This is a genomic window from Streptomyces sp. NPDC004051 (genome assembly GCF_053604275.1).
Genome location: NZ_JBSGHG010000011.1, coordinates 56,165 through 171,507 on the forward strand (window position 1 = coordinate 56,165; position 115,343 = coordinate 171,507).

The 115,343-nt window shown below is 71.6% G+C and carries 97 protein-coding genes, 4 tRNA genes and 1 pseudogene (2 of these 102 running past the window's edge); 20 read left to right on the forward strand and 82 right to left on the reverse strand.

Annotated features, from left to right (window positions below; all coding sequences use genetic code 11):
* Positions 1-517, forward strand: partial view of a GH1 family beta-glucosidase gene (locus tag ACWEQO_RS14605; RefSeq protein WP_452982818.1) — the final stretch only. The gene continues 794 nt to the left of window position 1, outside the view; 517 of the gene's 1,311 nt are visible here — the last part of the coding sequence; the start codon falls outside the window, past its left edge; it ends in the stop codon at positions 515-517.
* A gap of 196 nt (positions 518-713) precedes the next feature.
* Here ACWEQO_RS14605 and era read toward each other — a convergent pair whose 3' ends face one another.
* From era to ACWEQO_RS14680, 15 genes are all read right to left on the reverse strand, one after another.
* The gene (era, locus tag ACWEQO_RS14610; protein WP_361455877.1) at positions 714-1,667 is read right to left on the reverse strand and encodes a GTPase Era; all 954 of its coding nucleotides are present in this window, start codon (positions 1,665-1,667) and stop codon (positions 714-716) included.
* Between the two features lie 142 nt (positions 1,668-1,809).
* Positions 1,810-2,286: a hypothetical protein gene (locus ACWEQO_RS14615; protein ID WP_361455880.1), complete on the reverse strand. Its 477-nt coding sequence runs from the start codon at positions 2,284-2,286 to the stop codon at positions 1,810-1,812.
* A 207-nt stretch (positions 2,287-2,493) separates the two neighbouring features.
* A complete protein-coding gene (locus ACWEQO_RS14620; protein ID WP_279336128.1) occupies positions 2,494-2,847 on the reverse strand; it encodes a cytidine deaminase in 354 nt (117 codons plus the stop codon).
* A gap of 24 nt (positions 2,848-2,871) precedes the next feature.
* Positions 2,872-3,231: an MmcQ/YjbR family DNA-binding protein gene (locus ACWEQO_RS14625; protein ID WP_361455883.1), complete on the reverse strand. Its 360-nt coding sequence runs from the start codon at positions 3,229-3,231 to the stop codon at positions 2,872-2,874.
* Complete coding sequence (locus ACWEQO_RS14630) at positions 3,228-4,556, reverse strand: hemolysin family protein (RefSeq protein WP_361455886.1); 1,329 nt, start codon at positions 4,554-4,556, stop codon at positions 3,228-3,230. The genes ACWEQO_RS14625 and ACWEQO_RS14630 overlap by 4 nt, the downstream gene beginning before the upstream one ends.
* Entirely contained in the window at positions 4,553-5,050 is a 498-nt protein-coding gene (gene ybeY, locus ACWEQO_RS14635; RefSeq protein ID WP_361455889.1) for an rRNA maturation RNase YbeY, read from the reverse strand. Before ybeY ends, ACWEQO_RS14630 begins: the two co-directional genes overlap by 4 nt.
* A 12-nt stretch (positions 5,051-5,062) precedes the next feature.
* The gene (locus tag ACWEQO_RS14640; protein WP_361455892.1) at positions 5,063-6,136 is read right to left on the reverse strand and encodes a PhoH family protein; all 1,074 of its coding nucleotides are present in this window, start codon (positions 6,134-6,136) and stop codon (positions 5,063-5,065) included.
* A 162-nt stretch (positions 6,137-6,298) separates the two neighbouring features.
* Complete coding sequence (locus ACWEQO_RS14645; RefSeq protein WP_452983042.1) at positions 6,299-7,465, reverse strand: carbohydrate kinase family protein; 1,167 nt, start codon at positions 7,463-7,465, stop codon at positions 6,299-6,301.
* Positions 7,466-7,659: 194 nt separating this feature from the next.
* Positions 7,660-8,967, reverse strand: coding sequence for a glucarate dehydratase family protein (locus ACWEQO_RS14650; protein ID WP_452982825.1), 1,308 nt, complete (start codon positions 8,965-8,967; stop codon positions 7,660-7,662).
* A gap of 194 nt (positions 8,968-9,161) precedes the next feature.
* The gene (locus tag ACWEQO_RS14655) at positions 9,162-10,154 is read right to left on the reverse strand and encodes an adenosine deaminase (RefSeq protein ID WP_452982828.1); all 993 of its coding nucleotides are present in this window, start codon (positions 10,152-10,154) and stop codon (positions 9,162-9,164) included.
* Between the two features lie 20 nt (positions 10,155-10,174).
* A complete protein-coding gene (locus ACWEQO_RS14660) occupies positions 10,175-11,080 on the reverse strand; it encodes a ribonuclease Z (RefSeq protein ID WP_452982831.1) in 906 nt (301 codons plus the stop codon).
* Positions 11,081-11,088: 8 nt separating this feature from the next.
* On the reverse strand, positions 11,089-11,442 hold the full coding sequence (locus tag ACWEQO_RS14665) for a histidine triad nucleotide-binding protein (protein ID WP_361455904.1): 354 nt from the start codon (positions 11,440-11,442) through the stop codon (positions 11,089-11,091).
* 81 nt (positions 11,443-11,523) lie between these two features.
* Positions 11,524-11,661, reverse strand: coding sequence for a hypothetical protein (locus ACWEQO_RS14670; RefSeq protein WP_452982834.1), 138 nt, complete (start codon positions 11,659-11,661; stop codon positions 11,524-11,526).
* Positions 11,662-11,666: 5 nt separating this feature from the next.
* Positions 11,667-14,909 (reverse strand): S41 family peptidase, encoded by a 3,243-nt coding sequence (locus ACWEQO_RS14675; RefSeq protein ID WP_452982837.1) that lies wholly within the window; start codon positions 14,907-14,909, stop codon positions 11,667-11,669.
* Between the two features lie 45 nt (positions 14,910-14,954).
* Positions 14,955-15,500, reverse strand: a complete 546-nt coding sequence (locus ACWEQO_RS14680) for a hypothetical protein (RefSeq protein WP_361455913.1) — start codon at positions 15,498-15,500, stop codon at positions 14,955-14,957.
* Positions 15,501-15,572: 72 nt separating this feature from the next.
* Between ACWEQO_RS14680 and ACWEQO_RS14685 the strand changes: the two genes are divergently transcribed.
* A complete protein-coding gene (locus ACWEQO_RS14685) occupies positions 15,573-15,953 on the forward strand; it encodes a hypothetical protein (RefSeq protein ID WP_452982841.1) in 381 nt (126 codons plus the stop codon).
* 42 nt (positions 15,954-15,995) lie between these two features.
* Here the strand turns inward: ACWEQO_RS14685 and ACWEQO_RS14690 are convergent, their stop codons facing one another.
* The 4 genes from ACWEQO_RS14690 to hrcA all read right to left on the reverse strand — a co-directional run bounded on the left by ACWEQO_RS14690 (position 15,996) and on the right by hrcA (position 20,302).
* Complete coding sequence (locus ACWEQO_RS14690; RefSeq protein WP_452982844.1) at positions 15,996-16,736, reverse strand: 16S rRNA (uracil(1498)-N(3))-methyltransferase; 741 nt, start codon at positions 16,734-16,736, stop codon at positions 15,996-15,998.
* The gene (locus ACWEQO_RS14695) at positions 16,733-17,806 is read right to left on the reverse strand and encodes a nitronate monooxygenase (RefSeq protein WP_452982847.1); all 1,074 of its coding nucleotides are present in this window, start codon (positions 17,804-17,806) and stop codon (positions 16,733-16,735) included. The genes ACWEQO_RS14690 and ACWEQO_RS14695 overlap by 4 nt, the downstream gene beginning before the upstream one ends.
* A 340-nt stretch (positions 17,807-18,146) precedes the next feature.
* Positions 18,147-19,286, reverse strand: coding sequence for a molecular chaperone DnaJ (dnaJ, locus tag ACWEQO_RS14700; RefSeq protein ID WP_363032332.1), 1,140 nt, complete (start codon positions 19,284-19,286; stop codon positions 18,147-18,149).
* Complete coding sequence (gene hrcA, locus ACWEQO_RS14705) at positions 19,286-20,302, reverse strand: heat-inducible transcriptional repressor HrcA (protein WP_361455927.1); 1,017 nt, start codon at positions 20,300-20,302, stop codon at positions 19,286-19,288. Before hrcA ends, dnaJ begins: the two co-directional genes overlap by 1 nt.
* Positions 20,303-20,471: 169 nt before the next feature.
* Between hrcA and ACWEQO_RS14710 the strand changes: the two genes are divergently transcribed.
* A complete protein-coding gene (locus ACWEQO_RS14710) occupies positions 20,472-21,203 on the forward strand; it encodes an MBL fold metallo-hydrolase (RefSeq protein ID WP_452982852.1) in 732 nt (243 codons plus the stop codon).
* A gap of 43 nt (positions 21,204-21,246) precedes the next feature.
* The gene (locus ACWEQO_RS14715; protein ID WP_361455933.1) at positions 21,247-22,053 is read left to right on the forward strand and encodes a DUF3097 domain-containing protein; all 807 of its coding nucleotides are present in this window, start codon (positions 21,247-21,249) and stop codon (positions 22,051-22,053) included.
* 159 nt (positions 22,054-22,212) lie between these two features.
* Here the strand turns inward: ACWEQO_RS14715 and hemW are convergent, their stop codons facing one another.
* Together hemW and ACWEQO_RS14725 are read right to left on the reverse strand one after the other, a co-directional pair.
* Positions 22,213-23,445, reverse strand: a complete 1,233-nt coding sequence (gene hemW / locus ACWEQO_RS14720; protein ID WP_361455936.1) for a radical SAM family heme chaperone HemW — start codon at positions 23,443-23,445, stop codon at positions 22,213-22,215.
* Positions 23,446-23,480: 35 nt separating this feature from the next.
* Positions 23,481-25,448 (reverse strand): SpoIIE family protein phosphatase, encoded by a 1,968-nt coding sequence (locus tag ACWEQO_RS14725; RefSeq protein ID WP_361456149.1) that lies wholly within the window; start codon positions 25,446-25,448, stop codon positions 23,481-23,483.
* A gap of 267 nt (positions 25,449-25,715) precedes the next feature.
* Here ACWEQO_RS14725 and ACWEQO_RS14730 point away from each other — a divergent pair, with 267 nt between their 5' ends.
* The 5 genes from ACWEQO_RS14730 to ACWEQO_RS14750 all read left to right on the forward strand — a co-directional run bounded on the left by ACWEQO_RS14730 (position 25,716) and on the right by ACWEQO_RS14750 (position 29,322).
* On the forward strand, positions 25,716-26,309 hold the full coding sequence (locus ACWEQO_RS14730; RefSeq protein ID WP_361455939.1) for an ArsR/SmtB family transcription factor: 594 nt from the start codon (positions 25,716-25,718) through the stop codon (positions 26,307-26,309).
* Between the two features lie 30 nt (positions 26,310-26,339).
* Positions 26,340-27,605, forward strand: coding sequence for an MFS transporter (locus tag ACWEQO_RS14735; RefSeq protein ID WP_452982857.1), 1,266 nt, complete (start codon positions 26,340-26,342; stop codon positions 27,603-27,605).
* 448 nt (positions 27,606-28,053) lie between these two features.
* Positions 28,054-28,233, forward strand: a complete 180-nt coding sequence (locus tag ACWEQO_RS14740) for a hypothetical protein (protein WP_361455945.1) — start codon at positions 28,054-28,056, stop codon at positions 28,231-28,233.
* Positions 28,234-28,653: 420 nt separating this feature from the next.
* Complete coding sequence (locus ACWEQO_RS14745; protein WP_452982860.1) at positions 28,654-29,091, forward strand: hypothetical protein; 438 nt, start codon at positions 28,654-28,656, stop codon at positions 29,089-29,091.
* 36 nt (positions 29,092-29,127) lie between these two features.
* On the forward strand, positions 29,128-29,322 hold the full coding sequence (locus ACWEQO_RS14750; RefSeq protein ID WP_361455951.1) for a DUF397 domain-containing protein: 195 nt from the start codon (positions 29,128-29,130) through the stop codon (positions 29,320-29,322).
* A 198-nt stretch (positions 29,323-29,520) separates the two neighbouring features.
* On the opposite strand, the gene ACWEQO_RS14755 is transcribed toward ACWEQO_RS14750, so the two are convergent.
* Together ACWEQO_RS14755 and lepA are read right to left on the reverse strand one after the other, a co-directional pair.
* Positions 29,521-31,395, reverse strand: a complete 1,875-nt coding sequence (locus ACWEQO_RS14755) for an AMP-dependent synthetase/ligase (RefSeq protein WP_361455954.1) — start codon at positions 31,393-31,395, stop codon at positions 29,521-29,523.
* Positions 31,396-31,718: 323 nt separating this feature from the next.
* Positions 31,719-33,587: a translation elongation factor 4 gene (gene lepA / locus ACWEQO_RS14760; protein ID WP_452982864.1), complete on the reverse strand. Its 1,869-nt coding sequence runs from the start codon at positions 33,585-33,587 to the stop codon at positions 31,719-31,721.
* A 265-nt stretch (positions 33,588-33,852) separates the two neighbouring features.
* On the opposite strand from lepA, the gene rpsT reads away from it, so the two are divergent.
* A complete protein-coding gene (gene rpsT / locus ACWEQO_RS14765; protein ID WP_361455960.1) occupies positions 33,853-34,119 on the forward strand; it encodes a 30S ribosomal protein S20 in 267 nt (88 codons plus the stop codon).
* Positions 34,120-34,403: 284 nt separating this feature from the next.
* Here the strand turns inward: rpsT and holA are convergent, their stop codons facing one another.
* Both holA and ACWEQO_RS14775 read right to left on the reverse strand, forming a co-directional pair.
* The gene (holA, locus tag ACWEQO_RS14770; RefSeq protein ID WP_452982868.1) at positions 34,404-35,393 is read right to left on the reverse strand and encodes a DNA polymerase III subunit delta; all 990 of its coding nucleotides are present in this window, start codon (positions 35,391-35,393) and stop codon (positions 34,404-34,406) included.
* 61 nt (positions 35,394-35,454) lie between these two features.
* Entirely contained in the window at positions 35,455-35,700 is a 246-nt protein-coding gene (locus ACWEQO_RS14775) for a hypothetical protein (RefSeq protein WP_361455966.1), read from the reverse strand.
* A gap of 57 nt (positions 35,701-35,757) precedes the next feature.
* Here ACWEQO_RS14775 and ACWEQO_RS14780 point away from each other — a divergent pair.
* Positions 35,758-35,940, forward strand: a pseudogene (locus tag ACWEQO_RS14780) (IS5/IS1182 family transposase); the annotation flags it as partial.
* A 13-nt stretch (positions 35,941-35,953) separates the two neighbouring features.
* On the opposite strand, the gene ACWEQO_RS14785 reads toward ACWEQO_RS14780, so the two are convergent.
* From ACWEQO_RS14785 to leuS, 6 genes are all read right to left on the reverse strand, one after another.
* Positions 35,954-36,469 (reverse strand): DinB family protein, encoded by a 516-nt coding sequence (locus tag ACWEQO_RS14785; protein WP_452982871.1) that lies wholly within the window; start codon positions 36,467-36,469, stop codon positions 35,954-35,956.
* Positions 36,470-36,581: 112 nt separating this feature from the next.
* Positions 36,582-39,215 carry a ComEC/Rec2 family competence protein gene (locus ACWEQO_RS14790; RefSeq protein ID WP_452982874.1) on the reverse strand — a complete coding sequence of 878 codons (2,634 nt, stop codon included), beginning with the start codon at positions 39,213-39,215 and terminating at the stop codon, positions 36,582-36,584.
* Positions 39,212-40,270: a helix-hairpin-helix domain-containing protein gene (locus ACWEQO_RS14795; protein ID WP_452982877.1), complete on the reverse strand. Its 1,059-nt coding sequence runs from the start codon at positions 40,268-40,270 to the stop codon at positions 39,212-39,214. The genes ACWEQO_RS14790 and ACWEQO_RS14795 overlap by 4 nt, the downstream gene beginning before the upstream one ends.
* 116 nt (positions 40,271-40,386) lie before the next feature.
* Complete coding sequence (locus ACWEQO_RS14800; RefSeq protein WP_361455978.1) at positions 40,387-41,232, reverse strand: DegV family protein; 846 nt, start codon at positions 41,230-41,232, stop codon at positions 40,387-40,389.
* 95 nt (positions 41,233-41,327) lie between these two features.
* Complete coding sequence (locus ACWEQO_RS14805) at positions 41,328-42,023, reverse strand: hypothetical protein (protein ID WP_361455981.1); 696 nt, start codon at positions 42,021-42,023, stop codon at positions 41,328-41,330.
* Between the two features lie 224 nt (positions 42,024-42,247).
* Complete coding sequence (gene leuS / locus ACWEQO_RS14810; RefSeq protein WP_361455984.1) at positions 42,248-45,145, reverse strand: leucine--tRNA ligase; 2,898 nt, start codon at positions 45,143-45,145, stop codon at positions 42,248-42,250.
* Between the two features lie 602 nt (positions 45,146-45,747).
* Between leuS and ACWEQO_RS14815 the strand changes: the two genes are divergently transcribed.
* On the forward strand, positions 45,748-47,049 hold the full coding sequence (locus ACWEQO_RS14815; RefSeq protein ID WP_361455987.1) for a cytochrome b/b6 domain-containing protein: 1,302 nt from the start codon (positions 45,748-45,750) through the stop codon (positions 47,047-47,049).
* Positions 47,046-48,653 (forward strand): NADH-ubiquinone oxidoreductase-F iron-sulfur binding region domain-containing protein, encoded by a 1,608-nt coding sequence (locus ACWEQO_RS14820; protein ID WP_361455990.1) that lies wholly within the window; start codon positions 47,046-47,048, stop codon positions 48,651-48,653. Before ACWEQO_RS14815 ends, ACWEQO_RS14820 begins: the two co-directional genes overlap by 4 nt.
* 141 nt (positions 48,654-48,794) lie before the next feature.
* Here ACWEQO_RS14820 and ACWEQO_RS14825 read toward each other — a convergent pair.
* From ACWEQO_RS14825 to ACWEQO_RS14865, 9 genes are all read right to left on the reverse strand, one after another.
* Positions 48,795-48,867, reverse strand: a tRNA-Ala gene (locus ACWEQO_RS14825).
* Between the two features lie 104 nt (positions 48,868-48,971).
* Positions 48,972-49,205 carry a hypothetical protein gene (locus ACWEQO_RS14830; RefSeq protein ID WP_015660434.1) on the reverse strand — a complete coding sequence of 78 codons (234 nt, stop codon included), beginning with the start codon at positions 49,203-49,205 and terminating at the stop codon, positions 48,972-48,974.
* Between the two features lie 3 nt (positions 49,206-49,208).
* Complete coding sequence (locus ACWEQO_RS14835; RefSeq protein WP_452982884.1) at positions 49,209-49,391, reverse strand: hypothetical protein; 183 nt, start codon at positions 49,389-49,391, stop codon at positions 49,209-49,211.
* Positions 49,392-49,628: 237 nt separating this feature from the next.
* Positions 49,629-49,701: transfer RNA gene (locus ACWEQO_RS14840), tRNA-Ala, on the reverse strand.
* Positions 49,702-49,839: 138 nt separating this feature from the next.
* Positions 49,840-50,514: a histidine phosphatase family protein gene (locus ACWEQO_RS14845; protein ID WP_452982887.1), complete on the reverse strand. Its 675-nt coding sequence runs from the start codon at positions 50,512-50,514 to the stop codon at positions 49,840-49,842.
* Positions 50,505-50,963, reverse strand: coding sequence for a ribosome silencing factor (rsfS, locus tag ACWEQO_RS14850; RefSeq protein WP_361455999.1), 459 nt, complete (start codon positions 50,961-50,963; stop codon positions 50,505-50,507). Before rsfS ends, ACWEQO_RS14845 begins: the two co-directional genes overlap by 10 nt.
* Before the next feature lie 115 nt (positions 50,964-51,078).
* On the reverse strand, positions 51,079-52,845 hold the full coding sequence (locus ACWEQO_RS14855; RefSeq protein ID WP_361456002.1) for an LCP family protein: 1,767 nt from the start codon (positions 52,843-52,845) through the stop codon (positions 51,079-51,081).
* Positions 52,846-52,861: 16 nt separating this feature from the next.
* Entirely contained in the window at positions 52,862-53,632 is a 771-nt protein-coding gene (gene nadD, locus ACWEQO_RS14860) for a nicotinate-nucleotide adenylyltransferase (RefSeq protein WP_361456005.1), read from the reverse strand.
* A 105-nt stretch (positions 53,633-53,737) separates the two neighbouring features.
* The gene (locus tag ACWEQO_RS14865) at positions 53,738-53,902 is read right to left on the reverse strand and encodes a hypothetical protein (protein ID WP_361456008.1); all 165 of its coding nucleotides are present in this window, start codon (positions 53,900-53,902) and stop codon (positions 53,738-53,740) included.
* A 380-nt stretch (positions 53,903-54,282) separates the two neighbouring features.
* Between ACWEQO_RS14865 and ACWEQO_RS14870 the strand changes: the two genes are divergently transcribed.
* Entirely contained in the window at positions 54,283-55,416 is a 1,134-nt protein-coding gene (locus ACWEQO_RS14870) for a M48 family metallopeptidase (protein WP_361456011.1), read from the forward strand.
* A gap of 65 nt (positions 55,417-55,481) precedes the next feature.
* On the opposite strand, the gene ACWEQO_RS14875 is transcribed toward ACWEQO_RS14870, so the two are convergent.
* The 7 genes from ACWEQO_RS14875 to ACWEQO_RS14905 all read right to left on the reverse strand — a co-directional run bounded on the left by ACWEQO_RS14875 (position 55,482) and on the right by ACWEQO_RS14905 (position 62,607).
* The gene (locus tag ACWEQO_RS14875) at positions 55,482-56,552 is read right to left on the reverse strand and encodes an SCO2583 family membrane protein (protein WP_452982893.1); all 1,071 of its coding nucleotides are present in this window, start codon (positions 56,550-56,552) and stop codon (positions 55,482-55,484) included.
* An 88-nt stretch (positions 56,553-56,640) separates the two neighbouring features.
* On the reverse strand, positions 56,641-57,240 hold the full coding sequence (locus tag ACWEQO_RS14880; protein WP_452982896.1) for an SCO2584 family spore wall biosynthesis protein: 600 nt from the start codon (positions 57,238-57,240) through the stop codon (positions 56,641-56,643).
* 76 nt (positions 57,241-57,316) lie between these two features.
* On the reverse strand, positions 57,317-58,603 hold the full coding sequence (locus tag ACWEQO_RS14885; RefSeq protein WP_361456020.1) for a glutamate-5-semialdehyde dehydrogenase: 1,287 nt from the start codon (positions 58,601-58,603) through the stop codon (positions 57,317-57,319).
* 49 nt (positions 58,604-58,652) lie between these two features.
* Positions 58,653-59,120 carry a hypothetical protein gene (locus tag ACWEQO_RS14890; RefSeq protein ID WP_361456023.1) on the reverse strand — a complete coding sequence of 156 codons (468 nt, stop codon included), beginning with the start codon at positions 59,118-59,120 and terminating at the stop codon, positions 58,653-58,655.
* Between the two features lie 134 nt (positions 59,121-59,254).
* Positions 59,255-60,361 (reverse strand): glutamate 5-kinase, encoded by a 1,107-nt coding sequence (gene proB, locus ACWEQO_RS14895; protein ID WP_361456152.1) that lies wholly within the window; start codon positions 60,359-60,361, stop codon positions 59,255-59,257.
* Between the two features lie 178 nt (positions 60,362-60,539).
* Positions 60,540-61,691: a phospholipase D-like domain-containing protein gene (locus tag ACWEQO_RS14900; protein WP_361456026.1), complete on the reverse strand. Its 1,152-nt coding sequence runs from the start codon at positions 61,689-61,691 to the stop codon at positions 60,540-60,542.
* Positions 61,692-61,926: 235 nt separating this feature from the next.
* The gene (locus ACWEQO_RS14905; protein ID WP_452982901.1) at positions 61,927-62,607 is read right to left on the reverse strand and encodes a S1 family peptidase; all 681 of its coding nucleotides are present in this window, start codon (positions 62,605-62,607) and stop codon (positions 61,927-61,929) included.
* Between the two features lie 928 nt (positions 62,608-63,535).
* Between ACWEQO_RS14905 and ACWEQO_RS14910 the strand changes: the two genes are divergently transcribed.
* Positions 63,536-65,674: a hypothetical protein gene (locus tag ACWEQO_RS14910; protein WP_452982904.1), complete on the forward strand. Its 2,139-nt coding sequence runs from the start codon at positions 63,536-63,538 to the stop codon at positions 65,672-65,674.
* 420 nt (positions 65,675-66,094) lie between these two features.
* Here ACWEQO_RS14910 and ACWEQO_RS14915 read toward each other — a convergent pair whose 3' ends face one another.
* From ACWEQO_RS14915 to ACWEQO_RS14945, 7 genes are all read right to left on the reverse strand, one after another.
* The gene (locus ACWEQO_RS14915) at positions 66,095-68,173 is read right to left on the reverse strand and encodes a hypothetical protein (RefSeq protein WP_452983046.1); all 2,079 of its coding nucleotides are present in this window, start codon (positions 68,171-68,173) and stop codon (positions 66,095-66,097) included.
* Between the two features lie 187 nt (positions 68,174-68,360).
* Complete coding sequence (locus ACWEQO_RS14920; RefSeq protein WP_452982907.1) at positions 68,361-69,857, reverse strand: D-ribitol-5-phosphate cytidylyltransferase; 1,497 nt, start codon at positions 69,855-69,857, stop codon at positions 68,361-68,363.
* A 964-nt stretch (positions 69,858-70,821) separates the two neighbouring features.
* Positions 70,822-72,258 (reverse strand): GTPase ObgE, encoded by a 1,437-nt coding sequence (gene obgE, locus ACWEQO_RS14925; RefSeq protein ID WP_452982910.1) that lies wholly within the window; start codon positions 72,256-72,258, stop codon positions 70,822-70,824.
* A 119-nt stretch (positions 72,259-72,377) separates the two neighbouring features.
* A complete protein-coding gene (gene rpmA, locus ACWEQO_RS14930; RefSeq protein ID WP_279336067.1) occupies positions 72,378-72,632 on the reverse strand; it encodes a 50S ribosomal protein L27 in 255 nt (84 codons plus the stop codon).
* 14 nt (positions 72,633-72,646) lie between these two features.
* Positions 72,647-72,967 carry a 50S ribosomal protein L21 gene (gene rplU, locus ACWEQO_RS14935; protein ID WP_361456038.1) on the reverse strand — a complete coding sequence of 107 codons (321 nt, stop codon included), beginning with the start codon at positions 72,965-72,967 and terminating at the stop codon, positions 72,647-72,649.
* Between the two features lie 231 nt (positions 72,968-73,198).
* Positions 73,199-73,591, reverse strand: coding sequence for an ankyrin repeat domain-containing protein (locus tag ACWEQO_RS14940; RefSeq protein ID WP_452982914.1), 393 nt, complete (start codon positions 73,589-73,591; stop codon positions 73,199-73,201).
* A 139-nt stretch (positions 73,592-73,730) separates the two neighbouring features.
* The gene (locus ACWEQO_RS14945) at positions 73,731-75,194 is read right to left on the reverse strand and encodes a catalase (RefSeq protein ID WP_361456044.1); all 1,464 of its coding nucleotides are present in this window, start codon (positions 75,192-75,194) and stop codon (positions 73,731-73,733) included.
* A gap of 199 nt (positions 75,195-75,393) precedes the next feature.
* Between ACWEQO_RS14945 and ACWEQO_RS14950 the strand changes: the two genes are divergently transcribed.
* Positions 75,394-75,807: a Fur family transcriptional regulator gene (locus tag ACWEQO_RS14950; RefSeq protein ID WP_361456047.1), complete on the forward strand. Its 414-nt coding sequence runs from the start codon at positions 75,394-75,396 to the stop codon at positions 75,805-75,807.
* Positions 75,808-75,839: 32 nt separating this feature from the next.
* Here ACWEQO_RS14950 and rfbC read toward each other — a convergent pair whose 3' ends face one another.
* The 8 genes from rfbC to ACWEQO_RS14990 all read right to left on the reverse strand — a co-directional run bounded on the left by rfbC (position 75,840) and on the right by ACWEQO_RS14990 (position 88,110).
* Entirely contained in the window at positions 75,840-76,433 is a 594-nt protein-coding gene (rfbC, locus tag ACWEQO_RS14955) for a dTDP-4-dehydrorhamnose 3,5-epimerase (RefSeq protein WP_452982918.1), read from the reverse strand.
* Between the two features lie 11 nt (positions 76,434-76,444).
* Positions 76,445-78,433: a glycosyltransferase family 2 protein gene (locus ACWEQO_RS14960; RefSeq protein WP_452982921.1), complete on the reverse strand. Its 1,989-nt coding sequence runs from the start codon at positions 78,431-78,433 to the stop codon at positions 76,445-76,447.
* Positions 78,430-79,353, reverse strand: a complete 924-nt coding sequence (rfbD, locus tag ACWEQO_RS14965; protein WP_452982924.1) for a dTDP-4-dehydrorhamnose reductase — start codon at positions 79,351-79,353, stop codon at positions 78,430-78,432. Before rfbD ends, ACWEQO_RS14960 begins: the two co-directional genes overlap by 4 nt.
* 72 nt (positions 79,354-79,425) lie before the next feature.
* Positions 79,426-80,448, reverse strand: a complete 1,023-nt coding sequence (gene rfbB, locus ACWEQO_RS14970; RefSeq protein WP_452982927.1) for a dTDP-glucose 4,6-dehydratase — start codon at positions 80,446-80,448, stop codon at positions 79,426-79,428.
* Positions 80,445-81,512: a glucose-1-phosphate thymidylyltransferase gene (locus tag ACWEQO_RS14975; protein WP_452982930.1), complete on the reverse strand. Its 1,068-nt coding sequence runs from the start codon at positions 81,510-81,512 to the stop codon at positions 80,445-80,447. Before ACWEQO_RS14975 ends, rfbB begins: the two co-directional genes overlap by 4 nt.
* Before the next feature lie 215 nt (positions 81,513-81,727).
* On the reverse strand, positions 81,728-86,002 hold the full coding sequence (locus tag ACWEQO_RS14980; RefSeq protein WP_452982933.1) for an Rne/Rng family ribonuclease: 4,275 nt from the start codon (positions 86,000-86,002) through the stop codon (positions 81,728-81,730).
* Between the two features lie 260 nt (positions 86,003-86,262).
* Complete coding sequence (locus tag ACWEQO_RS14985) at positions 86,263-87,081, reverse strand: TIGR03936 family radical SAM-associated protein (RefSeq protein ID WP_361456161.1); 819 nt, start codon at positions 87,079-87,081, stop codon at positions 86,263-86,265.
* A 6-nt stretch (positions 87,082-87,087) separates the two neighbouring features.
* Positions 87,088-88,110, reverse strand: a complete 1,023-nt coding sequence (locus tag ACWEQO_RS14990) for a hypothetical protein (protein ID WP_452982936.1) — start codon at positions 88,108-88,110, stop codon at positions 87,088-87,090.
* 191 nt (positions 88,111-88,301) lie between these two features.
* Here ACWEQO_RS14990 and ACWEQO_RS14995 point away from each other — a divergent pair, with 191 nt between their 5' ends.
* Entirely contained in the window at positions 88,302-89,213 is a 912-nt protein-coding gene (locus tag ACWEQO_RS14995) for an ion transporter (protein WP_452982939.1), read from the forward strand.
* A gap of 84 nt (positions 89,214-89,297) precedes the next feature.
* Here ACWEQO_RS14995 and ACWEQO_RS15000 read toward each other — a convergent pair whose 3' ends face one another.
* The 11 genes from ACWEQO_RS15000 to ACWEQO_RS15050 all read right to left on the reverse strand — a co-directional run bounded on the left by ACWEQO_RS15000 (position 89,298) and on the right by ACWEQO_RS15050 (position 104,920).
* On the reverse strand, positions 89,298-91,247 hold the full coding sequence (locus tag ACWEQO_RS15000; protein WP_452982942.1) for a TIGR03960 family B12-binding radical SAM protein: 1,950 nt from the start codon (positions 91,245-91,247) through the stop codon (positions 89,298-89,300).
* A 77-nt stretch (positions 91,248-91,324) separates the two neighbouring features.
* Positions 91,325-92,881, reverse strand: a complete 1,557-nt coding sequence (locus ACWEQO_RS15005) for a CYTH and CHAD domain-containing protein (RefSeq protein WP_452982945.1) — start codon at positions 92,879-92,881, stop codon at positions 91,325-91,327.
* Positions 92,882-92,976: 95 nt separating this feature from the next.
* Positions 92,977-94,179: a rod shape-determining protein RodA gene (gene rodA / locus ACWEQO_RS15010; RefSeq protein ID WP_361456079.1), complete on the reverse strand. Its 1,203-nt coding sequence runs from the start codon at positions 94,177-94,179 to the stop codon at positions 92,977-92,979.
* Positions 94,176-96,500, reverse strand: a complete 2,325-nt coding sequence (mrdA, locus tag ACWEQO_RS15015) for a penicillin-binding protein 2 (protein ID WP_452982949.1) — start codon at positions 96,498-96,500, stop codon at positions 94,176-94,178. The genes rodA and mrdA overlap by 4 nt, the downstream gene beginning before the upstream one ends.
* Positions 96,501-96,587: 87 nt before the next feature.
* Positions 96,588-97,253, reverse strand: a complete 666-nt coding sequence (gene mreD, locus ACWEQO_RS15020; protein WP_361456085.1) for a rod shape-determining protein MreD — start codon at positions 97,251-97,253, stop codon at positions 96,588-96,590.
* Positions 97,254-97,266: 13 nt separating this feature from the next.
* Positions 97,267-98,208: a rod shape-determining protein MreC gene (mreC, locus tag ACWEQO_RS15025; RefSeq protein ID WP_452982952.1), complete on the reverse strand. Its 942-nt coding sequence runs from the start codon at positions 98,206-98,208 to the stop codon at positions 97,267-97,269.
* Between the two features lie 221 nt (positions 98,209-98,429).
* A complete protein-coding gene (locus tag ACWEQO_RS15030) occupies positions 98,430-99,449 on the reverse strand; it encodes a rod shape-determining protein (protein WP_452982955.1) in 1,020 nt (339 codons plus the stop codon).
* A gap of 318 nt (positions 99,450-99,767) precedes the next feature.
* Positions 99,768-100,181: a nucleoside-diphosphate kinase gene (ndk, locus tag ACWEQO_RS15035; protein WP_361456094.1), complete on the reverse strand. Its 414-nt coding sequence runs from the start codon at positions 100,179-100,181 to the stop codon at positions 99,768-99,770.
* 116 nt (positions 100,182-100,297) lie between these two features.
* Complete coding sequence (locus ACWEQO_RS15040; protein ID WP_452982958.1) at positions 100,298-100,648, reverse strand: DUF4233 domain-containing protein; 351 nt, start codon at positions 100,646-100,648, stop codon at positions 100,298-100,300.
* Positions 100,649-100,654: 6 nt separating this feature from the next.
* Positions 100,655-102,181, reverse strand: a complete 1,527-nt coding sequence (gene folC / locus ACWEQO_RS15045; protein ID WP_452982961.1) for a bifunctional tetrahydrofolate synthase/dihydrofolate synthase — start codon at positions 102,179-102,181, stop codon at positions 100,655-100,657.
* A 114-nt stretch (positions 102,182-102,295) separates the two neighbouring features.
* Positions 102,296-104,920 (reverse strand): valine--tRNA ligase, encoded by a 2,625-nt coding sequence (locus ACWEQO_RS15050; RefSeq protein ID WP_452982964.1) that lies wholly within the window; start codon positions 104,918-104,920, stop codon positions 102,296-102,298.
* A 138-nt stretch (positions 104,921-105,058) separates the two neighbouring features.
* Here ACWEQO_RS15050 and ACWEQO_RS15055 point away from each other — a divergent pair, with 138 nt between their 5' ends.
* Positions 105,059-106,000: a hypothetical protein gene (locus tag ACWEQO_RS15055; protein WP_452982967.1), complete on the forward strand. Its 942-nt coding sequence runs from the start codon at positions 105,059-105,061 to the stop codon at positions 105,998-106,000.
* 77 nt (positions 106,001-106,077) lie between these two features.
* Here the strand turns inward: ACWEQO_RS15055 and clpX are convergent, their stop codons facing one another.
* The 5 genes from clpX to ACWEQO_RS15080 all read right to left on the reverse strand — a co-directional run bounded on the left by clpX (position 106,078) and on the right by ACWEQO_RS15080 (position 110,963).
* Complete coding sequence (clpX, locus tag ACWEQO_RS15060; protein ID WP_361456112.1) at positions 106,078-107,364, reverse strand: ATP-dependent Clp protease ATP-binding subunit ClpX; 1,287 nt, start codon at positions 107,362-107,364, stop codon at positions 106,078-106,080.
* Between the two features lie 189 nt (positions 107,365-107,553).
* Complete coding sequence (locus ACWEQO_RS15065) at positions 107,554-108,234, reverse strand: ATP-dependent Clp protease proteolytic subunit (protein WP_452982971.1); 681 nt, start codon at positions 108,232-108,234, stop codon at positions 107,554-107,556.
* Between the two features lie 123 nt (positions 108,235-108,357).
* Entirely contained in the window at positions 108,358-108,966 is a 609-nt protein-coding gene (locus ACWEQO_RS15070) for an ATP-dependent Clp protease proteolytic subunit (protein ID WP_452983050.1), read from the reverse strand.
* 316 nt (positions 108,967-109,282) lie between these two features.
* Complete coding sequence (gene tig / locus ACWEQO_RS15075; RefSeq protein ID WP_452982973.1) at positions 109,283-110,719, reverse strand: trigger factor; 1,437 nt, start codon at positions 110,717-110,719, stop codon at positions 109,283-109,285.
* A gap of 167 nt (positions 110,720-110,886) precedes the next feature.
* Positions 110,887-110,963 (reverse strand) — tRNA-Pro (locus ACWEQO_RS15080).
* 166 nt (positions 110,964-111,129) lie between these two features.
* On the opposite strand from ACWEQO_RS15080, the gene ACWEQO_RS15085 reads away from it, so the two are divergent.
* Positions 111,130-111,200 (forward strand) — tRNA-Gly (locus ACWEQO_RS15085).
* 86 nt (positions 111,201-111,286) lie between these two features.
* Here the strand turns inward: ACWEQO_RS15085 and ACWEQO_RS15090 are convergent.
* Positions 111,287-111,481, reverse strand: coding sequence for a hypothetical protein (locus ACWEQO_RS15090; RefSeq protein ID WP_361456119.1), 195 nt, complete (start codon positions 111,479-111,481; stop codon positions 111,287-111,289).
* Positions 111,482-112,135: 654 nt separating this feature from the next.
* On the opposite strand from ACWEQO_RS15090, the gene ACWEQO_RS15095 reads away from it, so the two are divergent.
* Positions 112,136-113,371: an acyltransferase family protein gene (locus ACWEQO_RS15095; RefSeq protein ID WP_452982977.1), complete on the forward strand. Its 1,236-nt coding sequence runs from the start codon at positions 112,136-112,138 to the stop codon at positions 113,369-113,371.
* On the opposite strand, the gene ACWEQO_RS15100 is transcribed toward ACWEQO_RS15095, so the two are convergent.
* The 3 genes from ACWEQO_RS15100 to ACWEQO_RS15110 form a co-directional block, all read right to left on the reverse strand.
* Positions 113,368-113,868 (reverse strand): HD domain-containing protein, encoded by a 501-nt coding sequence (locus ACWEQO_RS15100; RefSeq protein ID WP_452982980.1) that lies wholly within the window; start codon positions 113,866-113,868, stop codon positions 113,368-113,370. The genes ACWEQO_RS15095 and ACWEQO_RS15100 overlap by 4 nt on opposite strands.
* 91 nt (positions 113,869-113,959) lie before the next feature.
* Positions 113,960-115,138, reverse strand: coding sequence for a PP2C family protein-serine/threonine phosphatase (locus ACWEQO_RS15105; RefSeq protein ID WP_361456128.1), 1,179 nt, complete (start codon positions 115,136-115,138; stop codon positions 113,960-113,962).
* Between the two features lie 184 nt (positions 115,139-115,322).
* Positions 115,323-115,343: the 3' portion of an Fpg/Nei family DNA glycosylase gene (locus tag ACWEQO_RS15110; RefSeq protein WP_361456131.1), read on the reverse strand. Its footprint extends 807 nt past the window's final position; 21 of the gene's 828 nt are visible here — the last part of the coding sequence; its start codon lies off the right edge, out of view — the gene reads right to left on this strand; the stop codon is at positions 115,323-115,325.

Below are 115,343 nucleotides of genomic sequence, written 5' to 3' on the forward strand. Positions count from 1 at the left end.
GGGGATCATCGGGGAGCCGGTCGACTGGTACGGCGTCAACTACTACGCGCCGACCCGGGTGGGCGCTCCGCAGGGCACCGAGACCGAGTTCGGCGGTGTCCGCATGCCGGCCGAACTCCCCTTCTCGGTGAGGGAGATCGAGGGGTATCCGGTGACGGACTTCGGCTGGCCGGTGGTCCCCGAGGCCCTGACGGAACTCCTCACCACCTTCCACGCCCGCTACGGCGACCGGCTCCCCCCGGTCCTCATCACCGAGAACGGCTGCTCCTACGAGGGCGTCGACGACCAGGCCCGCATCGTCTACCTCGACGGCCATGTCCGCGCCCTGCACCGGGCGGTGGAGGCGGGCGTGGACGTGCGCGGCTACTTCGTGTGGTCCCTGCTGGACAACTTCGAGTGGGCGGAGGGCTACACCCGCCGCTTCGGCCTGGTCCACGTGGACTTCGAGACCCTCGAACGCACCCCGAAGGCGTCCTACGGCTGGTTCCGGGAGCTGCTGCGCGAGCAGCGCCGGTGAGCCCCCGCCCGCGTCAGAACCCCGGTCGCCGCGGCCGCTTCGGATCCCGCTGCCGGTCCCTGGCGACCTCGACGTGCAGGTCGAGGCCGCATCGGCCTGCACCCCGCCGCGCGGCGGGGCGCCGAGGAACACCTCGACCTGCCGGCACGACGTGCTGCCGACGCCCCTCGGCCGCTCACCGGAACACCCGCCCGCGTCAGAACCCCAGTCGCCGCAGCTGCTTCGGATCCCGCTGCCAGTCCTTCGCCACCTTGACGTGCAGGTCGAGGAAGACGGGGGTGCCGAGGAGGGCCTCGATCTGCTGGCGGGACTTGATGCCGACGTCCTTGAGGCGTTTGCCCTTGGGGCCGATGACGATGCCCTTCTGGCTGGTGCGCTCGATGTAGAGGTAGGCGTGGATGTCGAGGAGGGGCTTGTCGGCGGGGCGGTCCTCGCGGGGCAGCATCTCCTCCACGACCACGGCGATGGAGTGGGGCAGCTCGTCGCGGACGCCCTCCAGGGCGGCCTCGCGGATCAGCTCCGCCACCATGACCTGCTCGGGCTCGTCCGTCAGGTCGCCCTCGGGGTAGAGGGCGGGGCCCTCGGGCATCAGCGGGATCAGCAGGTCGGCCAGCAGGTCGACCTGCTTGTCCGTGGTCGCCGACACCGGGACGATCTCCGCCCAGGTGATGCCCAGCTCCTGGCCCAGCCGGTCGACGGCGATGAGCTGCTCGGCCAGGGTCTTGCTGTCCACCAGGTCGGTTTTGGTGACGATGGCGACCTTGGGGGTCTTCTTGATCCCGGCGAGTTCCTTGGCGATGAAGCGGTCACCGGGGCCGAGCTTCTGGTCCGCGGGAAGGCAGAAGCCGATCACGTCGACCTCGGCCCAGGTGGTGCGGACCACGTCGTTCAGCCGCTCGCCGAGCAGTGTGCGCGGCTTGTGCAGGCCGGGGGTGTCGACGAGGATCAGCTGCGCCTCGGGGCGGTGGACGATGCCGCGCACGGTGTGCCGGGTCGTCTGCGGCCGGTTGGAGGTGATCGCCACCTTCTGTCCGACCAGAGCGTTCGTGAGGGTGGACTTGCCCGCGTTGGGGCGGCCCACGAAGCAGGCGAAGCCGGCCCGGTGGACAGCTTCGGCGGGCTGCTCGGATGACTGGGTACGAACACTCATGCCGCCCATTCTCCCTGATCCCCAAGACCCCTCCGTACCACCCGCCCGCACCGGTCCGGACACCCCACCGGTCCGGACACCCGACGGGGCGCCCGGACCGTTGAGGACTGGGGAGTGGGACCCGGGGAGTGGCGGCCGGGGATCAGTCGAAGACGAACGGGCCCGGCGCCTGCGGTCCGGTGGCCGTGCAGGTGATGGTGATGAAGCCGAACGCGGTCACCTTCAGCGTGCCGCCGAACGCCTCCAGGCTGTCGCCGGACGCCACGGTGCCGGAGAGCGGGCCGACCTCGAGGGCGGCCCCGGTCGCCATGGCCGGGTTCTTGGTGCCCTTGAAGACGGCGGTGCCACCGCCGGCCTTGACCAGGGTGAGCTGCGAGACGAGCGAGTCCTTGCTGATCGCGAGGGGCGCGGTGACCGCGGAGGTGTTGATGGTGACGGTGGCGGACGTGCCGCTCTGGGTGGCCGTGAGGGTGGCGGCGCCACCGCCCCAGCTTCCGCAGTCGGCGTTGAGGGTCGCCGTCCCGGGGGCGACGGCGGCGGCGGAGGGGGCGAAGGCGAGCCCGCAGGTCGCCACGGCGGCGACCAGGAACGCGCCGGTGCCGGTTCGTGTGCCTCTCATGGAGTCCGGTTCCCTTTCCGTGGGGGGGGAGTGCTCGGGCAGGGGGGAGCGGTGACGCTGCACGAGACGAAGGGATCCGGCGGGCCTGGTCGGACGGCCCGCCGGAGACAACGGTTCCATTGATGCGCGGGGGGCGAGACGGCGACAAGGTGGAAATCCGGCCTATTTACCGCCGGTAACACCTGTGGGGGGGCATCCCGTGGGGGATCACCCCGCGGCGAGGGTCTCCCGGACCGTCCCGTCCGGGCCGGCCAGCAGCACCGGGGTCCCGGGGCCGCCGAGGTCCCGTACCGCCGCGAGGTCCGCGGCCGGCACCGACTCCTCCGTCGTCACCACGGCCGCCGCCTCCAGCGACTTCGCCCCGGACGCCACCGCCATCGCCACCGCCGTCTGCAGGGCGGTCAGCCGCAGGGAGTCCAGGGCCACGGTCCCCGCGACATAGGTCCGCCCGTTCTCGTCCCGTACGGCGGCCCCTTCGGGCACACCGTTGCGGGCCCGCGCGGAACGGGCCAGGGTGATGATCTTGTGGTCCTCGGGGTCGAGCGCGCTGCTGTCGGTCATGGACCCGAGCATACGGAGCCCGGCTCAGGGGCGGTCGAGGCGGAGCCGCTCCGCGCGCGGCAGCCCGGCGACGACCAGGTCGTAGGAGTCCTCGACCTGCTCCCGGACCAGCCCGTCGGGAAGCTCGCCGTCGACGGTCACCGTGTTCCAGTGCCGCTTGTTGAGGTGCCACCCCGGGACGATCAGGCCGGGGTGCTCGGCGCGGAGCCGGACCGCGTCCTCCGGGTCGCACTTGAGGCTGACCGTCAGGGGCCGCGCGTCCAGGGCGGTCAGCGCGAAGACCTTGCCCAGCACCTTGAAGACCGAGGTCTCCGGGCCGAACGGGAAGTCCTCCACCGCGGCCTCGAAGGAGAGGCAGAGGCCGCGCAGGTCCTGTGGGGTCATCGCGTCGGCTCCTCCTCGACCCGGGACGGGTCCACCGGCTCCCCCGGGTCTCCCGGCGCCACCGGCTCCACCAGCACGGTGACGATCTTGTTGCGGCGGCCGGCCGCCGCCTCCGCCGTCAGCCGCAGCCGGCGCTCGTCGGGCAGGCCGACCACGGCGGACGCGCCCGCGATCGGCACCCGGCCGAGCAGCTTGGCGAGCAGTCCGCCGACGGTCTCCACGTCCTCGTCGTCGTACTCCTCCAGGCCGTACAGTTCGCCGAGGTCGGTGATGTCGAGACGGGCGGTGACCCGGTAGCGGTCCTCGCCCAGCTCCTCCACCGGCGCGATCTCCCGGTCGTACTCGTCGGTGATCTCGCCGACGATCTCCTCGAGGATGTCCTCGATGGTGACGATGCCGGCGGTGCCGCCGTACTCGTCGATGACGACGGCGACGTGGTTGCGGTCCTTCTGCATCTCGCGCAGCAGATCGCCGGCGTTCTTGGTGTCGGGCACGAAGAAGGCGGGCCGCATCGCCGTGGAGACCAGTTCGCTCTCCGCGTCCCGGCTGATGTGCGTCTTGCGGGCCAGGTCCTTCAGGTACACGATGCCGACGATGTCGTCCTCGCTCTCGCCGGTCACCGGCATCCGGGAGAAACCGGAGCGCAGGGCGAGGGTGAGGCTCTGGCGGATGGTCTTGTAGCGCTCGACCATCACCAGGTCCGTCCGCGGGACCATGACCTCACGGACCAGGGTGTCCCCCAGTTCGAAGACCGAGTGCACCATGCGGCGCTCCTCGTCCTCGATCAGCGACTCCTGCTCCGCGAGGTCGACCAGCGCGCGCAGTTCCGCCTCGGAGGCGAAGGGGCCGCGCCGGAAGCCCTTGCCGGGGGTGAGCGCGTTGCCGATGAGGATCAGCAGGGACGGGATCGGCCCCATGATCCTGGCCAGCGGCAGCAGCACGTACGCCGCCACCGTGGCCGTGTTCATCGGGTGCTGGCGGCCGATGGTGCGCGGGGAGACCCCGACGGCCACGTACGAGACGAGGACCATGACCGCGATGGCGATCAGCAGCGCCTCGGCGGTGCCGTCGAACTGCCTCAGGCAGGCGTAGGTGACCAGTGCGGCGGCGGCCATCTCGCAGCCGACGCGGACCAGCAGCGCCACGTTGAGGTAGCGGGTGGGGTCGGCGGCGAGCTTCGCGAGCCCGGCGCTGCCCCGGCGGCCGGAGCGCACGGCCTCCTCGGCGCGGAAGCCGGAGACGCGCGCGATGCCCGTCTCCGCGCAGGCGAACAGCCAGGCGACGACGATCAGGGCGACCGCGCCGAGGACGAGTCCGGGACTCATGACACGGTCGGGGCGGGGGACGGGCCGGTCATCCCCTTCTCCGCGCGCCAGCCGTCCACGATGGCGGCCTGCAGGCCGAACATCTCGGCCTTCTCGTCGGGTTCCTCGTGGTCGTAGCCCAGCAGGTGCAGCACACCGTGGACGGTGAGGAGTTGCAGCTCCTCGTCCATGGTGTGCCGCGTCGGCGCCTCGGCGCCCTGCCGGGCGGCGACCTCGGGGCACAGCACGATGTCGCCGAGCAGGCCCTGCGGGGGCTCGTCGCCGTCCTTGGACGGCGGCCGCAACTCGTCCATCGGGAACGACATCACGTCCGTCGGGCCGGGCAGGTCCATCCACTGGATGTGGAGCTGTTCCATCGCCGCGGAGTCCACGACGATCACCGAGAGCTCGGAGAGCGGGTGGATGCGCATCCGGGTGAGCGCGTAGCGGGCGATGTCGAGGATCGCCTGCTCGTCGACCTCGGTTCCGGACTCGTTGTTGACGTCGATCGACATCTGCTGTTCGGTCTACTTCCCCTTGTGCCCGGACTTGCCCCGGCCGCCGTTCTTGTGCGTGCCGTTCTGGGTGCCGTGCTCGCTGTCGTACTGCTCGTACGCGTCGACGATACGGCCCACCAGCCGGTGGCGTACGACGTCGTGCGACGACAGCCGGGAGAAGTGGACGTCCTCGACGCCCTCCAGGATGTCCTGCACCTGGCGCAGGCCGGACTTGGTCCCGCTCGGCAGGTCGACCTGGGTGACGTCACCCGTGATCACTATCTTCGAGTCGAAGCCGAGCCGGGTGAGGAACATCTTCATCTGCTCGGGGCTGGTGTTCTGCGCCTCGTCCAGGATGATGAAGGCGTCGTTGAGCGTCCGGCCGCGCATGTACGCCAGCGGGGCGACCTCGATGGTGCCCGCCGCCATCAGGCGCGGGATGGAGTCGGGGTCGAGCATGTCGTGCAGGGCGTCGTAGAGCGGACGCAGGTACGGGTCGATCTTCTCGTAGAGGGTGCCGGGCAAAAAGCCCAGGCGCTCTCCGGCCTCGACCGCGGGGCGGGTCAGGATGATGCGGTTGACCTGCTTGGACTGCAGGGCCTGCACCGCCTTGGCCATGGCGAGGTAGGTCTTGCCGGTACCGGCGGGACCGATGCCGAAGACGACGGTGTGCTTGTCGATCGCGTCCACGTAGCGCTTCTGGTTGAGCGTCTTGGGGCGGATCGTGCGGCCGCGCGAGGACAGGATGTTCTGCGTGAGCACCTGGGCCGGGGTCTCCTGGCCGTCGCTCTCCCCGTTCTCGCTCGCCTTCAGCATGGCGATCGAGCGTTCCACCGCGTCCTCCGTCATCGGCTGCCCGGTGCGCAGCACCAGCATCATCTCGTCGAAAACGCGCGAGACGAGGGCCACTTCGGCGGCATCGCCGACCGCGCTGATCTCATTGCCCCGGACGTGGATGTCGGCCCCCGGGAAGGCCTTCTCGATCACGCGCAGCAGGGAGTCGCCGGAACCCAGCACGGTCACCATGGGGTGTTTGGCCGGGACGGTGAACTGCACTCTCGCCTGTTCCTGCGCGGAGGTCTGAGCTGTGGGTGTCTGAGTCATGGGCCGGCGCTGAAGGCCTGCGATTCCTCCTCGTCAGGGCCGCGCAGCTGAGGGCGGCCTCGCGTCTCCCAGGGTACGACGCGGCGGTGACAACACCGTAGGCCTTTTCCCCGCGGGGTGGTTGCGGACGGGTGGGGGCCGGGTGAAGGGCGGGGGCGGAGGTCAGGCGGACCGGCCGAAGCCGATGGTGGGGACCGCCCTGCGCAGGGGCCAGGGGCGGACCAGGCCGTCGGGGATCAGGTCCGCGAGGAACGCGTACCGGCTCAGGGCGGCCGGGTCCTGGCCCTCGACGGACTGGACCTCGCGCCACCAGGCCGCGACCTCCGACCAGCCGGGCGCCGACAGGGAGCCGCCGAACTCCTGGACGGAGAGGGCCGCGGTCAGGCCGGCGAAGCCGAGGCGGTCGGCGAGCGGCCAGCCGGCCAGGCTGCCGGTGACGAAGCCCGCCACGAAGACGTCCCCCGCGCCGGTCGGGTCGAGGGCCTCGACGGCGATGGCGGGCACCTCGGCGCTCTCCCCGGTGCGCCGGTCCACGGCGTACGCCCCGTCCGCGCCGAGGGTGACCACCGCGACCGGCACGTGCTCGGTGAGGGCGTGCGCGGCGGCGCGGGGGCAGTCGGTGCCGGTGTAGCGCATGGCCTCCTCGGCGTTCGGCAGGAACGCCTCGCAGTGCCGCAGGTCGGGCAGTGCGGCGAGGTCCCACCGGCCGGTGTCGTCCCAGCCGACGTCGCCGAAGATCCTGGTCCCCTGCCGCGCGGCGTGGGCGATCCAGCGCTCGCTGCGGCCCGGGGCGAGGGAGGCGACCGCGCCCCGCGCGCGGGGCGGGCGGGGCGACAGGTGCGCGCCGGGCGGGGGCAGCTTGCCGCTGCTGGAGGCCGGCCGGTGGGAGGGCTCCTCCGGGGGCGGTTCGTGGCCGTGGGTGACCATGGTGCGCTCCCCCTCGTAGGCCATGGAGACGGTGACCGGGGAGTGCCAGCCGGGCACGGTGCGCGACGCGGAGAGGTCGATGGCCTCGCCCTGCTCCAGGGCGTCCCAGCAGTACTCCCCGTAGTGGTCGTCGCCGAAGGCGGCCGCGAGGGAGGTGCGCAGGCCGAGGCGGGCGAGGGCGGTGGCCATGTTGGCGACGCCGCCGGGGCTCGACCCCATCCCGCGCGCCCAGGACTCGGTCCCGCGCACCGGGGCGGAGTCGAGCCCGGTGAAGACGATGTCGAGGAAGACGGTGCCGGTGAGGTAGACGTCCCAGGGCGGGTCGTCGGGTGTGCGCAGCGCGGCGAGCGGGTCGACGTGGGGCGCGCCGTGCGCCCCCGCCGGGGTCCCGCCGTGGCTGATGACGCCCCGCGTGGTGCTGTCGGTGACTGCCTCTCCGAATGACGTGGTGGACGCCTTCACGATGCGCTCCCTGGCCTGGTGCGGTTCCGGCCAGTGTGCACCAACCCACCGACGACACGGACGACCCGCCGCCCGTCACGGCCGTCACGTCCGTCACGTTCGGGTGCCTCTCACCTCACCGGCTCACCGCCGGCTCACCAGCGGGGCGCCGTCGGGGCGATCCACTCGGGGTCGGTGACCCGCATGGCCGCCGCGTCGTCGCGGTCGCGGAGTGCGCCGTCGTCCGCCAGCCACCGCCGGTGCAGGGCGGCGAGCCGGTCGTGGTCGAGGGTGACGCCGAGGCCGGGGGCGTCGGGCACCCGCACGGCGCCGTCCTCGAAGGCGAGGCGTTCGGTGAGCACGTCCTCGGACTGCCACGGGTAGTGGGAGTCGCAGGCGTGGTGCAGGTTCGGCACGGTGGCCGCGACGTGGGTCATCGCGGCGAGGCTGACGCCGAGGTGGGTGTTGGAGTGCATGGAGACGCCCACGCCGAAGGCCCGGCAGACGGCGGCGAGGTGCAGCGTGTTGCGCAGTCCGCCCCAGTAGTGGTGGTCGGAGAGGACGACCTGGACGGCGTCCGTGGTGAACGCCTCCCTGATCTCGGGGAAGGTCGTCACGCACATGTTGGTGGCGAGCGGCACTCCGGTGCGGGCTGCGACCTCGGCCATGGCGGGGGTGCCGAGCGTCGGGTCCTCCAGGTACTCCAGGAGCCCGCCGACCTCCTCGGCCACCCGGACCGAGGTCTCCACGGACCAGGCGCCGTTGGGGTCGAGCCGCAGCGGGTGGCCGGGGAAGGCCTCGGCGAGGGCGCGGACGGCGGCGATCTCCTCCTCGGGCGGGAAGACGCCGCCCTTGAGCTTGAAGGAGGTGAAGCCGTACCGCTCCTTGAAGGCACGGGCCTGCGCGACGACGCCGGCCGGGTCCAGGGCGGCGCCCCAGTCGTCCTTCTCGGCGGCGACGCCCTCGGGGTGCCCGGCGTACCGGTAGAAGAGGTACGCGCTGTACTCCACGGCGTCGCGGACCTTGCCGCCGAGCAGTGCGTGCACGGGCAGTCCGAGCGCCTTGCCGAGGGCGTCGAGGCAGGCCACCTCGAAGGCGGAGGCGATGGACAGCCGCAGCTTGTCGGCGGTCTGCACACCGCGCAGCCCGCCGACGTCGACGGCGTCCTCGACCCGGGAGGCCGCCACGGAGACCTCGTCCAGGAGCACGAAGAGGCTGTTCACATCCGTGACCTGGCGTCCCTTCAGCTGCTCGGCCAAGGGGCGGGCGAGTTCCAGGTACTTGGTGTCGCCGTAGGTCTCCCCCACGCCGGTGGTCCCGTCCGCCGTGACGATCTCGACGACCAGCCGGGGTGTGTACGGCTGGTGCACCCCCTGGGTGTTCAGCAGCGGCGGGTCGGCGACCAGGATCGGCGTGAGCCGCACCTCGGTGACGGTCAGGTCGCGGGCGGTCGGCACGGTCACGGGGCAGCTCCTACGAGGTCCAGGCCGGTGGCGGGCGGGGCCGACGGGCAGGGGCGCCGTCCCCGTCGTCGCCGCACCGGGACCCGCCCGCGCCGTCTCACCGTACGAACGTCATCCACGCATGGGAACAGAGGTTAGGCAGGTGAACAGACCCCGTCAATGGGAAGGACGGGAGCCGCGGGAGCCGCGGGAGCCTACGGGAAGACGTAGGCCTCCACCTCGGCGAGGTAGCGCGCCCGGCGTTCCTCGTCGTCGTCCAGGAACGCGGCGAGGAAGGAGTTGCGGGCCAGTTCGCGCAGCCGCTCCGGGCCGAGGCCGAGGGTGTCGCGCACCGCGTCGAAGTTGTCCCCGGCGTAGCCGCCGAAGTAGGCCGGGTCGTCGGAGTTCACCGTGCACAGCAGGCCGGCGTCGAGCATCGCGGGCAGCGGGTGGTCGGCGAGGGTGTCCACGGTGCGCAGCCGGACGTTGGACAGCGGGCACAGGGTCAGCGGGACGCGGTCCCGTACCAGCCGCTCCACCAGCGCCGGGTCCTCCGTGCAGCGCAGTCCGTGGTCGATCCGTTCGACGCCGAGGACGTCCAGCGCCTCGGTGATGTACTCCGGCGGCCCCTCCTCACCGGCGTGCGCCACCCGCCGCAGTCCGAGCGCGGCGGCCGCCTCGTACACCTCGCGGAACTTCGCCGGCGGATGTCCGACCTCGGCCGAGTCGAGGCCGACCCCGGTGATCCGGTCCAGGTGGGGCTTGGCGGCGTCCAGGGTCGCCAGGGCCGACTCGGCGGACTCGTCCCGCAGGAAGCACATGATCAGCCGGGTCGAGACGCCGTGCGTCCGCTCGCCGCGTTCCAGTGCCCGCCACAGCCCGTCGACCACCGTGTCCATGGCGACGCCCCGGGACAGATGGGCCTGCGGGTCGAAGAAGATCTCCGCGTGCCGCACGCCCTGGGCGGCGGCGCGGGCCAGGTAGGCGTCGGCGAGGTCCTCGAAGTCCCGCTCGGTGCGCAGCACCGCCATCAGTTCGTAGTACAGGTTCAGGAACGACTGGAGGTCCTCGAACCGGTACGCCTCACGCAGGGCGTCGGTGTCGGCCCAGGGCAGTGCGACGCCGTTGCGCGCGGCGAGGGCGAAGGCGAGCTCGGGCTCGAGGGTGCCTTCGATGTGAAGGTGCAGTTCGGCTTTGGGTACGGGCATCGAAATATCGTACGGCGATCTCACCGACGCTTCGGAAGCGGCACCCGCAGCAGATCGCGCGCCACGGTCAGCTCTCCCCGGTACCCGGCGGCCCGCGCCTGCCGCTCGAACTCCTCCGGGTCGCCGTAGCGCTGGCTGAAGTGGGTGAGCACCAGGTGCCGCACGCCCGCGTCCCGCGCCACCCGGGCCGCCTGGCCCGCCGTCAGATGACCGTGCTCGACGGCGAGTTCCTCGTCCTCGTCGAGGAACGTGGACTCGATGACGAGCAGGTCGCAGCCCTCGGCCAGCGCGTACACCCCCGGGCAGAGCCGGGTGTCCATGACGAACGCGAACCGCTGGCCGCGCCGCACCTCGCTCACCGCCTCCAGCGGGACCCCGTCGAGCGTGCCCTCGCGCTGGAGGCGGCCGACGTCCGGGCCCTCGATGCCGTGCGCGGCGAGCCGGTCGGGCAGCATCCGCCGCCCGTCGGGTTCGACCAGCCGGTAGCCGTACGACTCCACGGGGTGCGACAGCCTCCGTGCCTCCAGGGTGTACCCGGCGGTGCGGGCCAGCGGGCCGTCGGCGCCGACCGGCGCCTCGGTGATGCCGACCGTCTCGCGGTAGGCGGTGGCGTAGCGCAGCCGGTCGAAGAAGCGCTGCCCGGAGCCCGGGTAGTGGGCGGTGACCGGGTGCGGGACCCGGTCGAGGTTGATGCGCTGGATCACTCCGGCGAGACCGAGCGAGTGGTCGCCGTGGAAGTGGGTGACGCAGATCCGGTTCAGGTCGTGCGCGGCGACCCCGGCGCGCAGCATCTGGCGCTGGGTGCCCTCGCCGGGGTCGAACAGGATGCCCTCGCCGTCCCAGCGCAGCAGATAACCGTTGTGGTTGCGGTGGCGGGTGGGGACCTGGCTGGCGGTGCCGAGCACCACCAGTTCGCGCACGGACAAGGAGCCGCCTATCCGGGGGGCCACTCGAGACCGCGACCGCCCAGGACGTGGGCGTGCGCGTGCCAGACGGTCTGCCCGGCGCCGCTGCCGGTGTTGAAGACGACGCGGTGGCTCTCCAACTGCTCCTGGTCCGCGACGGCCTGCGCCTCGCGCAGGACGTCCGCCGCGACCTCGGGGGCGGCCGCGGCCAGGGCCGCCGCGTCCTTGTGGTGCGCCTTCGGGATGACCAGGACGTGCGTCGGCGCCTGCGGGTTGATGTCGCGGAACGCGACGGTCGTCTCCGTCTCGCGGACGATCGTCGACGGAACCTGCCCGGCGACGATCTTGCAGAACAGGCAGTCGTCCTGCGGTTCCCCTGCCATGGGTGTGCCTCCTCGCCCGGTTGCTGCCCGGTTGCCGCCCGGGGGATGCCCGGGTGATCGCCTACCCGGGCATCGTATCCGTCACACCGTCGCGCCGGCCGCTTCGGTCACCTCAGCCGCTTCGGTCACCTCGGCCGCTTCGGCTTCTTCGGCTGTCTCGGTTTCCTCGGTTGCTTCGGCCGCATCGGTCGCCTCCCTCAGCTCGGTCGCGTCGGTCACGTCGGTCAGGACAGCGTCGGCGGCGTCTTCGCCGGTGTCTCCTCGAGCGCCGCCAGCGCCAGCCGGACCGCCTCGTCCAGTTGCACGTCCCGCCCCGCCGCGTGGTCCTGCGGTCGCTGCACCACCTCGACGTCCGGGTCCACGCCGTGGTTCTCCACGCCCCAGCCGTACCCCTCCAGCCAGAAGGCGTACTTGGGCTGGGTGACGAGGGTGCCGTCGACGAGCCGGTAGCGGCTGTCGATGCCGATGACGCCGCCCCAGGTGCGGGTGCCGACGACCGGGCCGATGCCGAGCGCCTTGATCGCCGCGTTGACGATGTCGCCGTCGGAGCCGGAGAACTCGTCGGCGACGGCGACCACGGGACCGCGCGGCGCGTCCTGCGGGTAGCTCTCCGGGCGCATGCCGCGCGGCAGGTCCCAGCCGACGATCCGCCGGGCCAGCTTCTCGACGACGAGCTGGGAGGTGTGCCCGCCGCGGTTCTCCCGGACGTCGACGATCAGGCCCTCGCGGGTCACCTCGACCCGCAGGTCGCGGTGGATCTGGGCCCAGCCGGGGGCCTGCATGTCGGGCACGTGGAGGTAGCCGAGCCGACCGCCGGACAGTTCGTGGACGTGGGCCCGCCGGTCGGCGACCCAGGCGTGGTAGCGCAGCGGCTCCTCGTCGGCGACGGGGACGACCACCGCGTGCCGCGTCTCCCCGCCGCCGGCCGGGGAGACGGTCAGCTCGACCGGTTTGTCCGCGGTGCCGACCAGCAGCGGCGCCGGTCCGGTCACCGGGTCGACCGGCTGTCCGGCCACGGCGACGATCGCGTCGCCGGTGCGGATCGCGACGCCGGGCGCGGCCAGCGGGGAGCGGCCCTGCGGATCGGAGGTCTCCGCGGGCAGGATCCGGTCGACGCGCCAACTGCCGTCCTCGTGACGGGAGATGTCCGCGCCGAGCAGGCCCTGCCGGGCGCCGCCGCCGTGGCCGCCGCCCGGGGTGACGTAGGCGTGCGAGGTGCCGAGTTCGCCCTGTACCTCCCAGAGGAGGTCGACCAGGTCGTCGTGGGTGGCGAGCCGGTCGAGGACGGGCCGGTAGCGGTCGAGGACGCCGTCCCAGTCGACGCCGTTCATGTCCGGCCGCCAGTAGTTGTCCCGCATGATGCGGCCGGCCTCGTCGAACATCTGCCGCCACTCGGCGGCCGGGTCGACGAACTGGCGCACCCGGTCGAGGTCGACGGTGATGTTGCCGTCGCTGTCGTCGTCGTTCGGCGCGCGCCGGTCGCTGGGGACGACCTTCAGCCGCCCGTCGGTCCACAGCAGCACCCGCTTGCCGTCGCCGCCGACCTCGAAGTGGTCGGCGTCCACGGCCAGGTGCTCGAGGCGCTGCTGGGCGAGGTCGTAGCGCTCCAGTTCGGTCTTGGGGTCGGGGTCGTCGGGGGTGGCCCTGGAGGCGCCGAGCACACCGCGCACCGGGTGCCGCAGCCACAGCACCCCGTCCTTGGCGGCGCGCAGGTTGGAGTAGCGGGCGGCCTCGACCGGGAACGGCACGATCCGGTCGGCCAACCCTTCGAGGTCGATCCGGGTGGCGGGGGTGCCCTCGCTGTCGGGGGTCTCGTCCCGGTCCGGTGTCTGGAAGGGGCGGCCGTGCCGCTGCGGGCCGAACGGGGACGGGGTCGTCGCGGCGAGGGTGATCAGGTGCGGGCGGGCGCTCTCGACGAAGGCGAGGTCGAAGACGAACTCGTCGTAGACGGGGTCGAAGGAGCGGGTCGACAGGAAGGCGAGGTGCTTGCCGTCGAGGGTGAACGCGGGCGCGTAGTCCTGGAAGCGCAGCGGGGTCGCCTCGGTGACCGTCAGGCCGGCGGTGTCGGCGATCCTCAGCTGGCTCAGCGGGCGGGGGCCGGGGTGGGACCAGGCGAGCCAGGCGGAGTCGGGCGAGAAGGTCAGCCCGGAGACGTCGCCGTGTTCGCTGCGGTCGACCTCGCGGACCTCGCCGGTCTCCCGCTCGACGAGCAGGAGGCGGCCGTCGTGCGAGGCGACAGCGGCACGGCTGCCGTCGGGCGCCATGGCGAGGCCCAGGACGCGGCCGAGCCGCCCGGCGGCGATCCGGTGCGGTGTGGCTCCGGGGGCGAGGCCGGTGGCGGGGGCGAACTCCAGGGCGTCCTCGCCCTCGGCGTCCGTGACCCACACCACCCACTCCTCGCCGTCCACGCGGAAGGTGCGCGGGCGGCGGGCCCGTACACCGGGGGTGGCGGCGAGCGCGCGGGCCGGGCCGGCGCGGTGGGTGACCCAGTGGACGGTACCGCGCACGCAGACGGCGCTGCCGCGCGCGGTGTGGTCGGGGGAGGCGGAACCGAACCAGCGGGCGGCGTTCACCGGGAACGGCTGGAGGTCGGTGCGCTGCCCGCCCAACCGGATGTCGAGCAGGCGCGGTTCGGCCCCGTCCAGGTCGTCGAGGATCCACAGCTCACCGGCGCAGGAGTACACGACGCGGGTGCCGTCGGTGGCGGCGTGCCGGGCGTAGAAACCTCCGAGGGGGGTGTGCCGGCGCAGGTCGGACCCGTCGGCGAGGGAGGAGTACAGGGCGCCGGTGCCCTCGTGGTCGGAGAGGAAGCCGACCCTGTCACGTACCCACAGCGGGTGCTCGATGTTCCCGTCGAGGTCGCCGTGCAGCCGGACGAACTCCTCCGGGCCGTCGGCCGGGGCGCCGTCGCCGCCCTCGCCCCCGGTCTCCCGCGCGATCCACAGCTTGCCCGCCGTGCCGCCCCGGTACCGCTTCCACCAGGCGGCCTCGCGGCCCATCGTCGCGGACAGCAGGACCGTGCGCGGCCCGTGGGCGACGTCGCCCACGGGGCCGTACGGCAGGGTGGTGGCGGGTCCGCCGTCGAGGGGGATCGCGCGGGCCCAGGTGCGGCGCAGGCTGGCCTGGCCCTGGGTGCTGAGCGCCAGGACCTTCCCGTCCGGGGTCCAGCCGCGCACCTGGGTCTTCGCACTCCCCCAGTACGTCAGACGCCGTCCGGGGCCGCCCTCGACGGGGGCGATGTGCACCTCGGGGGCGCCGTCCCGGGTGGAGGTCCAGGCGACGGTGGCGCCGTCGGGCGAGATACGGGGGAGCGTCACCGGCACGTTGTCGGCGCTCACCCGCCAGGCCCGGCCGCCGTCGAGCGGGGCGAGCCACACGTCGTCCTCGGCGGTGAAGGCGACCAACTCGCCGTACGGATGCGGGAACCGGAGATACGCGGCGGGGGCGACCGATGCAGACTGTGTCACTCGATCACCCTATGCACGCGGGGTCGGCCTGGACAGAGGTTTGGATCACTTGCCCTCGACGGGGCGACAGGACGGGTACTGCTCGCACCACACGGTCGTGGTGACCGTCACGGTGACGGTGGGCCGCGGGCCGCGGTGCGTGGGTTCGCCCACCGCGGGCGGGCTGGTGGCGTCGCAGTCGCCCAGGCCGTCGACCCGGAACCACTGCTTGCCGTCCACTTTCGCGGTGATGTCCCCGCGCACACAGGCGCCTTCGACGGCATGGGTGATCTTCCCGGTGACGGTGATCTCCTTGCCGTCCTCGGTCTCCCCGTCGCAGTCCACGGTGGCCACGGTCTTTTCACTCGCGGGCGGCGAGGACGCGCCGTCCTGGTTCCCGTAGGAGGCGGTGCAGCTGAGCCAACGCACCCCTGCCTTCTGCTGGTTGAGCTCTCTGGTGACCGTCTCGTCGGTCGTGTGCGCCACCGCCGCCGTGCCGACCGAACCCGGCTCGCACGCCACGGCCCCGCCCACGGCGACCACGACGAACCCGACGGCCGGCACTGCCCGCCGCCACCGCGTCCCGCCCCGAACCCGCCTCGATGCCCCCATGTCCGGCAGCCTGCCACCGCCCCCACGCGTGACGGTAGGGCGCATACGGCCACTCCTCACTACCGTGGAGCGATGCGCAGCGAACGCCGGATCAGACGACTCGTCGTGGACGACACCGCCCCGGGCGGAACGACCGCCTACCTGTGGTCGGTGCGTCATCGGCACCACACCGGCGAGCCCTGCCACGAGGTGCTCGCACTGACCCGGGAGGGGACGACGACCACGACCCACCTGGTGTTCCGGGGCGGCGAGGGCCGTTTCGTCCCCGACGGTTTCCTGCACTCCGGGGCTGTGGCCCTCGGCGGGCACGCGGCGCTCAACCTGCACGAGCCCGGTGTCGTACGGGCCTTCGTCGACGAGGCGGTCCGGCGCGGGCTGCTCGGCGGGACCGCGGAGCTGGACGGCTGGGACCTGTTCCCGGCGGTCGCCGCCGCCCGCGCGGCGGACCGCTGACGGCCGGCCGCGCGGCTGACGGCGAACGGCCGGCCGGGGGTGTCAGGACCAGCGGCCCGTGCGGGCCAGCAGGACGGCCGTGGCGGCGGTGCCCGCGGTGGAGGTGCGCAGGACGCTGCGGCCCAGGCGGTAGGGTGCGGCGCCGGCCTGCGCGAAGAGCGCCAACTCCTCCGGCGAGACCCCGCCTTCGGGGCCGACGACCAGCACGATGCTGCCGGTGGCGGGGAGTTCGGCGGTCGCCAGGGGTTCGGTTCCGCTCTCGTGGAGCACGGCGGCGAAGTCGGCTTCGGCGAGAAGTGAGGCAACCTGCTTGGTCGTCGCCGCGTCCGCGACCTCGGGGAAGCGCGCCCGGCGGGACTGCTTCCCGGCCTCCCGGGCCGTCGCCCGCCACTTGGCGAGGGACTTCAGCCCGCGCTCGCCCTTCCACTGCGTGATGCAGCGCGCCGCCGACCACGGCACGATCGCGTCGACGCCGACCTCGGTCATCGTCTCCACGGCCAGCTCGCCCCGGTCGCCCTTGGGCAGCGCCTGGACGACGGTGAGCCGGGGCGACTCCACGGGCTCCTCGACGACGTCCCCGAGGCGCACGATCAGCCGGTCCTTGCCCTCGGTGCCGGTCACCTCGCCCTCGGCCCTGCGGCCCGCGCCGTCGGTGAGGACGACGCTCTCCCCGGCCCGCAGCCGCTTCACGGAGACGGCGTGCCGCCCCTCGGGGCCGTCGAGCACATGGTGTCCGGAGCCGTCCGTGCCGAAGTCCTTCACCACGAAGACCGGCGCGGTCATGCGGCACCTCCTGCCAACAACTCCGCCCGGGCGGTCGCGAGTTCGGCGACCAGCACCTCCACCAGCTGCCCGGCGGGCAGCTCCCGGGCCATCCGGTGGCCCTGTCCCGCCCACAGGGCCATGCCCTGTGCGTCCCCCGCCTTGGCGGCGGCCTTGCGCAGCGGCGCGGCGAGATGGTGGACGTCCGGGTAGGCGGCGGGCGCGTACGGGCCGTGTTCGCGCAGGAACCGGTTGACCAGGCCGCGGGCCGGGCGTCCCGAGAAGGCTCGGGTCAGTTCGGTGCGGACGTACAGGGGGTCGGTCAGCGCCCGCTTGTGCAGGGCGTGCGCGCCGGACTCGTGGGTGGCGACGAAGGCGGTGCCGAGCTGGGCCGCCCGGGCGCCGGCCGCGAGCACCGCGGCGATCTGGCTGCCGCGCATGATGCCGCCGGCGGCGACGATCGGGATGCCCACCGTCTCCCGCACCTCGGCGACCAGGGACAGCAGTCCGATGCCGGAGCCGTCGTTCTCCGGGAGGTCCCGGTGGGTGCCCTGGTGGCCGCCGGCCTCGACGCCCTGCGCGATCACCGCGTCGGCGCCCGCCCGCTCCACAACCCGCGCCTCTTCGGCGGTGGTCGCGGTGACCAGGGTGAACGTGCCGACGCGGCGCAGGGAGTCCAGGACCTCGCGGGTCGGCACACCGAAGTGGAACGACACCACCGGCACCGGGTTGTCGAGCAGGACGGCGAGTTTGGCGTCGTAGCCGTCGTCGCGGCCGCTGTCCGGGTCGCCGAGCTCGGTCTCGTACCAGGAGGCCTCGCCGGCCAGCTGGTGGGCGTAGACGCCGACGGCGGCCGGGTCGGGGGTCTCGGGCTGGGGCATGAAGACGTTGACGCCGAACGGGTGGCCGGTCAGTCCGCGCAGCTGCTTGATCTCCTGGTACATCCCGTCCGCGGTCTTGTACCCGGCGGCCAGGAAACCGAGCCCGCCCGCCTCGGAGACGGCCGCGGCCAGCTGCGGCACGGAGACACCGCCCGCCATGGGGGCCTGCACGACGGGGTGCGGAAGGAGATCGGTGAGCGCCAAGGACATGACGGCATGTTGCCACGTCCTTCGGACATCTCCGAATCGGGGCTTAACCGGCCCTTGCCCTTGGCGCGGGCCGTGTCCGGGGCATCTCCGGGGCAGTTTTCGGGGAGCTCCGGAACGCCTTCCGGGGTGCCCCCGGAACGCCTTCCGGGGTGCCCCCGGAACGCCTTCCGGAGCACCGCGGGAGCCGTTCCCGGCCCCCGCGCGCAGCACCCCGTCGGTGTCGTCCGTCAGCGCCCGTCGAAAGCGTCCTTCAGCCGGGAGAACAGCCCCTGCCGCCCCGGCCGGCTGTGCTCACCCGGGGAACGACCCCCGGGCCCCCGGCACCACCACCGACGCCCGCTCAGCGCCCGTTGAAAGCGTCCTTCAGCCGGGAGAACAGCCCCTGCTGCCCCGGCTGGAACTGGCCCAGCGGGCGCTCCTCGCCGCGGAGCTTGGCGAGCTCGCGCAGCAGGCGTTCCTGTTCGGGGTCGAGCTTGCTCGGGGTCTGCACCTCGACGTGCACGACGAGGTCGCCCCGGCCGCCGCCGCGCAGATGCGTGACGCCCCGGCCGTGCAGCGGGATCGACTGGCCGGACTGGGTACCGGGCCGGATGTCGACCTCCTCCATGCCGTCCAGCGTCTCCAGCGGCACCTTGGTGCCGAGGGCGGCCGCCGTCATCGGGATGGTGACCGTGCAGTGCAGGTCGTCGCCGCGCCGCTGGAAGGTGCTGTGCGGCAGCTCGTGGATCTCCACGTACAGGTCGCCGGCGGGACCGCCGCCGGGGCCGACCTCGCCCTCGCCGGCCAGCTGGATCCGGGTGCCGTTGTCGACACCGGCCGGGATCTTCACGGTCAGGGTGCGGCGGGAGCGGACGCGTCCGTCGCCGGCGCACTCCGGGCACGGGTTCGGGACGACGGTGCCGAAGCCCTGGCACTGCGGGCAGGGGCGCGAGGTCATGACCTGGCCCAGGAAGGACCGGGTGACCTGCGAGACCTCACCGCGGCCGCGGCACATGTCACAGGTCTGCGCGCTGGTCCCGGGCGCGGCGCCCTCACCGCTGCACGTGGTGCACACGATCGCCGTGTCGACCTGGATGTCCTTGGTCGTGCCGAACGCGGCCTCGTCCAGCTCGACCTCGATCCGGATCATCGCGTCCTGGCCGCGGCGGGTGCGCGAGCGCGGACCGCGCTGCGACGCCGTGCCGAAGAACGCGTCCATGATGTCGGAGAAGTTCCCGAAGCCGCCCGCTCCGAAGCCGCCCGCGCCGCCGCCGGCCCCGGCCTGCTGGAGCGGGTCGCCGCCGAGGTCGTAGACCTGCTTCTTCTGCGGGTCCGACAGCACCTCGTAGGCGGCGTTGATCTCCTTGAACCGCTCCTGGGTCTTCGGATCCGGGTTGACGTCCGGATGCAGCTCGCGGGCGAGCCGCCGGAAGGCCTTTTTGATCTCCTCCTGCGACGCGTCGCGGCGCACGCCGAGTACGGCGTAGTAGTCCGTGGCCACTACGACTCCGCCAGGATCTGTCCGACGTACCGTGCCACTGCGCGTACCGCTCCCATCGTTCCCGGGTAATCCATGCGGGTCGGACCGACCACGCCGAGCTTGGCAACAGCCTCGCCGCCCGAACCGTAGCCCACCGACACCACTGAGGTGGAGTTGAGTCCCTCGTGGGCGTTCTCGTGACCGATACGCACGGTCACGCCCGGATCCTTCGCCTCGCCCAGCAGCTTGAGGAGCACGACCTGCTCCTCGAGCGCCTCCAGCACGGGCCGGATCACAAGGGGGAAGTCATGTCCGAAGCGGGTCAGATTGGCGGTACCGCCGATCATCAGCCGCTCCTCGTTGTCCTCGACGAGCGTCTCCAGGAGGGTGGAGAGCACGGTCGAGACCGTACCGCGCTCCTCGGGGTCGAAGGCCTCGGGGAGATCCTCGACGAGAGACGGTACATCGGTGAAACGTCGGCCCGCGACACGACTGTTGAGCCGCGCCCGCAGATCCCCCAGGGTCGCCTCGCCGATCGGCGCCGGACAGTCGATCATGCGCTGCTCGACCCGCCCGGTGTCCGTGATCAGCACCAGCATGGCGCGCGCGGGCGCCATCGGGAGCAGCTCCACGTGCCGCACGGTCGAGCGGGTCAGCGACGGGTACTGCACGACGGCGACCTGCCGGGTCAGCTGCGCCAGCAGCCGCACCGTGCGGGCCACGACGTCGTCCAGGTCGACGGCGCCCTCGAGGAAGTTCTGGATGGCGCGCCGCTCGGGCGCGGTCATCGGCTTGACCCCGGCGAGCTTGTCCACGAAGAGCCGGTAGCCCTTGTCGGTGGGGATGCGCCCGGCGCTGGTGTGCGGCTGGGCGATGAACCCCTCGTCCTCCAGGGCCGCCATGTCGTTGCGCACGGTGGCCGGGGAGACGCCCAGCTTGTGCCGCTCGGTGAGGGCCTTGGAGCCGACGGGCTCCTCGGTTCCGACGTAGTCCTGAACGATGGCGCGCAACACCTGGAGCCTGCGTTCACTGAGCACGGCGCACACCTCCAGAAGCCTTCCGCCCGGTCCGTTCCCTGATGTCCTGGCACTCTTCGCACGCGAGTGCCAGACGTCCCCGCCCAGTGTACGGCCGGGGGGTACACCCCGGGCAAGGCCGGTCCCACACCGTCGTGCCGGGCGGTCCGTGGACGGTTAGCGTCGCGGTATGGCGGTGACTTGGGAAGAGTCGGGGTGGGAACGGCTGGCGCCGGGAGTGGGCCGGCGCCGGTTGCCGGTGTGGGACTGCACGGCGGGGCTCGTCGTCGGCGCGGGCACGGCGCTGCTCGTGGACGCCGGTTCGAGCCTGGGCGAGGGCGCCCGGTTGCGGGCGCAGGCGCAGGCGCTCGCCGGCGGGCGTGTGACACATCTCGCGCTCACCCACCCCCACTTCGACCATGTGCTGGGGGCGGCGGTGTTCGCGGGCGCGGAGGTGTTCGGCGCGGTGGGCCTGGACACGGCGCTGGCGCGGGGCGGCGAGGAGCTGCGCGCGGACGCGGAGCGCGAGGGCCTGGACGCGCGGGCCGCGGAGGAGGCCGTGGACGCGCTGACACTGGTCCGCCCCCGGCACCTGGTGTCCGGCGAGTGGACGCTCGACCTGGGCGGCGGACGGCAGGCGCTCCTCGCGAACGTGGGCCCCGGCCACACCGCCCACGATCTGGCGGTGCTGGTGCCCGGCGACCCGGAGGTGGTCTTCTGCGGCGACCTGGTGGAGGAGTCCGGCGATCCGCAGGCCGGCCCCGACGCCGTCCCCTCGCGGTGGCCGGCCGCCCTGGACCGGCTGCTCGCCCTGGGCGGCGAGGACGCGGTGTACGTGCCCGGTCACGGAGCGGTGGTGGACGCGGCGTTCGTACGGGCCCAGCGCGACGCCCTCGCGGCTCGTTTCGGCGTGTCGGGCTGACCCTTCGGCCGAACGGGGGCCCGCTTCTCCTATCGTCATCGGAATGCGCCCGTACTCCCCTGACCTGACCCCCGGATGGAAGAAGTCCCGGCCCGTCCCCGAGGTCCCGGCCGAGCCCGGTCTGGTGGTGGAGGAGCCCGGCAGCGGATTCTGCGGCGCGGTGATCCGCTGCGAGGCGGGCACGGTGACCCTGGAGGACCGCTTCGGCAAGCACCGGGTCTTCCCGCTGGAGCCGCGCGGCTTCCTGCTGGAGGGCCGCACGGTGACGCTGGTGCGGCCCGCCGCGGGCCCGGCGCGGCCGACCCGTACGGCATCCGGTTCGGTGGCCGTCCCGGGCGCCCGCGCGCGGGTGGCGCGCGCCGGGCGCATCTACGTCGAGGGCCGCCACGACGCCGAACTGGTCGAGAAGGTGTGGGGCGACGACCTGCGCGTCGAGGGCGTGGTCGTGGAGTACCTGGAGGGCGTCGACGACCTGCCCGCGCTCGTCGACGCGTTCGCGCCGGGCCCGGACGCCCGGCTGGGCGTCCTGGTGGACCACCTGGTGCCGGGCTCGAAGGAGTGGCGCATCGCGGAGTCGGTCACCGGCGAGCACGCCCTGGTGGTGGGCCACCCGTACATCGACGTCTGGGAGGCGGTGAAGCCGTCGTCCCTGGGCATCGAGGCATGGCCCCGGGTGCCGCACGGCCAGGACTGGAAGACGGGGGTCTGCCGGGCACTGGGCTGGCGCGTGGCCCACACCGGGGAGGCCTGGCGGCGGATCCTCGGCGCGGTGCACTCGTACAAGGACCTGGAGCCGGCGCTCCTGGGTCGGGTCGAGGAACTGATCGATTTCGTGACGGCCCCGTCCTGACCCACCCAGCCGGTTTCGCCCCGGCGGGGCCGGCTTTCAGCCCGTCCGGCGATTGAGGACGAGGCCGTTCAGGCCGATGGGGGGGGGTCCGGGGGCGCAGCCCCCGGGGACGGGAAGGGAAGGGGCGGCGGGGGCGAAAAACCTCCCCCCGGCACCCGCTCAGTCCACCAGGTCCCGCACCACCGCGTCCGCCAGCAACCGCCCCCGCAGGGTGAGCGCCGCACGCCCCTCGTCGTACGCTTCCTGCCGCAGCAGCCCGTCCGTCAGGGCACGGCGCGCCGCCGACAGCCCCTCCGCGCGGAGAAGAGCGAGCGGAACCCCTTCCTCCAGCCGCAGCTCCAGCAGGATCCGCTCCACCCGCCGGTCCTCCTCGGAGAGGAGCTCCCGCCCGGCCCCCGGCGACCGCCCCTCCGCCAGCGCCGCCGCGTACGCGCCGGGGTGCTTCACGTTCCACCAGCGCACCCCGCCCACGTGCGAGTGCGCCCCGGGGCCCGCGCCCCACCAGTCCGCGCCGCGCCAGTACAGCTCGTTGTGCAGGCAGCGTCCCGCTTCGGAGGTGGCCCAGTTCGACACCTCGTACCAGGCGAAGCCGGCCGCCGACAGGGCCTCCTCGGCGATCAGGTACCGGTCCGCGTGCACGTCGTCGTCGGTCATCGGCACCTCACCGCGCCGGATGCGGCGGGCGAGCTGCGTGCCCTCCTCGACGATGAGCGCGTACGCGGAGACGTGGTCGGGTCCGGCGCCGAGGGCCGCGTCCAGCGAGGCCCGCCAGTCGTCGTCGGACTCGCCGGGGGTGCCGTAGATCAGGTCGAGGTTGACGTGCTCGAAGCCCGCCGCCCGCGCCTCGGCGACACACGCCTCCGGGCGGCCGGGGGTGTGGGTGCGGTCGAGGACCTTCAGCACGTGCTGCCGGGCGCTCTGCATGCCGAAGGAGATCCGGTTGAAGCCGCCCGCGCGCAGGGTCGCCAGGTAGGCCGGATCGACCGACTCCGGGTTCGCCTCGGTGGTGACCTCGGCGTCCGGTGCCAGCCCGAACTCGTCGCGGATCGCGCCCAGCATCCGTACGAGGTCCTCGGCGGCCAGCAGGGTGGGGGTGCCGCCGCCGACGAACACCGTGCGGACCTCGCGCGGGTCGTCGCCGAGCACCTTGCGGGCCAGGCGGACCTCGTCGATCAGGGTCTCGGCGTAGTTGTCGCGGGAGGCCAGCACTCCGCCGCTGCCGCGCAGCTCGGTGGCGGTGTAGGTGTTGAAGTCGCAGTAGCCGCAGCGGGTCGCGCAGTACGGCACGTGCAGGTAGAACCCGAGGGGGCGGCCCGCGGCGCCGGTGAGCGCGGACGCGGGCAGCGCGCCGTCGGTGGGGACGGGCTCGCCGTCGGGGAGTGCGGAAGGCATGTGCTCCATTGTCCCGCACCCGGCCCGTGGGCCGGTCAGTCCGCCTGGAGCACCAGCAGGGCGAGATCGTCCGCCGGCGGCCGCGCCCCGAACTCGTGGACCAGCCTGCTGATACGTTCCGCTATCCGGTCGGCGTCCAGCCCCGCGCAGTCGGCCAGCGCGGTGGCGAGCCCGTCGCCGTCGTCGAACTGGCGGGAACCGGAGCGCCGCTCGGTGACGCCGTCGGTGACGCAGAGCAGGGTGTCGCCGGAGCGCAGCTCGAAGGAGTCGCTGGTGTAGGTGGCGTCCTCGACGACCCCGATCAGGGTCTGCGACCGGGCCACGGCACGGACCGTCCCGTCGGGCGAGAGCAGCAGCGGCAGCGGGTGTCCGGCGGAGGCGAGGGTGACCCGGGCGCCGCCCTCGACGAGGGTGAGTTCGCCGTAGAGCAGGGAGAGGAAGCGGGTCTGGGGGCCGTCCCCGGGAGCGGTCGGGCGGGCGCCGGCGGCGACGAGCGCGCGGGCGGCGGCGTCGGCGGCCTCCGTGGCGTCGTCGAGGAGCAGTTGGTTGAGGCGGTCCAGGACGTCGGCGACGCAGTAGCCCTCGCGGGCGAGCAGCCGCAGCCAGGGTCGGACCAGTCCGATGACGACGGCGGCCTCGGGGCCCTTGCCCTGGACATCGCCGACGGTGAAGCACCAGCGGCCCGGTCCGGCGGGGAACAGGTCGTAGAAGTCGCCGCTCGGTCCGCCCTTGTCGAAGGGCTCGTAGACGAGGGCGGACCGCACGCCGGGGATCTCGGCGACGGCGCCGGGCAGCAGCCCGCGCTGGAGCACGGCGCTGATGGTGGCCTGGCGGGCGTACTGCCGGGCGGCGCCGATGGCGAGCGCCACGCGCCGCCCGAGGTCCTCCACCAGCCCGGTGACCTCGTCCGGGAACCGTCCGATCCCGGCCCGTCCGATCACCAGCGTCCCCAGCGGCCGGCCACCGGCGACGAGCCGGTAGGCGAGGGCGGTGCCGGGGCCGGTGTCCTCCTCGCGGCTCTCGGTCAGGTGGAGCGCCTTTTCCGGCCAGGGGTAGACGACCGGTCCGGTGCTCAGCGGATCGGAGGGGGGCGGCGGCTCCTGCTCCAGCACCCGGCTCAGTGCCTCGACGCGGCTCTCGTCGGCGTGCCAGACGCGGGCGAGGCGGGGTCCGTCGACCCGTGCCCCGTCGCTCCGGTCGGCGTGGCCGGTGGTCTCGTCCTCGAGCCACACCGCGCACCAGTCCGCCAGCCGCGGCACGATCAGCTGCCCGGTGAGCGCGGCGACCAGGTCCTCGTCCAGCTGCCCGGCGAGCAGATCGGACGCCTCGGCGAGGAAGGAGAGCGCCCCACGCCCCAGCCAGGCCCCGTCCCGCCGGTACGGCCGGGGTGAACGCCACTCCTCGCCGTCGGGCTCCGCCTCCCAGACGTACGCGTCGAACGGAATGCCCGCGCTCTCCGCCCCCTGCTCTCCTTCCGCCCCTTCCTTCGCGTACTCCGTGCCGTCCGCCGGCAAGCTCCCTCCGCCGGGGATCCGGGCCCAGACGGTTTTGGCGCCGGGCCGGTAGGTGATCCCCCAGGCCTCGGAGAGCGCGGCGACCAGGCGCAGGCCGCGCCCGTGCTCGGGGCTCTCGTAGGGCGGTGCCTCCGGCTCGCCGCCGTGCGGGGCGCGGGAGGGGTGGCGGTCGGTGACCTCGACGACGAGGGCGCCGGTCTCCTCCTCGAGGCGGCAGGTCAGCCGTACCTCGGTGCCGGCGTGCACGACGGCGTTGGTGACCAGTTCGCTGGCGATCAGCGTGGCGTCGTCGCCGGCCCGGGTGGTGAGGTGCTCGGCGCCGGGCAGGGCGTGCTCCGTCCAGTCGGCGAGCGCCGTCCGCACCAGGGCCCGCGCGGTGCCCGGCGCGAGGGAGCCGCCGGACAGCGCCGCGTCCACCCGCGCGCACGCCCGCGCGGGCGCCTCCGGGACGGCACGCGGGGTCTCCCGTTGCGTCGGAATGGCCCTCATGGGCAGCTCCCCGGGCAGTTCGTACGAATACACCTCGATCAATGCCGCCAGGGTGACAGACCGACCCCGCCCATAAGCAACGAGTTACCGAAGTGGACCCCCGAGAGCAGGAACAGTGCTAAGCGCACAGCCCACGACCGGCCGAAAACCGATCAGTTCCGCACAACACCGGTCCCCCGCCCTCCGAGACCCCGCCATCGAAGATCCCGCCATCGAAGATCCGAAAAATATATTGCGCAAATTAAGCTTCATACCTACGGTGAGGGCATGGCACCGAAGCGCGAACCCGAGCAGATCACCGACCTGTCCCGGCTGAAGGCGTTCACCAACCCCCTGCGGATGCAGCTCTACCGGCTGCTGTACGTCGCGGGCACCGCGACCGCGTCCCAGCTCGCCGAGCAGGTCGACCAGGCACCGTCGCTGGTCAGTTACCACCTGCGCAAGCTCGCCGAGCACGGCTTCGTGACCGAGGCGAGCGGCCGGAGCACCGACGGCCGCGAGCGGTGGTGGCGGGTGGCGTCCGAGGAAGGCTGGGGCTTCCGCAACTCGGACTTCGCGGACACCCCCGAAGGGTCCGCCGCCGTGGGCGCGGTGACCCGCGGCATCCTCGACACCCGCACCGCCCAGTACCGCGCGTATCTGGACCAGACGGCCGCCTGGGGCAAGGCGTGGACGGACGCCTCGTTCAGCTCCGAATGGATGCTCGACCTGACCCCCGCCGAACTCGCCGAGATGAGCGACGAGCTCGAGGCGCTGGCCCGCCGCTGGCGGGAGCGCGGCAGGCTCGCCCAGGCGGCCGGCGACACGGCGGACCGCGAGCACGTGTCCGTGCACCTCTACGGCTTCCCGTTCCGGACCTGACCCCGCCGTCCCCGACTCCTGGAGCCCGCCATGACCACCGCGGAGACAGCCCCGCCCGAACGCGCCACCCCACCGGCCCACCGCGACGGCAACGTGCTGCGCTGGCTCACCGCGTACACCGCATCCCTCGTCGGTGACGGCGTGTACTTCGTCGCCCTCGGCTGGTCCGCCCAGAAGGCCGCCGGCCCCACCGAGGTCGGCCTCGTCATGGCCGCCGCGGCGCTGCCGCGGGCGTTACTCATGCTGGGCGGAGGTGTGCTGGCCGACCGCCTCGACCCGCGCCGCGTGCTCCTCGGCAGCGACGCACTGCGCTGCCTCCTCGTCCTCTCGGTGGCCGCCGCGATCGCGCTGACCGCACCGGCCCTGTGGCTCCTGGTCGCGGTGGCACTCGTCTTCGGGGCCGTGGACGCGCTGTTCGTGCCCGCGATCGGGGCCCTCCCGCCGCGGATCACCAGCGCCGACCAGCTCGCCCGGGTCGCCGGCATGCGTTCCCTGTCCGTGCGCCTCAGCCAGATCGCGGGCCCGCCCCTCGGCGGGCTGGCCATGGGGCTCGGAGGCGCGGCGGCCGCTTTCACCGTCGCGGGCCTCCTCTTCGCGCTGTCCCCGCCGTTCCTGCTGACGACGCGGATACGGCCCCTCCCGGAGCGAGGCGAGGAGCAGCCGGAGCCCGGCACGGCCTGGAAGGACCTCCTCGACGGCCTGCGCTACATACGCCGCCACCGCCTCATCGGCCCGCTCGTCGCCGCCGGTGCCGTCTGCGAGCTGGGTCTGACCGGCACGCTCAACATCGGCATGGTGCTCCTCAACGCCGAGCGCGGCTGGGGCCCTTCCGGCTACGGCTGGATCATCGGCGGCTTCGGCGCGGGAGCGGCGGCCGGTGCCGCACTGCTCACCATCGCCGGCTGGCTGCCCCGCGCCGGCCTGGTGCTGGCCGGAACCCTGCTCGTGGCCTGCACGGGAGCGGCCACCATCGCCCTGGTCCCGGCTCTGTGGACCGCCGTGGTGCTGGCGGTGGTCATCGGACTGAGCGCGGGCGTCTTCGGCAGTCTGAACAGCACCCTCCTACAGGCCGCGGCGGACCCCGCCTACCTCGGCCGGGTCACCTCCGTCGTCATGCTCACCATGGTCGGCCTCGCACCCCTCGGCTACCCGCTGGTCGGCGCCGCCGTCGGAGCCTGGGGCACCGCCCCGGTGTTCATCGGCTGCGGCGCCTTCGCCTCCCTGGGCGTCGCCATCACCCTGGCCTCCGGCCCGGTCCGACGGACCGAACTGCCCCGGCGTACCCGCACGGTGTGACCACCCGGGCCCACCGGCAGCAGAAAGGCGCCCGCCGACTGCTCACGCCTTTCAACAAGGCAGCCGCCTGCGGCCCGACCGCAAAAACAGCCGCTGCCTGGGTGGACGCCTGCCCCGGACGGGACACCCCTTCCCAAAGCATGAGCACTTCGGCCATTTCTGTCCGCAGAGCGCTCATTTGAGCGCTCACGTGACACCTGCCCGCCGACTGCTCACACTTTTCGACCTCGCCTTCGACCGACTCCGCGAGCAACCCGGGGCCATGCCCGAGGAGATCCCGGGCCTGCTGGAGCGGCCGGCCGAGGTGCCCGACCCTCGCGATCCGCACCGTCCACGCGGTCACCGGCCTCACTGCGGAACAGGCCGCACCCGCCGAACCCACCCGGCTGATCCGCAGCTACCGGAAGATCGAAGCCCTGCACCACGCCCAGGACATGACGTCCGGGACATGACGTTCGCCGAGGACGTCTCCCAGCTGCGAACCGGCTCCGCGCCCCGCGCCACGGCGACCTGGCGCAACCTCGCCCTCGGCGCCCTTCGCCTCGCCGGGAAGAGCGGCATCGCCGCCGGCCTCCGGCACAACGCCCGCGACGCCGGCCGACCACTCGCCCTCCTCGGACTCACATGATCACGAAACAGACCTCACGCGACCATGCCAGGGCCCTGTGCCCCCCCGTAACCTTGATCTGGGGCACAGGCCGACCTCGCCGAGGTGAAGGAGATGCTCGATCTTTCCTCCGCGCTGTCCGGTGTTCCGCCCGTACGGGGCCGGGCGCCATGGCCCCATCACGAATACGTCAAGGGCTGGGGTGTCTTCGGACTCCCCTTCGATTCCGGTCACGTACTCGCGCTGCGTGTCTTTCCGGAGAACTGCTTCGGTCCCTACCGCACGTTGTGGCATCGCGCCCCGAACGGCAGTTGGTCGATTCACGTCGACGGGCCCCGGCTGGACACCGCGTGCCCCAGGTACTACGGCGCTGCCTGCGACCGAACAGGTCATGCCCGGATCGGGCTCACGTGGGCAGGTCCTGCCACCTTGCGGGTGACGATGGATTCCCCCTCCCTGGACTGGACCCTCACCGCCTCCGCGACACGACTCCTCGGTCTCCTCAACGGCATCAGCGGGGCGCTGCCGCTCGCCACCTGGCGCCCTCGACTCCTGGTGCGGGCTCGCGAGCGTCTGGCCCGTGCACTGGGAATGGGGCACCTCCAGCTGTCCGGCACGATGCCGAGCGGTCACACCGGAACGCTCATGCCCCAGCGGATGTACTTCGTCGACGACTCGCATGCCACGTTCGACGGCGTCGACCTCGGGCGTCCGGTCCGGCTGAGGGAGAACCCGCACATCGGTGACGTGCCCCTGCCGGCCCGCGGCGTTCTGGCCATCGGCCAGGCGGTATGGGAGATTCTCGACCCGACGGAATACGAGCGCACTCGCACCGAGGCCGCCCGGGATCTCGCCATACCGGGAGAAGAGAGTCCGTGACTGTTTTCGACAGGGTGAATCGGGTGCAGACGGAAGATGAGCACTGAGAGCCGTCGACGACTTGTCTGGCACAAAAGCAGCTACAGCGGCAACGAGGGTGGCGAGTGTGTCGAAATAGCCCTTGCCCCGGGAACCGTCCACATCCGTGACTCCAAGGACGCGAGCCGACCGCACTTCTCCGTGCCCGCGGCCGGCTGGTCCGCGTTCGTGAACTTCGCGGTGGGCCACTGATCCGCACCAGGCATGTCTGAAAACGCGTGAGCACTTCGGCCGGAACTGTCCACATATCGCTCGTTCGAGCGCCCAAAGGACATGGGGCGGCTGACTGCTCACGCATTTCAGCAGCACCCGGAAGGGGCGGGTTCCCGGACCTGATCGATCCGGGAACCCGCCCCCGTGTTCATGCCCTACGGGGTTGTCCCCTGCGGGTCACGCCTCCCGCGCACCCGTGTACATCTCGTCGATGAGGTGCTTGTACTCGCGCTCCACTACCGGGCGCTTCAGCTTCAGGCTCGGGGTGATCTCGCCGTGCTCGACGTCGAGGTCGCGCGGCAGGAGGCGGAACTTCTTGATGGTCTGCCAGCGCTGCAGGCCCTGGTTGAGCTGCCTGACGTAGCCGTCGACCATCTCGACCGTGGCGGGCGCGGCGACGATGTCCGCGTACGGCTTGCCGCCCAGGCCGTTCTCGGCCGCCCAGGCCGTGAGCGCGATCTCGTCGAGGGCGATGAGGGCGGTGCAGTAGTTCCGGTCGGCGCCGTGCACCAGGATGTTGGAGACGTAGGGGCACACCGCCTTGAACTGTCCCTCGACCTCGGCGGGCGCGATGTACTTGCCGCTGGACGTCTTGATGAGGTCCTTCTTGCGGTCGGTGATGCGCAGGTAGCCGTCGGGCGACAGCTCGCCGATGTCGCCGGTGTGGAACCAGCCGTCGGACTCCAGCACCTCGGCGGTCTTCTCGGGGAGCCCGTGGTAGCCCTCCATGATGCCGGGGCCGCGCAGCAGGATCTCGCCGTCGTCGGCGATGCGGACCTCGGTGCCGGGCAGCGGCTTGCCGACGGTGCCGGTGCGGTAGGCCTCGCCCGGGTTGACGAAGGAGGCCGCGGAGGACTCGGTGAGGCCGTAGCCCTCCAGGATGTGGATGCCGGCGCCGGAGAAGAAGTAGCCGATGTCCGGGGCCAGGGCCGCCGAACCGGAGATGCAGGCGCGCAGGTTGCCGCCGAAGGCCTCGCGGATCTTGGCATAGACCAGCTTGTCGGCGATGGTGTGCTTCGCGGTGAGGCCGAAGGGGGCACTGGCGGTGCCGGTGCGGCGGAAGTTGTCCTGCGTGGCCTTGGCGTACTCGCGGGCGACCTCGGCGGCCCACTGGAAGATCTTGTACTTGGCGCCGCCGCCCGCCCGCGCCTTGGCGGCGACCCCGTTGTAGACCTTCTCGAAGATGCGGGGCACGGCCGCCATGTAGGTCGGCCGCACCACCGGCAGGTTCTCGATGATCTTGTCGACCCGGCCGTCGACCGCGGTGATGTGGCCGATCTCGATGTGGCCGGAGGTGAGCACCTTGCCGAAGACATGTGCGAGCGGCAGCCACAGGTACTGCACGTCGTCACCGTCGAGCAGGCCGGTGGCGGCGATCGCCTTCGCCATGTACGACCAGTTGTCGTGCGGCAGGCGTACGCCCTTGGGGCGGCCGGTGGTGCCGGAGGTGTAGATGAGGGTGGCCAGCTGGTCCTTGGTGATCGCGGCGACCCGCTCCTTGACCAGCCCGGCCTCCTTCTCGAGCCGGGCCGCGCCGCGGCGCTCCAGCTCGGCGAGGCTGATCACCCGGTCGTCGGTCTCGACGCCGGTCGCGTCGATGACCACGACGTGGCCGAGCTGGGGCAGCTCGGCGCGCTTCGCGACCGCCTTGGCCACCTGCTCGGCGTTCTCCGCGATCAGCACCCGGCTGTCGGAGTCCGAGAGGATGTACGCGGACTCCTCGATGTTCGTCTGCGGGTAGACCGTCGTGGTGGCGGCGCCCGCGCACATGATGCCGAGGTCGGCGAGGATCCATTCGACCCGGGTGGCGGACGCGAGCGCGACCCGCTCCTCCGGCTGCACGCCCAGCTCGATCAGACCGGCCGCGATGGCATCGACCCGTCGGGCGGCCTCGGCCCAGGTCAGCGACTTCCAGCCGTCGGGGCCCTCGCCGGTGGCGGACGGGACGGGATAGCGGTACGCCTCGGCGTCCGGTGTGGCGGCGACACGCTCCAGGAAGAGGGTCGCCACGCTCGGCGGCCGGTTCTCGATCAAAGTCAGTGTGTCGCTCAAGACATCCTCCGGGGCCCGCGACGGTGCGGCTGGCTCAGATGTGACTGGTGTGCGGCTGGTGATCGTTTCGGTTATCGGCTCGGTTCGGCTGGTGATCGACTGATTACACTCGTGTGACCTTGTTTAACTCACGAGTAACCGTCGGGCAGGGACAGACTAGAGCCCGACCGGCGGCTGCGTAAGGGGCCACGGCCTGTCACTTCGTACAGAGAGCCCGCTGGTCCGGTGGGCGACCGGACACACGGGGCCCGACGCGCCTGCGCGCGTCGGGCCCCGTTTCCGTCCGGCTCGCGGGCGCCCTTCGGCAGCCCCGGCGACCCCGGTTACTTCTTGCCCTTGCCCGAGCCCGCGCTGTCGTCGCTGGAGAGCACCGCGATGAAGGCCTCCTGCGGGACCTCCACGGCGCCCACCATCTTCATCCGCTTCTTGCCCTCCTTCTGCTTCTCCAGCAGCTTGCGCTTGCGCGAGATGTCACCGCCGTAGCACTTGGCGAGGACGTCCTTGCGGATGGCGCGGATGGTCTCGCGGGCGATCACCCGGGAACCGATGGCGGCCTGGACGGGCACCTCGAAGTTCTGCCGCGGGATCAGCTCCCGCAGCTTGGCGACGAGCCGCACGCCGTACGCGTACGCCTGGTCCTTGTGGGTGATCACCGAGAAGGCGTCGACCTTGTCGCCGTGCAGCAGGATGTCGACCTTGACGAGGGAGCTGCTCTGCTCGCCGGTGGGCTCGTAGTCGAGCGAGGCGTAGCCGCGGGTCTTGGACTTCAGCTGGTCGAAGAAGTCGAAGACGATCTCCGCGAGCGGCAGCGTGTAGCGGATCTCGACCCGGTCCTCGGAGAGGTAGTCCATGCCGAGCAGGGTGCCGCGCCGGGTCTGGCACAGCTCCATGATCGCGCCGATGAACTCGGTGGGCGCGAGGATCGTGGCCCGCACCACCGGCTCGTAGACCTCGTCGATCTTCCCCTCGGGGAACTCGCTCGGGTTGGTGACGGTGTGCTCGGTGCCGTCCTCCATGATCACGCGGTACACCACGTTGGGCGCGGTGGCGATCAGGTCGAGCCCGAACTCGCGCTCCAGCCGCTCGCGGATCACGTCGAGGTGCAGCAGGCCCAGGAAGCCGACGCGGAAGCCGAACCCGAGGGCGGCGGACGTCTCCGGCTCGTAGACCAGGGCCGCGTCGTTGAGCTGGAGCTTGTCCAGCGCCTCGCGCAGCTCGGGGTAGTCGGAGCCGTCCAGCGGGTACAGGCCGGAGAAGACCATGGGCTTGGGCTCCTTGTAGCCGCCCAGCGCCTCCTCGGCTCCCCCGTGCTGGCTGGTGACGGTGTCACCGACCTTGGACTGACGGACGTCCTTCACGCCGGTGATGAGGTAGCCCACCTCGCCGACGCCGAGACCGTCGGAGGAGAGCATCTCCGGCGAGTTCGTGCCGATCTCCAGCAGCTCGTGCGTCGCGCCCGTGGACATCATCCGGATGCGCTCGCGCTTGTTGAGCTGGCCGTCGATGACCCGGACGTACGTCACCACGCCGCGGTACGAGTCGTAGACCGAGTCGAAGATCATCGCGCGGGCCGGGGCGTCCTTGACGCCGACCGGGGCGGGGATGTCGGCGACCACCCGGTCGAGCAGCGCGTCGACGCCGAGCCCGGTCTTGGCGGACACCTTCAGCACGTCGTCGGGCTCGCAGCCGACCAGGTTGGCGAGCTCCTCGGCGAACTTCTCGGGCTGCGCGGCCGGCAGGTCGATCTTGTTGAGCACCGGGATGATCGTGAGGTCGTTCTCCATCGCCAGGTACAGGTTGGCGAGGGTCTGCGCCTCGATGCCCTGGGCGGCGTCCACCAGCAGGACCGTGCCCTCGCAGGCGGCGAGCGACCGCGACACCTCGTAGGTGAAGTCGACGTGCCCCGGCGTGTCGATCATGTTGAGGATGTGCGTGCTGCCCTTGTCGACGGTGGGCGCCCACGGCAACCTCACCGCCTGGGACTTGATCGTGATGCCGCGCTCACGCTCGATGTCCATGCGGTCGAGGTACTGGGCACGCATCTGCCGCTGCTCGACCACACCGGTCAGCTGGAGCATCCGGTCGGCGAGCGTGGACTTGCCGTGGTCGATGTGCGCGATGATGCAGAAGTTGCGGATCAGAGCCGGGTCGGTACGGCTCGGCTCGGGCACGTGGCTGGGGATCGCGGGCACGCAGGGTCCTGATTCTTGAGGCGTCCGCAGGGTCTGCGGTCTCGGGTCGGATCGATACGTAGCTTCCATCGTCCCACGGGTGCGGGGCGAGCTCCCCCGGGCGGCGCCTGCCGGGTGGGGACGCGGGACGGGTTTGGGCCGCCGATCGGGCCGCTGGTAGTGTGGGGAGCTGTGTCTCTTGCCCTCCTGGCACGGGGCACCGTCGGAAAGCAATCACCGGTGCGGGGCCCCTGCGGCCCGCGCCAGAACCTGTAGAGGCTCATTCGTGGCGAACATCAAGTCCCAGATCAAGCGGAACAAGACCAACGAGAAGGCCCGGCTGCGCAACAAGGCCGTCAAGTCCTCTCTGCGGACCGCGGTCCGCAAGGCTCGCGAGGCCGTCGCCGCGGGTGACGCCGAGAAGGCCGTCGAGTACCAGCGCGCCGCCGCGCGTCAGCTCGACAAGGCCGTCTCCAAGGGCGTCATCCACAAGAACCAGGCCGCCAACAAGAAGTCGGCGCTGGCGCTGAAGGTCGCGTCCCTCAAGGGCTGAACCACTCCTTGATCTGATCGGTCTGATCGCCGGAAGGACCCGGGCGGGCCCTCTCTCTCCGTCCCCGACCGGCACCCCGAGCTCGTACGCGGCCTGCGTTCGCCACGCGGGTACGGGCTCCGTGCTTCGACCGAGGACCCCGTCCGTCCCCCTTCCCCGGGGGGCGGGCGGGGTCCTCGGCTTGTATCGCCTCGTGTTGCCCTGGATCGCCTTGTATCGCCCTGGGGTCGCCCGCGCGGTTTGTGCGGCCGCCGGGCGTCCGGCGGGGCAGTGGAGCAGCGGCCCTACGCCCGGCCCCGCGACCGCGCCGCGCGCGCGATGGTGACGACCGCCTTCTCCAGGGCGTACTCCGGGTCGTCCCCGGCGCCCTTGACCCCGGCGTCCGCCTCGGCCACGGCCCGCAGCGCGACGGACACGCCGTCGGGGGTCCAGCCCCGCATCTGCTGCCGCACCCGGTCGATCTTCCACGGCGGCATGCCCAGCTCCCGCGCCAGATCGGCCGGTCTGCCGCCGCGCGCCGACAGCAGCTTCCCGATCGCCCGTACGCCCTGGGCCAGCGCGCTGGTGATCAGTACCGGCGCCACCCCCGTCGCCAGCGACCAGCGCAGCGCCTCCAGCGCCTCCGTCGCCCGTCCCTCCACCGCGCGGTCGGCGACCGTGAAGCTCGACGCCTCGGCCCGCCCGGTGTAGTACCGGCCGACGACCGCCTCGTCGATCGTCCCCTCGATGTCCGCCGCCAGCTGGGACACCGCCGAGGCCAGCTCCCGCAGATCGCTGCCGAGGGCGTCGACCAGCACCTGGCACGCCTCCGGGGTGGCCGATCTCCCGGCGGCCCGGAACTCGCCCCGCACGAAGGCCAGCCGGTCGGCCGGCTTCGTCATCTTCGGGCAGGCCACCTCCCGCGCCCCCGCCTTGCGCGCCGCGTCGAGCAACCCCTTGCCCTTGGCGCCGCCCGCGTGCAGCAGGACCAGGGTGATCTCCTCGGCGGGCGCCCCGAGGTACGCCTTCACGTCCTTGACGGTGTCGGCCGACAGGTCCTGCGCGTTGCGTACGACCACGACCTTGCGCTCGGCGAAGAGCGACGGACTGGTCAGCTCGGCGAGGGTGCCGGGCTGGAGCTGGTCCGGGGTGAGGTCACGCACGTCCGTGTCGGCGTCGGCGGCCTTCGCGGCGGCCACCACCTCCCGCACGGCACGGTCGAGCAGGAGGTCCTCCTGGCCCACGGCGAGCGTCACCGGGACGAGAGGGTCGTCTTGAGCTGTCTTCCTGGCCATCGCGACAAGCATCCCACGCACCACCGACAGCGACGGCTCCCGGCATCACGGTGCCACCGGGTCAGGGCTCCTCCCGCCAGCCTTCCCACCGGGCCGCGAACTCGTCCAGTTCGCCGGGGTCCAGCCGCTGCCCCTCGTCCCGCAGGACGACGAGCCACTGGGCGTCCTCGGCGTCGTCCTCACCCGCCAGCGCGTCGCGGACGAGCCGCGGCTCCTCGTCGACGCCGAAGCGCTCCCCGAGCGCCTCCGCCACCTCCTCCGCGGCATCCCGGTCGGGCAGCACCAGCACATGTCTCACATCGCTCACGCCAGCCATTGTGTCGGGCGTCAGCCCTCGGGCACGATCAAGGTCGGTTACCGGGGCGGCGGACGGTCTCGGACGCGCCCTGGCCATCTCAGTGGCGGCAAGGCGTCCTCCTCCCGCCGCAATCGCCGCTCCCCGAGCCGACGCCGGATCAAGCACACCGTCCCCGGGCCGAAGAACCAGCGGACCTGCCGACAAGCCCGCGGCAGCAAGGGTGGCAGGCCCTCCGGCTCCGGTCTCGATCTGCCGGAGGGAGCTAGTGGTACCCCTTTGCCCCGTCGAGCAGCTCCCGCACGATGTCCGCATGTCCTGCGTGCCGTCCGGTCTCCTCGACCAGGTGGATGAGTATCCAGCGGAGGTTGGCCTTGCCCGCGCGGTAGCCGGGGTGGCGACCCACGTCGTCCAGGGAGGCCGCGGCAACGATCTCGTCGCTCCGGGCGCACTGGGCCTCGTACTCCGCGAGCAGCTGCTTCAACGTGATGCCGTCGGTGCGCCAGTCGGCGTCCTCGTCCGTCTCGTCGAAGGACGGGTTCCGCGTCTCGTCGCCGCCGAGGAACACCACCTCCAGCCAGGTGTGCTCGACCCATCGCATGTGGCTGATGAGCCCGGCCATCGTCATCGCCGGCGAGGTGTGGATGACGGAGCGGTGCGCGTCCGCCTCGCTCAGTCCCTCGCACTTCCACCGCAGGATCTGCCTCTGGAGGTTCAGCCAGCCGAGGAGCGCGGTGCGCTCGTCGGCCTGGAGAGGGGGACGTTCGAGTGGAGGGGGCATGCCTGCGGACGCCAGCGTGCCCGGTCTCCGGCTGTCGCCACTTTTTCGGCTGCGTACGACCGTGAGCCCCGCCCTGCACCGGGCCCGGCGCGAACCGGGAAGTGTCTGCCTCTCAGTGCCGGGCCACGCGCAGGCCCTCCTTGCCGTCCTCGTCGCCGAGTACCGCGACCGTGCCGTCGCGGTCGGTTCGCAGGACCGCGGTGCCGGTGTCGCGGAGGGCGGCGAGTGTGGTGGGGGCCGGGTGGCCGTAGGTGTTGTCGCGGCCCGCGGAGATCAGGGCCAGCCGGGGGGACAGCCGGTGCAGGAGGCCGGGGTCCTGGTAGGCCGAGCCGTGGTGGGCGACCTTCAGGATGTCGACGTCGGCCAGGCGCCCCGCCGCGGGGGATCTGGCCAGGGCACGCTGGGCGGGCGGTTCCAGGTCGCCGAGCAGGAGCAGGCGCAGGCCCCCTGTCCGGACGAGCATGGCCACGCTGGCGTCGTTCGGGCCCTCCGGCTGCGGGGTCCAGGACTGCGGGGCCGCGGGCGCTGCGGACTGCCGGGGGCCCGGTGGGGGCCACACCACCTCCCAGGACAGGTCCCCCGTGCGCCGCCGCTCCCCGGCGACGGCACGCGTCATCGGCAGGTGCCGGTCGGTCGCGAGGCGGCGTACGAAGCGGGCCTGGTCGGCCGGTTCCTCCAGCCCCGTGGTCGCGATCTCGCCCACCGAGCGGCCGCGCAGCACGCCGGGCAGGCCCGCCACATGGTCGGCGTGGAAGTGGGTCAGCACGACCAGCGGGACGCGGGTGATGCCGAGGGAGCGCAGGCAGTGGTCCACCGGGGCCGGGTCCGGGCCGGCATCCACGACCACCCCGGTGTCCTCGCCCGCGGCCAGCACCATCGCGTCGCCCTGGCCCACGTCGCACATCACCAGCCGCCAGCCCGGTGGCGGCCAGCCCGTGACCACCCGGGTCAGCGGCGGTGGCCGCACCACCAGGAGCACCAGGAGCAGCGCGCAGACCGCGCACCACCAGGGGTGCCTCAAGAGTCTCCGGCCGGCCAGCAGCACGACGGGGGTGAGCGCCCCGAGCAGTGCCGCCCCGGCCCAGCCGCCCGGCCAGTCGACTCCGGCGCCGGGCAGCGCGGCCCCGGTCCGGGCGATCTGCGCGATCCACTCCGCGGGCCAACTCGCACACCAGGCGAGCGCCTTCGCCAGCGGTATCGCCGGCAGGGCGGTGGCCAGCGTCAGGAAGCCCAGCACGGTCGCCGGTGCGAGCGCGAACTCCGCGAGGAGGTTGCACGGCACCGCCACCAGGCTCACCCGCGCCGACAGCACGACGACCACCGGCGCGCACACCGCCTGCGCGGCGCCCGCGGCGGCCAGCGCCTCCGCGAGCCGTGGCGGCACTCCGCGCCGTCGCAGTCCGGTGCTCCAGCGCGGGGCGAGCGTGAGCAGGGCGCCGGTGGCCAGCACGGAGAGCAGGAAGCCGTAGGTGCGGGCCAGCCACGGGTCGTAGAGCACCAGCAGCAGGACGGCCGTCGCCAGCGCCGGGATCAGCGATCTGCGGCGGCCGGTGGCGAGCGCGAGCAGGGCGACGGATCCGCAGGCCGCGGCCCGCAGCACACTCGGGTCCGGCCGGCACACGATGACGAACCCGAGCGAGATCATCCCGCCGAGCAGCGCGGTCGTCCGCAGCGGGACGCCGAGGCGCGCGGCGAGACCACGGCGTTCGGCGTACTGCGCCAGGCCCGGCGGGCCGAGGAGCAGGGCGAGGAGGATGGTGAAGTTGGCGCCGGAGACGGCCAGCGTGTGGGTGAGGTCGGTCTCTCTGAACGCCTCTTCGAGTTCCGGGGTGACGCGTGCGGTGTCGCCGACGACCAGCCCGGGGAGCAAGGCCCGTGCGTCCGTCGAGAGCCCGTCGGTCGCCGTCCGCAGTCCGGCCCGCAGCCGCCCCGCCAGCCGCTGCGGCCCCGTCGGCTCCCCCACCGTCTCCGGTCCGTCCCGGCCCTTGACCCGCAGCACGGCCGCGAACCGGTCACCGCCCGCCGTCGCGGGCGCGAGCCGGGCCTCGATCCGCAGCCGGGTGGACGGCAGCAGCCCGAGCCACGGTGATTGTTCCCCGGCCGGGCGTGCGCGTTCGTCCGGCTCGCCGTTCCCGGCCGGACGCGCGTCGACCATCATCAGGACCGGGGCCCGGGTCGCCACCGCCGATCCGCCCCCGGTCGGCCCTGCCCGCTCCACCCGCCGCACGTCGGCCTCGATGAGCACCGTCGTCGGGGTCGGCCGGCTGCCGCCGGGCCTGGGCCGGGTCAGGCGGGGGTCGGAGGTGATCTCGACCTCGGCCGTCACGGTGGCGTACTCCCGTGCCAGCTCCGGCACCGGGCCGCGCCGCAGATCCGCGCCGTGCAGACCCGCCGAGCAGGCGGCAGCGGCGACGCAGAGCAGTACCGCGGCTCCGGAGAGACGGGCTCGCCCGGGCCCCGCCCGGCGGTTTCGCAGGGCGAGGAGGACGGTGGCCAGTGCCAGAGATGCGATCACGGTGCCCAGCACCCGGCCGGGCGGGGCGTGCAGCATCACCGCCGCCGTGGCCCAGGCCGCCAGCGCGGGCGGTACGAGCCGCAGGTCGGCCGGTCCCTCCTGGCGCGGGTGGGAGGCCCCGAGCCGCTTCCCGGAGGAGGCGTGCACGGGCAGCCGGGCGGCGGATTCCGTGGGAGCGGGTCCCGCGGGGGCGGGCCCCGCGAGGGCGGGCCCCGTCGTCCGGCTGCTCATGGCCGCACGAGATTCCGCAGGTCCGCGAAGCGGCGGTCGCCGATGCCGTTCACTTCCCGCAGTTCGTCCACCGAGCGGAAACCGCCGTTCCGGGTGCGGTACTCGATGATGTGCCGGGCCAGCACGGGGCCGACGCCCGGGAGGGTCTCGAGCTGGTCCGCGGTGGCGGTGTTGAGGGACACCGGTGCCGCGGGTCCGGCTCCGGCCGCCGTGCCGGCCGGAGCTCCCGGAACGGGTTCCGGGCCCGCCGCCGGCGCCGGGCCGCCGACGATCACCTGCTCGCCGTCCACCAGGAAGCGGGCCCGGTTGAGGCCGTCGGTCCTGGTTCCGGGGCGTACTCCGCCCGCCGCCCGCAGCGCGTCCGCGACCCGTGAGCCGGCCGGGAGACGGTGGACGCCCGGGTCACGCACCTTGCCGCCGACATCGACCACGATCTCGGGGGCCGCCGCACCCGTGGTACCCGGGCCGGCGGGTTCGCCGGTCCCGTCCGGGGCGACCGGCCGGCCCCCGTCGTGGGGTACGGCCGCCCCCACCACCTCCGGCGCCCGCACCGGCTGGGTCCGTCCGCCCCAGAAGTGCTGTGCGGCGAACCCCACGACCACCACGAGGAGCACCGACAGCGCGATCACGCTCCGCCGTTCCAGCCCGCACCGCGTCCGCACCCACAGCGGCAGCCGCTCCCGCAGCGCGAGCACCGTCCGACCGGCCTGCCGCCGCTCCCCCGGGGCCGGCGGGTCCGGATCCGTCATCGGGTCCGGAGCCACCGGGTCCGGGCCCGCGCCGCTCACGGCCCAGCGCGGCACGACCCTGGCGCCCCTGAGGTTCCGGACGCCCCCGCCCCGCTCCCCGAACAGCGCCTCCGCCCGGCGCCGCAGCTCTTCTGCCGAGGCGTCACGGTCCCGGTGCCGGTGCTCGTGCCGCACCCGTCCGCCGCCGGAACGGGGCCCTGCTCCGGCGGCGGACGGCCGGCGGTGGCGTGCGCGGCCGTCGGAGGCGGGTGCACGGCCCGGCCCGCTGGTCGCGGTCGCCGTGTGTGAACGTGATCGAAGTGCCATGCCGGGAATGATCGGGCAGAACTGCGCATCCGCGATGATCTTGCTTGATTCCGGTGGATTACCGACCGGTTGTGGACAACCCCGTCACCCTGACGCTCCGGCCCGGCGGCAGCCCCTCACCGGGTCGAGACCACGACCCCCAGCAGGCCGGGTCCCGTGTGCGCGCCGATCACCGCGCCGACCTCGCTGACGTGCAGGTCGGCCAGACCGGGCAGTCGTGTGCGCAGCCGGTCCGCGAGGGCCGACGCGCGGTCCGGTGCGGCGAGGTGGTGGACGGCGATGTCGACCTCGGCGGCGCCCGCCCGTTCGGCCGCGATCTCCTCCAGGCGGGCGATGGCCTTCGACGCCGTGCGCACCTTCTCCAGGGGTTCGATGCGGCCGCCCGCCAGCTGGAGCAGGGGCTTCACGGCGAGCGCCGATCCCAGCAGGGCCTGCGCGGCCCCGATGCGTCCGCCGCGGCGCAGATAGTCCAGGGTGTCGACGTAGAAGTACGCGGAGGTGCCCGCCGCCCGCTTCTCCGCGGCCGTGACCGCGTCGTCCACGGTGCCGCCCGCCTCCGCGGCCTGTGCGGCGGCGAGGGCGCAGAATCCGAGCGCCATGGCGATCATGCCGGTGTCCACCACCCGCACCGGCACCGGCGCCTCGCGGGCCGCGACGACCGCCGCGTCGTGGGTGCCGGAGAGTTCGGCGGAGAGGTGGAGGGAGACGATGCCGGTGGCTCCGGACTCGGCGGCCCTGCGGTAGGTCTCGGCGAAGACCTCGGGGCCGGGCCGGGAGGTCGTCACCGGACGCCGTTTCTGCAGCGCCTCGGCGAGGGAGCGGGTGGAGATCTCGGTGCCCTCTTCCAGGGCGCGGTCCTCCAGGACCACGATCAGGGGTACCGCGGTGATGCCGTGCCGTTCCATCGTCCGGGCCGGAAGGTAGGCCGTTGAATCGGTGACGATGGCGACATGGCGGGACATGGGCTGGAGGTTACCTGGCGTACGGCCTCCTCGGCAGCCCGGACCGGCGCGCCGGACGGGACCGTGTCCGGATCACGGCGATCGGAACGACCGGATCAAGTGGTGCTCTCCGGACGGGCCTTCTTCTGCCAGGGGTAGGTGGGGCGCGGTCCGGGCGGTGTGATGGCGGGGCGGGCCGGTCCGGCTGCCGGGGCGTCCTCGGCCGTCGCCGCGGGCCGGGGCGCGGACGCGGCGGACTGCTGCCCGGTGGTCGTCCAGTGCCGCAGGGCCCCGGTCTCCATGTCGATCTGGCTGCTCAGGGAGTCGAGGTCGTCGTCCGCGAAGTGGCGGGCGCGGTCGCGGGCCGCCCAGCGCAGGGAGTCCGCCGACCGCGTGATGCGGTGGGTGCGCTCACGCAGTTCGGGCAGCCGCTTGCCGAGGGTGCCGCGGTCCGGCTCGGACTCCAGGCGCCTGAGCTCGCCCTCCAGCTCGCGCCCGTGCGCGCTGAGCCGCTCGAAGAGGGCGAGGGACTCCTCGAGGGACCGGTCCTCGGCGGCGCCGGCCTCCAGCGCCTCCTGGGTGGCGCGCATGGACGTACGCAGCGTGAGCCGGAGTTGGGCGATCTCGCCGGCCGGGCCGGACTGGGCGAAGGACTTGACCTTCAGGGTGTGGTCCTCGACCGTGCGGCGGGCCTGGGTGAGGTGACGGTCCGCGCTGCGCTTGGCGGCGCCGACGACCTTCACGGTGGCGTACGCGCCGAGCACGACGAAGAGCACGAAGAGCAGGGCCAACACTGCGATCACTGCTTCCACGAGACTCCTCCTCCGGGCCCTCGGGCCTGTCGCCACACACACCGCGCCGCTCTTCAAAGGTAAACGCAACGGGCAGGTCCGGAGTTCCGGAAGAACCCCGAACCTGCCCGTAGGGGAGTACCCCGAGCCCGCCGTTCCGCACCCCGGCGGCCCGGCCGACCCGCAGCGCTACGGCGCCACGGCGACGCGGCGTCACGGCGTCACGGCGTCACGGCGTCACGGCGTCACGCCGGAACGATGTTCACCAGCTTCGGCGCCCGCACGATCACCTTGCGGATCCCGGCCCCGCCCAGCGCCGCGACGACCCTCTCGTCGGCCAGCGCCACCTTCTCCAGCTCCTCCGCGGAGATCGACGGCGACACCTCCAGGCGGGCCTTGACCTTGCCCTTGACCTGGACCACGCAGGTGACGGCCTCGTCGACCACGTACGCCGGGTCGGCGACCGGGAAGTCCTGGTGGACGACCGAGTCGGTGTGGCCCAGCGAGCGCCACAGCTCCTCCGCGATGTGCGGGGCCAGCGGCGCCATCAGCAGCACCAGGGACTCGGCGACCGGACGCGGCACCGCACCCCCCTGCTTGGTCAGGTGGTTGTTCAGCTCGGTGACCTTGGCGATGGCGGTGTTGAAGCGCATGCCCTCCAGGTCCTGGCGCACCCCGTCGATCGCCTTGTGCAGGGCGCGCAGGGTCTCCTCGTCGACACCGGAGTCCCCCGCGTCGACGACGGTCACCTCGCCGGTGTTCTCGTCGACGATGTTGCGCCACAGCCGCTGCAGCAGCCGGAACTGGCCGACCACCGCGCGGGTGTCCCACGGCCGCGACACGTCCAGCGGGCCCATCGCCATCTCGTACAGGCGCAGGGTGTCGGCCCCGTACTCGGCGCAGATCTCGTCCGGAGTGACCGCGTTCTTCAGGGACTTGCCCATCTTGCCCAGCAGCCGGGAGACCCGCTCGCCCTGGTAGTAGTAGGCGCCCTCGCGCTCCTCGACCTCGGCGGCCGGTACCGCGATGCCGCGGCTGTCGCGGTAGACGTAGGCCTGGATCATGCCCTGGTTGAACAGCTTGTGGAACGGCTCCGCCGACGACACGTGCCCCAGGTCGTGCAGCACCTTGGACCAGAAGCGCGCGTACAGCAGGTGCAGGACGGCGTGCTCGGCGCCGCCGACGTACAGGTCGACACCGCCGTGCGGCATGCCCTCGCGCGGGCCCATCCAGTACTGCTCGATCTCCGGGTCGACCAGCTTCTCGCTGTTGCGCGGGTCCAGGTAGCGCAGCTCGTACCAGCAGGAACCGGCCCAGTTGGGCATGGTGTTGGTCTCCCGCCGGTAGCGGCGCGGACCGCGGCCGTCGCCCAGGTCCAGGGTGACGTGGACCCAGTCCTCGTTGCGCGACAGCGGTGTCTCGGGCCGGGTGTCGGCGTCGTCGGGGTCGAAGGTGCGCGGGGAGTAGTCCTCGACCTCGGGCAGTTCCAGCGGCAGCATCGACTCGGGCAGCGCGTGGGCGATGCCCTCCTCGTCGTAGACGATCGGGAAGGGCTCGCCCCAGTAGCGCTGGCGGCTGAACAGCCAGTCGCGCAGCCGGAAGTTGACGGTGCCCTCGCCGATGCCCCGGCGCTCCAGCCACTCGGTGATGCGCGCCTTGGCCTCGACGACGCCCAGGCCGTCCAGGCTCACCTCGTCGTTGGACGAGTTGATGATCTTCGCGTCGTACGAAGCGAAGGCGTCTCCCCAGGTGGCGGTGTCCGTGCCGCGGCCGTCCGTCGGTTCGACGATGCAGTGGATCGGCAGTTCGAAGGCGCGCGCGAACTCGAAGTCGCGCTGGTCACCGGCGGGTACGGCCATGATCGCGCCGGTGCCGTAGCCCATCAGGACGTAGTCGGCGATGAAGACGGGCACCTGCTCGCCGTTGACCGGGTTGGTCGCGTAGGAGCCGATGAAGACGCCGGTCTTCTCCTTGGCCTCGGCCTGCCGCTCCACGTCGGACTTGGAGGCGGCCTGCGCGCGGTAGGCGGCGACGGCCTCGGCCGGGGTGGCGTGACCGCCGGTCCAGACGTCGTGGGTGCCCTCGGGCCAGGCGGCCGGGGTGAACTTCTCGACCAGCGGGTGCTCGGGCGCCAGCACCATGTAGGTGGCGCCGAACAGGGTGTCGGGTCGGGTGGTGAAGACGGTGATGTTCTCGCCGTCGATGGGGAAGTCGACGCGGGCGCCCTCGGAGCGGCCGATCCAGTTGCGCTGCTGCAGCTTGATGGCCTCGGGCCAGTCCAGGGCGTCCAGGTCCGCCAGCAGCCGCTCGGCGTAGGCGGTGATGCGCATGTTCCACTGGCGCAGCTTCGCCTTGAAGACCGGGAAGTTGCCGCGCTCGGAACGGCCCTCGGCGGTGACCTCCTCGTTGGCCAGCACGGTGCCCAGGCCGGGACACCAGTTGACCGGCGCGTCGGAGGCGTAGGCCAGCCGGAACTCGCCCAGGACGTCGGCGCGCTCGGCCTCGCTCAGCTCGCTCCACGCACGCGTGTGGCCCGGCACGGGGCGCTCACCGGACTCGAACTCGGCGATCAGCTCGGCGATCGGGCGGGCCTTGTCGGCCTTGTCGTCGTACCAGGAGTCGAAGATCTGCAGGAAGATCCACTGGGTCCACTTGTGGTACTCCGGGTCGATCGTGGCGAACGACCGGCGCCGGTCGTGGCCCAGGCCCAGCCGGCGCAGCTGGGCCTTCATGTTCTCGATGTTGGCCTCGGTGGACACCCGCGGGTGCGTGCCGGTCTGCACGGCGTACTGCTCGGCGGGCAGTCCGAAGGCGTCGAAGCCCAGGGTGTGCAGGACGTTGTGGCCGGTCATGCGCTGGAACCGGGCAAAGACGTCGGTGGCGATGTACCCCAGCGGGTGGCCGACGTGCAGTCCCGCACCGGAGGGGTAGGGGAACATGTCCATGATGAACTTCTTGGGCCGGGCGACCAGCTCCGGGTCGCCCGCCAGGTCACCGCTCGGGTTGGGCGCGTCGTAGGTGCCCTCGGCGTCCCAGAAGTCCTGCCAGCGTGCCTCGATCTCGGCCGCCAGGGCGGCCGTGTAGCGGTGCGGCGCGGCCTCCGCCGACACAGGGGCGGTGGCCGCGGGGTTCGTCTCGCTCATGATCCTCAAAGCTCCATCGATCGTCTGCGCCTTCGGCTGCGGCATTTCAGGCCTTCGGGTCCCAAGACCCTCGGGCTCCCGGGCACTCGGGCTTCCGGAAATGAAAAATCCCCTCGCACAGGAGGGGACGCCGCGCCGATTCCGACCACCTGGTACGACCGTGGTCGGGACTGATCAGCGCGGCTCGCTAAGCAGAAGGCGTACGGCACGCATGGCGTCAGGGTACCGCAGGCCCGCGGCGGGCCGCGACGCGCTTTCCGGGCCCGCGGGGCCGCCGGGAACCGCCGGCGGGCCCGCGGAGAGGGCTCCCGCCCCACCGGCACCCCTGAATTCCGGTCAAATATTACTTCGCGTAACGCCCTCTATGGGGGCATCCCTCCGCCCTGATCGTCCTTTGGTAACAGCGCAACAACTCAAACCTGTACTCCCCGGTACGCAGGAGGTTTAGAGTGCGGCCCGGGACCGCTTCTCCCGAACGTTCGGAGTTCCCCCATGAACCCTCGTCCAGACAGCAGCCCACCGCCCGTTCAGGGCCGGTCGGCTGCCGGTCGGCCGTACCCGCTCGTCGTCGTGCTTTCCGTCGTGATGTGGGGAGGTAGGGCGTGAGGCCGGACGACAGCACCGCGGACGACTGGTTCCTCGAGTTTCTCAACTTCGGCGCGGGCGTCCTGTCCCTCGTCTGCCTGAGCTGCTCGGTGATCTGGGGGCTCGTCGCCCAGGACCGGGTACTGCTCGGCCCGCGCGAGCGCATCCTGTCGCAGGCCGTGCACCGCACCACGGCGGTCGGTTCGGTCGTCTTCCTGCTGGTGCACATAGTCATCAAGCTGGTCCTGGAGCACACCACCTGGATCGCCGCGGTACTGCCCTTCGGGCTGTTCCTCACCGACGACGAGGTGGTCGCCGGCCGGAACTTCCTGATCGGCCTGGGCACGCTGGCCGGCATGCTGATGATCTTCGTGGCCATCACCGGCATCCTGCGCAACCGCTTCGCCTCGCCCGCCCCCGTCGCGGCACGCTGGCGCGCCATGCACATGCTGGCCTACCCGGCCTGGTGCGCCGCGCTGGTGCACGGGCTCTACGCGGGTCGAGCGGCCAAGCCGATCTTCCTGATCCTGTACGGCCTGTCCGTGCTCGGCGTCATGGCCGTCCTGGTGCTGCGCGTCTCCCCGGCCTCGGTCAAGCGCAAGGTCGCCGACCAGGTCACCAACCTGCTCGGCATCACCGACCCGTCGGGCCGCGACACCCTGGACAGGGGCCGCTCCCGGTCGGCCGAGGCGTCGTCCTCCGGGCTCCCCGGCTACCAGGACGGCGGCAGACGGGCCTCCCGGTCCCGTTCCGAGCGCCCCGAGCCGGCCCGGCCGCGCTACGAGACCGCCGAACGCGTCCCCCCGGCCCCGGAGCCCGCGAACGGCTTCGCGGCCGCCTACCGCGCGGTCTCGCCCCCGTCCGCCCCGGCCCAGCCGCAGCAGCCCCTCTACGCCGACCAGACCGCCCGCATGGAGCTGCCTCTGGACATGCAGCCCACCCAGGCCGTCCCGCGCGTGGACGTCCCTCCCGTGGACGCGCCCCTCATGGACGCGGCGCGCGTGGACGGACCCTCCAGCACCTCGGGCAACTGGCCCATCCCCTCCCCGCCGCCGGTCGGCGAGGCCCCGCCGTCGGCCTACGACCCGCTCCAGGACACCGGATACACCATCCCGACCTACGACAATTCGACCGCGCCGGGCTACGGCACGAGTGATGTGCGCGACACCGGTGAGTCGAACCCCCTCTACGGCACGTACAACCCGAGTGACACGTACAACAGCGGTCCCGCCACTGATCCGTCCCCCGGTGCGTCGTACGACTTCGGCGCACCGGGTTCGGGCGAACCTTGGAACACGCCTTCCGGAGGCTTCAAGTGAACGAGGCTCTGCCCGACGTACCCGAAGTCCGCGTTGTCGGACTTCCCCAGCTCACGTCGGGCTTCGACCTTGTCGACCGGCTCGATCTCCCCATGCACCTCAAGGTGCACGGGCCGCTCGAACCCCTGGGCGGCGAACAGCTCGCCCAGTTGGCTGAACGCATCAACCTCAGGGGCCGCGGCGGCGCGGGCTTCCCCTTCCACAAGAAGCTGCGCTCGGTCGCCGAAACGGCGATCAAGCGCGGCGTCCGGCCGGTCGTCGTCGTCAACGGCAGCGAGGACGAGCCGGCCTGCCGCAAGGACACGGTGCTGATCAACCGTGCCCCGCACCTCATCCTGGACGGCGCGCTGCTGTGCGCCGAGGCCATGGGGGCCCGCACGCTCGTGGTGGGGGTCACCCGGGAGTCCACCCAGCGCTCCATGGAGGCCGCGCTGGCCGAACGCGGCCTCGACAACGGGCGCCGGTCCGCGCTGCGCGCCCGCGTGCAGCGCAACCCGGTGCGGATGGTCACGGGCGCCGCGGCCTCGCTGATCCGCTCCATCGACGGCGGTCCGGCGATCCCGCCGGGCCGCAAGACCAGTGCCTCGAAGAACGGCGTCGGCGGCGCGCCCACCCTGCTGTCCAACGCCGAGACGTTCGCCCAGCTCGCCATCGCCGCCCGCATCGGCCCGGAGCGCTACGGCAACACCGGCCTGTACGACGAGCCCGGCACCGTCATGCTCACGGTGTCCGGGGCGGTCGCCCGCCCCATGGTGGTCGAGGTCCCGACGGGCGTACCGCTGCGCTACGTCCTGCAGCTCGCCGGTGCGCCACCGGTGCCGCAGGGCGTGCTGACCGGCGGCTACCACGGCAAGTGGATCGACGCGGCGACCGTCAACGAGGCGATCGTCTCCCGCAACTCCCTGGACGCGGTGGGCGGCGCCCTCGGCGCGGGGGCGATCCTGCCGATCAGTCAGAACACCTGCCCGCTGGGCGAGTCGCTGATGGTGGCGAAGTGGCTGGCCGAGGAGAGCGCCAACCAGTGCGGCCCGTGCTACCTGGGCCTGCCGGCCGCCGCGCGCGGCCTGGAGGACATCCTCAACGGCGGCGGACCGGCCGCCCTGGAGGCGGTCAAGCAGGTCGCCAAGAACGTGAAGCGGCGCGGCGCGTGTTCGCATCCGGACGGCTCCGCGATGTTCCTGGAGTCGACCATCAAGGCGTTCACCGACGACCTCACCGCCCATCTCATGGGCAACGGCTGCGGGCGGCCCGTGGAGGGCGTCCTGCCGCTCTTCGAGGGCGGCCAGACCCCTACGGGCATCCCGGGCGGCGGCGGCGAGGAGAACGGCCCCAGCCGCCAGAAGATCTTCGTCGACTGGACGCTGTGCCGGGGCCACGGGCTGTGCGCGGACCTCCTCCCGGAGGTCTTCCAGCTCGGCGCGGACGGCTTCCCGACGGTCGCTCAGGCCCAGGTGCCGCGCCGTGCCGAGGACAAGGCGCTGCGCGCGGTGCGCCGCTGCCCGGCGCTGGCCCTGCGCATCGAGGAGGGGGCTTCGTCCAAGGCGCCCTCCCGCAATCTGCCGGTCCTCTCCCCGGGGCGCGGCCGGCGCGCCCTGGGCCGCTGAGACAGGCCCGTGCGGGACGCCCCTCGGGGTCGGTCCCGCACGGGCCGCTCTCCGGGCCGCCGCACACCGTCCCCACGGTCACCGTCCCCACAACGCGCAGAGGGCGGACCATCCCTTCGGATGGTCCGCCCTCTACTGCTGTGGAGCTAAGGAGAATTGAACTCCTGACCTCCTGCATGCCATGCAGGCGCTCTACCAACTGAGCTATAGCCCCAGGTCCTGCTCCCGCCCGGTTTCCCCGGCGGCGACGCCAACTTTACACGGTCACCGGGGTCCAACACCAAATCGGTTCCGTTGCGTCCGGTTCCGTCCGCATTGTCACGCGGTCACGAACGAATAGAAGCGTTTGAGCGTGCAGTGCTCCTCCAGGAGCCGGCCGTAGATCGGTTCGCCCTCGAGTTCGCGGTACGTCTCGATCGGGTCACCCTTTATGATCAGCGCCCGCGCGCACTCCTCGCACCAGTACTGGTAGTCGGGATTGACCGGTTCCATGTCCCGGACGATCGGCGTCCCGCTGCCGCACCAGTCACACCTTCGCCTGTGCGCACCCATCACTCAGCTCCAGCTGTGGCCGCAGGCCGTACACACGTAGGGGACACCGCCGTTGCCGTCGAGGCCACCGAGGGTCCGGGCGACGTGCGCGAAGCCGCGGGAGGGGCATTGGTGGCGGGTCGGGATCCGTCGTGCCGACACCCCGCCGAAGAGGTGGTCGACCTCCCCGAGGATGCTCGCAGACATCACAACTCCCTCCCGTCGGGCCGCGCCCCCTTCCGGCCGTTTGATTCTGCCACGGCCGGGCCGATGCGGTCAGCGACGCCTGGGTACCGTTCAAGACACGGATCGGCGCCTCATGGAGGTATACGCCCGCGGGCCCCGGACCGCTCAACCAGGAACGACGAAAAAACCCGCCCTCGCGGAGAGGACGGGATCTTCGTCGGGTGAAGCGGTGGATCTCCCGATCCAGCACCCCATCTGTGGAGCTAAGGAGAATTGAACTCCTGACCTCCTGCATGCCATGCAGGCGCTCTACCAACTGAGCTATAGCCCCGGGTGTTCTTCCCGCTCGGCGGGCGAACAAGAAGAACTTTAGCCTGCGACCTGCCGGAAAGTGAAATCCGGTGCCCTGCCGGTCGTCCGTCGTCCGTCGGGCATTCGTCGGGCGTCCGTCGGACGATCGGTCCGTCGGTCAGTCGTCGTCGCCGAGCACCGGCTCCGGCAGGGTGCCGGCGTTGTGCTCCAGCAGCCGCCAGCCGCGGGCGCCCTCGCCGAGGACCGACCAGCAGCAGTTGGTGAGCCCGCCCAGGCCCTCCCAGTTGCGCGGGTCCAGCCCGAGCAGCCGGCCGATGGTGGTGCGGATCGTGCCGCCGTGGCTGACCACCACGAGCGTGCCGTCGTCCGGGAGCTTCTCGGTGTGCCGGAGCACCACGGGAGCGGCCCGGTCGGCGACCTCGGTCTCCAGCTCGCCGCCGCCCCTGCGCACCGGCTCGCCGCGCTTCCAGGCGGTGTACTCGTCGCCGTGCCTGGCGATGATCTCGTCGTGCGTCAGGCCCTGCCAGACGCCCGCGTAGGTCTCCCGCAGGGCCTCGTCGTACACCGGCTCCAGGCCGGTGAGCGCGGCGAGCTCCGCGGCGGTGCGCACGGCCCGCTTCAGGTCGGAGGCGATGATCGCGTCCGGTTCGAGGCCCGCGAGGAGGCGCGCGGCCCGGCGGGCCTGGGCGACGCCGGTCTCGGTGAGCTCCACGTCGGTGCTGCCCTGGAAGCGGCGCTCCACGTTCCAGGAGGTCTGGCCGTGGCGCCACAGGATGATGCGGCGGCCCCGGCGGCCGGAGCCGGACACCTCACCGGAGGCACTCACCGCCACTCACCGTCCGGCTCCGCGGTCTGCGCGGCGGCCTCCTCGGCCTCCAGCCGCCGGGCGTGCTCCGCGGCCTTGCCGCGGGTCGCCACGGCGTCCGCGGGCAGCTCCAGCTCGGGGCAGTCCTTCCACAGCCGCTCCAGGGCGTAGAAGACCCGCTCCTCGCTGTGCTGGACGTGGACGACGATGTCGACGTAGTCGAGCAGGACCCAGCGGGCCTCGCGGTCGCCCTCGCGGCGCACCGGCTTGGCGCCGAGCTCCTTGCCGAGCCGCTCCTCGATCTCGTCGACGATCGACTTGACCTGGCGGTCGTTGGGCGCGGAGGCCAGCAGGAAGGCGTCGGTGATGGACAGCACGTCACTGACGTCGTAGGCGACGATGTCGTGCGCGAGCTTGTCGGCGGCCGCCTGGGCGGCGGCGGTGACGAGCTCGATGGAACGGTCGGTTGCGGTCACTGCACGGCTTTCGCTCGGAGGTCGGTTGCCTCCAAGGGTCTCACGGACCGCCGGGCACGCCCCACGCGTTTCGGGGGCGCCCCGGCCGGGGGCCGCCGGGGGCGCCCCCGCCCGGTCAGCTGCCGGGCTCGTAGTCCTGGCCGAGGAGCACCGAGACCCTGGCGTTCCCGGAGACCTCGCCCTTGCCGACGGAGGAGGCGGGCAGCCCCAGGGTCTTGGCGACCTCGGCGGCGTTCCCCTTGTCGGCGGCGTCCGCGTAGACGACCTCGGAGGTCGCCTCCGCGGTGGCCGTGCCGCCCTTCAGGAAGGTGAAGCCGCCGTTGAGGAGCACCACACGGGCCTTCTCGGCGTTGTCCTCCACACCGGTGGCGTTGCGCACCGAGACGCTGACCGCGGCGTCCTTGTCGGGGCTCTTCGCCGTGCCGCCGAGCACCTCCTTGACCACGCTGTCGCTCGTCTCGGCGGTGAGCGTGCCGTCTTCCTGCACGGGCAGCAGTGCGGTTCTGTGGTCGCCGCCCTTGGCGAGGTCGGCGAGCCGGGCGAGGAAGGAGCCGAGGTCCTTGTCGGTCAGGGGTGGCTCGATGATCTGCCCCAGGGTCTGGATGGTGACCGTCGCGGCGCCCGCGTCGGAGGTCATCTTCCGCAGCACCCCCTGCATGACCTGTCCGAACCGCTCCAGCTGGGCGTCCTGGGCCTCGCCGGAGCCGCGGTGGGTGGCGTAGGCGACGGCCATCTTGCCGGAGAGGGTCTGGCTCTTCCCCTTCTTGACGAGGGGCGCCTCGCCCTTCTTCTTGGCACTCGGGTCCGGCACGTCGGCGTCGGTGTCGATGTCGATGTTGCCGACCAGGTCGACGAGGTTCTGCAGGTAGGGCGTGTCCAGCCGCCAGGTGCCCTCGATGTCGGTGCCGAGGACCGTGTCGAGCGCGGTCCGGGTCCCGCCGGAGCCGTCGTCCTCGACCGACTTGGCGAGCGTGGTGGTGCTGCCGTCCTCGGCGGCGAGGGCCAGGGAGTTGGGCAGCAGGACGGTGGTGCCCTGCTGGGTGGTGGTGTTGCCGACGAGCAGCGCGGTGGCGGTGCCGCCGCCCTGGGTGTCGTGCAGGTGGACGACGATGACGTCCCGCTTCTGGGCGCCCGCGGCCGTCGTGGCGCCGGCGCCGGCCTCGGAGCCGGTGCCGGGCAGTTTCCCGGCGTACCAGAGGTAGCCGACGCCGCCGGCCGCGACCAGCGCGAAGACCACGACGAGGGCGACGATCCGGCTGCGGGCGCGGCGTTTGGCCTCCTCGCGGCGCTCGGTGCGGTTCTCGGTGAACTTCAGCCAGTCGATGACGTCCTCGGAGTCGCCGTCCGGTTCCTCGACGAAGGCGAACTGCTCGGTGCGGTAGTCCCGTTCGGGCGTCCCGGAGTCGTCGGGGAGGTCGGCGGGGCCGGATCGGCCGTCGGTCCGGCCGGGCTCGTCGTCGTCGGCGGGGCCGGGCTGGTGCGGGATGTACGCGGTCTGCTCGGCGGTCCGGGGCTGCCGGCCGGTGCCGTCGTGCGCGGTCTGCCCGTAGGAGTCCCCGTAGGGGTCGTACGGGGACTCCGTGCCGCCGCTCTGCGGGGCGCCGTAGGGGTCGTACGAGTCGTAGGTGCCGGGAGCGCCGGGGGCGGGGGCGTCCTGGGCCCCGTAGGGGTCGTACGGGGGCTGAGGCTGCTGCGGGCCGCCCGCGTACGGGTCGTAGCCGTAGCCCTGCTGCCCCTGGCCGTTCCCGTACTGGTCCTGGCCCTGGTACTGCTGGTGCTGGTACTGGTCCTGGCGGTAGACGGGCCGCCCGTACTCGTCGTAGCCGACGAGCCCGTACGGGTCGTCCCCGCCGCCGTATCCCGCCTCGTATCGGTCGTTCACCGGTGCCCCTCTCGGCTCACTCGCCGCGGTACAGCTCGCGCTTGGCGATGTAGCGCACGACCCCGTCCGGCACCAGGTACCAGACGGGATCCCCCTTGGCGACTCTCGCACGGCAGTCCGTCGAGGAAATGGCCAGGGCGGGGACCTCCACGAGCGACACGCCGCCCTCGGGCAGGCCCGCGTCGGTCAGATGGTGGCCGGGCCTGGTGACGCCGATGAAGTGCGCCAGGGAGAACAGTTCCGCGCTGTCCCGCCAGGTGAGGATCTGGGCGAGGGCGTCGGCGCCGGTGATGAAGAACAGGTCCGTGTCGGGGTTGAGCGCGCGCAGGTCGCGCAGGGTGTCCACGGTGTAGGTGGGTCCGCCGCGGTCGATGTCGATGCGGCTCACCGAGAACTGCGGGTTCTCGACGGTCGCGACGACCGTCATCAGATAGCGGTCCTCCGCCGCGGAGACCACCCGGTGGCTCTTCTGCCACGGCTGCCCGGTGGGGACGAAGACCACCTCGTCGAGGTGGAACCGCGCGGCGACCTCGCTGGCCGCCACCAGGTGTCCGTGGTGGATCGGGTCGAAGGTGCCGCCCATGACACCGAGCCGGCGCCTGCCCGGCCGTACCGTGCCGGCGCCCGGGTCGCCGCCCCGGCGCGGCGCCGGACGGTGCTCGGCGCCGCTCGCCGGTCGCGCGGCCGTGCCTTCGGCCCCGGACCCGGTCGTGACCTCGGTGGTCGCCTCGGTCGACTCCCCGCCCGTGTCCGTCGCCGGACCGACAGGCATGTCCTGCTCTCCCATGCGTGCAGACCCTACCGGCCCAACATGGCGGCCCCGACGGCCAGGTGTGCCCTCCGGCCGGCCCCGGACGGCCCGAGGCCGGTCCGGTGGCTCATGCCGGGGGTTCTAGCGGTCGCGGTTGAATCGGGTGGTGATCCACAGCAGGACCAGCAGGGAGGCCAGGACACAGCCACCGACGAAGTAGGGGTTGAGGCTCTCGTGGTTGCCAGTGTTCGCTCCGCCCTCGGCGGCGAGGGTGACCAACTGGACAGCGGCGCTGGGGAAGCTCATCTTCGACAGTACCTATCGCGTGTGGGCGGGATAAAGACTTCGGCTCATCGTAAGCGGGCACCTTCTCGACGATCACCCCGACTCCGCCGTTGCGGGCCCGGCCGCCTTCCCGGCCGCTTCCCGGCTACTCCCCGGTCGCCTGCCGGGCCCTCCCCCGGCGGGCACCCCTACGGGCGCCCCGGCAGGCAACCATCCCGCCGCCCGGGCCGTCCTTCTCGGGGAGCCGCACGGCTCGCATCCGGTCTGCCGGTCCACACCGTCTCCGCCTAGGCTGGGCCTCGCCCCGGGGCGGGCAGCGGGCGAAGCAGGGACCGCACGGAGGACCGGCAAGGGACCGCCAAGGGGACCGCGAAGGTCACACAGACGCACATGGGGGACACATGTCCGACGGCCATCAGCACAACGGGCACGAGAACGTGCCGAGCAGGCAGCGCAGGCGCTTCCCCGGAATCTCCTCGCGTGCGTACGAACACCCCGCCGACCGCTCCGCCCTGGTGGCGCTGCGCAAGCTGACCGGTTTCGACACGGTCTTCAAGGCACTGAGCGGCCTGCTGCCCGAGCGCAGTCTGCGGCTGCTCTTCCTGTCCGACTCGGTGCGCGTCTCGGACCGGCAGTTCGCCCATCTCAACGTCATGCTGCGGGACGCCTGCTACATCCTGGACCTGGAGAAGGTCCCGCCGATGTACGTGAACCAGGACCCGACGCCGAACGCGATGTGCATCGGCCTGGACGAGCCGATCATCGTGGTCACCACGGGACTGGTCGAGCTGCTCGACGAGGAGGAGATGCGGGCCGTCATCGGGCACGAGGTCGGGCACGCGCTGTCCGGGCACTCGGTGTACCGGACCATCCTGCTGTTCCTGACCTCCCTCGCGGTGCGGGTGGCCTGGATCCCGCTGGGCAGTGTCGCGATCATGGCGATCGTGACGGCGCTGCGCGAGTGGTTCCGCAAGTCGGAGCTGTCCGCGGACCGTGCGGGGCTGCTGGTCGGCCAAGACCTCCAGGCCTCGATGCGCGGCCTGATGAAGATCGCCGGTGGCAACCATCTGCACCAGATGAACGTCGACGCGTTCCTGGAGCAGGCCGAGGAGTACGACGCCGGGGGCGATCTGCGCGACTCCGTGCTGAAGATCCTCAACGTGCTGCCCCGCTCCCACCCGTTCACCACCGTGCGGGCGGCCGAGCTGAAGAAGTGGGCGGAGTCCCGCGACTACCAGCGGCTCATGGACGGCCACTACCCGCGCCGCGACGAGGACAAGGACGCCTCGGTGCGGGACTCCTGGCGCGAGTCGGCGAGCAGCTACGCCGGTGACGTGAGGAACTCCAAGGATCCGCTGATGAAGCTGGTCAGCGACATCGCGGGCGGCGCCGGTGATCTGGGCGACCGGGTCCGCCGCGGCTTCGGCGGCTTCACGTCGTCGGGCTCGTCGGGGTCCTCCGGGTCGAAGCCCTCGCCGGGATCCGGCCCGGACTCCGGTTCCGGGGACGACCGCCCGCCGCACGACGGCACGTGAGCCGCGTCTGAGGCACTGGGACCGCGGCGGGGGCGGCCACGCGGCCACCGGACCGGGGGTGCGCGTCACAGCCTGGGCTGCGCCCCCGCCGCCAGCGAGCCGCACAGGGCCGCGGCGTCGCCCGCGGCGTAGGGGTCGGTGCCGGCCGGGCCGCCCTCCTCGGCCGTGGCGCCCGCCAGCAGGGGGCGCAGCCGGCCTGCCGAGTCCTCGGCGCAGGACAGCGGGCCGGCCTGGACGTACGAGACGGCGAGCTGCGCCTGGTGCAGGCGCAGGTCCTCGCGGTCGAAGCGGAAGCGCAGCTCGCGCCGGACCGTGAACAGCGACGCCTCCGCGCCCTTCTCCGCACCGGCCGGCCGCAGCGCGTACACGGAGGTGTGGTCCGCGGTGACCTCGAGGGTGGCGGGGTCGGCCTCGGTGGCCTGCAGGGTGCCCCGGACCCGGATCCTGCGGTCGGCCAGCTCCGCGCGGGAGGGGTCGAAGCGGACGAGCCATCCGGTGGGCGCGTGCCGCCCGTCGGCGGCCGGCCGGGCGAGGCTCTGGTCGAACTGCTCCTGCTGGTCGGTGTCGAGCAGGACGCGTACCGAGCGGGTCTCCCCGCCGGTGAGCACCGCGGGGTCGAGCGCGGACCGGATGACGTAGTCCTTCGCCGTGAGCAGCGCGGCCACGACCTGCCCGTCCGAGAAGTGCGCGGTGCGCCGGGACGCCGGGAGCGGCACCCCCTCGGCGCCGACGCGGAACTGCGCCGCCGGACTCCTGGCGTACAGCCGTTCGACGTCGGTGGTGCCGGGCACCCTGCCCTCGGGTTCGAGCGGGAGCAGGGTCATGCGCAGGGGTTCGACCGCCTCCCCCGCGGTGGCCGCCCGGTAGGGGTGCTGTACGCCCATGTAGATCGCGGTGCCGAAGGCCAGGGCGATCAGGACCACGAGTACCAGCACCTGCCGGGACAGGCCCCGGCGGCGGCGCGGACGGCGGCGGACCGCGGGGGCGTGGTCGGTGATGCGCTCCTCGGCGGAGAACTCCTGGAGGCGGGCAGCACGGACGAAGGACTCGTCGAAGACGACGGAGCGGTACTCGTCCTCGCCGCCCGAGGAGGCACCCTCAGGAGTCCCTCCAGGGGGGTCCGCTGGCCCTGCCATATCTTCAGAGTAGGTCGCGGGGAGCCCCCGTAAACGCCCTGCCGCACGACAAGTTGTGACAGGTTCTCACCAGGTCCGGCCCCCGCCGTCAGGGGCCGGGCGGGATCACCGGGACGGTCGGCCGGGAGAAGTCGGCGGAGGCGGACGGCGTCACGCCGCCGCCCTGCTCCGGGCCGGTCGAGGCGGGTGTCGGGGCCGGGTCCTGACGCGGGGAGGAGGCCCCCCGGTAGACGGCCGAGAAGGCGAGCGCGACCATCCCGATGCCCATCACGAGGGCGAGGATCCAGGCGACCGGGCGGTGCCAGCGGATCTGCCTGCCGTACGGCCCCGGGGAGCCGTACCCGTCCTCCGGCGCATCGGGATCGTCGGAGACGTCATCCACGTCGTCGAAGGCGTCACCGCGGCGGTGGCGGCGGTGTCCGCCGTACCTGCCGTACCCGCCGTACTCGTCGTCGTACCGCTCGCTCTTCGGGTGGGTGCGGCGGGCCTCGGCCTCGGACGCCTCGGCCCTGGCCCGGGCGGCCGCCAGGAGGCGTTCGACGGCGGTCGGCTCGTGGACCACGGCCGCACCGATGAACGCCTCGTCGAAGACCACGGAGTCGAACGCGTCGTCCGACACTCCGCGGTCGTGGTCGTCGTCGGGCTCCCCGCCGTCAGGGAACGGCATGCCCCCCACGTCCTCCGGCACATCTCCAGAGTAGACCTGGGGGGTCAATTTGGGCAGACGGTACGGAGATTCGTCCGCCTGCCCGAGCGGCCGTGGTTCAGCGACGGACGTGCCCGTCACCGGTCACGATGTACTTGGTGCTGGTCAGCTCCGGCAGGCCCATCGGCCCCCTGGCGTGCAGCTTCTGCGTGGAGATGCCGATCTCCGCGCCGAAGCCGAACTGACCTCCGTCGGTGAACCGGGTGGAGGCGTTGACGGCGACGGTGGTGGAATCCACCAACTGGGTGAACCGCCGGGCGGCCTGCTGCGAGGTGGTGACGATGGCCTCGGTGTGGCCGGAGCTCCACAGCCGGATGTGCTCCACGGCCCGGTCCAGGGAGTCGACGACCGCCACGGCGATGTCGTGGGAGAGGTACTCGGTCTCCCAGTCCTCCGTGGTGGCCTCCACCACGGTCGCCTTGGAGTCCTCGGCGTACTCCATCACCCGCTCGTCGGCGTGCACGGTGACCCCGGCGTCCGCCAGGGCGTCCAGGGCGCGCGGCAGGAACACGGGGGCGATGTCCTGGTGGACCAGGAGGGTCTCGGCGGCGTTGCAGACGCCGACCCGCTGGGCCTTGGAGTTGACCAGGATCTCCACGGCGGTGTCGATGTCGGCGCGGGCGTCGACGTAGACGTGGCAGTTGCCGGTGCCGGTCTCGATGACCGGGACGATCGACTCCTGGACGATCGTGTTGATCAGGGAGGCGCCGCCGCGCGGGATGAGCACGTCGACCAGGCCGCGGGCGCGCATCAGCTCGCGCACGCTGTCCCGGCTCTCGCCGGGCACCAGCTGCACCGCGTCGGCGGGCAGCCCGGCGCCGCCCACCGCGTCGCGCAGCACCCGCACCAGCGCGGTGTTCGACCGGTACGCGGAGGACGAGCCGCGCAGCAGGACCGCGTTGCCGGACTTCAGGCACAGGGCGGCGGCGTCGACCGTGACGTTGGGGCGGCCCTCGTAGACGATCCCGACGACGCCGAGCGGCACCCGGACCTGTCGCAGGTCGATGCCGTTGGGCAGGGCGGAGCCGCGGACGACCTCGCCGACCGGGTCGGGCAGCGCCGCCACGTCCCGTACGTCGGAGGCGATCGCGCGCACCCGCTCCGGGGTGAGGGTGAGCCGGTCGATCATTCCCTCGCCGATGCCCGCCTCGCGCGCCTTGGCCACGTCCTGGGCGTTGGCCTCGACGATCTCGCTCGCCCGGACCTCCAACGCGTCGGCGACGGCGAGCAGTGCCTCGTCCTTGGCGGCACGCGGCAGCGGCGCAAGGGTGGCGGCGGCGCCCTTGGCCCGGTAGGCGGCCTGGTTGACCGGGGACATCGAGTCATAAGGCGAAAGCGTCGTCATGGGGGGAAGGATAATGCGGCCGGAGAGAACCGGGACGGCCCTCCCGTTCTCAGAACGGGTGCACCCCCACCGGGGTCGCCGGGGCCGGGCCGTGGCCCGCGGCGATGCGCTGGTGGTAGGTGGTCCGGTCGATGACCTCCAGGCCGACGATCTCCCAGGGCGGCAGGCCCGCGGTCTGCCGGTGCTCGCCCCACAGCCGCAGCGCCACCGCGGCCGCGTCGTGCAGGTCCCGGGCCTCCTCCCAGTAGCGGATCTCCGCGTGGTCGTCGGCGTACCTGCTGGTCAGCAGGAAGGGGTGGTCGTGGGCGAGCTGCTCCAGGGCGCGGCGGACCTCGGTGACCGGGGCCCGGCTGCCGGAGACGCTGAGGGTGACGTGCCACAGGCGGGGGAGGTCCCGGTGCTCGCCGCCCTGGAACCGGTCCCCGGCCGTGACGCTGGTCAGGGCGCGCTCCTCGCCGGCCGCCCGGGAGCCGGCGCCACCGCGGGACGCCGTCGTCCCAGGGCGTACTCGTCTCACGACGGTCTCCTTCACGCACAGGCCGGCCCTCGGGGCCGGGCGGATGTGTCCCTGGAGGAAAGTTGAGCAGGCCGCCGGGCGTCATGGGGCGGTTTTGCGGAACGTCCACCGCGCGGGGCGGACGATCCCGGACATTACGGGTGCAGAACCACCAGATCGTCCCTGTGTACGACCTCGCGCTCGTACCCGGGCCCGAGATCGCGGGCGAGATCGTGGGTGGAACGGCCGATCAGCCGGGGGATCTCCTTGGCGTCGAAGTTGACCAGGCCGCGCGCCACCGGCCGCCCCCGGCGGTCCCGCAGCTCGACCGGGTCGCCCGCGCTGAACTCTCCCTCGACGCCCGCGATCCCGGCCGGCAGCAGTGACTTGCGGCGCTCGACGACCGCGCGCACCGCGCCGTCGTCGAGGGTGAGCGCGCCCTGCGGGGTGGACGCGTGCTGGAGCCAGAGCAGCCGGTCGGCGGAGCGCCGGCCGGTGGGGTGGAAGTACGTTCCGGTGTCCGCGCCGGCGAGGGCCTCGCCCGCGTGGACGGCGCTGGTCAGCACGACCGGGACGCCCGCGGCGGCGGCGATCCGGGCGGCCTCGACCTTGGTGACCATGCCGCCGGTGCCGACCCCGGCCTTCCCCGCGCTGCCGATGTCGACGTGGGCGAGGTCCTCGGGACCCCGCACCTCGGCGATCCGCGAGGTGCCGGGCCGCGCGGGGTCGCCGTCGTACACGCCGTCCACGTCGGACAGCAGGACGAGCAGATCGGCGTGGACCAGGTGGGCGACGAGGGCGGCGAGGCGGTCGTTGTCGCCGAAGCGGATCTCGTCGGTGGCGACGGTGTCGTTCTCGTTGACGACCGGGAAGGCGCCCATCGTGAACAGCTTGTCGAGGGTGCGGGAGGCGTTGCGGTGGTGGGCGCGGCGGCTCATGTCGTCGGAGGTCAGCAGCACCTGGCCGACGCGGACGCCGTAGCGGGCGAAGGAGGCCGTGTAGCGGGCCACCAGCAGGCCCTGGCCGACGCTGGCGGCGGCCTGCTGGCGGGCGAGGTCCCGGGGGCGCCGGGTGAGGCCCAGCGGGGCGAGGCCGGCGGCGATGGCGCCGGAGGAGACCAGGACGAGTTCGCGCTCGCCGCCGGACCGCACCTTGGCGAGCACGTCGACGAGGGCGTCGACCCGGTCGGCGTCCAGGCCTCCCGCCGCGGTGGTCAGCGAGGAGGATCCGACCTTGACGACGATCCTGCGGGCCTCGCCCACGGCCTGCCTTGCCCGTGCCACCTTCGCCGCCCGTCCCCTCACATCGGATTCGCGTCGATCACCGGTTCACGTCGATCGATCGCCCACCAGAAATCTACGGGACGGGAACGGTGCGGCGCGCCACCGTTCCACGCTGTGAACCGCGCCGCGGGTCGTCTCCGGCTCCTCGACCGGTGCGTCACCCCGCGGGGACCGCGACCGCGAACATGCTCTCGAAGTTCTGACGGTACGCCTCGTGCGGCCCCGTCCCCTCCAGCCTGAGCATGGCCTCGTCGTTGTCGCGCAGCGACGACTCGTCCAGGTTGTGCGATCCGGTGAAGGTCCATTTCGTGTCCCGGTGTCCGGCGTAGTCACCCTCCATCAGCACGTACTTGGAGTGAACGAGGTATCCGTCGGCGGTACTCAGCCGACGCAGCGCGATGTTCCTGTGCCCGGAGAGTTTGCCGACGTCGTTGCTCTCGTTGTAGACGATGCGCACGGAGCAGCCCTGGTCGGCCATCGACCTGAGCTTCTGCGCGACCGCGTCCCGGTGCAGGGCCAACGCCGCCACCCGTACCGTGCCGCCCGCGGCGCACGAGAGATTGTCGAGGACGTCCACCACGATGTCCCCGGTCTTCTGCGGGAAGAAGTAGTACTTCTCGGTGCCCACCTTTCCGCTGGTGAAGTAGTCCTCGTTCTTCCTCATCGCAGCCAGGTCGTCGAAGTAATTGCGGTAGGCGGTGTAGAGAGCGGTGTTCCCGACGACCGTGTAGGCGTTGTTCCAGTACTTCTCCGTGTTGAGAGAGGTCTGGTTCGCGGAGGTCTGGATCACCACGTCCTCTGCCTCCCCCGCGTTTCCGATGCGCGAGAAGGTGAAGAACTTGTTGTGGTTGATCATGCTGCTGCGCCCCGTCGCGATGCAGGCGCCTCCCGCCGTGCAGACGTGCACCCAGGAGTCCCGGGACCTGTCGGTGCCCAGCGCCGCGATCAGGCTCTGAGTGGCCGCGGACGACGCGAACTTGGCGTCCAGAACCACCCGCACGGTGACGCCGCGCCGGTGAGCGGAAATGAGGGCGTCGGAGTAATCCTGGTCTCTCAGCGCATACAGCGCGGATCGGATCATCCGGCCGCTCTGCGTGTTGTTCATCGCGGTGATGATGTGGTTCTTCACCGCGTCCTGCTGCGCAGTCGAGCCCTTGGGGTTGTTGAACACCGCGCCCGTGGTGATGGGTGCGGCCTGCTGGGCCGCCGTGGCCGGAACGGAGGGCAGGAGAAAGGCGCCGGCGAGTACGGCTGCCAGGGTGGTGCGTTTCAGTACGTGTACCGAGGCGGAAATGACGGCAAACCTCACTTTTCCATGACGATAAAAGGGTGTTCTCACGTTCGCTGCGGTCTCCAGCAGGCGTCGGCTGCACGAGAACTGCCGGAATTCCCGCATCACGCGGCCTGGACAGCGGGCCGCCGGAGTCTCCGTGACACGGCCTCCCGGCCCTCGGCGCGGCGAGCCGGTCCGGTGCTCCTCCGAACCACCGGCGCGAGCATCCATGACGGCCCGCCGGAGGACCGACGAGCCGTCATGATCATGACTAGATGCCGGTGACGCCCTTGATCCAGTCGAGACTGGTGGGGACGGTCGCGGCCCACATCGGGCTGCCGCAGGAGCCGTTGCTGACGAGCACCGCAGAGGTCACGCCGACCTGGTAACGCAGGCCGTCGACGAGCTTGAACTGCGGACCGCCGGAGTCACCGGAGCACGCGATTCCATTTCCCTTCGTGCTGCGGATACCTCGTCCTACGCCGTACCCGTCCGTGTCGTCGATGTCGGCCACCTTGACCGTCGCTCGCCTGAGTTCCTTGGACGGGGAACCGCTGGGCCCGTTCCTCGTACCCCAGCCGAAGATGTAGTTGGTGGAGCCCTCGACGGGGCTGGCGCCCGCCAGGCGCACATGCTCCGAATTGGCGTTGCGGGTGAGGTGAAGGAGCGCGATGTCGTGGTTGGTGCGCCACTTGATGTCGTCCACCTGGATCACGCCGCCGCCGTCGTTGTACGTCTTGCTCTTGACGCGGACCTGAATCTTGGAGGCGTCCTGCCCCACGTGCGTTTCCGCGAAGCAGTGCTTCGCGGTGAGGATCCACCGTTCGGCGATGATCGAGCCGGTGCAGAGCAGATTACCCCGGCCGGTGCCCGCATCATCGTTGTCGTACAGGATGGCGGCTATGCCGTCGACCGATGCCGCGATCTCACCGTCCACGACAGCCGGGGTCACGACCCCTCCGTCACCGTCGGCCCCGATCGGCCAGATCTTTTCCCCGTCCTCTGCCACGGCAGTCGGCGCACCCGTACCTAAAAGAGTCGCACCGATGACGGCAGCCGTGATCGCAAACGCACGAATTCTCAAAGCTCATCCTTCTGTTGTCGGAGAAGAGAAGATGAGGAGAGACGCTGAAAAACCCCTGGCGAGTCGACCACCCGAATTGTTCATCGCATGAGGGCGGCACACCGAGGGCACCACTCCGCAGCCGCCGACCAGGTCCGGCCTACGCCGAAGAAACGTGTACAGCAGCGTCCCGTTCTGCTGATGCCGGGCAACCCCCCTCATCCCAGCGCAACTTCGTGAATGAACATACTCGAGTCGGCTGCTGAAGATCTACTGAACGCACAATGAAAAGACACCTGAATCCCCTGGGAGTCGGGGAGTTACGACAACACATCGCATCAGAAAGGGAGCCGAAGCCGAAAACCGCCAACCCTGACCAATCAGCCGGTCCTGACACAGATCGACATCGGGTGATGACCTCACGTCGAGGCCGCACTCATGACATCGATTCCACTCGGCCCGCCCACTCATAGGGGGCGGACATCAGCGGCCGAAGAAGGCCTCGGCTGCCCGCCCGTGTTCACTCATCACCCACGGTCCGAGCCGGCCGGTGATCGGCGGCGGGTCCCACCCAGCGCCTCCGCCGGGCTGCGGCCCGACGGCTCCGCCCCTGCCCCACACTCACCGCTCGGACCGAAATGAGATCAGCATCCAGGTCACCATGGCCTGTTGGAGGGGTACGCCCGCATTTCCCCCGACCGACGGGAGCGGTAACGGGACATAACAGTTCACGGCCGGAACGGCAGGCGGACACGCCAGTGTCGTCCGAAGGTCGGTGCACGTTAATCTCCAGACGTCCTCGTGTGACGACTTTGGAGTGTCCGCAGTGCACGTACCTCTCCCCCACCGATGGTTCACGGCAGGGCTTCCTCAACGACAAGCCGCGCTGAAGGCGCTCGTCGCCACCGCTCTCCTGGTGGCCACCGGGGCGCAGGCCGTCGGCGCCCTCCTCCCGAGCGCCCCGCTGCTGCTCGGCGCGACCGCCGCGTCCCTGGCGGTCGAGGGTGCCCTGTACCGGTGGCAGCCCGGCATGCTGTCGATGCTCGCCAAGGCGCACGCGGACCTCACCGTCCGCCATGTGCTGCGGGACCTGCTGCTGGTGGTGGGCCTGCTGCAGCTCGCCGAGCAGGGTCAGGGGTCACAGTACGCGTGGCTGGTCTCCGGCCTGCTCGCCTTCTACGCGCTGCACTGCGCGATCCAGGCGGTCTCCGTGCTGGTCCGCCGCACCCGCACGCTGCCCGTGGTGACCCGGAACATCGACGCCTCGGCCCTGCGCCTGACCCGCGCCCCGTCCACGCTGCTGCGCCAGCCCGGCCGCCGGCTGCTGCTCCTCGGCCTGCCCGTGACGGTCGGCCTGGCCGCGACGGTGGTGACCCGGGGCCCCCTGCCCGCGGCGGCCGGGATCGCGGTGTCGCTGGTGCTCGCGGCGGTGGGCCTGGGCGCTCTGCTGCTGCGCCTGCTGCCCTCCCGGCGGCCGGCGGGCGAACAGGAGGTGCTCGACTGGTTCGACGCCTGGCTGGACGACTACCGGCCCACGGTCGGCCTGTACTTCTCCGGCGGGGCCTCCTCCGCCTACCAGGCGAACATGTGGCTGGAGACGATGAGCAGGCTCGAGGGCCGACCGGTGATCATCCTGCGTGAGCGGTTCATGGTGACGAAGCTCGCGGCGACCGACATCCCGGTGGTGTGCCTGCCGAAGGTGGCCACCCTGATGCGGCTCGAGCACTCCTCGCTGCGGGTCCTCATCCACCCGTCGAACTCCGGCAAGACCTCGCAGGTGCTGCGCATCCCCACGATCAAGCACGCCTTCGTCAACCACGGCGAGAGCGACAAGCTGTCGTCCTGCAACCCGTACGCGAAGGCCTACGACGAGGTGTGGGTGGCCGGTCCCGAGGCGCGTGAGCGGTACGCGCGGGCCGAGGTGGGGGTCGAGGACAAGGACGTGGTGGAGATCGGCCGTCCCCAGCTGGGCGCCGTGCTCCCGTACGCGGGCCCGCCGACCGGTCCGTACACCACGGTGCTGTACGCGCCGACCTGGGAGGGCTGGGACGGCAACCCGGGCAACACCTCGGTGCTCGCGGCCGGGGAGAACCTCGTCCGGGCGCTGCTCGCGGACCCGGCCGTACGGCTGCTGTACAAGCCGCACCCGCTGACCGGCTCGGTGGATCCGCGGGCGGGCGCCGCCGACCAGCGCATCCGGGAGCTGATCCGGGCGGCGAACCGGGAGCGGTCCGCGGAGGTCGCCCGGCCCACGCGTTCCGGCGCGGAGCTGGACCGGCTCACCGCGGAGCTGGACCGGCTCACCGCGGCCGGGGTCCGTCCGGACGCCGACCAGGTCGAGCGGATGCTGGCGCAGTCCGCCCCGCCGCCGGGCCGGGCCGAGGCCGTGAGCGCCGCCACGGCGGCCTGGGAAGAGGCGTACTGGGCGTCGCTGCCGGAGGGGGAGCACCAGATCGTCACCGGCGTACGGCCCGCCCTCTACGCCTGCTTCAACGTCTCCGACCTGCTGATCAGCGATGTGTCGAGCGTCATCAGCGACTTCCTGGCCAGCGGCAAGCCGTACGCGGTGGCGAACACCGGCGGGCTGTCCGAGGAGGCGTTCCGGGCGGAGTTCCCGACGGTGGCCGCGGCGACCGTCCTGACGCCGGACGCGGGCGGGGTACCGGCCCTGCTGGAGTCGGTCCGGCACCCGGAGAAGGACGACCTGGTGGGCGCCCGAGCGGAGTTGAAGCTGAGGCTGCTGGGCCCCGACGAGCCGACGGCCCAGGAGCGCTGCAACGCGGCCCTGCGCGCCCTGTCCACGGCCGCTCTGCACCACAGGTCGCGCATGTCCCCCATCCCCCAGGAGGCCCTGCTCCCCTCCCCGCGCCAGAACCCCGACGCCCACTCGGGAGCCGGGGCCGGGGCGGACACCGGAGCCGGGGCCGACACCGGGGCCCGGGGCGGTCAGGGGTAAGGGCTGTCCCACGCCGCCGCCGGGACCTTCGCCGCCGGGGCCTTCGGTTCCGGCGGCGGGTCTCCCGGACGGGGTCAGCGGGGGGCGGGCCCGGTCGGCCGTGGCCGCCGGCCGCCGCGGGGCCTCGCGGTCCAGCCGGTCCTCGGCGTCCAGCCGGATCACGGTGACATCAGGCTGCGCCACGGTCGCGTTTCCCCCCCTCACTGCAGGCTGTTTCCCTCGTATCAACCCATTCGCCACCTGTCAGATGGCTGTTCGAGGCAAGGGGTTGCCTCGAACAGCCCCTCAAGTGGCGCATGTCACAAGGAAGTCCGGTCGGCCGTGGGCCGACGCGAAAAGCTCGGCCCCCGAGGAGCAACTCCTCGGGGGCCGAGCCTGTGGGGGGATGTTCGCGTGGGTTCCGGAGGGCGCCGGGGCGGGTCAGCCCGCCCCGGCGCCCTCCGGCTCGCCGGTCACCGACGCCGCCTGCGCGGGCAGCGCGTCCGCCGACTCCACGTCCGGTCCGCCGACCACGGTCCGGGACTCCTGGCCGAGGTTGCGCGTCTCGGCCTTCCGGGCCAGTCGGCCCACCGCGGCGTTGAACCGGTCGATGGACTTCGGCTCGTCCGGGCCCAGCAGGTAGCGCTTGAGCTCGACCCGCTCCGCGGCCAGCGGATCCTTCTCCGGCTCCCGGACGGCGGCGAGCAGTTCGTCGAGTCCGGCCGCGTCGTTGGAGAGGATCACCGCGGCGCGCACCGCCGTGTTCTGCCGCTTGAACTCCTCCGCCCCCAGCCCGGCGGAGTCGGTCACCGCGTACGGCTTGCCGCTGGCGATGAAGTCGGAGACGACACTGGAGATGTCGGAGACCATCGCGTCGGAGACGTTGAAGCAGTCGTAGAGGAGCGGCCGGGGGCCCGTGATGACACGGTGCTCCCAGTCGGGGAAGGAACGCCAGTACGCGGTGTTCCACTCGGCGCGCAGCCGGGCGGCCTCCTCGTGCCGGGCCACGTCGGCCAGTCCGTCACGGCTGGCCTCGGCCTCGTCGCCGCTGCCGGTGCCGACGGCCAGCTCGTCCAGCCGGGCCTCGATGCGCGCCAGCTCGGCCGCGGCCCGCTCTTGGGCCTCCGTGTCCGCGGTGTGGCGGGAGTCGGCGGCGCGCTCGGCGGCGGCCTCCTCGACCAGCGCGGTGATCCGCTGGTGGGCGGCCTTGGCCTGCGCGCTGCGGGTTCCGGTGAACGGGTGCGGCTTGTAGAGCACCCGGACCGCGGGGTCGGCCGTGAGCAGCCGCCGCACGATGTTCTCCCCGGCCAGCAGGAGCGAGGTGTTGCCGGGGTTGTCGTCCCAGCCCTCCCAGGTGGGGGCGTACAGGACCGTCGGAGGGCGCCCGTCGGCGGCTTCGCCGCGGACGCCCTCGATGGAGGCCAGCTGGGGACGGCCGACCTCGACGATGTCCTCGTCGCGGACGCCGACGTCGGCGATGGCGTAGCGGTCGCGGCCCGCGCGGCCCGCCGTCCACACCTCGTCGTAGACCTTGCTGTACGGGTTCACACTGGCGATCTTGTCGCTGTCGCCGTGGCCGATGAAGACGTGCTTCATGGTGGGAACACGCAGCAGGTGGATGTTCTTGCCGACGTTCGCCGCGTACAGCGCGACGCGCACCGTGGACAGGTCCAGGTTCATCAGGTGCACCCCTCCGGGCACGCAGATGACGGGGACCGTGGTGGAGGCCAGACTGTTCAGTATGGTCCGCTCACGTAGTATGATCACCGAACGGGTGTCCAACCGCTCCATGGTCTCCAGCCACATGTTGACCTGGTAGGCGGAGTCCTTGGAGCCGGAGAAGTACAGCATGGTCTCCGGCCGGTAGTCGCTCAGCCAGCCGTCGACCGCTTCCAGCACCTTCTCGGCGTCCGGCGGTATCCGTCGGCCCCGCACGTAGGGGATCAGGGCCAGCACGTACAGGAGGCCCAGGAGCACCGTGCTCCCGATGCCGACGAAGCCGACGACGGCCGAGTCCAGCGCCACGGCGGCCAGTATGCCGACGACCGCCGCGAGGTCGAGGTGGAGCATCTTCTCGGCGGCGCGGTGCAGCAGTGCGCGCGGCGGTGCGTCCGGGATGCGGACGCGGGGGGCCAGGTCGATGTTGCGGGTGGCCACCGGCATGCGTCGGCGGTTGCGGATCAGCGTGGTCAGCGCGCCGTGCGGGGCCTGAAGACCGTAGAAGGCGATGAAGCAGGCGATCGCCCCGTAGTAGATCAGGTTGTCCGCGAGCGACAGGCGGGCCAGCAGCAGGATCAGCAGCAGCTGCCGGATCAGGAAGCGGATCGACAGGCCCGCCCGCACCTTGCTGAGGCAGTTGACCAGGTAGCTGCCCTTGCGGTGCAGATAGTGGTCCGCCAGGTACGTCACGGCGGCCGCTGCCGCGAAGACGGGGACGCTCGGGGCGAGCGCGGCCAGCATGAGGCAGGGGAAGGCCAGCATCATGAGGACCGCCGCGGCCAGTTCGGCCGCGCTGCCCACCCGGGCGACGCGAATAGCGGTGGATATCAACGGATCGAACCTGCTCTTGTGGGGGTGAGTTCCGGTGTGCGCCTGTAGGTAATTGTGCGGGTGACGGATTCAGGCCCCCGCGATCACCCGCGCGCGAACTGCGTGCGCGGGAGGGTCGCAGAGGCCTGAATTGACGAAAGCTATTTGTCGCAGATTACTACACGCCGTCCTGACGGTTCAGGACCGACGCGAGTGCCTGCTCGAATCCGGTGGCACGGGCCGCGCCCGCGGTCGGGTCCTGCTGCCGTACGTCGATGACATGGCCGGTGAGCTCGGAGAGCAGCACGTCCAGGGAGGTGCGGGCGACCGCCTCGGAGGACAGCAGGCTGCCCGCGGGCTCCTGACCGAAAGCCTTGGTGCGCATCGGCGTGGCGGTGCGCTCCGGGTTGACGCAGTTGACGCGGACACCATCGCCGGCCCACTCGTCGGACAGGGCCTGGGTGAGGTTCACCATCGCGGCCTTGGTCGAGGAGTAGAGGCTGTACTCGGCGCGTCCGCGGGTGTAGCTGCTGGAGGTGTAGAGCAGCAACTGCCCCTTCGTCTCGGCGAGGTACTTGTACGCGGACCGGGCGATCTGCACCGGGGCCAGGTAGTTGACCTTCAGCGCCTCCTCGATGGTGGCGTTGTCGGTCTCGGCCAGCTTCCCGATGCGCAGCACGCCGGCCGTGTTGACGACGTAGTCGATGCGGCCGGTCTCCGCGTACGCCTTGGACAGCGCGTCGTCGACCTCCTCCGGGTTCTCGACGTGGGTGCCGGTGGTGGACCGCCCGAGCGGGTACACGGTGGCGCCGTAGGACTCGGCGAGGTCGCAGACGTCCTTGCCGATGCCGTAGGAACCGCCGAAGACGACGAGGGTCTTGCCGGTGAGCAGCTCGCGGTAGGCCTCTTCGCCGATCTGCTCGGGCGCCGCCGTGGAGGCGAGCTGGAACAGCTTGTCGGCGATGAAGACGTCGACGGGCTGGGTGACCTTCATGTTGTACTCGTCGCCCGCGACGACGTGGATCGGCACGTCGGGCAGGTACTTGAGCACGACGGAGCAGTCGTCCGTGGCCTGGAAGTTGGGGTCGCCGGCGGCGACCTCGTAGGCGCGGCGGACCGTGGACAGCTTGAAGGCCTGCGGGGTCTGGCCGCGGCGCAGCCGGGAGCGGTCCGGGATCTCGGTGATGAACTCGCCGTCGTCGCCGTGGGTCCGTGTGACGATGATGGTGTCCGCGGACGGGATGGCCACGTCGACGGCCTGGTAGCGCTCCAGGGCGCTCACGCAGTCGTCGATGACGCGCTGGGAGAGCAGGGGGCGGACGGCGTCGTGGAAGAGGACGTTGCGGTCCTCGCCCTCGGCCAGGCCCTCGCCGAGGGCCGAGATGGCCCGCTCGGTGGTCTCGTTCCGTGTCGAGCCGCCCTCGATGACCCGGGTGACCTTCGTGAAGCCCGCCCTGGCGACGATCTTCTCGACGTCGGCCACGTAGCCCGGCGCCATCAGCACGATGATGTCGTCGATCGAGTCGGCGTTCTCGAAGGTGGTCAGGGTGTGCTCGATGACTGCCTTGCCGGCGATCTTCAGCAGTTGCTTGGGGATCGACAGACCCACCCGCTGGCCGGTGCCACCGGCCAGGATCACTGCGGTGGTACGGGGCTTGGCTATGTGCTGTGACACAGGTGACCTACCTCGGGGCATCAGGGAACTGCAAAATGGTCCCACTTGTGGTTACCGCAATGCAAGGTGAGCGTCCTTCACCGCATATGTACGCGCCACCTGTCATTCACCTGTGACACCCAGGTCGTTGACACCGGTTCCCCTGACACCCCGGAAATCCCTGTGAGTAACTGCACAGGTCACCGGCCTGTCGCAGCGGGTGTCCCGGGCGGGCACGGCGGCGGGCCGGGGCGGGGCGGCGGCCCCGCCCCGCCCCGGGGACCGCGGATCTTCACCCTCCGGAGGAAGGACCGCGCCCTTTCTTCATACTCGGGAGCACCGCAAAGGGTGAAGCGCCCGACAACCCGAAATTCGGCTGGTCCGCCCGCTCTTTGCGGAGGAATTCCATATGAGGATCCGGCGGTTTTCCGGTATCGGCGAAGCGGAACGACGGCCGGCGGTCGTACCGGATGGTCGTCGAGCAGCTTCGAGTGCGGGTTGTCAGCGCGCCGCGGGTCCCCCTGCGCGCGGAAGGCGGCCTGGTCCTGGTCGCCGTCGCCGGAGATGCCGGAGAGGAAGGCGCCGACGAACTCGGCCACGTCCAGGGCCTGTTCCGGCAGGAGACGAACGCGACCCGCGGACTGCCGCCCGTGCCGTGCGCCGGGGGCGCGGTGCGGGTGCGGCCGGTGCGCTGGCCGGGCGCGTCGACGTGGACGCCGTGCCCGTGGGCGGGCCCGGCCCGGGCGAGCTGCCGCGCGACGGGCACCGGGAGGTCCGGCGTGCCCCGCCGTTCAGGGGTCGGGAGCGAGCCGGGTCCACCGCACGATCCCGCGGGAGACCCGCCCCGGCGCGGGAACACCGTGTTGCCCGGGCGGGTCCTGGAGGTGAGCGGCGGACGACGGGGCCGCGGCACCGGCCGCCCGGTCCGGTCACCGTGATCCGTCGGGAGCGTGCCGCGCTCGCGGCGCGCTCCCGACGACAGGCCCTAGAACGGCTTGAAGTCGCCGTACTCCCGCTCGGCCTCGTCCCGTTCGGCCTGCCGCTCGCGGCGGCGCTGGACGGCCGGGCGGGGCGCCTCGAAGCGGTGGTCCTCGCCGCGCCGGCCGAGCATCTCCGCACCGGCGGTCACCGTCGGCTCCCAGTCGAAGACGACCGCGTTGTCCTCGGGGCCGATGGCGACGCCGTCGCCGGACCGGGCGCCGGCCTTCACCAGCGCGTCCTCCACACCGACCCGGTTGAGCCGGTCGGCGAGGTAGCCGACGGCCTCGTCGTTGTTGAAGTCGGTCTGGCGGACCCAGCGTTCGGGCTTCTCGCCGCGCACCCGGAACAGCCCGTCGTCCTCGCGGGTGACGGTGAACCCGGAGTCGTCCACGGCCTTGGGCCGGATGACGATGCGGGTCGCCTCCTCCTGCGGCCTGGCGGCCCGTGCCTGCGCCACCGACTCGGCGAGCGCGAACGACAGTTCCCGCAGCCCGAGGTGGGCGACGGCGGACACCTCGAAGACGCGGTAGCCGCGCGCCTCCAGGTCGGGCCGGACCATCTCGGCGAGGTCCTTGCCGTCCGGCACGTCGGTCTTGTTGAGGACGACGATGCGGGGACGGTCGTCGAGGCCGCCGTACTGCCGCAGTTCATCCTCGATGATGTCGAGGTCGGAGACGGGGTCGCGGTCCGACTCCAGCGTCGCGGTGTCCAGCACGTGCACGAGCACGCTGCACCGCTCCACGTGCCGCAGGAACTCGAGCCCCAGGCCCTTGCCCTGGCTGGCGCCCGGGATCAGCCCCGGCACGTCGGCGATGGTGTAGACGGTCGACCCGGCGGTGACGACGCCCAGGTTGGGCACGAGGGTGGTGAACGGGTAGTCGGCGATCTTGGGCTTGGCCGCGGAGAGCACGGAGATCAGCGAGGACTTCCCCGCGCTCGGATAGCCGACCAGCGCCACGTCGGCGACGGTCTTCAGCTCCAGGACGATGTCCTGGAGGTCCCCCGGCACGCCGAGCAGCGCGAACCCGGGCGCCTTGCGCCGCGCGGAGGCGAGGGCGGCGTTCCCGAGCCCGCCCCGGCCGCCCTGGGCGGCGACGTACGAGGTCCCGTTCCCGACCAGGTCGGCGAGCACGTTGCCCGCCTTGTCGAGGACGACGGTCCCGTCCGGCACCGGCAGGACCAGGTCCTGGCCGTCCTTGCCGCTGCGGTGGCCGCCCTCGCCGGGCTTGCCGTTGGTGGCCTTGCGGTGCGGGGAGTGGTGGTAGTCGAGGAGCGTGGTCACCGACTGGTCGACGGTCAGGATGACGTCGCCGCCCCGTCCGCCGTTCCCGCCGTCCGGTCCGCCCAGCGGCTTGAACTTCTCACGGTGGACGGAGGCACAGCCGTGGCCTCCGTTACCCGCGGCGACATGCAGTTCGACGCGGTCCACGAAGGTGGTCATGGGGGGGTGCCTCCAGAGACAGTGCGGTGTACGTGTGTACGTGTTTCCTGGTCAACACGCGAAAGGCGGACCCACCTTCCCGCCGGGGAAGTGAGGTCCGCCTCGCGAAAGTTTTCCGATCAGGCGACCGGAACGATGTTCACGACGTTGCGGCCGCGGCTGGTGCCGAACTGCACCGAACCGGCCTGCAGCGCGAACAGCGTGTCGTCACCGCCACGACCGACGCCGGCGCCGGGGTGGAAGTGGGTGCCGCGCTGGCGGACGAGGATCTCACCCGCGTTGACGACCTGACCGCCGAAGCGCTTCACGCCGAGCCGCTGGGCATTGGAGTCGCGACCGTTCCGGGTGGACGATGCGCCCTTCTTGTGTGCCATCTCTCCTCAGTCCCTTACTTCGCAGCCGTGGGGATCTCAGTGACCTTGATCGCCGTGTACTGCTGGCGGTGGCCCTGACGACGGCGGTAGCCGGTCTTGTTCTTGTAGCGCAGAATGTCGATCTTCTGGCCCTTGTGGTGGTCCACGACCTCGGCCTGGACCTTGATGCCGGCCAGCACCCACGGGTCGCTGGTCACGGCCTCGCCGTCGACGAGGAGCAGGGTCGAGAGCTCGACCGTGTCGCCGACCTTGGCGGTGGAAATCTTGTCAACCTCAACGATGTCGCCGACAGCAACCTTGTGCTGGCGACCACCGCTGCGCACGATGGCGTACACGCGGATCTCTCTCTCACTCGATGAACGGCACCCCGCAGGCCAGCCGCCCGACAGACACACGGGCAACCTCTCCCGAGCCGACCCGCGCCCGGGAGGAAGAGGTTTACGGGGATGTGGCGTCCCGATGGACACGCCGACGGTCAAGGTTACGGGGATGCGCCCCGACCGGTCAAACCGGGCCCTGCCGATCGGTGGACCCCGCGCCGGACGGGGGCGGTCCCGCCCGGCGGTTCAGGCCGTGAGCAGGTGGGCGCGCCCGAACATGGCCGCCGCGACCCGCGCGGTCGGCGTGCCGGAGTCCAGGTCCGCGCCGGCCTCCCGCAGCACCTCGACCACCTCGTCCGCGCCCTTGAACAGGGCGCCGGCGATGGGCGCCTGGTCCCGGGCGTTGCGCAGGTCGGGGTCGGCGCCGAGCCGGAGCAGGGCCCGCACGGTGTCGGCGTGGCCGTGGTAGGCGGCGAGCATCAGCAGGGTGTTGCCGGCCTCGTCGGTCACGTCGACCGGCAGTCCGTGCTCCACGAACCCCGCCAGCTCCTCGGTCGTGCCCTCCCGGGCGAGGTCCATGGCGATGGCCACGACGCGTTCCGTCTGCTCAGGAGTCAGACCGCCCCTGCTCATGTGCATCCCTCCTGATCACGCGGTTGTGCTGGTCGTGTCCGCGCCGGCACCGGGCGGTGACGGCGCACGCCCGGGCGCGGGCCGGTGAGCGGCCCGCGCCCGGGCGCGATGCGGCGTGTACCGCGGTTCCCCGGAGCGGTGAGGCTCAGAGGTTGCCGGCGGCCAGGGCCTCGATCGCCTTGCGGACGCCCTCGCCGTAGGCCGGGTCGGCCTGGGTGCAGTTGGCGATGTGCCGCTCGACGGTCTGCTCCGAGGCGCCGTTGATGGCGCGCGCCGTGTTCTCGAAGAGAGCCTTCTGCTGCTCGGGGCTCATCAGGCGGAACAGGTTGCCGGGCTGCTCGAAGTAGTTGTCGTCGTCCTCACGGAAGTTGAACCGGTCGGCGACGGCGCCCACGGCCTGGCTCGGCTCGCGGTAGGCCGGCTGGTCGGCCCAGCGGCCGTAGGAGTTGGGCTCGATGCCCGGGGTGGAGCCCTGGTTGCCGTCGACCCGCATGGCACCGTCGCGGTGGTAGGTGTTCACCGGGTTCTTCGCGGCGTTGACCGGGATCTGGTGGTGGTTCACACCGAGGCGGTAGCGCTGGGCGTCACCGTAGGAGAAGAGGCGGCCCTGCAGCATCTTGTCGGGCGAGTAGCTGATGCCCGGGACCACGTTCGCCGGGGTGAAGGCGGCCTGCTCGACGTCCGCGAAGTAGTTCGCGGGGTTGCGGTTGAGCTCCCACTCGCCGACCTCGATCAGCGGGTAGTCCTTCTTCGACCAGACCTTGGTGAGGTCGAAGGGGTGGAAGCGGTAGTTGTCCGCGTCGGCCTCCGGCATGACCTGGATGAACAGCTTCCACTTCGGGAAGTCGCCGTTCTCGATCGCCTCGTAGAGGTCGCGCTGGTGCGACTCGCGGTCCTTGCCGACCAGGGCCTCGGCCTCGGCGTCGGTGAGGTTCTTGATGCCCTGCTGGGTGCGGTGGTGGAACTTGACCCAGAACCGCTCGCCCTCGGCGTTGATCAGGCTGTAGGTGTGCGAGCCGAAGCCGTGCATGTGCCGGTACGAGGCGGGGATGCCGCGGTCGGACATCACGATCGTGACCTGGTGCAGGGCCTCGGGGAGGTTGGTCCAGAAGTCCCAGTTGTTCTCGGCGTCGCGCAGGTTGGTGCGCGGGTCGCGCTTCACCGCGCGGTTGAGGTCCGGGAACCGCAGCGGGTCGCGGAAGAAGAAGACCGGGGTGTTGTTCCCGACCAGGTCCCAGTTGCCCTCGTCCGTGTAGAACTTCAGGGCGAAGCCGCGGATGTCGCGCTCGGCGTCGGCCGCGCCGCGCTCACCGGCGACGGTGGAGAACCGGGCGAACAGCTCGGTCTTCTTGCCGACCTCGGAGAAGATCTTCGCGCTGGTGTACTGCGTGATGTCGTGGGTCACCGTGAAGGTGCCGAAGGCGCCCGAGCCCTTGGCGTGCATCCGGCGCTCCGGGATGACCTCGCGGTCGAAGTGCGCGAGCTTCTCCAGGAACCACACGTCCTGCAGGAGCATCGGGCCGCGCGGACCGGCCGTCAGGGCGTTCTGGTTGTCGGCGACCGGCGCGCCGGCGGCCGTGGTCAACGGCTTCTGGTTGTTCTCGGTCAAAGCTCGCTCCTCGGTGTGTGGTTCTTCGCGGGGGTCAGGGCCTGGCGGTCCTGCGGGCCCGGCCGTCCGAGTGTCCGCGCACACTGCTCCGCGGCCCGCATCAGGACCTACCCTATGTTAGACATGATCTAAGTCAAGGCGACATTCAGAACCATACCTATTCTTGAGATGGGATCAATCGCTGGTTAGGGTGACGTACATGAGTGATCTCTTGAAGAGGCTTCGGGAACGCGGCTGGCGCCTGACCGCCCAGCGACGCGTTGTGGCCGAGGTGCTCGGCGGGGACCACATCCATCTGACCGCCGACGAGGTGCACGCGCGCGCGGTGGAGCGGCTGCCCGAGATCTCCCGGGCGACGGTCTACAACACCCTGGGCGAACTGGTGGCGCTGGGCGAGCTCGTCGAGTTCTCGGCCGACCACCGCGCCACGCGCTACGACCCGAACGCGCACCGGACCCATCACCACCTGCTCTGCGAGGGCTGCGGCACCATCCGCGACGTGCACCCGGTGGGCAGCCCCCTCTCGGACCTCCCGGAGTCGGAACGCTTCGGATACGCGCTCTCCGGCGTCGAGCTGACCTACCGCGGCATCTGTCCGGACTGCACGGCCTGACGGCCGGCCGGGGCGGGCCGGCCCGCCGGTTCTCAGCCGCCCAGGCTCTCCCGGTAGGCCACGCACTCCTCGTAGGAGGGCAGCAGGCCCTGCGCGCGGGCCTCGGCCAGGGTGGGCGCCTGCTCGTCCTTCGCGGAGAGCAGCGGCGTGAGGTCCCCGGGCCAGTCGATGCCCAGCGCCGGGTCGAGCGGGTGGATGCCGTGCTCGCGCTCGGGCGCGTACCCCTCGGAGCAGAGGTAGACCACGGTGGCGTCCTCGGTGAGCGCCATGAAGCCGTGGCCGAGGCCCTCGGAGAGGTAGACCGCGTGGTGGTCCCGGTCGTCCAGGCGGACGGCCTCCCAGTGGCCGAAGGTGGGCGAGCCGGTCCGGATGTCCACGATCACGTCGAGGACCGCGCCGCGCACGCACGTGACGTACTTGGCCTGGCCGGGCGGCACGTCGGCGAAGTGGATGCCGCGCAGGGTGCCCCGGCTGGACACGGACATGTTGGCCTGGGCGAGCGTGAGCGGGTGGCCGGCCGCCTCGGTGAAGACCGGGGCCTTGAACCACTCGTGGAAGCTGCCCCGGCCGTCGGGGAAGATCTTCGGCTCGTGCACCCAGGCGCCGGAGAGGGAAAGGGGTTGCATCTCAGGGGTCCTCAGTCCTTCTTCCACTGGTTCGTCAGTGACCGTTTGACGCGCCCGGCGGCCCTGCGCCACAGGGGGCGGGACGGGGCGCTCCTCTTCGACGCGGCGGACGCGGCCAGCGGGGTGTGCCGGTCGATCACCCGGGCGGTGCCGTCGGCGGCGACCACCACGTCGACCGGGAGCCGGGTCCACTTCGCCTCGCCCCGGCCGGCGGACGGCACGCCGATCCGGACGGCCCAGCGCTTCCCGGTGAGCTTCTCCAGCGGCAGTACGGCGCTCACGGTCCGGCCGTCCACCACGGCGTCGGCCGGGAACTTGCCCACGTTCTTGCGCTCGAAGCGGAGCCGCACCGGGTCCCCTGCGGTCGCCGCGACGTGCAGCGGCAACGGGAGCCGTACGGCGGATCCGTCGGCCACGGCCTCGGCCGGGTCCATCAGGACCACCGCCTCGCGCTCCAGCTTGTTGGTGTGCTGGTCGACGTCGAGGGAGAGGTTGCCCGGCCCGTCGGTCCAGTACGGCAGGACCAGCCGCCTCGGCTCACCGGTGAGCGCGGCCAGCCGTCCGGCCTCCACGTCCTCGCCGCGTACCGCGCCGAGCCGGGTCTCCTTGCTCCAGCCGCAGGACTTGATGCGCAGGTGCAGGTCCCAGATGCCCTTGTCCAGGGGCCCGCCCGCGGCCGCGGTCTCCGGGTCGAGGGCGGCGCGCGCGGTGATCCGCAGGCGGAAGGCGCCCTCCCCCGCGTCCGCGCGGTGCGGTGCGCACTCGACCGGGAGGTAGTACTGCGTGGCGTTCTCGCGGTGCCGGACCACCAGGTCCACCCCGCTCCTGTCGACCGGGGCGTCCAGGGTGATGCCCTGGCCGGCCAGCGCCTCGAGCGCCTTGTCGGACAGCGGCAGGCCGAGCAGGTCGTGCCCGCCCTCCCGGCGGAAGGTCATCGGCTCGCCGTCGACCTGGTACTCGGCGGTGAACCCGATCTCCAGGACGCCGTCCTCCCAGGTCAGGGAGGACAGGGTGCCGGTGGGCCTGATCCCGGCCTCCCAGCGGGCGAGGGCGCGGACGTCCTGGTAGTGGTCGGCCGCGATCAGTCCGGCCACCACCCGCTGCAGGGGGGCGACCCGGGCGAACACGCCCGGCCCGAACCGCTCGGTGATCACACCGCGGATCTCGCGGTACAGCTCCTCGGCGTAGTCCTCGGGGAGCCTGAGCAGCCGGTCGCCGCGCAGCCGCTCGACCATCTCGTTGCGCAGCCAGCGGCTGAACAGCCTGTCGCGCAGCGGGCCGGGCTCGGTGAGCTCCTCGACCACGTCGAGGGCCTCCCGGAGGTTCTCGAAGTAGCCGACCGGGTCGAAGCGCTGGAAGCCGGCGTTGGAGCCGTCGTCGCGGGTGATGTGGTAGTAGCACGGGTAGTCGCTGAGCACGGCGACGCTCCTGGCCCGCAGATACGCCTCGACGACGAAGACGTGGTCCTCCAGCCGGCGGCGGCCCTCCTTGAAGCGCATGCCGTGCTGTGCGAGGAACTCCCGCCGGAACATCTTGTGCGGGGTGAGGCTGTCGATCAGCGGCGCGTTCTCCACCGTCGCGCGCGGCCGGTTGACCCGGAACAGCTCCTGCGGGACCGGGCGGCCGATGCCCGCCATCTTCCCCACGACCACGTCGGCGTCGTTCGCCTTCCCGTAGTCGTACATCCGCTCCAGGGCCTCGTCGCCGAGCCAGTCGTCGTGGTCGGCGAACATGACGTACTCGCCCCGGGCGGCGTCGATGCCGGTGTTGCGGGGCCGTCCGGACCAGCCGGACGCCTCCTGGTGGACGACGTGGATGTGGGGGTGCTCGGCCGCCAGCCGGTCCAGCCGGGCGGGGGTCTCGTCGGTGGAGCCGTCGTCGACGAAGAAGACCTCGAACTCGTCGGGGGCGAGGCTCTGCCGCAGCAGGCCGGTGATGCAGTCCTCCACGTACTGGCCCGGGTTGTAGACCGCGATGACGACGCTGACCTTCACTGTCACGCCGGGTTCTCCTTCTCGTGGGACCGGTGGATCTCCGAGAACGCCTCGGTGAGGGCCGCGCGCCAGTGGCGCGGCGGCTCGATGCCGGCGGCGGTGAGGCGCTCGTGGCCGAGCACGCTGTAGGCCGGGCGGGGAGCGGGGCGGGCGAACGCCTCGCTGGTGGTGGGGCGGACCCGGTCCGGGTCGGCGCCGAGCAGGCGGAAGATCTCCCGGGCGAGGCCGTACCAGGTGGTCTCGCCGGAACCGGTGCCGTGGTAGACGCCCGCCGGGGCGGTGCCGGCCAGGGCTTTGCGCCCCAGTTCGAGCAGCAGGCCGGCCAGGTCGGCGCTCCAGGTGGGCTGGCCGCGCTGGTCGTCCACGACGTCCAGCGTCTCGCGCCGGCCCTCCAGTCCGATCATGGTGCGGACGAAGTTGGGGCCGCCCTGGCCGTACAGCCAGGCGGTGCGGACGACGTAGCCGCTGTCCGGGAGGGTCTTCAGGACGGCCTGTTCGCCGGCGAGCTTGGTGCGGCCGTAGGCGCTGCGCGGGGCGGTGGGGGCGTCCTCGGCGTACGGCGTGGTGGCGTCGCCGGCGAAGACGTAGTCGGTGGAGACGTGGAGCAGGACGGCGCCGGTACGGGCGCAGGCGTCGGCGAGGTGGGCCGGGCCGTCGCCGTTGACCGCGAGCGCCTCGGCCTCGCGGGTCTCGGCGTCGTCCACGGCGGTCCAGGCCGCGCAGTTGACGACCACGGCGGGCCGGTGGCGTTGGAGCGTGCGCCGTACGGCGTCGGCGTCCGTGAGGTCCAGCGCCTTCCGGTCGAGGGCGGTGACCTGCTCACCCGCCGCCGCCAGCCGGGCCAGTACGTCCCGGCCGAGCATGCCGCCCGCCCCGGTGACCAGCCAGCCGGCCGGAGCACCGGCCTGTTCCTTCATCGGGTTCATCCCTCTCCTCGTCCTCTGTGCCGGATGGCTCGGGACGAGGGCGGTCCCCGGCCCGCAGGGGGTGAAGGCGCGTCAGCCCAGCGCCGCCCGCTCCTTCAGCGGCTCCCACCAGTCGCGGTTGTCCCTGTACCACTGGACGGTTTCGGCGAGGCCCGTGCGGAAGTCCTTGCGCGGCTCGTAGCCCAGCTCTTCGCGGATCTTCGTGCAGTCGACGGAGTAGCGGCGGTCGTGGCCCTTGCGGTCCTCGACGTACTCGACACCGGTCTCCCAGTCGGCGCCGCAGGCCTCCAGCAGCAGTCCGGTGAGTTCCCTGTTGGAGAGTTCGGTGCCGCCGCCGATGTTGTAGACCTCGCCCGCGCGGCCCTTGGTGCGGACCAGTTCGATGCCCTGGACGTGGTCGTCGATGTGCAGCCAGTCGCGGACGTTGCCGCCGTCGCCGTACAGCGGGACCTTCCTGCCGTCGAGGAGGTGGGTGACGAAGAGCGGGATGACCTTCTCGGGGAAGTGGTGGTGCCCGTAGTTGTTGGAGCAGCGGGTGACGCGGACGTCCAGGCCGTGGGTGCGGTGGTAGGACAGCGCGATCAGGTCGCTGGATGCCTTCGCCGAGGAGTAGGGCGAGTTGGGCTGCAGCGGGTGGGTCTCGGGCCAGGAGCCCTCGTCGATCGAGCCGTAGACCTCGTCGGTGGAGATGTGCACGAAGGTCTCGACGCCGGCCCGGTGCGCGGCGTCGACGAGCGTGTGGGTGCCGACCACGTTCGTGCGGACGAACTCCGCGCCGCCGTCGATGGAGCGGTCGACGTGCGACTCGGCGGCGAAGTGCACCACCTGGTCGTGCTCGGCCATCAGCCCGCCGACCGTCTCCGGGTCGCAGATGTCGCCCTGCACGAAGGCGAATCCGGGGTGTGCGCGCACCTCGTCGAGGTTGGCCGGGTTGCCCGCGTACGTCAGCTTGTCCAGGACGGTGACCGCGACGTCGCCGGGGCCCTGGGGGCCGAGCAGCGTACGGACGTAGTGCGAGCCGATGAAGCCGGCGCCGCCGGTCACCAGGATCCGGGTCGGGCGGGCCGAGGAGGCCGGGGAGGAAGGGGCCGTCATGAGGAGATCTGCACCTTGCTGTGATCACCGAGCACGAGCCGGTGGGCCTTGAGGTTACGGGGAGCGGGCGTGACCTCGACGTCGCGCCCGATGAGCGAGGTCTCGACCCGGCGCACACCGGTCACGGACGAGCCCCGCAGGACGATGGAGTACTCGATTTCGCTGTCCTCGATCCGGCAGTCCTCGGACACCGAGGTGAAAGGTCCGATATAGGCGTCGCTGACCACCGTACCCGCGCCGATGACCGCGGGCCCGACGATCCGGCTGCCGTGGACGCGCGCGCCCTCCTCGATGCGCACCCGGCCGACGATCTCGCTGGCCCCGTCCACCACGCCGGCGTTGTGCGGCTCCAGGGACTCCAGGACGGACCGGTTGACCTCCAGCATGTCGGTGACGTTGCCGGTGTCCTTCCAGTATCCGGAGATCGTGGTGGAGCGGACGTCCCGCTTCTCGTCGATCAGCCACTGGATGGCGTGCGTGATCTCCAACTCGCCGCGCCGGGAGGGCCCGATGGAGCGGGCCGCCTCGTGCACGGCCGGGGTGAACAGGTAGACGCCGACGAGAGCCAGATCGCTCTTCGGGTGCTCCGGCTTCTCCTCCAGGCCCACCACCCTGCCGTCGTCGCCGAGTTCGGCGACGCCGAAGGAGGTGGGGTCGGAGACCTCGGTCAGCAGGATCTGCGCGTCGGGCCGCTCCGTCCGGAACTCCTCCACCAGCCCGGTGATGCCGCCGACGACGAAGTTGTCGCCGAGGTACATGACGAAGTCGTCGTCACCGAGGAAGTCCTGGGCGATGAGCACGGCGTGCGCCAGTCCCAGGGGCGCCTCCTGGGGGATGTACGTGACCTCGATCCCGAAGCGGGAGCCGTCTCCCACCGCCGCGCGGATCTCGTCCGCGGTGTCGCCGACGATGATCCCGACCTCGCTGATCCCGGCTTCGGCGATCGCTTCCAGACCGTAGAAGAGCACCGGCTTGTTGGCGACGGGCACCAGCTGTTTGGCCGAGGTGTGGGTGATGGGGCGGAGACGGGTCCCCGCTCCCCCGGAAAGCACGAGAGCCTTCACTTCTTGCGCCCCCAATACTCCGCTCACACAGGGAAGGAAGCCCCATTTGTCCAACATTGATGTGAATCCCGGGCAACATCATAGTCTTGCCCCGGGAAACTCGGTTCACCCACTGTTCGGGCCGTCAGTTTCTGTGCCACGGGCGAGAGTTGGGGAAAAAGCGATCCGCCCCCGGCAGAGCCGGGGGCGGATCGTGTTCCTCGTGCGGTCCGACGTCACTCCCCGTCGGTGGTGGTCGACACGGACGGGGGGGACTGCTGTTCGGCCGCCGCCGTCTTCTTCGCCGGCGCCTTTTTCGCCGCCGTCTTCCTGGTGGCGGTGCTCTTGGCGGCCGTCGTCTTCTTGGCGGCGGTCTTGGTGGCCGCCGTCTTCTTCGTGGCGGCCTTCTTCACCGTGGCCTTCTTGGCGGTGGTCTTGGCGGCCGCCGTCTTCTTCGTGGCCGCCTTCTTCGCCGTGGCCTTCTTGGCCGCCGCGCGGGCGGTCTTCTTGGCCGGAGCCGCCTCCTCGACGGCTTCCTCGGCGGGCGCCGTCACGGTGACGTCCGCCGCCTCGGCGACCGCCGCCTCGTCCGCCGGAGCCGTCTCCGCCACCGGAGCCGTCTCCGCCACCGGAGCCGTCTCCGCCGCCGGGGCCGACGGGACGACCACGACGGCCGCCTCCTCGGACGCGGTGGACACGGTGGGCTTGCGCACCGCACGGCGGCGCGGGCGGGGCGGCGCGGCGGTCTCGGCGGCCGGCTCGGGCGACGGCTCGGCCGGGGACTCCTCGGTCACCGGCTCCGGCGTCCGCTCGGGCGCCGCGGGGGCGGTGTCCGCGATGGTCACCACCGCGGCCTGCGCACCCGCCGGAGAACCGGCCGGCGCGGACACCTTGCGGGTGGCCCGGCGACGCGTACGGCCCTGGGGAGCGGCCTCCTCGACGGGCGCCGCCGCGGCGACGGGCGCCTCGACGACCGGGTCCTCGGCGGCGGCCGGGACCGCGTGCGCCTCGGCGGCCGGTTCCGGCTGGACCGGGCGTGCGGTCTCCTCGGCGACCGTCGTCTCCTGGGCCGTCGGCACCTTTGCGCCGGGCCCGGACCCGTCGGCGGCCACGGCGGCCGCGGCGGCGGCAGCCGGCTCGCGCCGGGACTGCTCGCGCCTCGGCGCACCCGCCGGAGCCGAGGCCCGGCGGCTCACCCGGCGACGGGTACGTCCGCGCGTGGCCGCGGCCTCCGCCTCGGCGGCGCTGCTGTACAGCTCCTCGTCCGGAACGTACTCGGGGGCGGGGAGCGCGACCGGCTCGGCGACCTCGGCGGCGACCTCGGCCGCCGTCTCCGACTCCGCTTCCGCCTCCTCCTCCGTCGTCAGGACCGCCTCGGCCTCGTGCTCGTGGAGGTGCTCCCCGGCACCGGCCCGCGCCCGCTTCCTGCGCCTGCCGCCGCCACCGGCGGCGGTGGGCTGCTCCAGGTGGACGATGACACCGCGCCCGTTGCAGTGGACGCAGGTCTCCGAGAACGACTCCAGCAGGCCCTGACCGACCCGCTTGCGGGTCATCTGCACCAGACCCAGCGAGGTCACCTCGGCGACCTGGTGCTTGGTACGGTCCCGGCCCAGGCACTCGAGCAGGCGCCGCAGCACCAGGTCCCGGTTGGACTCCAGGACCATGTCGATGAAGTCGATGACGATGATGCCGCCGAGGTCGCGCAGCCGCAGCTGGCGCACGATCTCCTCGGCCGCCTCCAGGTTGTTCCTGGTGACCGTCTCCTCGAGGTTGCCGCCCTGACCGGTGAACTTCCCGGTGTTGACGTCGATGACGACCATCGCCTCGGTCCGGTCGATCACCAGCGAACCGCCGCTGGGCAGCCAGACCTTGCGGTCGAGCGCCTTGGCGAGCTGCTCGTCGATCCGGTACGTGGCGAAGACGTCGACCTCGCTGGTCCACCTCTGCAGCCGGTCGGCCAAGTCGGGCGCGACGTGCGTGACGTACCCGTGGATGGTCTCCCACGCCTCGTCGCCGCTGACGACGACCTTGGAGAAGTCCTCGTTGAAGATGTCCCGCACGACCCGGACGGTCATGTCCGGCTCGCCGTACAGCAGCGTCGGCGCGCTCGAGCCGCCACCGCCCTTGGACTTCTTCTTGATCTCCTCCCACTGCGCCTGCAGCCGCTCGACGTCACGGCGCAGCTCGTCCTCGCTCGCGCCCTCGGCGGCGGTGCGCACGATGACGCCCGCGTCCTCGGGGACGACCTTCTTGAGGATGCTCTTCAGCCGGGCCCGCTCGGTGTCGGGCAGCTTGCGGCTGATGCCGGTCATCGAACCCTCGGGGACGTACACGAGGTAGCGGCCCGGGAGGGAGACCTGGCTGGTCAGACGGGCGCCCTTGTGCCCGATCGGGTCCTTCGTCACCTGGGCGAGGACCGACTGGCCCGACTTCAGCGCGGCCTCGATACGACGCGGGCCGTTGGCCATGCCCAGCGCCTCGAAGTTCACCTCACCGGCGTAGAGCACGGCGTTGCGGCCCTTGCCGATGTCGATGAACGCGGCCTCCATCGACGGCAGCACGTTCTGCACCTTGCCGAGGTACACGTTGCCGACGTACGAGGTCGCCTGCTCCTTGTTGACGTAGTGCTCGACGAGCACCCCGTCCTCCAGGACGCCGATCTGCGTGCGGTCGCCGTACTGCCGGACCACCATGACGCGCTCGACGGCCTCACGGCGGGCCAGGAACTCGGCCTCGGTGATGATCGGGACGCGCCGGCGGCCCTGCTCACGGCCTTCCCGGCGGCGCTGCTTCTTCGCCTCCAGGCGGGTGGAGCCCTTGATGGACTGCACCTCGTCCGACGGCTCGGCGGGCTTGCGCGGTTCGCGGACCTTGACGACGGTGCGCTCGGGGTCGTCGGTGGAGGTCTCGGCCTCGCCGCCGCTGTCCCCGGCCCGACGACGACGGCGGCGCCGGCGCCGGCTGCTGCTGGAGCCGCCCGCGGTGCCCGCGTCGTCGTGGTCCTCGGTCGACTCGTCGGCGTGCTCCGCGTCCTCGGCGGACCCGTCCGCGCCGTCCTCGGCGTCGTGCTCGGCGCCGGTGCGCTCAGTGTCGTCCCCGGACTCGTCGCCCTCGGCGTCCGTCTCGGCGGACTCGCCGCGCCTGCGACGACGGCCACCGCGACGACGGCGCCGGCGGGAACCGGCCCCCTCGCTCTCGTCGTGGTCGTCGTGGTCGTCGCTCTCCTCGCTCTCGTCGTGGTCGTGCTCCTCGTCGGAGGAGGGGCCCTCGGCCGACGCGTCGGCGTGCTCCGCGTCGCCTGCGGACCGGTCCGCGCCGTCCTCGGCGTCCTCGACGCGGGCGGCGGCAGCGGCGGGGGCCGCGTCGGTCTCGTCCGCCGCGCCCCGGCGGCGACGACGGCGGCGCGAGGCGGTGGGCTGCTCCTCGGGGAGCTCCTCGGTCTCCTCCGGCTGCTCGGGCTCCGGCCTGCCTGCGGCCTCGGCGGCCGCTTCGGCGGCGGCCCGCTCCGGCGTCTGGAACTGGGGCTCGGTGAACACCGGAGCCTGGAAGACGGCGACGGCGGGGCGGACGGGACGCCTCGACGTCCCGGCCTCGGCCCCGGTCGCGGCGGATCCGGCGGCCGGCCGGGCGGGCTCGGCGAACCCGGCGGCGGCCTTGCGGACCGCGCGGCGACGGCGGCGCGGAGCGGCGTCGTCCGCGGCGGGCTCGGCGGACGTTCCGGAGGTCGTGGTCTGCCCGGTGGGCTCGGTCACGGGAGCCTGCGCCTCCTCGGCGGAAGAGGCGGTGGCCTCGGCGGTCGCGGGCGCGGAGACGCTGCGCGAGGCACGGCGCCGGGTGCGGCGGGGAGCCGCGTCCTCGGCGGTGTCGGTGGTGTCGGTGGTGTCGGTGGTGTCGGCGGCAGGTGTGGTGCCGACGGCCGGTGCGGTGCTCGCGGCCGCGGCGCTCTCCGCCGCCTCGGTGGCCTCGGTGGCCTCGGTGACGGTGGTCGTCGGCGAGGTCACACGGCGCGTCGCACGACGGCGCGCACGCGGCGGGGCGGCGTCCCCGGCGGGCTCGGACGTCGCCGTCCCCGCGGCGGGCTCGACGGCCGGAGCGGCCTGAGCGGCGGGGGTCTCGGCCGTCGGCACGACGGTCTCGGTGGCCTCCGCCGACGCCGGTGTCCCGGCGGGTGAGGTCGAGCGGCGCACCACCCGGCGGCGCCGGGGCGGAGCGGCGGTGTCCGTGGCGGTCGGCGCCTCTTCCCGGGCGGCCGTGGGCTGCGCGGCGGCCTCGGCCTCGGCGCCCTCCTCGGCCGCGGGCTCGTCGTTCTCGTCGAGCGGCTCGGTGGGCTCGGCGGACGCCGGGAACTCTGCGGCCGGTATGGCCGACGTGACCGTCTCCACCTCCGTGCCGGCGCCCGTCGTGGGCGGACCGGCCGGGCGGGACGCGGCACGTCGCCGTCGACGCGGCGGCAGGGTGTCGCTGGGGCTGTTCGGTTCGGAGCCCTCTGTGGGCTCGGTCGGTTCGAGCATGCGGGGGTTCTCCCGTCAGGCTCCCGGGCGCCGCACCCGGTCCGGCGATGCCGGTGACGTCCGCGGCTCGCGCGAAGCGCGGTTGCCGCCGTCCGGGGCGCGGGCGCCGCACGGGAACTCTCTGTGTCCTGTCTCACCGGTTCCGTACACCGAATGCGCACGGCCTGGCGAAAGTCTTGTGGTCGATGCGCTGCCCGACCCAGGTGGCTCCCGAGGTACGAGGGCGGCGCTACGGCGTCCGTCCCTACGCGGGACCTTCCTTACACCGGCGCCGTCGCGGCGGCAGTGGCACCGGCCGGATGCGGCTCGGTCGCTGCTGCCTCGCGGTCGGGCGCGAGCGGGTCGGTCACCGTGCCGGTCTCTTCATCGAGCAGCCCCTGCGCCAGCCTGGTCACCGCTGCGGGGACCGGCGGCGCCAGATCGGCCACGGCGCGGAGACCGGACAGGACGTCGTCGGGTCGAACGGCAGGCGTCACGTGCCGAACAACCAGCCGCAGTATCGCACAGGGCCGGCCGGTCGGCCTATCAGCCGAAGGAGGGGGCGTTTCCAGACTTTCCAGAGCCACGACCGCGGAACGGGTGTCGAAGGTACGCATCCCGCTCTTCGTCCGGCGCTGCACCTCGACGACACCGGCCGCGTTGAAGGCGTCCACCGCTCGGCGGGCCTCCTCCCGGTCGACACCGTCCAGCCGCAGCTCCCACACCGAGGCCGTGAGCCGGTCGGCGAGCCCCGAGGTGCGGGTCTCGACCGCCTCGATGATGTCGAGCCCGGTGGGCATCGACTCGTCGAGGAGGGCTCTGATCCGCTCCGGATCCCGCGCCCGGGTGAGCGCGATCTCCAGATACTCCGCCTCACTGCCCGTGCCGGTGGGTGCGGCATTGGCGTACGACACCTTCGGGTGCGGCGTGAACCCCGCCGAGTACGCCATCGGCACCTCGGCACGGCGCAGCGCGCGCTCGAAGGCACGCTGGAAGTCACGGTGGCTGGTGAACCGGAGGCGGCCGCGCTTGGTGTAGCGCAGTCGAATGCGCTGTACCGCGGGTGCGGGCGGCGGGCCTTCGGGCTGTCGCTTGCCCAGTGTCGTTCAGTCCTTCGTGAGAGCGGTCGTACTGCTACCAAGAGTACGCGTGTCGCCGCCGATAGGTTCCCGTCGGTTCTCCACCGGTGTCGGCCGCCGCTCCCCGACGAGCATCCGGCGGAGGTCGGCGCGCGCCTGCCGCAGCGTCGCACGGGCGGAATCCAGGGACTCCCGTACGGCCCGCCCCACCGCGCGGCCCGCCTCGGCGGCGGGCCGCAGCACCGCGTCCCGCACCAGGTGCCCCACCGGTGTCAGCACACGCGCGTACGTCCACCGCGCGGGCTCCACCACGGCCCACCGCACCAGGGCGCCCAGGAACCGCCCCACCGCGAGCGAGACGTACCCGGCGACCCGCCAGGCGTGCCCGAGGGCGTCGCCGATCTCCCGCGCGACGACGGCGAGCACCCGCCCGACCGGCGTCAGCACCCAGCGCCACACGGCGAGCAGGGGCAGCACGAACAGGATCCGGGTGATCCAGTACAGCCCCGTACCGATGCCCGTGACGAGCATGCCCACCAGCCACGCCAGTCCCTTCGCGCACCGGGCGACGGCGCGCCCGAGGGGCGTGAGCACCCACCTGTACAGCCACGCGCCGGGCACGACGACCAGATACCGGGCGAGCCGGTCGAGGACGGCGAACAGCGCGTGCCCGAGCGGCGCGAGCACATGCCGGTACAGCCACCCGGCGGGCACGACGACCACCAGGTTCCCGAGCCAGGAGAGCGCCGTGCCGAGCGGCACGAGGCCGTACCGCCACAGCCCCACCAGCGGCCACACGAACACCGCCCGCCCCATCCACCACAGCGCCCGCCCGAGCGGCCGGAACACGGCACGGTCCAGCCACCGCACGGCGACGGCGCACGCGTCCCACACCATCCGCACCGGCAGGACCACGAGGAACACGAAGATCCGCACCGGCAGGCGGACCGCCACGACCAGGCACCCCTCCCCCGCCGCCTCCGGCTGCCGCGGCGAAGAGGGGCGTGGGGGCGGTACCGGTCTCCCGGCGCCTTGCTTCTCCAGGTCCATGCAGGAGAGGACGCCCCGGCAGGCCGTTCGGATGCACCGGCCCCGTTCCACCCGCACGAACGCCCTCATGAACGCCCGCGAATCTACAATGCTGTAGAAATCAGCTCTGGAGTGTCACCGCCGCGCGAACCCGCCGGCCCGTCCGCACCACGGGCATGACGCGCGGCACGAAGGAGCAGATACAGCACGACATGAACGACCACCCTGCCCCCACGGGCGCCACGCCCCGGCCCCTCCGCCACACCCTGGCGGAGAGAGCCCGCGCCGTCACCGAAGCCCGCTGGTTCGCCCTCACCGTCTTCATCCTGATCCTCACCAACGCGGCCCTGCTGGGAGCCGAGACCTACAGCGGACTCTCCAGGGACTGGCACCACGGATTACGCCTCGCCGAACACCTCTGCCTCGCCGCCTTCACCGTCGAGATAGCCCTGCGCGCCTGCGCCCACGCGGACCGCCCCCGCGACTTCTTCCGCGACCCCTGGAACCTCTTCGACCTGGCCGTCGTCATCTGCGCGTTCCTGCCCCTGGTCCGGGAGAACACCACCGTCCTGCGGCTGCTGCGCCTCGCCCGCGTCCTGCGTACCGCCCGCTTCCTCCCCCAGCTGCGGATCGTCTTCGTCGCGGTGGGCCGCAGCCTGCCGGGCACCGTCAGCTTCCTCCTGGTGGGCGCGCTCCTGCTCTACGTCTACGCCATGGTCGGCTGGGTCTTCTTCAGCGAGGCGGACCCCGGCCAGTTCGGCTCCATCGGCCGCGCCGCCCTCACCCTCTTCCTGCTGATGACCCTGGACGGCCTCGGTGACGCCGTCCACGCCGGCCTGGAGATCTCCCGCTGGAGCATCCTCTACTACGCCTCCTACGTACTGTTCGCCTCGTTCGTCCTGGTCAACGTCCTCATCGGGGTCGTCATCAGCTCCCTGGAGGAAGCCCGCGAACTGGAACGCGAACACTGCCCCACCCCCGACACCGACCCCCCCGCCCCGGACCCCGCGCAGGACCTGCGCACCCGCATCGCCATCGCCAGAAAGGCCCTGGACGACCTGGAAGCCGTCCTCCCGCCCCACCGACCCGAGCAGGCCCCCGCCCCCGAGACGGTCCGGTCGTAACACCGCCCCCGTGGCAGGCCGCGAACGCCGGTGGGCCCACTCCGTGTTCCGGAGTGGGCCCACCGAACAGCTCGGGACGACCGCTCAGCTCGTGTTCTTCACCGTCAGAGGAAGAAGCTTCTTACCAGTCGGTCCGATCTGAATACTGGTGTCCATCTGGGGGCACACCCCGCAGTCGAAGCAGGGGGTCCAGCGGCAGTCCTCGACCTCGGTCTCGTCGAGGGCGTCCTGCCAGTCCTCCCAGAGCCAGTCCTTGTCGAGGCCGGAGTCGAGGTGGTCCCAGGGGAGGACCTCCTCGTAGGAGCGTTCGCGGGTGGTGTACCAGTCGAGGTCCACGCCGTACTGCGCCAGGGCCTTGTCGGCGCAGTCCATCCAGCGCTCGTAGGAGAAGTGCTCGCGCCAGCCGTCGAAGCGGCCGCCGTCCTCGTAGACCGCGCGGATGACCGCGCCGACGCGGCGGTCGCCGCGGGAGAGGAGGCCCTCGACGATGCCGGGCTTGCCGTCGTGGTAGCGGAAGCCGATGGAGCGGCCGTACTTCTTGTCGCCGCGGATCTTGTCGCGCAGCTTGGTCAGGCGGGCGTCCGTCTCCTCGGCCGACAGCTGCGGCGCCCACTGGAAGGGGGTGTGCGGCTTGGGGACGAAACCGCCGATGGAGACGGTGCAGCGGATGTCGCCCGAGCCGGAGACCTCGCGGCCCTTCTGGATGACGTTCATCGCCATGTCGGCGATCTGGAGGACGTCGTCGTCGGTCTCGGTGGGCAGGCCGCACATGAAGTAGAGCTTCACCTGGCGCCAGCCGTTGCCGTAGGCCGTGGCGACGGTCCTGATCAGGTCGTCCTCGGAGACCATCTTGTTGATGACCTTGCGCATGCGCTCCGAGCCGCCCTCGGGGGCGAAGGTCAGGCCGGAGCGGCGGCCGTTGCGGGTCAGTTCGTTGGCCAGGTCGACGTTGAAGGCGTCGACGCGGGTGGAGGGGAGGGAGAGGCCGATCTTGTCCTCTTCGTAGCGGTCGGCGAGGCCCTTGGCGATGTCGCCGATCTCCGAGTGGTCGGCGGAGGAGAGGGAGAGCAGGCCGACCTCTTCGAAGCCGGTGGCCTTCAGGCCCTTCTCGACCATGTCGCCGATGCCGGTGATGGAGCGCTCGCGCACCGGGCGGGTGATCATGCCGGCCTGGCAGAAGCGGCAGCCGCGGGTGCAGCCGCGGAAGATCTCCACCGACATGCGCTCGTGCACCGTCTCGGCGAGCGGGACGAGGGGCTGCTTGGGGTAGGGCCACTCGTCGAGGTCCATGACGGTGTGCTTGGAGACGCGCCACGGGACGCCCGACTTGTTCGGCACGACGCGGGCGATCCGGCCGTCGGGGAGGTACTCGACGTCGTAGAAGGCGGGGACGTAGACGCCGCCGGTCCGGGCCAGGCGGAAGAGGAGTTCCTCTCGGCCTCCGGGGCGGCCCTCCTCCTTCCAGGCGCGGATGATCCGGGTGATCTCCAGGACGGCCTGCTCGCCGTCGCCGATGACGGCGCAGTCGATGAAGTCGGCGATCGGCTCGGGGTTGAAGGCGGCGTGGCCGCCGGCCACGACGATCGGGTCGTCGAGGCCGCGGTCCTTGGCCTCGATCGGGATGCCGGACAGGTCCAGGGCGGTGAGCATGTTGGTGTAGCCAAGCTCGGTGGAGAAGCTCAGGCCGAACACGTCGAAGGCCTTGACCGGGCGGTGGCTGTCGACCGTGAACTGCGGGACGGCGTGCTCCCGCATCAGTTCCTCCAGGTCCGGCCAGACGCTGTAGGTGCGCTCGGCGAGGACGCCGTCCTGTTCGTTGAGCACCTCGTAGAGGATCATGACGCCCTGGTTGGGCAGTCCGACCTCGTACGCGTCGGGGTACATGAGGGCCCAGCGGACATCACAGCTGTCCCAAGGCTTGACCGTGGAGTTGAGCTCTCCGCCGACGTACTGGATCGGCTTCTGCACATGCGGGAGCAGCGCTTCGAGCTGCGGGAACACAGACTCGGCGGCCACGGCGGCTTCGGCAGGCATCTCGGGAACCTTCGTGTGCTGGCTGGGGTTCCCCCGGCCGGAGGCTGGGGGGCGGGTGACCATCCAGCCTAACCGCTTCAGAAGGCGGCGGATTTTCTGATCGGCTTCCAGGTTTCCGGGAGGGCGTTCTCGGTGATCTCCGCGCGCCGTTCCTCGCGTCCGTACAGCACCCCGTACGTGAAGTCGCTCTCGCCCGCCGCGTGGGCGACGGCGGCGAGTTCGCACAGGGTCTTGCGGGCCATGACGCTGTCCTGGTGGTCGCCGAGCAGGCCCTGGAGGGACTTCATGCTCTTTACCAGGTCCTTGGCGGGGGCGTCGAGGGCCGGGGTGGCGGCCTCGGCGGCGTAGCGGGTGCGCTTGGTCTTCTTGCGGGCGTCGTGCAGGGCGAGGTCGCGTTCGTGGCCGGGCGGGAGGTCCAGGGCCCGGGTGACGAGGCCGGAGAGCTTGTCGAGGTCCTTGCCCACGGCCTTGGCGAGCGCCTTGTCCGGGCCGGCCGCGGCCTTCTTCCGCAGGGGCGGGTCGGCCAGCAGGGCGTCGAGGGCGTCGAGCAGGGTGAGGTAGCGGCGGGAGTCGAGGACTCCGGTGACCTTGCCGTGGGCTCCGCGGTGGCCGGTCTCGGCCCAGGTGGTCAGCCTGTCGCGCACGGGGCCGTGGACGAGGGTGCCGGGCAGGTCGTCCAGGGCCGTGGTGAGGCGCTCGGCGAGGACTTCCTGGTCGCGGTCGAGGCCGAGTTCTCCGGCCAGCCATTTCAGGTCGGCGCCGATGGGGTCGGTGGTCTTCCGGTCGAGGACGTTGCGGAAGGAGCGGAAGGTGCTGCGCAGGCGGCGGGTGGCGACGCGCATGCGGTGCACGGAGTCGGGTACGTCCTGGCGTACGGCGGGATCGAGTTCGACGAGGGCGTCCCGCTGGGCGCGGACGTAGGCGAGGACGTGGTCGCCGGCGGTGACGGGTTGGCCGACCGGGCGGCTGCGGTGCTTGCGCTTCGGCGCCGCGGCGGGGGCGGCCGCGGGTGCGGGGGCGGCCTGGGGGGTGTGCGTGGGGGGTGCCGTCTCGGCGAGGGCCCTGGCGAGTTTGGAGGGTGACTTCGAGGGGCGCAGGCCCGCCTTGCGGAGCCGTTCGTCGACCTGGTCGAGGAAGGCGGGGTCGCCGCCGTCGGCGAGTTCGACCTCGATCTCGGTCCACCGGGCGGTGCCGTCGCCGGTGAGGCGTTCGGCGTGCACGGTGTCGACGCTGATCTCGGCGAGGAGCCGGCCGGTGGTGTCGAGGAGGTGGCGCACCTCGCGGTCGGAGCGCAGCCGGACCACGGGGCCCAGCGCGGCGCCGCGGACGCGGGAGCGGACGAGCCGGGCGAGGTCCTCCGGGAGGGTGTCGGAGAGCGGGGCGCGGATCTCGTCGCGCACTCCGGGGGCGACGGGGAACTTCAGGTGCCAGCCGGCGTCGGAGCCGCCGGTGCGGCGGCGCAGGGTGAGGGAGGCGGCGGTGAGGCGGTGGTCGGCGGTGTCGTAGTAGGTGGCGTCGAGGTGGACGGTGCCCTGGTCGGCGATGGAGGCCACGCCGGGGAGGCCGGTCAGGTCGGGGAGTCCGTTGTCGCCGGACTCGTACTTTCGCTCGATTTCGCGTGTGGTGTCCGCCATGAACTGAACCTATCCGCCGGACCCGGATCTAGTCGTGGCCGGTGCGCGGCGGCGGGGCCGTCGCGCACCGGCCGTGCGGCCGGACGGGGTCGCGGTCACGCGGACAGCGGGCGTTGCAGTCTGATCGACTGCAGGAGGCCCACGGCCAGCCACACCGCGAACATCGACGAGCCGCCGTAGGAGACGAACGGCAGGGGCAGACCGGTGACCGGCATGATGCCGAGGGTCATGCCGATGTTCTCGAAGGTCTGGAAGGCGAACCAGGCGACGATGCCGGCGGCGACGATGGTGCCGTACAGGTCGGTGGTGTCGCGGGCGATGCGGCAGGCGCGCCACAGGATGACGCCGAGCAGGCCGATGATCAGTGCGCCGCCGACGAAGCCGAGTTCCTCCCCGGCGACGGTGAAGACGAAGTCGGTCTGCTGCTCGGGGACGAACTGGCCGGTGGTCTGCGAGCCCTGGAAGAGGCCGGAGCCGGTGAGGCCGCCGGAGCCGATGGCGATGCGGGCCTGGTTGGTGTTGTAGCCGACGCCGGCGGGGTCGAGTTCGGGGTTGGCGAAGGCGGCGAAGCGGTTGATCTGGTACTCGTCGAGGATTCCGAGCTGCCAGACGGTGACGGCGCCGATGGCTCCGGTGCCGATCAGGCCGAAGATCCACCGGTTGGAGGCGCCGGAGGCGAGCAGGACGCCGAGCACGATGACGACCATGACCATGACCGAGCCGAGGTCGGGCATCAGCATCACGATCAGCATGGGGACGACGGCCAGCCCCAGGGCCTGGAGGACCGTGCGGTGGTCGGGGTAGGGCTTGTCGCCGGCGTCGACCCGGGCCGCGAGCAGCATGGCCATGCCCAGGATGATGGTGAGCTTGACGAACTCCGAGGGCTGGAGCGAGAAGCCTCCGCCGAGCTTGATCCAGGAGTGGGCGCCGTTGATGGTGGAGCCCAGTGGGGTGAGCACCAGCAGGATCAGGAAGACCGAGGCGCCGTAGAGGACCGGTACGGCGGTGCGCAGGGCGCGGGGGCCGAGCCAGAGCATGGCGATCATCAGGGCCAGGCCGATGCCGGTGTTCAGCCAGTGCCGGACCAGGAAGTAGTACGGGTCGCCCTGGTTGAGCTCGGTGCGGTTGCGGGTCGCCGAGTAGACCAGGAGGGAGCCGAGCAGCGACAGGGCGGTCGCCGACAGCAGTATCGGCCAGTCGAGTCGCCGGGCCGGGGAGTCGCGGGCGAGGAGCCGCGTCCAGCCGGCCCGCTCGGGTCCGTAGCCGGAGACGTGGAAGCTGTTGACTCCGCCGCTCATGACGCCGTCCTCCGGCCTGCCGTGCGGCGCGCCCGGCCGGCGCTCCGTCGTGCGTCCCTGCGGCGGGTGTCGCGGTTGGCGGGCGGGGGCGTGTTCACGGTCGCGCCCTGGTCCTGGCCGTCGGGGGTGCCGTCAGGAGTGTTGTCGGGAGCCGTCCCGTCTTCTTCGGTCCCGGCCTCCTCCGTTGCTGCCTCCGCGGCGGCCCGCAGGTCCTTGGCCGGGTCCTTGGAGATCTTCGGGGAGACGATGGTGCCGTCCGTCCTGACCTCGGGCAGCGTCTTCTGCGGGGTGGGCAGCAGCGCCCTCTTCTCGTCGATCTCGCCCTCCGGGGAGATGCCGTACAGCGCGTTGTAGACGTTGCGCACGGCGGGGCCCGAGGCGCCGGAGCCGGTGCCGCCCTGGGAGATCGTCATGACGATCGAGTAGTCCTTGGTGTACGTCGCGAACCAGGAGGTGGTCTGCTTGCCGTGGACCTCGGCGGTACCGGTCTTGGCGTGCATGGGGATCTCGTCCTGCGGCCAGCCGCCGAACCGCCAGGCGGCCGTACCGCGGGTGGCGACCCCCTCGAGGGCTCCGTCTATGGCCTTGAGGGTCTTCTTGGTCATCGGCAGCTTGCCGTGCGCCTTGGGTTCGATCTCCGTGACCTGCTTGCCGTCGGGGCTGATGACGGCCTTGCCGACGGTGGGCTGGTAGAGGGTGCCGCCGTTGGAGAGGGCCGCGTAGATGGTGGCCATCTGGATGGGGGTGACGAGGGTGTCTCCCTGGCCGATGGAGTAGTTGACGGAGTCACCGGCGCGCAGTCGGTTGCCTTCGAGGCAGTTCTCGTAGGCGATGCGCTCGACGTAGCTGCCGTCCTTCTTGCCGGACTTGCACCAGGCGTCCTTGTTGGCCTTCCAGTAGTCGGCCTTCCACTGGCGGTCGGGGACCCGGCCGGTGACCTCGTTGGGCAGGTCGATGCCGGTCAGCTCGCCGAGGCCGAACTGGTGGGAGGTCTTGTAGAACCAGTCCTTGGCGTTCTTCTTCGGCTTGTTGCCGCCGTCGCGCTTCCACTCCTCGTGGGCGAGCCGGTAGAAGACGGTGTCGCAGGAGACCTCGAGGGCGCGGCCGAGGCTGATGCCGCCGAAGCTCTGGGACTCGAAGTTCTTGAAGACCTGGCCGCCGATGGAGTACGAGCTGGAGCACTCGTAGGGGCCGTTGAAGGAGTACCCGGCGTTGATCGCGGCGGCCGTCGGGATGACCTTGAAGATGGAGCCGGGTGCCGAAACGCCCTGGATGGCGCGGTTCAGCAGCGGGTAGTTGGACTTCTTGCCGGTGAGCTTGGCGTAGTCCTTGCCGGAGATGCCGCCCACCCAGGCGTTGGGGTCGTAGCTCGGGTTGGAGGCCATGGCGACGACGCGGCCGGTCTTGGCCTCCATGACGACGATGGCCCCGGAGTCGGCCTCGTAGAGGCGGTTGGTGTTGCGGTCCATCTCCTTGCGGGCCTGCTTCATCGCCTCGTTCAGCTCGTACTCGGCGACCCGCTGGACGCGGGCGTCGATGCTGGTGACGAGGTTGGCGCCGGGCTGGGCGGGGTCGGCCTCGGCCTCGCCGATGACGCGGCCGAGGTTGTCGACCTCGTAGCGGGTGACGCCCGCCTTGCCGCGCAACTGCTTGTCGTACTCGCGTTCCAGTCCGGAACGGCCGACCTGGTCGGAGCGCAGGTAGGGCGAGTCGGTGTCCTGGGCCTGCTGGAGTTCCTCGTCGGTGACGGGCGAGAGGTAGCCGAGGACCTGGGCGGTGTTGGCCTGCCCGGGGGCTGCGTACCGGCGTACGGCCTGGGGCTCGGCGGTGATGCCGGGGAAGTCCTCGGCACGCTCGCGGATCTGCAGGGCCTGCTTGGCGGTGGCCTCGTCGGTGATGGGGATGGGCTGGTAGGGCGATCCGTTCCAGCAGGGCTGGGGGGTCTTGGCGTCGCACAGCCGGACCTTCTCCATGACCTCCTTGGTGGGCATGGAGAGGACGTCGGCGAGCTTGGTGAGGACGGCCTGGCCGTCGTCCCGCATCTTCAGGAGTTCGGTGCGGGAGGCGGAGACGACCAGCCGGGTCTCGTTGTCGGCGAGGGCCACTCCGCGGGCGTCCAGGATGGAGCCGCGGACCGCGGGCTGGACGACCTGCTGCACGTGGTTGCCGGAGGCCTTCTTCGCGTACTCGGCGCCCTCGCGGATCTGGAGGTACCACAGGCGCCCGCCCAGGGTGCCGAGGAGGGAGAGGACGAGGATCTGGATGACGACGAGCCGGATCTGGACCCGTGGGCTGCGCCCGGTCTCGGGGATGTTAGTCATGGGCGCAGCCCGTTCCGTTGAGGGTGCCGGTGGGAGACGGGTGGGAGGTCACGGCGGCTGCCTCCCTCTCGGTGGGGTTCTGCGGTGTCACAGGCGCTTGACCCCCTTGATGCGGCCGGCCCGCGCCACCCGCGCCCGCGCCGCCTTCGCCCGCAGGCCCCGCTGGGCGCCGATGCGCAGCCCGGTGCCGCCCGCGCTCCAGCCGGAGGCGACGTCGCCGGACTTGGCTGAACTGTTCTCGGCCAGCGGGTCGTTCTCGGCGCGCCGGGCCAGGGCCATGACCCCGGGGACGACGAAGGGTGCGAGCAGCAGGTCGTACAGGGCCGCGCTGAGGAGCAGTCCGCCGAGGCCGACGTTGCGGGCCGCGGTGTCGCCGACGAGGGCGCCGACACCGGCGTAGAGCAGGGTGGTGCCGACGGCCGCGGCGACCACCACGGCCATCGGGCCGGTCGCCGATCTCACCTGGCCGCTCTCGGGTTTGACCAGCCCGGCGAGGTAGCCGACGACGCACAGCACGAGGGCGTAGCGGCCGACGGCGTGGTCGGCGGGCGGGGCCAGGTCGGCGAGGAGTCCGGCGGCGAAGCCGATGAGGGAGCCGCCGACGTGGCCGTAGACCAGGGCGAGGCCGAGGACCGTCAGCAGGAGCAGGTCGGGGACGGCGCCCGGGAGGTGGAGGCGGGCGAGGACGCTCACCTGGATCACCAGGGCCACCACGACCAGTGAGCTGGAGAGCAGGATCCGGTTGACGCGCATGGGGTGACAGCTCCTACTGCTCTTGCTGGTCCTGGCCGCCGGCCGGGGCCGACGGGGTGACGGTCACCGTGACGGTCGGTGTGGGCGTGGGCTTCGGCTTCTTGGGCAGCACCGTGTCGCGCGGGTCCTTCTCGGGGGCCTGGACGACCACACCGACGATGTCGAGCTTGGTGAAGCCGACGAACGGTGTGACGTAGAGGGTGCGGGTGAGGCCGCCGCCGGAGGGGTCGACCCGGGAGACGGTGCCGACGGGGACGCCGGGCACGAACGGCTTGTCTGCCTGTGAGCCGAAGGTGACCAGCCGGTCGCCCTTCTTGATCTCGGCCTTGCCGTTGAGGAGTTCGACGCGCAGGGGACGGTCGCCCTGGCCGGAGGCGAAGCCGAGTTCGTCACCGGCCTCCATGCGGGTGCCCACGGTGAAGTCGGGGTCGTTGGCGAGCAGCACGGTGGCGGTGTTCGGGCCGACGGTGGTGACCCGGCCGACGAGTCCGTCGCCGTTGAGGACGGTCATGTCGCGCTTGACGCCGTCGTTGGCGCCGATGTCGATGGTGATGGTCCAGGAGAAGCCCTGGGCCGCTCCTATGGCGATGACCTGGGCGCCTTTGATGCCGTACTGGCCCTGGCCGGCGACCTTCAGCAACGTGTCGAGCTGCTTGGCTCTGCTGCGGTTGCGTTCGTCGCTGCCGAGTTCGGCCTTGAGCGCGGCGTTCTCCCGTTCCAGTGCGGCGAGCCGGTCGTGCCGGTCACCGGAGTCGCGGACCGCGGAGACGGCGTTGCCGATCGGGTCGACCGCGCCGGCCACTCCGTTCTCGATCGGGCCGAAGACCGCCGCCGCGGCCTGCCGGGCACCGTCGACCGGTGAATCCTCACCGCCGCGGATGTCCACCGTGATCAGTGCGAAAGCAGTGGTGATCAGCAGCACCAGGAGCAGCCGGCTCTCTCGTGTGTCCCTCACGTGCGACGGCCGTGCCTTCCTCGTAGAGAACGGGTAGCGAAAACGGGGGTGGTAGCGAAGTGGTCGGAAACTAACGGGAATTAAGGGAACCGAGCATCCGAAGAACCGAGGATCCACGGTTCTCCGGACCCGGGAACTACGGGGGGTCAGCTTATGTCTCTATATCAACGATCCGCCGTACGAGAGGAGATCGTCCCGTACGGCGGAATCGAAGAGCCGCGTCATCTGCGCGGCTGGGCGTCCAACACCTGCTGGAGCGCCTCGAACTCCTCGACGCACTTTCCGGAGCCGAGCGCCACGCTGTCCAGCGGGTCCTCGGCGATGTGGATGGGCATGCCCGTCTCGCGGCGCAGCCGCTCGTCCAGACCGCGCAGCAGCGCTCCGCCGCCGGTCAGCACGATGCCCCGGTCCATGATGTCGCCGGACAGCTCCGGCGGGCACTTGTCCAGGGTGGTCTTGACGGCATCGACGATGGAGTTGACCGGCTCCTCGATCGCCTTGCGCACTTCCTCGGCGGAGATGACCACGGTCTTGGGCAGCCCGGAGACCAGGTCCCGTCCCCGGATCTCGGTGTGTTCGTCGGTGTCGAGGTCGTACGCCGAACCGATCGTCAGCTTGATCTGCTCGGCCGAGCGCTCACCCAGCAGGAGGGAGTACTCCTTCTTGATGTGCTGGATGATCGCGTTGTCCAGTTCGTCGCCCGCGACCCGGATGGACTGGGCGGTGACGATGCCGCCGAGGGAGATGACCGCGACCTCCGTGGTGCCGCCGCCGATGTCCACCACCATGTTGCCCGTGGCCTCGTGGACCGGCAGGCCGGAGCCGATGGCGGCGGCCATGGGCTCCTCGATGATGTGCACCTGGCGGGCGCCGGCCTGGGACGACGCCTCGATGACGGCACGGCGCTCGACGCCGGTGATGCCCGAGGGGACACAGACGACGACCCGCGGACGGGCCAGGTAACGCCGCTTGTGGATCTTCAGGATGAAGTAGCGGAGCATCCGCTCGGTGATCTCGAAGTCGGCGATGACGCCGTCCTTCAGCGGGCGTACGGCAACGATGTTGCCGGGGGTGCGCCCGATCATCTTCTTGGCCTCGGCACCGACCGCGAGGATCCCACCGGTATTGGTGTTGATCGCGACGACGGACGGCTCGCTGAGCACGATTCCGCGACCCCTCACGTACACCAGCGTGTTGGCGGTCCCGAGGTCGACAGCCATGTCACGGCCGATGAACGACATAGAGTTCCCCATGAGGATTCGTCTGGCCTTCCCACTGGCTTTTGAGGGCTTTTCAGGTCGGCGAGGTGGGTACGGTGACGCGAAGGCTTCCATGGTAGACGCGCCTTCGCGAACACTGCGCAAGGGTCTTCGCCATTGTCATCAGATGGCGGGTCCGGTTGCTTGTGGAGACGGGCCATCGGAGGCATGCGTTCCCCCGAACGCCGCGCATATGTCAAAAAGGTCTGGGGGTAAAGCCCCCAGACCAGCCGCCGGACGGCCGAGGCGCAGCGCACGGCCGCTATGCGATTGTTATGCGCGGTCTCGGTGGGCGGGACGTCACGCGTGGCCGGGGAAGAAGATCTTCACTTCGCGCTCGGCGGACTCCTCGGAGTCGGAGGCGTGGATCAGGTTCTCCCGGACGATCACACCGAAGTCGCCGCGGATCGATCCCGGGGCCGCGGCGACCGGGTCGGTCGGCCCGGCCAGTTGGCGCACGCCCTCGATGACCCGCTCACCCTCGACGATCATCGCCACGACCGGGCCGGAGGCCATGAACTCCACCAGCGGCTCGTAGAAAGGCTTGCCCTTGTGCTCGCCGTAGTGCTGTTCCAGTGTGTCCTGGTCCAGGGTGCGCAGCTCCAGCGCGGTGAGCTGCCAGCCGGCCTTGCGCTCGATACGGCTGATGATCTCGCCGGTCAGGCCACGACGGACGGCGTCGGGCTTGAGGAGGACGAGGGTGCGCTGGGTCACGGCGGAGCTCCTTGGGGTTCGGGCGAGAGTGCTGAGAACGCTGAAACGGTGAAACGGTGAAACGCTGAAAACGCTGAGGGATTCCGTGCAGGTTACCGGGCGCGTCGCCGCACCCGTCAGGCGGTGTCGGGCCCGCCCTCCATGGCGGCGAACCGGGCCTTCGCCTCGTCGATCTTCCGCCCGTAGTGCACCGAGGCCCACCACAGCACCGCGAACAGCACGCCCAGGAAGAACATGGTCGGGACGAAGAAGCCGGAGGCGACCAGGGCGATCTGCAGGGCCCAGCCGAGGGCGACGCCGCCGGGCCGGGTGATCATCCCGCACAGCACCACGCACAGGAACATGGCGATGCCGCACACCGTCCACACCGTGGTGACGGAGAGGCCGGGGCCCTTCATCGCGACCAGTCCGGCGAAGCCGATGACGAGGACCTCGCTGATCAGGGTCGAAGCGCAGAGTGTACGCACGGTTTCTCAGCCCCTTCCCAGGAGCACTCGGGCCTCGCCGACGGTGATGACGGAACCGGTGACGAGCACACCGGCTCCGGTGAACTCGCCCTCCTCCTCGGCCAGCGTGATCGCGGCCTCCAGCGCGTCGGGCAGCCGGGGTTCGACCTGGACGCGGTCCTCGCCGAACACCTCGACGGCGATCCCCGCCAGTTCGTCGGCGTCCATCGCGCGGTGGCTGGAGTTCCGGGTGACGACGATCTCGGCGAAGACCGGCTCGAAGGCCTCGAGCAGCCCGCGCACGTTCTTGTCGCTGCTGGCGCCCACCACGCCGATGAGCCGGCTGAACTGGAACGCCTCCCCGATCGCCGTGGCCGCGGCCCGCGCACCCGCCGGGTTGTGGGCGGCGTCCAGCACCACGGTGGGCGAGCGGCGTACGACCTCCAGCCGGCCCGGTGAGGCGACCGCGGCGAACGCGCCCCGCACGGTGTCGAGGTCGAGCGGTTCGACCCGCTGGGCGCCGACGCCGAAGAACGCCTCCACGGCGGCGAGCGCCACGGCCGCGTTGTGCGCCTGGTGGGCGCCGTGCAGCGGCAGATACAGGTCGGGGTACTCCCCGCCGAGGCCGCGCAGGGTCACCTGCTGGCCGCCGACGGCGACCTGCCGGTCGACGACACCGAACTCGAGCCCTTCCCGGGCCACCGTCGCGTCGGTCTCGACGGCCTTCTTCAGCAGCACCTGGGCCGCGTCGACCGGCTGCTGGGCCATGATCACCGTCGCGTCCGGCTTGATGACGCCGGCCTTCTCGGTGGCGATCTCGGCGGGCGTGGCGCCGAGCCGGTCGGTGTGGTCGAGGTCGATCGGCGTCACCACGGCGACGCTCCCGTCGATCACGTTGGTGGCGTCCCAGGCGCCGCCCATGCCGACCTCGACGACGGCGACGTCCACCGGCGCGTCGGCGAACGCCGCGTACGCCATGCCCGTGAGCACCTCGAAGAAGGACAGCCGGTACTCCTGCCGGGAGTCGACCATCTCGACGTACGGCTCGATGTCCCGGTACGTCTCCACGAACCGCTCGGCGGAGATCGGCGCCCCGTCGAGGCTGATCCGCTCGGTGACCGACTGGACGTGCGGCGAGGTGTACCGGCCCGTGCGCAGTTCGAAGGCGCCCAGGAGGGCCTCGATCATGCGGGCGGTGGACGTCTTGCCGTTGGTGCCGGTGATGTGGATCGAGGGGTACGCGCGCTGCGGCTCGCCCAGCACGTCCATCAGCGCGGCGATGCGGCTGACCGACGGCTCCAGCTTGGTCTCGCCCCAGCGGGACGCCAGCTCCCCCTCGACCTCCCGCAGCGCCTTGTCGACCTCGGGGTCGGCGGGCCGCGCGGGCACCTCGGCCTGCGGCGGGCCGCCCTGCGTGCGCAGGGTGCGGCTGCCGGCCTCGATCACCGCGAGGTCGGGGTCTCGTTCCGTCTCGGCCCCGATGATCTCCTCGAAGGAGTCGAGGGGGTCGCCGGAGCCGGGCTGCTCGCTGTCGTTCGGGGGGAGCTCACTCACGGGGCCCAGTCTACGTACCCGGCCCGCGGACCCTCCCACGGCGGCCGACGGCCCCCAAAACCGTGCTCGGGTTCCGGGGGCCGTCGGTCGCCGCAAGTGACTCGCGGTCCGCGGTCACGCCGGGGGCAGCCGGTCCAGCTGGCTCTGGATGCGGGTGATGTCCTCGTCCGCCTTGGCCAGCCGCGTACGGATCTTGTCGACCACGTGGTCGGGGGCCTTGGCCAGGAACGCCTCGTTGCCCAGCTTGGCCTCCGCCTGCTGGCGCTCCTTCTGCGCGGCGGCCAGGTCCTTGGCGAGGCGCTTGCGCTCCGCCGCGAAGTCGATCACGCCGGAGAGGTCCAGGGCGACCTCGACGCCCGCCACCGGCAGGGTCGCCGTCGCGGTGAACGCGTCTCCCTCCGGCTGGAGGCGCAGCAGCTGCCGGATCGCCGGTTCGTGCGGGGCGAGGGCCGAACCGTCGAGGGTCAGCCGGGCGGGGACCCGCTGGCCGGGCTGCAGGCCCTGGTCGGCGCGGAAGCGGCGGACCTCGGTGATGACCGACTGGAGGGTCTCGATCTCCCGTTCGGCCTCGGCGTCCCGGAAGCCGCTGTCGGTGGGCCAGTCGGCGATGACGACCGACTCGCCGCCGGTCAGCGTCGTCCACAGCGTCTCGGTGACGAACGGGACCACCGGGTGCAGCAGCCGCAGCGTGACGTCGAGGACCTCGCCGAGGACCCGCTTGCTGACCTCGGCCGGCTCGCCGCCCGCCTGGAACGTCGTCTTGGACAGCTCGACGTACCAGTCGAAGGCCTCGTCCCAGGCGAAGTGGAACAGCGCGTCGGACAGCTTGGCGAACTGGAAGTCGTCGTAGAGCGCGTCGACTTCGGCGACGACGGAGTTCAGCCGGGACAGGATCCAGCGGTCGGTGGAGGACATCTGCGAGGCGTCCGGCAGCGGGCCCTCGACCGTGGCGCCGTTCATCAGCGCGAAGCGCGTGGCGTTCCAGATCTTGTTGGCGAAGTTGCGCGAGCCCTGGACCCAGTCCTCGCCGATCGGCACGTCGACGCCCGGGTTGGCGCCGCGCGCGAGGGTGAAGCGCAGGGCGTCGCTGCCGTACTTGTCCATCCAGTCCAGCGGGTTGACCGCGTTGCCGAAGGACTTCGACATCTTCTTGCCGAACTGGTCGCGGACCATGCCGTGCAGGGCGATGGTGCGGAACGGCGGGGTGCCGTCCATCGCGTACAGGCCGAACATCATCATCCGGGCGACCCAGAAGAAGAGGATGTCGTAGCCGGTGACCAGGACGGTGTTCGGGTAGAACTTCGCGAGCGACTCGGTCTGTTCGGGCCAGCCGAGCGTGGAGAACGGCCACAGGCCGGAGGAGAACCAGGTGTCGAGGACGTCGGTGTCCTGGTGCCAGCCCTCGCCGGTCGGCGGCTCCTCGTCCGGACCGACGCAGACGACCTCGCCGTCCGGGCCGTACCAGACGGGGATGCGGTGGCCCCACCACAGCTGGCGGGAGATGCACCAGTCGTGGAGGTTGTCGACCCAGTCGAAGTACCGCTTCTCCATCTCCTGCGGGTGGATCGTGACCTTGCCGTCGCGGACGGCGTCACCGGCCGCCTTCGCCAGCGGGCCGACCTTGACCCACCACTGCATGGACAGCCGGGGCTCGACGGTGGTCTTGCAGCGCGAGCAGTGGCCGACGCTGTGGACGTAGGGCCGCTTCTCGGCGACGATCCGGCCCTCGGCGCGCAGTGCGGCGACGATGGCGGAGCGGGCCTCGAGCCGGTCCAGGCCCTGGAAGGGGCCGTGGACGGTGATGATGGCGTGCTCGTCCATCACGGTGAGGGACGGCAGGTCGTGGCGGCGGCCGATCTCGAAGTCGTTCGGGTCGTGCGCCGGGGTCACCTTGACGGCGCCGGTGCCGAACTCGGGGTCGACGTGCTCGTCGGCGACGACCGGGATGGAGCGGTCGGTCAGCGGCAGCTTGATGAGCTTGCCGACCAGGTGCCTGTACCGCTCGTCCTCGGGGTGGACGGCGACGGCCGTGTCGCCGAGCATCGTCTCGGCGCGGGTGGTGGCGACGACGATCGTCTCGTCCCCGTCTCCGTACTTCATGGAGACGAGTTCGCCGTCGTCGTCCTGGTACTCGACCTCGATGTCGGAGATCGCGGTCAGGCAGCGCGGGCACCAGTTGATGATGCGCTCGGCGCGGTAGATCAGCTCGTCGTCGTGGAGCCGCTTGAAGATGGTCTGGACGGCCTTGGAGAGCCCCTCGTCCATGGTGAAGCGCTCACGCGACCAGGCGACGCCGTCACCGAGGCGCCGCATCTGGCCGGAGATCTGTCCGCCGGACTCGCCCTTCCACTGCCAGACCCGCTCGACGAAGGCCTCCCGGCCGAGGTCGTGCCGGGACTTGCCCTCCTTGGCGAGTTCCCGCTCGACGACGTTCTGCGTGGCGATGCCGGCGTGGTCCATGCCGGGCTGCCACAGCGTCTCGTACCCCTGCATGCGCGCGCGGCGGGTGAGGGTGTCGATGATCGTGTGCTCGAAGGCGTGCCCGAGGTGCAGGCTGCCCGTGACGTTCGGCGGCGGGATGACGATCGTGTACGGGGGCTTGTCGCTCTTCGCGTCGGCCTCGAAGTAGCCCCGCTCCACCCAGCGCTCGTACAGCGGCCCCTCTACGTCGGCCGGCGCGTACTGGGTCGGCAGTTCGGGGGTGGAAGCTGGCTGCGGCTGCTGAGTGTTCTCGGTCACGAGCGTCAGTTTACGGGTGTCACGGCCCAGTCCCGAAACGCGATTCCTTTGTAACGGTGCACCCCCCGCTGGCTTGATCGCGTCCCCGCTGAGTCAGGATGTCAACGACACGTAAGCAGCTGGAGGGGAACCCAGAAGATGAGCCACAACCAGCCGGGCCCGTACGGCGGGCAGCCCCAGCAGCCCGGACCGTACGGCCAGCCGGGTCCCTACGGCCAGCAGCCGCAGGCTCCGCAGCCCGGCTACGGCTACCCCCAGCAGGCGCCCCAGCCCGGCCAGCCCGGCTACGGCCACCCGCCCCAGCCCGGCCAGGGCGTCCCGCCCCAGCAGCCCCCCTACGGCCAGGCCCCGTACGGCGCCCCGCAGCCCCCGGCGCCGGACGGCGGCTCCAAGAAGGCCGGCTGGATCGTCGGCGCGGCGGCGGTCGTGGTGGCGATCGCCGTCGGCGCGTACTTCGTGCTCGGCGGAGGCGGCCCGGGCGGCCTGGAGGACGACGGTCCGCACAAGCTCTCGGCGCCGGAGAAGGTGATGGGCGAGTACACGCGGGTCGGTGAGGGCGGCGAGGACTCGAGCTCCAGCACCACGCAGGACCTGGCCAAGGGCGGAGTGAAGAACGGCAAGTCGGTGGGCGCCTCCTACTCGACGGCCGACTTCAGCCGGTACGACCTCAAGAACCCCGACCCGGCCGACCTGCCCAGCAAGGAGGAGCTGCTCACGGCGAAGGGCGTGACCTTCCTCGGCGCCTACGGCGAGGTCGAGGACCCCGAGGCCGCCGTGGACAAGCTCTTCGCCAACATCAAGAAGGAGACCGGCAAGAGCAAGGACTCGGACAACCCGCTCCTGTCCGAGCTGGTGGGCGAGCCCGAGGCGGTCGACCTCGACGGTGCGGTCATGAAGTGCCAGGCCGGCAAGGGCAAGAACAACCTCACCAAGAAGGACACCACCAACTGGTTCTGCATCTGGGCGGACTACAGCACGGTCGTGGTGGTCTCCCCCGGTGACAACACCAAGGACATCACGAAGGACACCGCCGCGGACATCGCCACGAAGCTCCGCGACGAGGTGCGCGTCCCGGCGTAGTCGTCCCCCGGCACAGGTGAAGGGCCCCGGTCGAGCGACCGGGGCCCTTCACCTGTGCCGGGGGACGGCTGTTGCCGCTACGCCGTCTTCTGCTCGCCCGGTCCGCGGCCGCGGGCGTCGCGCGGGATCAGGGTCGGGTTGACGTTGGAGAGGACCACGTCCGCGGTGATGACCACCCGGGCGACGTCCTTGCGGGACGGGACCTCGTACATGACGCCCTGGAGGACTTCCTCCATGATGGCGCGCAGACCGCGGGCGCCGGTCTGGCGGAGGATGGCCTGGTCGGCGATGGCTTCCAGTGCCTCGCGCTCGAAGTCCAGCTCGACGCCGTCGAGTTCGAAGAGGCGCTGGTACTGCTTGACGAGCGCGTTGCGCGGCTCGATCAGGATCTGCAGCAGGGCCTCGCGGTCGAGGTTGTGGACCGAGGTGATGACCGGGAGCCGGCCGATGAACTCGGGGATCATGCCGAACTTGACCAGGTCCTCCGGCATGACCTGCTCGAACTGGTCCTTGGACTCCAGCTCCCGCTTGGAGCGGATGGTGGCGCCGAAGCCGATGCCCTTGGCCCCCGCCCGGCCCTCGATGATCTTCTCCAGGCCGGCGAAGGCGCCGCCCACGATGAACAGGACGTTCGTCGTGTCGATCTGGATGAACTCCTGGTGCGGGTGCTTGCGGCCGCCCTGCGGCGGGACGGACGCCGTGGTGCCCTCAAGGATCTTCAGCAGGGCCTGCTGGACGCCCTCGCCGCTCACGTCGCGCGTGATCGACGGGTTCTCGCTCTTGCGGGCGACCTTGTCGATCTCGTCGATGTAGATGATGCCGGTCTCGGCCTTCTTGACGTCGTAGTCGGCGGCCTGGATCAGCTTGAGCAGGATGTTCTCGACGTCCTCGCCAACGTACCCGGCCTCGGTGAGGGCGGTGGCGTCGGCGATCGCGAACGGGACGTTCAGCATGCGGGCGAGGGTCTGGGCGAGGAGGGTCTTGCCGGAGCCGGTGGGGCCCAGCAGCAGGATGTTGGACTTCGCCAACTCGATGGCGTCCTCACGGCCTTGGGCGCCGCCGTTCTCCCCCGCCTGGACGCGCTTGTAGTGGTTGTACACCGCGACGGAGAGAGCTTTCTTGGCCGACTCCTGGCCGACCACGTACCCCTCGAGGAACTCGTAGATCTCGCGGGGCTTGGGCAGTTCCTCCCAGCGGACCTCGCTGCTCTCGGCGAGCTCTTCCTCGATGATCTCGTTGCAGAGGTCGATGCACTCGTCGCAGATGTACACACCGGGCCCTGCGATGAGCTTCTTGACCTGCTTCTGGCTCTTGCCGCAGAACGAGCACTTGAGCAGATCGCCGCCGTCACCGATGCGTGCCACGGTGTGCTTCCCCTTCGCCTGGGAGCCGCCTGGACGTCGACGTCCAGCGACTCCTGGTGCTGCCTTATGTCCGACGGTACCTTGCCGGGCCCCCCGTCCGGGCCCCCCTTGGCACGGTTCGCTTCGACGCGGACCGTCCGCGACCGTGCCAAGGAGCGGCAGACAATACAGCCTCCCGGATGCCACGCGTCAGCGCAGGCTGGTGTTGTCCATCTTCCGGGTGGTGATGATCTGGTCGATCAGACCGTAGCTCAGCGCGTCCTCGGCCGTGAGGATCTTGTCCCGCTCGATGTCCTCGCGGATCTTCTCGACCGGCGTGGTGGAGTGCTTGGCCAGCATCTCCTCCAGCTGCGAACGCATCCGGAGGATCTCGTTGGCGGCGATCTCCAGGTCGGAGACCTGACCGCGGCCGGTCTCGCTGTACGGCTGGTGGATCAGCACGCGCGCGTTCGGCAGGGCCATGCGCTTGCCGGGGGTGCCGGCGGCGAGCAGGACGGCGGCGGCGGAGGCCGCCTGGCCCATGCAGACCGTCTGGATGTCCGGCTTCACGTACTGCATGGTGTCGTAGATCGCCGTGAGCGCGGTGAAGGAGCCGCCGGGGCTGTTGATGTAGACCGAGATGTCCCGGTCGGGGTCCATCGACTCCAGGCACAGCAGCTGCGCCATGACGTCGTTGGCGGAGGCGTCGTCGATCTGCACGCCGAGGAAGATCACCCGCTCCTCGAAGAGCTTCGCGTACGGGTCGTACTCGCGGATGCCCTGGGAGGTGCGCTCGACGAAGCGCGGGATGACGTAGCGGGACTCGGCCGCGGGGCCGGTGTACTCGGCACGGGTGCGGTCGTACAGGCCGCTGCCGGGGAAGTCGTTCACGGTGTCTCCTGGAAAGGGGCTGAGGCGGTCGGCCGGGGCTGCTGGGGCTGTCGTCGGGCCCCGGATTGAGTCCGAGCGGGTCCGACGGGGTCCTGCGGGGCCGCTGGGGCTCCCGTGGGCCGCTCAGGCCGCCCCGGTGCCGCCGCCGCCCGGCATGCCCGCGGCCGTGGGGATGACGTCGTCGATGAGGCCGTACTGCTTGGCCTCGAAGGCGTCGAACCAGCGGTCGCGGTCCGAGTCCCGGGTGATCTGCTCGACCGTCTGGCCCGTGTGCTGGGAGGTGAGCTCGGCCATGCGCTTCTTGGTGTGCAGCAGCCGCTCGGCGTGGATCTTGATGTCCGAGGCCGAACCGGCCAGTCCGGCGGAGGGCTGGTGGATCAGGATCTCCGCGTTCGGCAGCGCGAAGCGCTTGCCGGGCGTGCCCGCGCTGAGCAGGAACTGACCCATCGAGGCCGCGAGGCCCATGGCGATGGTCACCACGTCGTTCTTGATGTACTGCATGGTGTCGTAGATCGCCATGCCGGCCGTGATCGAACCGCCCGGGCTGTTGATGTACATGTAGATGTCCTTGTCCGGGTCAGCGGCAAGGAGCAGAAGCTGTGCGGTGATCTTGTTCGCGATGTCGTCGTCGACCGGCTGGCCGAGAAAGATGATCCGCTCGTTGAGCAGCCGGTTGTAGACATGGTCGCCGAGGCCACCACCGATGGAAGGCTCGCCGGCGGCTGAAGGCATCAGATTCGTCACGTATCCACCTGCTCGTCTTACGACGGCGCCGGGCCGTCTCACGTGTTCTGCCGGGGTGTGGGGCCGTCCGGCCGTACTCGCGGACTCCCCTGCCCTCGTATTCATGGACCCTAACGCGCGGGCCCCTTCGGGGAATCCCGCAGCGGGGGGTGTTCGCTGTGAGCGCAGGTGGCCCCACGGGCGGGGCGGGGTCCCGCCCGCCGTGGGCGGGCCGGCCGGCGGGGCCGGTGCGGCCGTACGGCAGACGGGCCCCGGCCATGATGGTCCGGGGCCCGTCGTACGTCCGTCAGAGGCGACGCGAGGATCAGCCCTCGGTCTTCTCCTCGGCCTTGTCGGCCTTGGTGTCGGCCTCGTCGGCCTTGGCCTCGGCGGCGTCGGTGGCCTCGGCGGTGGCCTCGCCGGCCTCCGTCTCGCCCGCCTCTTCCTCGTCCTCGTCCTCGAGGTCGATGATCTCGCCGTTGGTGTCCTTGACCGTGGCCTTCTCGACCACGGTGGCCAGGGCCTTGCCGCGGGCGACCTCGCCGACCAGGAGCGGAACCTGGCCCTGCTCGACGACGGCCTGGGCGAACTGGTCGGGGGACATGCCGGAGGAGGCCGCGCGCCGCATGAGGTGCTCGGTGAGCTCCTCCTGGTTGACGTTCAGCTTCTCCTGGTTGACCAGCTGGTCGAGGACGAACTGGGTCTTGATGCCCTTGACCGCGGCCTCGCGGGTCTCGGTGTCGAACTCCTCGGCCGTCTTGCCCTGGATCTCCAGGTACTTCTCGAGGTCGAGACCCATCTGAGCGAGCTGGTGGTGCTCGAGGTTGTGCTTGCGGGTGTTGATCTCGTCCTCGAGCAGCTTCTCGGGGACGGGCACCTCGACCAGCTCGAGCAGCTTGTCCAGGACACGCTCCTGGGCCTGCGTGGCCTGGTCGTACTGCTTCATGTTCTCCAGGCGCTTGCGGCTGTCCGCGCGCAGCTCCTCGAGGGTGTCGAACTCGGAGGCGAGCTGCGCGAACTCGTCGTCCAGCTCGGGCAGTTCACGCTTGGCGACCTGGGTGACCCGGACGGTGACCTCGGCCTCCTTGCCCGCCGCGGAGCCGCCCTTGAGCTCGGAGGTGAAGGTGGCCTCCTGGTCGGCCGACAGGCCCGTGACGGCGGCGTCGACGCCGTCCAGCAGCTCGCCGGAGCCGATGGTGTAGGAGACGCCGTTGGCGATGCCGTCCTCCAGCACCTCACCGTCGACCTTGGCCTCCAGGTCGATGGTGACGACGTCGCCGTCCTCGGCGGCGCGCTCGACCGGGGAGGTGGAGGCGAAGCGCCCGCGCAGCTCCTCGACGGCCTTGTCGACGTCCTCGTCGGTGACCTCGACGGCGTCGACCTCGACCTCGATGCCGGAGTAGTCCGGGATCTCGATGGTCGGGCGGACGTCGACCTCGGCGGTGAAGTTCAGCGTCTCGCCGTCCTTCAGCTCGGTGATGTCGACCTCGGGCTGGCCCAGCGGGTTCAGCTCGGCCTCGTTGACCGCGTCGGTGTAGAACTTCGGGAGGGCGTCGTTGACCGCCTCCTCCAGCACCGCACCGCGGCCGAAGCGCTGGTCGATGACCCGGGCCGGGACCTTGCCCTTGCGGAAGCCCTTCACCGTGACCTGCTGGTTGATCTTCTTGTACGCCGCGTCGAGGCTGTCCTTGAGCTCCTCGAAGGGCACCTCGACAGTGAGCCGAACCCGGGTCGGGTTCAGGGTCTCCACGGCGCTCTTCACGGTTCGGTCTCCTTGTGGCTGACTTCTCGGATTCTGCCGGGACCAGAACGGTCCGGCGGATTCGCCGCCCGGAGACTTCAGACCTGAGACACACGGGCGTGCAGCTTGCATAGTAACGGCAGCGACTACAGCGCCCAAAAGCCGATCACTACGGGTGATCGGGTGACTGGTCGGGGTGGCGGGATTTGAACCCACGGCCTTCCGCTCCCAAAGCGGACGCGCTACCAAGCTGCGCCACACCCCGTCTGGTGCGACACGTAGGGTACATGCCGCCGCGCGCTGTGGCCTCCGCGTATCGCGGGCGCGGTGCGGTGACGGGGCCCGAGTGGGCCCGGGGTGTGCGCCGAGGGCGCACCACCCGCTACGATGCCTGTCAGTACCGCGGTCCTCCCGACCTGCGGTGCGCTCCTGCGGGCGTAGCTCAATGGTAGAGCCCTAGTCTTCCAAACTAGCTACGCGGGTTCGATTCCCGTCGCCCGCTCCGCACGGCTCAGGGCCGGGCCGGAGGATTCACCCCTCCGGCCCGGCCCTGATCGCGTTCCGGCCCGCCCCGCGCCTCCGCGGGGATCAGAAGCTGATCGAGCTGATCATGTCCGCTATCGAGTCCATGAAGCGGTTGATCGACGGGGCCATGCCGGTCGAGGCGAGGAAGAAGCCGAAGAGGATCGCGACGATCGCGGGTCCGGCCTTGATGGACCCCCCTCTGATCAGCACCACAAGGACGATCGCCAACAGCACCACGACAGACAGTGAAATGGCCACAACTGATCACACCCTCGGTCGGTCCGCTTCGCCGGCCCGGGCGACGCATCCCCGCGCACCCCGCCAGAACCATCGTGCCACCAACAGGGCCGTCCTATGCGGCGAGTGACGCATCGTTCGTCCCCCTTCGGCCACCCCCTCGCGCGCGCACCCTCCGCACCGGGCGTCCGTCACCGGCGCGCAGGGCACGCGCGGAGCCAACGGCGCGGCATCGCACAGCAATTCGGCGCGCCCCTCGCGCGGGGAATTCGTCCGCACCGCCGCCGTTCCACCGCACCGCGTTCTCAGCTATTTCGAATTACCTCCACGCGTATCCCGACGAGCCCCCCGGCAGTCCGCGAAACGGCCCGAAGCAGACATCCCCCGGGGCCCGTTCTGCGGAGATACGCCCCTTTCCTCCCGGAACGATGACGGCAAAAGGGACCCGCGACACACAGGGGACCCCTTCCCTCGCGATGTGTCGGCCGTCACTCCCGCAAAGTCGTCTGCATTCACGGATCGTGGGTATCCGGATTCGACAACCAGGAATGACGTGGGGGTTTTACGAATACCCACGCCGAACGCTAGGGTGCCTCAGATGTTCCACGCTGCCTCGTCCCCCGCAAGCGCAGCGAGCACACCGCTCCTCTCCCCGAGTTCCTGGCGGGTGGCTCGGTGACGGACTCGCTGCAACCGAACGGCAACCGCAGGGCGCCGCTTCCCCCGGCCGAACCGCCGGGCTCCGAAGCGCCGGGCCCGCGCCCGGAGAACATACGGAGCACGCAGAAAGCGAAGGCCGCCTCCGGCAAGAAGCGGGACGCGTTCTTCGACAACGCCAAGTACCTGGCGATCGTGCTGGTGGCCGTGGGCCACTTCTGGGAGCCCTTCAAGGGTGAGAACCGGTCCCTGGAAGCCGCGTACCTCACCGTGTACACGTTTCACATGCCGGCCTTCATCATCATCTCCGGCTACTTCTCGCGCAGTTTCGACATGCGCCCGGACCGGCTGCGGCGGCTGATCACCGGCGTCGCCGTGCCGTACATCATCTTCGAGACGGCGTATCCGCTCTTCAAGCGCGTCATCGACAACGACCCGCAGTATGCGATCAGCCTCCTCGACCCCTGGTATCTCACCTGGTTCCTGTGCGCGCTGTTCATCTGGCGGCTGACCACACCGATCTGGAAGGCGGTGCGCCACCCGCTGCCGCTCGCGCTCGGCATCGCCATGCTGGCGAGCGTCTCCCCCCAGATCGGGGACGACCTCGACCTGCAGCGGGTGCTGCAGTTCCTGCCGTACTTCGTGCTCGGCCTGTGCATGAAGCCCGAGCACTTCCAGCTGGTGCGCCGCCGGTGGGTACGGATCGCGGCGGTGCCGGTCTTCGCGGCGGCGCTGGCCGTCGCCTGGTGGTCGGTGCCGCGGATGCCCACCGGGTGGTTCTACCACCGTGCCGCCGCCCAGGAGTTGGGTGCCCCGTGGTGGGCCGGCCCGGTCATGATGCTGGCGTTGTTCGGCTGCTCCGTGCTGCTGACGGCCTGTTTCTTCTCCTGGGTGCCCGGCCGCCACATGTGGTTCACCGCGCTCGGCGCGGGCACGCTCTACGGCTACCTGCTGCACGGCTTCCTGGTGAAGGCCGGTGACTACCGGGGCTGGTTCGAGCACCCCGCGCTGCACGAGCCGCTCGGTCTGGCCGCCGTGACCGTCTTCGCGGCCGTCCTGGTGACGTTCCTGTGCTCCAGGCCGGTGCGGCGGGTCTTCCGGTTCGCGATGGAGCCGAAGATGGAGTGGGCCTTCAGGCGGGACGCCGCGGAGTCGGCCCGCGACCGCGAGCGCGGGCCCCGCGGGAAGCGGGAGGAACGGGAGGAGCCGGGCGACCGGGAGAAGCAGGGGACGCAGGAGACCGTCTCCGCCTAGTCCCGGTCGGCGGGGGCGGGGCCGTCGGGCCGGGTGCCCGCCACGAGGCCGAGAAGTGTGCGCATCCGCGCGTACTTCTCGGCCAGTCGGTCGCGGGTCGCCTCGTCCAGCATCGCCAGCCGCGCCGGATCGGCGTTGTGCGCCAGGTCCGCCTCCTTCACCAGCAGGGCGCCCGGGGTCGCGAGGACACGGGCCGCGTAGGCCTCGGGCGGTTCCCCGGACCGTTTGGTGACCGCCAGGACGATGTCCCGGGTCCGCCTGCTCAGTGCCGCCTCCCTGAGCCACTGCTCCGAGAGCCTGCCGTCCTCGACGGCGTCGTGCAGCCAGGCCGCCGCGATCTGCTCCTCGTCGCCGCCGCGGGCCCGGACGCCCTCGGCGACGGCCCGCAGGTGCTCGGCGTACGGCATGCCCGCCTTGTCGGTCTGGCCCTCGTGCACGGCACGGGCGGTGGCCTCGATCTGGGCGGGGGTCAGCAGGTTGCGCGGTGTCTCGGTCACCCCTCCAGTGTCCCCGTCCCCGCTGTGCCGCACGGTCCGGGTGAGGCAGGAGAGTGGCGGGGTCCGCCGGTCCGGTCGCGGAGAGCCGGGGTCAGCGGGGCAGGGCGGCCGTGCTGCCCTCGCGGCAGATCAGCAGCAGCGCACGGTCGTCGTTGACGTCCTTGGCGACCGCTTCGATGAGGTGCCAGGCCGCTCCGTGGAAGCCGCCGGCGACATAGCGGTCGGCCTCGCCGGTGAGGCGGTCGATGCCTTCGACGATGTCCCGGTCCGAGGTCTCCACCAGTCCGTCGGTGAACAGCATCAGCACGTCCCCGGGGCGCAACGAGCCTTTCACCGGGTCGAACTGGGCGCCGTCGTACACGCCCAGCAGCGGGCCGTCGCCCGCCTTCTCCTCCCAGCGGCCGCTGCCCGCGCTGAGTTGGAGGCCCGGCGGATGCCCCGCGGAGTACAACTCGTAGTCGCCGGAGTCCAGGTCGAGGACGAGGTGGATGGAGGTGGCGAAGCCCTCCTCCCACTCCTGGCGGAGCAGGTAGCCGTTGGCGGCCGGCAGGAAGGCGTGCGGCGGGAGGCTGCCGAGCAGGCCGCCGAAGGCGCCGGACAGCAGCAGGGCGCGCGAGCCCGCGTCCATGCCCTTGCCCGACACGTCGGTCAGGACGACCTCCAGCGTGCGCCCGCCGTTGGTGCGGGCCGCGACCACGAAGTCGCCGGAGAAGGACTGGCCGCCGGCGGGACGCAGGGCCATCTCCCGGTGCCATCCGCTCGGCAGGGCCGGCAACTGGCTCTGCACCCTGATGCGTTCACGCAGGTCGAAGAGCATGGTGCCGCCGCGCCGCCAGGGCACGCCCACCCGGCTGCGGAACTGGGCGACGACCAGTCCGAAGAAGCCGCAGGCGGCCACCACGAGGACGACGCCCGGGGTCACCCGGGACGCGCCCTCGGTGTAGGGGCCGAGCCGGACGGCCTCCACGATCAGTGCCGTCGCCGCCACCGCGTACAGGCCGAGCAGGCTCGCCGGGCGGAGCAGCAGCCCGCCGGCGACGATCGGGAGCACCAGCGCGGACGGCGCGAACCAGACGGAGTTGGCGAGCGTCGCGGCCGAGATGAGCGGGATCGTCAGCAGCAGTCCGGCGAGGGCTATCCAGTCGGAGCCGTCCCCGCGGAAGTAGTCGACGGCGGCCCGGCGCACGCCGACGCGGGCCCGGTGCCACTGCTTCTTCACCCGGGCCGTGAGCGTGTCGGCTGCTGCGCGCCTCTCTCGTCCTGCTGCCATCAGTTCGGGACCCTATCCATCGAAGCGACCACTTGGCACGGGAGGTCCTGGTTGTCCCCCGTCCGGGGACCGACTTCACAGTGAACTTCACCGGGCGCCGTCGCGTGGTCGTCCGGCGGAAATTGTGCCGGACCTCCCGCGCCGCTCGCCCGTCGCGCATCGGCTCCGCACCGCCGGGCCGGTCTCACCGCTGCTGGCAGGCCGG

Coding starts and splice junctions, on each gene's coding strand:
- ACWEQO_RS14725 (WP_361456149.1), bottom strand. CDS start 25,448: ATGAGGGCCATTCCGACGCAACGGGAGACCCCGCGTGCCGTCCCGGAG.
- ACWEQO_RS14615 (WP_361455880.1), bottom strand. CDS start 2,286: ATGAGAGGCACACGAACCGGCACCGGCGCGTTCCTGGTCGCCGCCGTG.
- ACWEQO_RS14690 (WP_452982844.1), bottom strand. CDS start 16,736: ATGACCGCGCCGGTCTTCGTGGTGAAGGACTTCGGCACGGACGGCTCC.
- ACWEQO_RS14870 (WP_361456011.1), top strand. CDS start 54,283: ATGTCCGACGGCCATCAGCACAACGGGCACGAGAACGTGCCGAGCAGG.
- ACWEQO_RS14980 (WP_452982933.1), bottom strand. CDS start 86,002: ATGCTCGAACCGACCGAGCCCACAGAGGGCTCCGAACCGAACAGCCCC.
- ACWEQO_RS14995 (WP_452982939.1), top strand. CDS start 88,302: ATGAACGACCACCCTGCCCCCACGGGCGCCACGCCCCGGCCCCTCCGC.
- ACWEQO_RS14830 (WP_015660434.1), bottom strand. CDS start 49,205: ATGGGTGCGCACAGGCGAAGGTGTGACTGGTGCGGCAGCGGGACGCCG.
- ACWEQO_RS15030 (WP_452982955.1), bottom strand. CDS start 99,449: ATGTCGTTCATCGGCCGTGACATGGCTGTCGACCTCGGGACCGCCAAC.
- ACWEQO_RS15055 (WP_452982967.1), top strand. CDS start 105,059: ATGAGCCACAACCAGCCGGGCCCGTACGGCGGGCAGCCCCAGCAGCCC.
- obgE (WP_452982910.1), bottom strand. CDS start 72,258: ATGACCACCTTCGTGGACCGCGTCGAACTGCATGTCGCCGCGGGTAAC.
- ACWEQO_RS14655 (WP_452982828.1), bottom strand. CDS start 10,154: ATGCCCGTACCCAAAGCCGAACTGCACCTTCACATCGAAGGCACCCTC.
- ACWEQO_RS14715 (WP_361455933.1), top strand. CDS start 21,247: ATGCGCCCGTACTCCCCTGACCTGACCCCCGGATGGAAGAAGTCCCGG.
- ACWEQO_RS15070 (WP_452983050.1), bottom strand. CDS start 108,966: ATGCCTTCAGCCGCCGGCGAGCCTTCCATCGGTGGTGGCCTCGGCGAC.
- ACWEQO_RS14940 (WP_452982914.1), bottom strand. CDS start 73,591: ATGCACATGAGCAGGGGCGGTCTGACTCCTGAGCAGACGGAACGCGTC.
- rfbC (WP_452982918.1), bottom strand. CDS start 76,433: ATGCAACCCCTTTCCCTCTCCGGCGCCTGGGTGCACGAGCCGAAGATC.
- ACWEQO_RS14665 (WP_361455904.1), bottom strand. CDS start 11,442: ATGGCAGGGGAACCGCAGGACGACTGCCTGTTCTGCAAGATCGTCGCC.
- mreD (WP_361456085.1), bottom strand. CDS start 97,253: ATGCGCGTCAACCGGATCCTGCTCTCCAGCTCACTGGTCGTGGTGGCC.
- ACWEQO_RS14835 (WP_452982884.1), bottom strand. CDS start 49,391: ATGTCTGCGAGCATCCTCGGGGAGGTCGACCACCTCTTCGGCGGGGTG.
- ACWEQO_RS14695 (WP_452982847.1), bottom strand. CDS start 17,806: ATGTCCTTGGCGCTCACCGATCTCCTTCCGCACCCCGTCGTGCAGGCC.
- ACWEQO_RS14730 (WP_361455939.1), top strand. CDS start 25,716: ATGGCACCGAAGCGCGAACCCGAGCAGATCACCGACCTGTCCCGGCTG.
- rodA (WP_361456079.1), bottom strand. CDS start 94,179: ATGAGCGGCGGAGTCAACAGCTTCCACGTCTCCGGCTACGGACCCGAG.
- ACWEQO_RS14630 (WP_361455886.1), bottom strand. CDS start 4,556: ATGAGTCCCGGACTCGTCCTCGGCGCGGTCGCCCTGATCGTCGTCGCC.
- nadD (WP_361456005.1), bottom strand. CDS start 53,632: ATGGGAGAGCAGGACATGCCTGTCGGTCCGGCGACGGACACGGGCGGG.
- rpmA (WP_279336067.1), bottom strand. CDS start 72,632: ATGGCACACAAGAAGGGCGCATCGTCCACCCGGAACGGTCGCGACTCC.
- ACWEQO_RS14710 (WP_452982852.1), top strand. CDS start 20,472: ATGGCGGTGACTTGGGAAGAGTCGGGGTGGGAACGGCTGGCGCCGGGA.
- ACWEQO_RS14745 (WP_452982860.1), top strand. CDS start 28,654: ATGGATTCCCCCTCCCTGGACTGGACCCTCACCGCCTCCGCGACACGA.
- ACWEQO_RS14795 (WP_452982877.1), bottom strand. CDS start 40,270: ATGGCACTTCGATCACGTTCACACACGGCGACCGCGACCAGCGGGCCG.
- ACWEQO_RS14865 (WP_361456008.1), bottom strand. CDS start 53,902: ATGAGCTTCCCCAGCGCCGCTGTCCAGTTGGTCACCCTCGCCGCCGAG.
- hemW (WP_361455936.1), bottom strand. CDS start 23,445: ATGCCTTCCGCACTCCCCGACGGCGAGCCCGTCCCCACCGACGGCGCG.
- ACWEQO_RS14990 (WP_452982936.1), bottom strand. CDS start 88,110: ATGGACCTGGAGAAGCAAGGCGCCGGGAGACCGGTACCGCCCCCACGC.
- ACWEQO_RS14685 (WP_452982841.1), top strand. CDS start 15,573: ATGCGCAGCGAACGCCGGATCAGACGACTCGTCGTGGACGACACCGCC.
- ybeY (WP_361455889.1), bottom strand. CDS start 5,050: ATGTCGATCGACGTCAACAACGAGTCCGGAACCGAGGTCGACGAGCAG.
- ACWEQO_RS15000 (WP_452982942.1), bottom strand. CDS start 91,247: ATGCCTGCCGAAGCCGCCGTGGCCGCCGAGTCTGTGTTCCCGCAGCTC.
- ACWEQO_RS14735 (WP_452982857.1), top strand. CDS start 26,340: ATGACCACCGCGGAGACAGCCCCGCCCGAACGCGCCACCCCACCGGCC.
- ACWEQO_RS14800 (WP_361455978.1), bottom strand. CDS start 41,232: ATGTCCCGCCATGTCGCCATCGTCACCGATTCAACGGCCTACCTTCCG.
- ACWEQO_RS14875 (WP_452982893.1), bottom strand. CDS start 56,552: ATGGCAGGGCCAGCGGACCCCCCTGGAGGGACTCCTGAGGGTGCCTCC.
- rfbB (WP_452982927.1), bottom strand. CDS start 80,448: ATGACGGCCCCTTCCTCCCCGGCCTCCTCGGCCCGCCCGACCCGGATC.
- ACWEQO_RS15005 (WP_452982945.1), bottom strand. CDS start 92,881: ATGGCGGACACCACACGCGAAATCGAGCGAAAGTACGAGTCCGGCGAC.
- ACWEQO_RS14950 (WP_361456047.1), top strand. CDS start 75,394: ATGAGTGATCTCTTGAAGAGGCTTCGGGAACGCGGCTGGCGCCTGACC.
- era (WP_361455877.1), bottom strand. CDS start 1,667: ATGAGTGTTCGTACCCAGTCATCCGAGCAGCCCGCCGAAGCTGTCCAC.
- ACWEQO_RS14750 (WP_361455951.1), top strand. CDS start 29,128: ATGAGCACTGAGAGCCGTCGACGACTTGTCTGGCACAAAAGCAGCTAC.
- ACWEQO_RS14790 (WP_452982874.1), bottom strand. CDS start 39,215: ATGAGCAGCCGGACGACGGGGCCCGCCCTCGCGGGGCCCGCCCCCGCG.
- ACWEQO_RS14620 (WP_279336128.1), bottom strand. CDS start 2,847: ATGACCGACAGCAGCGCGCTCGACCCCGAGGACCACAAGATCATCACC.
- ACWEQO_RS14785 (WP_452982871.1), bottom strand. CDS start 36,469: ATGCCCCCTCCACTCGAACGTCCCCCTCTCCAGGCCGACGAGCGCACC.
- ACWEQO_RS14640 (WP_361455892.1), bottom strand. CDS start 6,136: ATGACTCAGACACCCACAGCTCAGACCTCCGCGCAGGAACAGGCGAGA.
- ACWEQO_RS15105 (WP_361456128.1), bottom strand. CDS start 115,138: ATGGCAGCAGGACGAGAGAGGCGCGCAGCAGCCGACACGCTCACGGCC.
- holA (WP_452982868.1), bottom strand. CDS start 35,393: ATGGCCAGGAAGACAGCTCAAGACGACCCTCTCGTCCCGGTGACGCTC.
- mrdA (WP_452982949.1), bottom strand. CDS start 96,500: ATGACTAACATCCCCGAGACCGGGCGCAGCCCACGGGTCCAGATCCGG.
- ACWEQO_RS14680 (WP_361455913.1), bottom strand. CDS start 15,500: ATGGGGGCATCGAGGCGGGTTCGGGGCGGGACGCGGTGGCGGCGGGCA.
- ACWEQO_RS14625 (WP_361455883.1), bottom strand. CDS start 3,231: ATGACCCCACAGGACCTGCGCGGCCTCTGCCTCTCCTTCGAGGCCGCG.
- ACWEQO_RS14885 (WP_361456020.1), bottom strand. CDS start 58,603: ATGACGACGCTTTCGCCTTATGACTCGATGTCCCCGGTCAACCAGGCC.
- leuS (WP_361455984.1), bottom strand. CDS start 45,145: ATGAGCGAGACGAACCCCGCGGCCACCGCCCCTGTGTCGGCGGAGGCC.
- rfbD (WP_452982924.1), bottom strand. CDS start 79,353: ATGAACCCGATGAAGGAACAGGCCGGTGCTCCGGCCGGCTGGCTGGTC.
- ACWEQO_RS14740 (WP_361455945.1), top strand. CDS start 28,054: ATGACGTTCGCCGAGGACGTCTCCCAGCTGCGAACCGGCTCCGCGCCC.